Source organism: Pseudomonas sp. FEN, from assembly GCF_904067045.1.
Lineage (GTDB): Bacteria > Pseudomonadota > Gammaproteobacteria > Pseudomonadales > Pseudomonadaceae > Aquipseudomonas.
The window spans coordinates 110,587-192,500 of sequence record NZ_CAJFDC010000012.1 but is presented as its reverse complement, the minus strand read 5'-3'; the positions used below and the strand labels follow the sequence as shown (position 1 = coordinate 192,500).

Here is an 81,914-nt window from a genome sequence, read left to right as displayed (position 1 = left end):
AAGGACTTGCTCCGTAAGCCCATGCCGGTCGAAGATACCAGGCCGCTGCGACTGTTTATTAAAAACACAGCACTCTGCAAACACGAAAGTGGACGTATAGGGTGTGACGCCTGCCCGGTGCCGGAAGGTTAATTGATGGGGTTAGCTAACGCGAAGCTCTTGATCGAAGCCCCGGTAAACGGCGGCCGTAACTATAACGGTCCTAAGGTAGCGAAATTCCTTGTCGGGTAAGTTCCGACCTGCACGAATGGCGTAACGATGGCGGCGCTGTCTCCACCCGAGACTCAGTGAAATTGAAATCGCTGTGAAGATGCAGTGTATCCGCGGCTAGACGGAAAGACCCCGTGAACCTTTACTATAGCTTTGCACTGGACTTTGAATTTGCTTGTGTAGGATAGGTGGGAGGCTTTGAAGCGTGGACGCCAGTTCGCGTGGAGCCAACCTTGAAATACCACCCTGGCAACTTTGAGGTTCTAACTCAGGTCCGTTATCCGGATCGAGGACAGTGTATGGTGGGTAGTTTGACTGGGGCGGTCTCCTCCTAAAGAGTAACGGAGGAGTACGAAGGTGCGCTCAGACCGGTCGGAAATCGGTCGTAGAGTATAAAGGCAAAAGCGCGCTTGACTGCGAGACAGACACGTCGAGCAGGTACGAAAGTAGGTCTTAGTGATCCGGTGGTTCTGTATGGAAGGGCCATCGCTCAACGGATAAAAGGTACTCCGGGGATAACAGGCTGATACCGCCCAAGAGTTCATATCGACGGCGGTGTTTGGCACCTCGATGTCGGCTCATCACATCCTGGGGCTGAAGCCGGTCCCAAGGGTATGGCTGTTCGCCATTTAAAGTGGTACGCGAGCTGGGTTTAGAACGTCGTGAGACAGTTCGGTCCCTATCTGCCGTGGACGTTTGAGATTTGAGAGGGGCTGCTCCTAGTACGAGAGGACCGGAGTGGACGAACCTCTGGTGTTCCGGTTGTCACGCCAGTGGCATTGCCGGGTAGCTATGTTCGGGAAAGATAACCGCTGAAAGCATCTAAGCGGGAAACTTGCCTCAAGATGAGATCTCACTGGAACCTTGAGTTCCCTGAAGGGCCGTCGAAGACTACGACGTTGATAGGCAGGGTGTGTAAGCGCTGTGAGGCGTTGAGCTAACCTGTACTAATTGCCCGTGAGGCTTGACCATATAACACCCAAGCAATTTGCAGGCTTCCAGCTGAAGAGCGAAGGAGCACCAGATTGCGGTGTGTGAAGACGAAACGAACCGAAAGTTTGCGACTCACAAAACACCAAGCTGTCACATACCCATTTGCTGGAGCGTGATCTCGCAAGAGAAAACGACCTGGCTACCGAATTTCTTGACGACCATAGAGCATTGGAACCACCTGATCCCATCCCGAACTCAGCAGTGAAACGATACATCGCCGATGGTAGTGTGGGGTTTCCCCATGTGAGAGTAGGTCATCGTCAAGATTAAATTCCAAAACCCCTGATTGCTAACACGATCAGGGGTTTTTTTTGTGTGGCGTCGAAATGTTGGGTGCTCAGGCATCACGCCCCCCGAAATGGCTTATTACCTCGATAGAACCGGGTGTATCAACACTTCAGGTACGGCGCCATCAACGTGGCAAACCAATCGATGAAAGCCCCGAGCCGACGAGAGCGCTGACGCCGGTTCGGGTAAAGCACCGAGACGGTCATGGGCGCGGGACGGTAGGCGGCCAAGACTTCCACCAGGTCGCCGCAATCCAACAAGTGCTGAACATCGAACAACGGTACCTGGATCAGACCAAGCCCTGCGCAACACGCGGCGATGTAGCTTTCTGCGTTGTTGACCACCAGGCGCCTGGGTAGAGCCAGCGAATGTTCGACCCCGTCGACGCAATACTCCCACAGTGCTTCCTGTTCGCCCCCAGCGGCCATATAGCCGATACAGAGGTGCTTGTCTTGCAGGTCGGCAGGCTGTGTGGGGACACCAAACTCGGCCAGGTAGTCGGGGCTCGCGCAGTTGATCAGCAACACCTGACCCAACGGCTTCACCACCAGGCTGCTGTCCTGTGGTGTACCAAACCGAATCACGCAATCAACCCCCTCTTGCACCAGGTCTATCGCACGATCAGTGGAGCCCAGACCCAGTTGCAGTCGTGGATAGTGTTTCAGAAAATCGGGTAGCGCCGGAATGAGCAGGCGTCTGGCAATGCGGCTTGGAACATCAATGTCGAGACGGCCCATTACCTGTTCTTGATGGCTCTGGAACATCTGGTCGATGTCATCGATATCCAGCAATACCTGACGCGCGCGCAGCAGCAATTGGGTGCCATCGGTGGTCAGCGACACCTTGCGCGTCGTGCGGTGCAGCAGACGGGTGCCAGCATTGCTTTCCAGTTGTTGAATTGCTGCGGACACGCTGGCGCGCGGTAGTTTCAGCAACCGCGCGGCCTGAATAAAACTGCCCAGCTCAGCCACCTGAACAAAGACGCGGTATTGCTCGATTCTATCCATGGGCCTTCAATGCTTGATGACAGCGCCTGCCTGCTTCGCACGAAACCGACGAACCACTCGCCATTCGACAAAACATACGATCAATAACACCAGAGTGGTCAGCGTACCGACCATCAGCAGATCCGTGGCGTAGGCCAACGGCACAAGGGCCAGCAGCAGGACCGTGCCTGCGAGGTGGGATTTGGCTATCACCTGATACACCTCGCGTTTGTAGAGCAGGCTGGCGAACAGAAAGATCATCGGCCCCAGTACCAGGGTCACCACGTAGGCCGTGGTCATGCGCTGGTCGGGGTGGGCCATCACCAAATCATTGCCGACCGCCGTAGCAATGATGCCAGCCACCAGAACCGCGTGGATATAGTGGAAATAAGCGCCGGTGCGCCCAGGATCACTGGAGACGGTGACGCAGTGGATAGCGTCTTTGCTGGCGGTACCGAAGTACAGCCACCACATCGCCAGAGTGCCCAGCAGGGTGGTCAATAAACCGAGCAGCACTGGATTATCCCAATGATCGGTCTCCGCGAGAACGGCGCCGCTGGCCAGCAGCGTTTCACCCAGGGCGACGATCACAAACAACTGGCAACGCTCGGCCAGGTGTGCCCCTTCGATGGTCCAGTCACTGGTGCGCGAACGCCCCAGTCCCGGCAGGGCGAAGCCGAACATCGGCGACATGTACTCGCATAGCACCGCGATCAACCACAGGCCAATACGCCATGGCCCCTCCAAAAACGCGCCGGCCAGCCAGAACACCGCCGCTATCACCATCCAGCCGAGCATGCGCCGGAAGTTCGCTGCCAGCGGGTGTTCACCGGGCAAATGCAGAACGATATAGGCCGTGCGTCCAACCTGGATCAGCACATAGGCCAGTGCAAATACCAACCCTCGATTGCCGAACGCGTCGGGGATGCTTGCCGCCATCAGCAACGCAGGAAACATCATGGCGAAGATCAGTCCACGCACCCTGGGCATTTCCGGATTGAACCAATTGGTGACCCAACAGGTGTACTGCCAGCCGAGCCACACAGCAAACCACATGATAAGAGTCTGCACCACACCAAGCAGCGTCAGGTGGTGGAGCAGGCCATGGCTGAGTTGGGTCACGGCGAATACATAAACGAGATCGAACAACAGCTCCTCGAACGTCACCCGTGCGTGGTGACCGTCACGATGGCGAAGCAGCGGGTGATACGCAGACGAGTTGGCACTCATAATGACCCCATGGCTTGGTGGTTCGGGAAACTATCAGCACGCTATCACGGGGTTGCAACCGCTTTATCGCTCGTCACTTGGTGGTATAGCCGCCATTGATCAGAATCGTCTGACCCGTCACCCACCAGCCATCACTGACCAGATTACGAATGAACGGAACCACATCTTCAATATCGGTCAGACCGGTGCGCGAGAAAGGTGACAGCGCCGCAGCGCTCTTGTGATAGTTAACGGCATCCTCGCCCTCGGCCGGGTAGAAAAAGGGCGTATCCATTGGGCCTGGGCCCACTGCAGTCACCGAAATACCACGACTCCCCAGTTCTTTCGCCGCCGCCCGAGTGAACTGCTCCACTGGCGCTTTGCTGCCAGCATACGCAGCATAGAACGGCGTGAACGCCCCGAGCAATGAGGTGACGATAGTGCAGATCTTGCCGTTGTCGTTAAGATGCTTGCCGGCTTCCTTGATAAAGAAGAAGGCGGTCTTGGAGTTGACCGCCATCATCTCGTCGTACTCTGCCTCGGTGATTTCAGCCATCGGCTTCTTCAACACCTTGCCCACCGTGTTGATCGCAATATCCGGTCGCCCCACCGCCGCGACTGCATCACTGAACAGCTTTTCCACGGCATCGGCGGTGGTCAGGTCGGCTTGCAAGGCCACGGCCCTGGCCCCAAGGGCTTCAATGGCGGCTACCGTGGCGCGCGCATCGACCTGACTGGAAGGACTGTTGTAATGCACAACCACAGCCTTGGCGCCATGCCCAGCCAGGTCGCGGGCGATTAACCCACCGAGGTTTTTCGCGCCTCCGGCGATCAGTACGACTTTGCCGTTAATGGAATGATTCGGCATGGCAGCGCTCCTTGAGCTGAGAAAGGTATGACCCAGTCTAGAGCGGCTATCAGCAAAGATAAGCACGGTCGGACTGGATGCACTGTTCAGCATTGCCAGCCAATCAAAGCGCTATCCACCGGCGAACGACGTTCGCGTTGATACCGTGCCCCATCGCCGGTAAGCCGGCTTCCACTGCGGCGAGTCAATCCAAGGCATAAAAAAACCACCTGTGCAGGTGGTTTTTTTATGCCCGGATGGGTTAACCAAAGCGACCGGTGACGTAGTCTTCCGTCTGCTTCTTTTTCGGGTTGGTGAAGATCGTGTCGCTCATATCATGCTCGATCAGTTCACCCATGAACATGAAGGCTGTGTAGTCCGACACCCGTGCCGCTTGCTGCATGTTGTGGGTCACGATGATGATGGTGTACTGCTCTTTCAGCTCGGTAATCAACTGCTCAATGCGCCCGGTGGAAATCGGGTCAAGCGCGGAAGTCGGCTCATCCAGGAGCAGGACTTGTGGTCGCAAGGCAATGGTGCGGGCGATACACAGGCGCTGCTGTTGACCGCCCGACAGGCCCTGTGCGCTTTGCTTGAGCTTGTCCTTGACCTCGTCCCACAGTGCGGCGCCGCTCAGGGCCTGCTCGACGCGTTCATCCATCTCATGCCGGGACAACTGCTCATGGTGGCGTACGGCGTAGGCCACGTTGTCATAGATCGACATCGGAAACGGTACGGGTTTCTGGAAAACCATGCCGACATGGCTACGCAGGCGATTCATCGAGTAGCCCGGGGCAAGAATGTTCTCGCCGTTGAGCAATACCTCGCCGCGGGCTTCCTGCTTGGGGTACATCGAGTAGATCCGGTTGAATACCCGCAGCAGTGTCGATTTGCCGCAGCCCGAAGGCCCGATGATCGCAGTGATGCGTTTCTCCGGGATATCCATGTCGATGGACTTCAGAGAGCGTTGGTTATTGTAGAAAAACTCCAGGCCACGAACGCGAATTTTGGTTTTTTCGTTGCCAAGGTCACGGCTATTCATCAAGTCAACCTATTGCGCAAAAGGATCAAACGGGACAGAAGGCTGAGTATCAGTACGAACAAGGTCAGTACCAACGCCCCCGCCCAGGCCAGGGAGTGCCAGTCCTCGAAAGGGCTCATGGCGTACTGGAAAATGACGACGGGCACGCTGGCAATCGGTTTGAGCAGATTGCTGCTCCAGAACTGGTTGCCGAAGGCGGTAAACAGCAGCGGCGCTGTTTCACCGGTGATCCTGGCCAGCGCCAGCAATATGCCGGTCAGCACGCCAGCTTTCGCTGCTCGCAGGACGATTTGCAAGGTCAATTTCCACTGTGGGACACCCAATGCCAGCGCAGCCTCGCGCAGGGTAGTGGGTTGCAGTTGAAGCATCTCGTCGGTAGTCCTGACCACCACCGGGATCACCAGGAGCGCCAGGGCCAGGGCCCCGGCGATCGCCGAGAAGCCGGACTGGTGATTGGTCAGCAGGTTCAACGGCAGGATAATGGCGGTGTAGACGAACAGGCCCAGCACAATCGACGGTGCCGAAAGCAGGATGTCGTTGATAAACCGGACGGTGTTGCCCAGGCGTGAGTGACGCGCGAACTCCGCCAGCCAGATGCCCGCCATCAAGCCGATCGGTGTGCCGACCAGCAGGGCGATCGCCGACATCAGGGCACTGCCATAGAACGCATTGGCCAGGCCGCCTTCCACGCCAGGTGGTGGTGTCATCTGGGTAAAGAGGCGAAGATTAAGCGCCTGAAAGCCGTTGATGACCGTGGTCATCAGGATCCACACCAGCCAGATCAAACCGAAGGCCGTGGCGCCACAACTGAGCACCATCGCCAGCCGATTCTTGAAGGCGCGGATTTGGTAGAGGCGTTCATTGCTCGTCATACACCCTCCTTGCGTGAAAGCCGCATCAGCATGAGTCGGGCCAGCGCCAATACGATAAAGGTGACGATGAACAGCAAGAAGCCCAGCGCGATCAGCGCCGAGCGATGCAGGTCGGTATAGGCTTCGCTGAACTCGTTGGCGATGACCGAGGCGATGGAGCTACTGGGCATCAGCAATGAGGCCGAGAACTGTTGAGCATTACCCAGCACGAAAGTCACCGCCATGGTCTCGCCCAATGCCCGTCCCAGTCCGAGAAAGATACCGCCGACCACCGCAGAGCGTGTGTAAGGCAGGACGATGTCCCAGACGACTTCCCAGGTGGTACCGCCTAGCGCGTAGGCAGACTCCTTCAAGGGGGTGGGCACGCTACGAAACACTTCCTGCATGACCGAGGTGATGAAGGGCATGATCATGATCGCCAGGACGATGCCGGCGGTCAGCATGCCGATGCCCAGTGGCGGGCCCTGAAACAGCGAACCGACCAAAGGCAACGCGCCCAGGTAGTCGTTGATCCAGGGCGATAGATGTTCCGCCATGAACGGGCCGAAAACGAACAGGCCCCACATGCCATAGATAATCGATGGAATTCCCGCGAGTAATTCAACCGCCGAGGCGACGGGCATTCGCAGCCAGGGTGGTGCGACCTCGGTCAAAAAAATCGCGATGCCAAAGCTGACGGGAACTGCAATCAGCAACGCCAGGAAAGATGTCACCAGGGTGCCGTAAATCGGCACCAGGGCACCAAAGTGGTTATTGACCGCATCCCACTCTGTACTGGTAAGAAAACCGAAACCGAAGGTCTTGAGCGCAAGGCTGCCGCCCCAGAGTGTCGACGCTGCGATGCTCGCCAGGAGCAACAGTACCAGCATCGCAGCGCCCATCATCGAGCGCTTGAACCAGAGATCATGGCGATGATCGCGAGTCGCGCGCGCATCACTCATCACTTCGCCAGCGTAAAGGGTCATGGCTGGAGGTTGGACTATATCGTTCATCAGAAGTCTGCTCACAAACAAACCCCTTCACTCGGCAAAGACTGCCCGAGGAAGGGGTGTTTTAGCTATTGCTGGATCAATGGGCGAAGTCAGACTTCCAGTAACCTTCGATGCGCTTGACGAGGGAGTCAGGCAAAGCCACATAGTCCAGCGCCGAAGCTTGTTGCTGGCCATTTTCCAGCGACCATTTGAAGAAGTTGAAGGCCGCTTGGCTTTGCTCGGCATTCTTCGGCTGTTTGTACATGATGATCCAGGTGGTCGCCGTGATCGGCCATGCGCCATCGCCAGGGGCGTTGGTCATGATCAGGTTGAAGTCCTTGGCGTTGGCCCAGTCGGCAGTGTCGGCAGCCGCGGCAAACGCTTTGGCGTTGGGTTGAATGAACTTCCCGGCGGCGTTTTTCAGCTGCGCGTGAGTCATCTTGTTTTGCAGGGCGTAGGCGTATTCGACGTAACCGATGGAGTTCTTGATCTGCTTCACGTAGGCGGAGACACCTTCGTTGCCTTTGCCACCCACACCGACCGGCCAAGGCACGGTGGTACCGAAGCCGATCTTGGATTTCCAGCCATCACTCACTTTGGCGAGGTAGTTGGTGAAGTTGTACGAGGTGCCCGAGCCGTCAGAGCGGTGAACCACGGTGATTTTACCGCCAGGTAGTTTCACGCCTGGGTTCAGGGCGACGATGGCCGGGTCGGTCCATTCGGTAATCTCGCCGAGGAAGATTTTCGCCAGGGTCTCACCATCGAGCTTCAATTGGCCCGCGGCGACACCGTCAATGTTCATCACCGGCACGATGCCGCCAATCACGCTGGGAAACTGACCGAGGCCGCCGGCCTTGAGGTCATCCGCGGACAACGGGGCGTCGGAGGCACCGAAATCGACGGTTGCCGCCTTGATCTGGGCAATACCACCGCCCGAGCCGATTGACTGGTAGTTGATGCGGTTGCTCGAACTCTTGCTGTAGTCCTGGGACCACTTGGACAAAACCGGATAGACAAAGCTGGAGCCGGCACCGGTCACATCAGTTGCATGGGCAAGACCGCTCAGACAGAGGGACGCCAGCAGGACAGACAGGCTTTTTTTAGTCAGCAACATCACGACAACACCTCAAGGGAAGGGGTTAAGTGGCATGAAGCCACTTGTGGAGACGTTACGATTAAATTCCTGAAATATTTCTGTCTGATGACGTCGAGGTGATTTTTGGTAATATTTTGCAATGAAGATTTATTCATTTGCCAAGGATCATTGGGCGCTGGAGGGTGTCCAGCGCCCTGGTCAAGCCATCAGACCCTGAAACGCTTGACCAGCAGCCCCAACTCCCGCGACAGCTGATCCAGCTCGACGCACATTTCATTGTTGCGCGTGGTGATGGCCTGGGTGTCGTTGATGTGCTGGCTGATTTGCATCAGGCTCTGGTTCACTTCGGCACCGATACTCGACTGTTCTTCCGCGGCGGTCGCGATCTGGTTGTTCATGCCATTGATCTCGGATACCGCACTGCTCACCTGGGCGAGGATCTGGCCGGTGCCGTTGACTTTGGTCACCGCCACTTCACTGCCATCGAGGCTGCTCTGCATGGTGCTGACCGCCGCCCGGGCACCCTGTTGCAGTTGGCTGATCTTGCTCTGGATTTCCTGGGTGCTTTGTTGGGTCCGTTGGGCCAGCGAGCGAACCTCATCGGCCACCACGGCAAAGCCACGCCCCTGTTCGCCCGCGCGCGCGGCCTCGATGGCGGCGTTGAGGGCCAGCAGGTTGGTCTGCTCGGCGATGCCGCGGATCACATCGAGGATGGAGCCGATGGATTCCACATCGCTGCCCAGGGTCTGGATATCCTGAGCGGCTTTTTCGATGTCCCGCGCCAGACCGCCGATGGCATCGACAGTGTCGTTCACGTTGGTTTGCATGGCCTGGGCCTGCTCATCGGTCTCGCGGGTCGCCTGAGCGGCACTTTGCGCCGACTCCGCGACGTTATGGGTGGCCAGGGCCATCTGCTCCATGGCGTGGGTGACCTGCTCGGCATCGCGGGTCTGGCGCATCAGCGCATCGGCGGCATGCTGGGCGCTCTGCTTGAGTTGCTCGTTGCGCTCGTGCAACTGTTGAGCGCAGCGGGCCAGGTCCAACACCATGTGGCGGATCTTTCCGGCGAACTGGTTGAAGGCACCCGCCAGTTCGGCGGTCTCTTCGTTGCCATCGATGGGCAACTGGCGGGTGAGGTCGCCGTCTTCGCTGGCCAGGTCTTGCAGGCTGCGCGTCAGCAAACCGAGGGGCCTGACGATGCTACGGGCGACGTAAGCGGCGATGATACTCAGCAGGATCAGCAGTACCCCCATGATGCCCCATTGCTTCCAGCGCAGGGCGTCCATGGCTTCTTGCTGGTGCTGTGTCTGCGCGGCGATCAGGGCGTCCAGGCCATCGACATAAAACCCGGCGCCGACGATCCAGTTCCATTTGTCCAGATAGATGCTGTAGGACAGCTTGGGGTAGGCGGTGCTGTCATTGCCGGGCTTGGGGAAGTAGTACGTGACGAAATCACCGCCGCGCTTGGCGGCAGCAATCAGCTCCCGGATCAGATAAGTGCCGTGGCTGTCTTTCAGGTCCCAGAAATTTTTCCCATCGTCCTGACCCGCGGCCAGAAAAATCCTGTCGCCCTTGTCGTTGTAGCCGAAGAAATAGCCGTCCTGGCCGTAACGAAGTTCGCGCAGTCTACGCCGGGCTTCCGCCTGGGTGGCGGGGCTCATGGCGTCGGCCCCTTCGTAGAGCGGCTTGATGGTGCTGTAGGCGAGATCAAGGTAGTGCACCAACTCGTCCTTGCGGGTTTTCATCAGGGTCTGACGCGTCTGCTCGATGCTTTTCTCGCCCATGGCCTGCTGTTCGGAAAAGGCCAGTAGTTGAATAATCAAAGCCAGTAAAAGGGCAGGAATGACGGATAGCAGCAGAACCTTGTTGCGTATTTTCCACTTCATAGGAAATCCCGGATCGAGGAGCAAACTTATTGTGTTTTTTTTGTATCGGCTCGCAGGCTTGATCATTCAGCCCGCGAAGCGGTTTTTTTCAAAAAGGTCGCCATCACTCTCTGGACGAAATCAGCTCGTGAGGGCAGGAGATCGATGCCGATCGAGTCTACTCATGGCTATGCATACTCTCTTTATTCAGGGGAAGGGGCGATATGACCATCGACTGGCTTGACTTTACGCCGTGGTCGGCGCTGGCAGGGGATGCGCGGTTGATTGGCGGTAGTCTGCTGTTTGGCGTGGGCTGGGGCTTGGCAGATCCGGCCAGGCCTACTTGTCGTCCTCGCAGCCCAACCCTTGGCGCGGTCCTTCTTCGTCGTTCAGTGTCTTGCCGGTCCTGGCCATGATCTGCGCCTGCAGTTGCTTGAGCGCGGGCGCGGCGAGGCGTTTGCAGCGGTTGATTTCCCACACCAGCAGCGGACAGTATAGGCCAGTGTGGCGCCGCGCTTGATGCTGGCAAGCGCTTGCCCGCTCTCAGGTTTTTGCGACACCGGACGATACCCTGATTGGGATAGCCCGAGAAAACCGTCCCTGTTGGGGCAATCGTGTGTCTCAAGCCGTCGATCAAGCCTCTATAGCTTTTGCCGCTACGCTTGGCAAAAGGTCGGGCTTTGCCTGCAATTTTGTACGATGCTGTAAAGTTGGTTGATGGCAAATCGCCTTTAGTTATTATTTGCGCGCGAAAGTGGCAGGGAAGCTGAACCCGCTCCGGTAATTGCCCACGGGCTCATCTTCTATTTCCCATGACAGGAATCTCGATGCTGGCGTACCACCAAAAAAACTTTCTTATCGTCGACGATTTCTCCGATTTCCGCAGTTCAGTCAGGTCGATGCTGCGGGAGCTGGGAGTCAAGGAAGTGGACACCGCCGACACCGGGGAACAGGCGCTGCGTATGTGCGCGCAGAAGCGCTACGATTTCGTGCTGCACGACTACCATCTGGGCGATGGCAAGAAGAATGGCCAGCAGGTGCTCGAAGACCTGATGACCGACAAGTTGATCAGCCATGAAAGCGTGTTTGTCATGGTCACCGCCGAAAGCAGCCAGGCCATGGTGCTCTCGGCCCTCGAGCACGAACCCGATGCCTACCTGACCAAACCGTTCAACCGCGCGAGCCTGGCCCAGCGTCTCGAAAAACTGGTGCAGCGCAAAAATCTGCTCAAACCGATCATGCAGGCGCTGGACCGCGACAAACCGGCCGAGGTGCTGGCCGCCTGCACCCGCCTGACCCAGCAGGACACCCGTTTCGCCCCGTTGTGCCTGCGCTATCGCGCCGATGCGATGTGGAACCTGAATCAGTTCGAGCCCCTGGAGCGTTTTCTCACCGGAATCCTTGCCGACCGCCCGTTGCCCTGGGCCTATGCGCGCATGGGGCAGTTGCTGTTCAAGCGCAATCAGACCGCTCAGGCCAAGGCGCTCTACGAGACCGCGCTGAAAGCCTTTCCCATGATGCCGGCGCTCTATGACGGCTTGGCCGAGGTGCTGGTGGTGGAAGGCGATACCCGGCGTGCGCAGAGCGTTCTGGAAGAGGCCGTGCGCTTGTCGCCGCTGGCGGTACGTCGGCAGTCGATGCTTGGCAAGCTGGCCCTGGCCAACGAAGATTTTGACAGTGCTTCCCGGGCCTATCGCCAGGCCGTATCCCAGGGTGAGCAATCGCGCTTCAAGGACCCGGAAAGCAACCTCGGCCTGGCCCATGCGCTGATCAGCAAGGGTAGCGAGCGTGGACTGGACACCCGCACCCGGCTGGAGATCAACCAGACCCTGAGCGCGGTTGCCAAGGAAAACGCCAACGACCAGGGCTTGCAGGTGCGCGCGCGCTTGATGAAAGCCACCAGCCTGTTGCTCAACGATGCCGAAACCGCCGACAAGCTCACCGAGCAGGCGATGGCGCGCCTGGACGGCATGGAGAACTTCATGAGCGCCGAGGCGGCGTTGCTGGTGGCCAAGCAACTGCAGCAACTGGGTCAGGCCGAAGCCGGGGTTTCGATGCTCAAGAGCTGCGTGGAGATCTACGGCGACGATCCGACGGTGATGAAAGGTATCGCCAAGCTGACCGACGACCCGCAGATCCTCGGCAGCGGCAAGGCCGCCATCGATCTCAACGTGCAGGGGGTGCGCAGCTACAAGGGCGGCAACCTGGACGAAGCCGTGGGCCTGTTCCGGCGCGCCCTGGCACTGCAACCGAAGAACATCAGTATTGCCTTGAACGCGGCCCAGGCCCTGCTCGTCATTGCCCAGAAAAGTGCCGATGCCGCCGTGCTCGAGGAATGTCGCGGCTGTCTGAAAATGGTCGGCAAGATGCCGGACAGCGACCCCCGTTATGAGAGGTATCAGAAATTGCGTACTCGGGCGTTTGGTGAATGAGCGACAGTCACGAGGGGCTGGATTTCTCCACGGTGATCGCCTCCACCGTGCATGACATGAAGAACTCCCTGGCGATGCTGACGCAGGCCCATGGCCAGTGGTTGGCGCGTTTGCCCGAGGTCCAGCGCGAAACGCCCGAGCACAGCGTGATCGAGTATGAGTTCGCACATCTCAACACCATGCTGGTGCAGTTGCTCGGGCTGTACAAGCTGGGGGTCAATCAACTGCCGCTACGTCCGGATTACCATGAGATGGACGACTTTATCGGCGCGCAACTGGCGGGGCGCCAGGAGCTGCTGAGCAGCCGCGGGATCGTCGCCAGTTGCGAGGTAGACGATTTCAGCCCGCTGGGGTTCTTCGATCGGGAGCTGATCGGTTCGGTGGTCGGCAATATTGTCACCAATGCTATCGGTTACGCTTGTCATGCGCTGTTGGTCAGTGTTCGCGAAGAGGGCGAGCAGTTGGTGCTGAGCATCAATGACGACGGTCCTGGCTATCCCGAGCAGATGCTCGAGCGCCAGGCCGATTATGTCCAGGGTATCAATCCGGTGACCGGCAGTACTGGCCTGGGGTTGTATTTTGCCGCGCGGATTGCCGGGCTGCACGAGCGCAACGGCGTGCGCGGGCGGATCGAGATCGCCAATGGCGGAACCCTGGGTGGGGCGTTGTTCAGTCTTTATCTGCCTTGACTCCGGGTGGTGCGCGCGTGGAGGGAGGGGGTTGTCAGGCTTTTCTGTATTCCCTGCTTGAAATCCTGAACGGGTGATGCGTATTTTGTACAGGACGCCGTTCGCGGCCTGTACAACAACAAGGATTGAGTCATGACGACCGATGGCCAGCGTTCACTCGCCCTGCGACTGACCGGCATTGATGAGATTGAATGTGTCACCCCGGACCTCAATGGTGTACCTCGCGGCAAAGTGATGACCGCCGAAGGCTTTCTCGAAGGGCGACGCCTGCAGATGGCCCGTGGGGTCTTGCTGCAGTGCATCATGGGCGGTTATCCGCCGGCGCGTTTCTACGGCAGCGATGACGGCGACCTGGCGCTCAACGCCGACCCCGAGCAGATCCACCGCCTGCCTTGGAGCCTGCAACCGCGGGCCCTGGCCATCTGCGATGCGGATGAGTTGAGTGGCGAAAGCTCCAGTCTGTCGACCCGTGGCCAGCTCAAGGCGGTGATCGCGCGTTATGCCGCTCGTGGTCTGGCCCCGGTGGTCGCGACCGAGCTGGAGTTCTTCGTCTTCGCCGCCAACCCCGACCCGAGCCAGGCTTTCCTGCCGCCGGTGGGCCTGGATGGTCGGCGCGAGGATGGCCATTCGGCGTTCAGCGTCAGCTCCAACAACGGCTTGCGCCCGTTTTTCAGTGAAGTCTATGAGTGCATGGCCGCCCTGGGGCTGCCACGGGACACCTTCATGCACGAAATGGGGGTCAGCCAGTTCGAGATCAACCTGCTGCACGGCGATCCATTGCTGCTGGCCGACCAGACCTTCCTGTTCAAGCACCTGCTCAAGGAGGTCGCGCTCAAGCACGGCCTGACCGTGGTGTGCATGGCCAAACCGCTGGCCAGGACCCCCGGCAGTTCGATGCATATTCACCAGAGCGTGGTGCGCATCGACGGTGGGCACAATGTGTTCAGCGATGCCGCTGGCGAGCCAACGGCGACGTTCCGGCATTTCATTGGCGGGCAGCAGGCGTGCCTGGCTGACTTCACCGCGCTGTTCGCGCCGAACGTGAATTCCTACCAGCGCCTGTGCCACCCCTTTGCCTCGCCGAACAATGCCTGCTGGTCCCATGATAATCGCTCGGCCGGTTTGCGCATTCCGGCCAGTTCGCCGGTGGCGCGGCGCGTGGAGAACCGCTTGCCGGGCGCTGACGCCAACCCTTATCTGGCGCTTGCCGCGAGCCTGGCGGCGGGCCTGTACGGGATCGAGCACGAGCTGGAACCGACGCCGGCCATCCAGGGCGAGTTCGAAGTCCCGGACGCCTTGTCGTTGCCATGTACCTTGCATGCCGCGCTCGAGCGTCTGAAACGTAGCCAGTTGGCCAGGGAGTTGTTCGGCAACGTGTTCATCGAAGGCTACATCGCGTCGAAGAGCATGGAACTGACCAGTTTCCTGGATGAAATCACCCCTTGGGAGCGTCGGGTTCTGGCCTCCCAGGCATAGCTGTAGTCGTCCCGTTCGGGCTATCTTGTCGGATAGCCCGATACCCCATTCAAGGAGCCGCTCGGAACGCCGATGCGCCAAATCTGGAAATCCTTTCGAGCGTTGTATTTCGCCTCGCTGATGATGTTGATCGGCTCGGGCCTGTTGAGCACTTACCTGGCCCTGCGCCTGGCCGCCGAGCATGTCGACGGCCTGTGGGTGGGGGCCTTGATGGCCGCCAACTACTTCGGTCTGGTGTTGGGCGGCAAGATCGGCCACCGGCTGATTGCCCGGGTCGGGCATATTCGTGCCTATGCCACGTGTGCCGGTTTTGTCGGCGCGGCGGTGCTCGGCCATGGCCTGATCGACTGGCTGCCGGCCTGGTTGTTCCTGCGGATGATCGTGGGCCTGGGGATGATGTGCCAGTACATGGTCATCGAGAGCTGGCTCAACGAGCAGGCGGAAGCCAAGCAGCGCGGCTTGGTCTTCAGTGGCTACATGATTGCCTCTTACCTGGGGCTGATCCTCGGGCAGATGATCCTGGTCATGCACCCGACCCTGGGCCTGGAGCTGCTGATGGTGGTGGCAATGTGTTTTGCCCTGTGCCTGGTGCCCGTGGCCATGACCCGGCGGATTCACCCGGCACCCTTGCATCCGGCGCCGCTGGAACCGCGCTTCTTCATGAAGCGCGTGCCACAGTCGCTGACTACCGTCCTTGGCGGCGGGATTATCGTCGGCTCCTTTTACGGCCTGGCGCCGTTGTACGCATCCCAGCAAGGGCTCTCCACCGAGCAGGTGGGCCTGTTCATGGGCAGCTGCATTTTCGCCGGCTTCCTGGTGCAGTGGCCCCTGGGCTGGTTATCGGATCGCTATGATCGGGCGCTGTTGATTCGCAGCAGCGCTTTCCTGCTGGCGCTGGCTTCATTGCCGCTGGCGATCATGTCTCATGCACCGCTGGAGGTACTGTTCGCCGCGGGCTTCGTGGTGTCCTTGCTGCAGTTCTGCCTGTATCCGCTGGCGGTGGCTTTTTCCAACGACCATATCGAGGGGGATCGTCGGGTCTCGCTGACGGCCATGCTGCTGATGACCTATGGCATCGGCGCGAGTATCGGACCCCTGGTAGCCGGTGTCCTGATGAAGCTGTTCGGCAGCCAGATGCTCTATGCATTTTTCAGTTTCTTCGCCTTGCTGCTGGTGTGGCGGATCCGGCCGAAGGCGGTGACCAACCTGCATCAGGTCGATGATGCGCCGTTGCAACACGTAGTCATGCCGGAAGCCATGTCGCCGCTGGGGGCCGCGCTGGACCCGCGGGTCGATGAGCAGATCGTGCTCGATCAGATGTGCGACAGCATCGTGCCCGCACCGCCCGAGGCCGAGGTGCTGCCCGAGGTGGACGACTCGGACCCGGAGCCGGCGCACAAGTCGAGCAATTGAGGCGGCAGGCTTAAAAAAAACGGGCCACCTGATGAGGGTGGCCCGTTTTTCATGGCGGCTGGTGGCTCAGAAGTCGTCGTCTTTATCGAAGCGCCGCGCTTCACGCTGCAACTGATAGACGAAACGCTCGACCTGGCGTTGGACCAGGCCGCTCATGTTGTGGAAGCGCACGCCGGCAAAGGTGGTGTTGATCCTTTCCTCGAAGTGCAGGTGACGCAGTTCCACAGGGGCGGTCATGGGGCCGAAGGGCAGGGCGGCAATGAAGCGTTCGTAGACTTGGCCCAGTTGCAGGCGGTCGGAAATATCGCCTTCGAAGCGTAATTTGCAACCGGTCGCGGAAATGTCCAGCAACTTGCCGTTCACCGGTGTCTTGAGCTTCTCGCCGCCCAGTTCGACATTGACCAGCGCGGTCAGCTTCAAGGCCGCGCGGAAGGCGTTGCGACGCTGGTGATAAACCACTTCATCGGGTATCGAGCCACGGTAGCATCCGTTGTTCTCGTCGATGGTCATGGGGTGCGGCTGTTCCCAGGCGATACGCACGCCTTCGTGAAAGCCTTCGACCCGGAAGGGTTCGCCGGCGGACAGGAAGCGTTCGCCGTCGCGCGGCATCATTTCGTCCAGGGCCAGGGTACCGGCTTCGCGGTTGACGTCGATTATAAAGCTCTGGAAGCGCTGACTGCGCTCATGGAAGGTGATGATCAGCGGGTCATGACTTTCCTGCAGCATCCGCAGGTTGGCGGAAATTTCCAGAGGTGTACTAAGCACCTTGGGTGGCTGCGGAGCATCATCCGCGCTTGGGGCATTGGACACGGTTCATCAATCTCCAGACAAAATACAACTGCACGCAAAGGCTAGCATTTTGCCAGCATGTTGCGCGCCTTGATAGAGCACGCGCAAGGCCCGGTTCAAGCCTGGCTGAGCGGACGCGGTTTCACGGATTTCGCTGTTGAGCCGCGCGCATCATAGAGGGCGGGTGTTTCGCCGCCGGTCAGGATCTTCAACTGGTTTGCGGTTGTCGCTTGTTGAACCTGGATATTGCGACCGTTGAGCTCATTGGCGGTTTGGCATTCGGCCAGCAATTGGGTCAGCACATCGCTCTGACTCAGCAATTGCTCGCCAATGCTGGACTGTGCGGCGAGCTGTTCCAGTCCGGCGCGGTTGGTCGGCAAATTGAGACCGGCGAGCACCTGGCTGCGTTTGCGGCCATGCTGCTCCAGCAGAATGATCAGTGCTTGCTTGCGCGCCAGAATGTCTTCCAGCTCGAACATATTGCGACCATGGAGCGCCTGGGATTCGGCGCGCAGCAACTCAAGCAGGTCCTGAGCAGGTGCGAAATCGTCGGTGATCAGTTGCAGCAGAGTGTTGTCGTGCATGACTGGCCTTGGTTTTTAAGCGTCCAAAAGCCTGACGCAGGCCTGAGCCTAGCGCTGGGCTTCGAAGTTGAGCAGTTTGCTGGCTACGCGGTTGCTGTCGACCTTGTAGCTGCCATCGGCAACCGCTTGCTTCAACTCGGCCACGCGGGCGCTGTTGACAACCGGTTGATCGCGCAGCTTGTCAGTGACTTGTTGCAACTGCTGAGCCTCATTACTGAGGTGTACCGATTCCCCGCTTTGGCTGACCGGTGCGGCCGGAGTCTCCACGGACGCGGACTTGCCGGAGCCATCGGCTTCCTTGCTGGCGCTGGTGCGCGTACTGCCTGTCAGTGACGGGGCGTTATTTAAACGACTGAAATCGATGACCATGATGAAAAAACCTCTGGGTATTTGGACGCTTGCCTTGTTTTCGGCCATACCCGGGGAAACTTTAGGCTCATATGAGAATGAGTCTGCTCGTGTCGGCGGCGCTCCTGTGTGCAGCACAGTTTAGGAAAAGCTGCTGCTTAGCGCCAGTTCTCTATAAGGCGACTTCCACTTGTCCCGGTGCGGTCACTCGCGCCTTGATCACTCGCTGGGAGTTCAGGTTCTTGATACGGATCTGCTCGTTGAGGCCACCGTTGGACAAGGCTTCCCCTGGCATCTTGACCACCAGGCCACCGCTTGTCGCACTGATGACCACCTGATCGCCCTTGCGAACCACCTCGGCCTGCTCCAGATGGACCAGGGTAATGACCTGATCCATGACCATTGGTCGGACAAGTTTTTGTCCAATGGCTTCATCCGTGGTCGTCAGGAAGCCCTGATTGATCAGGCTGATGTCGCGCTCGCGCAGGGCGACATCGCCGGGTTCGATGATGCCGCTGCGTTTGAGCGGGCGCGTGGCGACCACCACATTGCGAAATAGCTTGACCTGGGCCGGTACAAACACGGTCCAGGGCGAGGTACCTTCGCAGCGTACCTTGACCGTAACCCGGCCAATCGGCGTGGCCGGGCTTTCCAGGGTGGCTGTCAATTCCTTGTCGCAGGCGGCCATGCGCAAGCGGGGATCGAGCTGGTTGACTTGGATTTCGTAGCGCCCTTCGGTTTGACTGGTAGCCAGATAGTCTTCTACCGTGAACTCAAGAAAGCCCTGGGTCACGCCGATAAGCTGATCAGGTAGGGTCGCCGACTCAGCATGGGCAGCACCGCCGGGGTTCAGGCTGCATAAAACCGCCAAGACCCAAAGCAATCTGGGGTACTGTGAAGTCAGGCGTCGAAAAAATGTCGTTTGTGCTTTCATAACACTATAAAAAGCAAGGCTCGTGCCGTTTAATGCCGAGTAGGCGTCGGATCATGAAGCTTGGTGAGAGGTGGCTGGCATGGCGGGTGTAATGGATTCGGTGAACCAGCGTACGCAACTGGTCGGGCAGAATCGCCTGGAACTGTTGTTGTTTCGCCTGGACGGCCAGCAGTTGTACGGGATCAACGTCTTCAAGGTGCGAGAGGTGCTGCAGTGCCCCAAGCTGACCCTGATGCCTAAATCCAGCCCAGTGGTCTGTGGCGTGGCGAATATCCGTGGGGCAACCATTCCCATCCTGGATCTGGCGATGGCCACCGGGTCGGGTGGGTTGAAGGATCAAAGTAATCCGTTTGTGATCATTACCGAGTACAACACCAAGACCCAGGGGTTCCTGGTGAAGTCGGTGGAGCGCATCGTCAATATGAACTGGGAGGAGATCCATCCGCCGCCCAAGGGCACCGGGCGTGATCACTACCTGACCGCGGTGACCCGGATCGACAACCAGTTGGTGGAGATCATCGACGTCGAGAAGATCCTCGCCGAGGTATCGCCCACCTCCGAATCCATCTCCCATGGCGTGGTCGATGTCGAGACCCAGGCCCGGGCGGTGTCGATGCGGGTGTTGACGGTGGATGACTCGTCGGTGGCACGCAAGCAGGTCACGCGTTGCCTGCAGACCGTGGGTGTGGAAGTGGTGGCGTTGAACGACGGTCGGCAGGCGCTGGATTACCTGCGCAAGCTGGTCGACGAGGGCAAGAAGCCGGAAGAAGAATTCCTGATGATGATTTCCGACATCGAAATGCCGGAAATGGACGGGTATACCCTCACGGCCGAGATCCGCAACGACCCGCGCATGCAAAAACTTCACATCATCCTGCATACTTCCCTGTCAGGGGTCTTTAATCAGGCAATGGTCAAGAAGGTCGGCGCTGATGACTTCCTGGCCAAGTTCCGTCCCGATGACCTGGCAGCACGGGTGGTCGACCGGATCAAGGCAGCAGAATAAACGACCAGGGACCTCCGTTCCTGGCGGTACCAACGATTGTAGAGGCGGCATCATTTGTCTACGGGTAATTTGGATTTCGAACAGTTCCGGGTCTTCCTGGAAAAGGCCTGTGGCATTCTGCTGGGTGAAAACAAGCAGTACCTGGTTTCCAGCCGTCTCAATAAACTGATGGAGCAGCAGGGGCTCAAATCCCTTGGCGAACTGGTCCAGCGGATCCAGACCCAGCCACGCAGCGGTTTGCGCGAGCAGGTGGTGGATGCCATGACCACCAACGAAACCTTGTGGTTTCGCGACACCTATCCCTTCGAGGTCCTGAAGAACAAGGTGTTGCCGGAAATGATCAAGGCCAGTCCCGGCCAGCGTCTGCGAATCTGGTCGGCGGCGTGTTCGTCGGGGCAGGAGCCCTATTCGATCTCGATGTCGATCGATGAGTTCGAGCGGAGCAACATGGGCCAGTTGAAGGGCGGTGCGCAGATTGTCGCCACTGACTTGTCCGGGCTGATGCTCACCAACTGCAAGAGCGGTGAGTACGACAGCCTGGCGATTGGTCGCGGCCTGTCGCCCGAGCGCCTGCAACGCTTTTTCGACCCCAAGGGGCCGGGACGCTGGGCGGTCAAGGCACCGATCAAGAATCGGGTGGAGTTTCGCTCGTTCAACCTGTTGGACAGCTATGCGAGTCTGGGCAAGTTCGACATCGTATTCTGCCGCAACGTGTTGATCTACTTCTCCGCCGAAGTGAAGAAGGACATTCTGCTGCGTATCCACGGCACCCTGAAGCCGGGCGGCTACCTGTATCTCGGGGCCTCGGAAGCACTGAACGGCTTGCCTGACCATTACCAGATGGTGCAGTGCAGCCCGGGGATCATCTACCAGGCCAAGTAAGCGGCAAGCACAACAAAAAAACGGGAATCCTCAGTGGGTTCCCGTTTTTTTTGCCCGGCGGTTTTGCCGCTTTACCGGCACTCGGCGGAAATGCCTTGCCGCTTTTCTGGCATTGCCGCCCGCCACCTGCTCGCAAGCCCTTGATTTATCAGCATCGAGAAATTGGCATGGGCCTTGCTTTGTCACTTGCAATGAAAAGCCGGTTTCACAAAACCAGGTCAACCCGCTAAAGGTTTCCCGACATGAGCATCAACTTCGATAAAGCGCTCGGCATCCATGAGCAAGCCCTGGCCTTCCGCGCCCAGCGCGCCGAAGTTCTGGCGAACAACATTGCCAACGCCGACACCCCGAACTACAAGGCGCGGGACATGGATTTCTCCTCGGTGCTCGCCGAGCAGAGCGACAAGGTCAAGAACGGCAGCTTTGCGTTGAACACCACCAACAGTCGCCATATCGAAGCCGAGGGCCTGAGCAACGGTGATGCCACGCTGCAGTACCGCACGCCGACGCAGCCATCGCTCGACCAGAACACCGTGGACGCGCAGATCGAGCAATCGAACTATGCGAAGAACTCGGTCGACTTCCAGGCCAGTTTTACCCTGCTGAACGCAAAATTCAAAGGGCTGGTCTCAGCCCTGCGCGGAGAGTAAGTCATGTCCCTGTCCAGCGTTTTCAACATTGCCGGTACCGGCATGAGTGCCCAGACCACTCGCCTGAACACCGTCGCCAGTAACATCGCCAACGCCGAAACCGTCTCGTCGAGCATGGACCAGACCTATCGCGCCCGGCATCCGGTGTTCGCCACCATGTTCCAGAACGGCCAAGGCCAGACGGACAACTCGCTGTTCCAGAACCAGGACGGTGCCGGTGCCGGCGTTCAGGTCATGGGCGTGGTCGAGGATCCCAGCAACCTTGAAGCCCGTTATGAACCGAACCATCCGGCGGCGGACGCCAACGGCTATGTCTATTACCCGAACGTCAACGTGGTTCAGGAAATGGCCGACATGATTTCCGCCAGCCGCTCGTTCCAGACCAATGCGGACATTATGAGCACCGCCAAAACCATGATGCAGAAGGTCCTGACCCTCGGTCAGTGATAAGGGACGATTCCTATGACGGTTTCCAGCACTACGTCGAGCGGCAATACGACACTTGATACGATCGTTGCCAACTCCAAGAAGGCGACTACCGGAAGTACTGATGCGCTGGGCAATGCCATCAGCAGCGCCGCCGGCGGCCAGACCCTGGGCAAGGACGCGTTCCTGCAATTGCTGGTGACCCAGCTGAAGAACCAGGATCCGCTCAACCCCCAGGACAACAGTGCCTTCGTCGCGCAGTTGGCTCAGTTCAGCAGTCTGGAAGGTATCCAGACGCTCAACACCAGTGTGAACAATATTGCTGGCTCCTTCACCTCGTCCCAGGCGCTGCAGGCCTCGTCGATGGTCGGGCGTTCGGTCATCGTGCCGACCACCCAGGCCGTGGTCGATACCAGCAAGACCTTCAGTGGCACGGCGGTGGTGCCGAGTTCTGTCAGTGACGCGACGGTGAAGATCACCGACTCCAGCGGCAAGGTGGTCAGAACCCTGACCCTGGGCTCCGAGCCGGCGGGCAATGCGGCCTTTACCTGGGACGGCAAGGACGATTCCGGCACCTTGCTGGCCAGCGGCACCTACACCTTCAATGCCGCCGCGACGATCAGCGGTACGTCGACGGCGCTCACGACCAACCTGCCGGCTACGGTCAGCAGCGTGACCCTGGGCCAGAACGGCGGCGAAATGATGCTCAACCTGGCGGGCCTGGGCAGTATTGCTCTGTCCAAAGTCCAGACCATTGGCCTGTAAGAGCCGACCAACACGAAGTAAGGAGTGAACCATGTCTTTCAATATCGGTTTGAGCGGTCTCTCTGCGGCCAGCAAGCAACTTGACGTCACCGGCAACAACATTGCCAACGTCAATACCACCGGCTTCAAGTCGTCCCGCGCGGAATTCGCCGACGTGTACTCGGCGACCAAGCTGGGCACCGGCTCCAGGGCCGTCGGTAACGGTGTACGGTTGGCTAACGTGACGCAGAGCTTCGGCAACGGCGGCATGGACAGTACCGGCAACGTGCTGGACATGGGCGTACAGGGCAACGGCTTCTTCGTCCTGAGCAGCAACGGCTCGCTGAGTTACACCCGGGCCGGTACCTTCAAGACCGACAAGGACGGCTACGTCACCAACACCGACGGCACCGCGAAACTGCAAGGCTTTGCCGCCGATGCCAACGGCAACATCATTCCAGGTGTGCTGACCAATCTGCGGATCGACACCTCGAACCTGTCGCCCGAGACCACCACCAAGATCGGCTCGACGATCAATCTCGATTCCAAGTCGACGGCGATTACCATACCGTTCGATGTCACCAATACCGCGAGCTACACCAAGCCGTTCAGCACCACCATCTATGACACTCAGGGCAATGCCCACTCTCTGGACCAGTATGCGGTCAAGACCGGGGCCAATACCTGGAACGTCTATTCGTTAGTTGACGGTCGCAATCCTAATGGCACGGCGGCAACGGTGGGTGGGGCCACCGACCCCGTGCCAGTGCCCGTGGTCTTTGATTCCGCGGGCAAGTTGCAGAGCATCGGCGGCAGTGCCGCCCAGACCAGCATCACTGTTACCGGTTGGGTGCCCGGCAAAGTGACCGCTGGTGTCTGGGCGGCGAACGGTGCGGGCGCCAATGCCGCAGGCATTGCCATCGACTTTTCGAAAACCACCCAGTTCAACGCCGATACCTCTCGTAACAACATCACCAACGATGGTTATGCCACCGGTCAGATCACCGACATCACTATTGACGCTACCGGTGTGATCTCCGCCAACTTCAGTAACCAGCAGCACAAGGCGATCGGCCAGGTGGCCCTGGCCACCTTCACCAACGAGCAGGGCCTGCAGGCGGTCGGTGGTACCAGCTGGAAGGAGACGTTCTCGTCCGGCCAGCCGGCCTTTGACGGCGGTACGGTCGGGACCAATGGTTCGATCCTGTCCGGTTCCCTGGAGGCCTCCAACGTCAATCTGACCAGTGAGCTGGTGGACCTGATCAAGGGCCAGAGCTACTACCAGGCGAACGCCAAGACCATCTCCACCCAGAGCACCATCATGCAGACCATCATCCAGATGGCGTGATGCGGCTTAGCTGAAATCGCTTGGCAAGAAAGCCCCTTGAGTGGGGCTTTTTTGTGCCTGTGGTGTGGCAGGCGGCAGGAGCCGGGCCGCACGCCGGTTTGCTTCAGGCAAAAGAAAACCCCCGCCAGGCCCAGGGCCCGACGGGGGTTTCTCAACCCGCGCGATAAGGCGCGGGTCTCGCTCGGCTTATTGGCAAGCTTCGCAATCCGGCTCGTCGATCGCACAGGCCTTTGGCACTGGCGCCGGACCGGCTGGCGCGGTAGGTGCCGCCAGGACCGAATCGTCGCCGTGGTTGCCGCCGCTGGAAACAGCGTTCAGCTTGCCGGTGTTGATGGTCGACTTCTCGGTGCTGGTCGCGGCCAGGGCACGGAGGTAGTAGGTGGTCTTCAGACCACGGTACCAGGCCATGCGGTAGGTCACGTCGAGCTTCTTGCCCGAAGCGCCGGCGATGTACAGGTTCAGCGACTGCGCCTGGTCGATCCACTTCTGGCGACGGCTGGCGGCATCGACGATCCACTTGGTTTCCACTTCGAACGCGGTCGCATACAGCTCCTTGAGCTCCTGCGGGATACGTTCGATCTGCTGCACGGAACCGTCGTAGTACTTCAGGTCGTTGATCATCACCGAGTCCCACAGGCCACGAGCCTTCAGGTCGTGAACCAGGTACGGGTTGATCACGGTGAATTCGCCCGACAGGTTCGATTTCACATACAGGTTCTGGTAGGTCGGTTCGATCGACTGCGAAACGCCAGTGATGTTGGCGATGGTCGCGGTCGGGGCGATGGCCATGATGTTGGAGTTGCGAATGCCTTTCTGTACACGGGCGCGAACCGGTGCCCAGTCCAGGCTTTCGTTCAGGTCGACATCGATGTACTTCTGGCCACGCGACTCGATCAGGATCTGTTGCGAATCCAGTGGCAGGATGCCCTTGGACCACAGCGAACCCTGGAACGTCTCATAGGCGCCACGTTCGTCGGCCAGGTCGCAGGAGGCCTGGATCGCGTAGTAGCTGACCGCTTCCATGGACTTGTCGGCGAAGTCGACGGCGGCATCCGAACCGTAAGGGATGTGCTGCAGGTACAAGGCGTCCTGGAAGCCCATGATGCCCAGACCGACCGGACGGTGCTTGAAGTTGGAGTTCTTCGCCTGTGGCACCGAGTAGTAGTTGATGTCGATCACGTTGTCGAGCATGCGCACGGCGGTGTTCACGGTGCGTTGCAGCTTGGCGGTGTCCAGCTTGCCGTCCTTGATATGGTTCGGCAGGTTGATCGAACCCAGGTTGCAGACCGCGATCTCGTCCTTGTTGGTGTTCAGGGTGATCTCGGTGCACAGGTTCGAGCTGTGCACCACGCCGACGTGCTGCTGCGGGCTGCGCAGGTTGCACGGGTCCTTGAAGGTCAGCCATGGGTGGCCGGTCTCGAACAGCATGGAGAGCATCTTGCGCCACAGGTCCTTGGCCTGGACGACCTTGAACAACTTGATCTTGTTGTACTCGGTCAGGGCTTCGTAGTACTCGTAGCGTTCTTCGAAGGCCTTGCCGGTCAGGTCGTGCAGGTCCGGCACTTCCGATGGCGAGAACAGGGTCCACTTGCCGTCATCGAAGACGCGCTTCATGAACAGGTCGGGAATCCAGTTGGCGGTGTTCATGTCGTGGGTCCGACGACGGTCATCGCCGGTGTTCTTGCGCAGCTCGATGAACTCTTCAATGTCCATGTGCCAGGTTTCCAGGTAGGCACAGACCGCGCCTTTGCGCTTGCCACCCTGGTTGACCGCCACGGCGGTGTCGTTGACCACTTTGAGGAACGGCACGACGCCCTGGGACTTGCCGTTGGTGCCCTTGATGTACGAGCCCAGCGCGCGCACCGGAGTCCAGTCGTTGCCCAGGCCGCCGGCGAATTTCGACAACATGGCGTTGTCGTGGATCGCGTGGTAGATACCCGACAGGTCGTCCGGCACGGTGGTCAGGTAGCAGCTCGACAGCTGTGGACGCAGGGTCCCGGCGTTGAACAGGGTCGGGGTCGAGGCCATGTAGTCGAAGGACGACAGCAGGTTGTAGAACTCGATGGCACGTTCTTCGCGTTGCTTCTCTTCGATCGCCAGGCCCATGGCCACGCGCATGAAGAAGATCTGCGGCAGTTCGAAACGGATACCGTCCTTGTGGATGAAGTAACGGTCGTACAGGGTCTGCAGGCCCAGGTAGGTGAACTGCTGGTCGCGCTCGTGGTTGATCGCCTTGCCGAGTTTTTCCAGGTCGAATTCGGCCAGCACCGGGTTCAACAGTTCGAACTCGATACCCTTGGCCACATAGGCCGGCAGGGCCTTGGCGTACAGCTCGGCCATCTCGTGGTGGGTGGCGCTGTCGGCCACTTCGAGGAAGCTCAGGCCTTCGGCGCGCAGGGTGTCCATCAGCAGGCGCGCGGTCACGAACGAGTAGTTCGGTTCACGTTCCACCAGGGTCCGGGCGGTCATCACCAGGGCGGTGTTGACGTCTTTCAGGGCTACGCCGTCGTAGAGGTTCTTCAGGGTTTCGCGCTGGATCAGGTCGCCGTCGACTTCTTCCAGGCCTTCGCAGGCTTCGCTGACGATGGTGTTCAGGCGGCCCATGTCCAGCGGCGCGACGCTGCCGTCGACGCGGGTGATGCGGATCGACGGGTGGGCGTTGACCGGCTCTTCGGCCGGTGCGCGGTTGGCGCGCTCCTTGGCCCGCGAATCACGGTAGATCACGTAGTCGCGCGCGACTTTCTGCTCGCCGGCACGCATCAGGGCCAGTTCGACCTGGTCCTGGATTTCCTCGATGTGGATGGTGCCGCCCGAAGGCATGCGCCGCTTGAAGGTCGCGGTGACCTGCTCGGTCAGGCGGGCAACGGTGTCATGGATGCGCGACGAGGCGGCGGCGGTGCCGCCTTCAACTGCGAGGAACGCTTTGGTGATGGCGACGGTGATCTTGTCATCGGTGTAGGGAACGACAGTGCCGTTACGCTTGATCACGCGCAGTTGGCCCGGCGCGGTGGCGGACAGATCCAGATTCGAATCGGCGGCCTGCGGCACGGTGCCTTGCGGGTTCTCGCGAGTTGTGTCGGTTTGCATGGGTGTCTCCACGTTCTCTATGTTTGTTTGGGCACCACGAAGGTGCCCACCGTTCTGTCCTGAAGCACTACAACCGAGCCATGTCGGGCATAACCACTTCAGGACAGCGGAAGGGGGCTGTCGGGCGCCGCTTCCATGCCGAAGTTTTCAATGCCACGGGTCGCTGACCCGAAGCGATATTCCTGGTGGGTGACAGTTTTGTCCTGCAACACCCGTACCGTTTTCCCATGGTGAGAAGGGAAGAATGGTTGCCACCCGCTTATGCGGTTTTGGCTTTCAAATCGGTGTTTAGTTCAACCCCGCGGATGCAAGAAAAGAGCTTGAGTTCCTGACGCGAAATGTGGTTGGGGATTTTGCGTGAAAACCCTACATGTTGGGTTTTTTTGTCGCCGAGCTACAAGATAATGCGTTTTTGGGGGTGATTGCAACGTGCTGCCTGTGGATAAATCTGTGCGTAATTTGTGTATGAAAGCTTGAAAGCGCGTGTAGGCCGCAGCAGGGCGGGATTGCACCGCCCGTCATTGTTTTTTGCCGTCGAAAAGTACTCGCGCGGATTTTTGCGGGCGCGAACCCTATCACAAAATAAGGCCATGACCGAGCCTAAATCCAGGCGTGTGTACGAGGACCTGGTCGTTGCTACAATCGGCCGGCCTTACCTTTTCTATATCCGCCGAAATCATGACAAAAAGACGGGCGGATCCTTTTCAGCGCTGAATATTTCGTACGCAGAGGTCGCCCGTGGAGCAAGCCTGGCAGGTATTAATAGTCGAGGATGACCAGCGTCTGGCCGAACTGACCCGTGAGTACCTGGAGAGCAACGGCTTGCGGGTCTCCATCGAGGGTAATGGCGCCCGGGCCGCCGAGCGGATCATCGGCGAACGACCTGACCTGGTGATTCTCGACCTGATGCTGCCCGGCGAGGATGGCTTGAGCATCTGCCGCAAGGTCCGCGAGCGCTACGACGGGGTGATCCTGATGCTGACCGCGCGCACCGATGACCTCGACCAGATCCAGGGGCTGGACCTGGGCGCCGACGATTATGTCTGCAAGCCGGTGCGCCCGCGCCTGTTGCTGGCGCGTATCCGTGCCCTGCTGCGGCGTGGCGAGCCGCTCCAGGGCGCGGTTGGGGAAAAGGTCCGGCGCCTGCAGTTCGGCCCGCTGCTGATCGACAATGCCTTGCGCGAGGCCTGGTTGGCCGGGGCGGGGATCGAGCTGACCAGCGCCGAGTTCGACCTGCTCTGGCTGTTGGTGGCCAATGCCGGGCGGATCCTGTCTCGCGAAGAAATCTTCACCGCCTTGCGCGGCATCGGCTATGACGGCCAGGACCGTTCCATCGATGTGCGCATTTCGCGTATTCGTCCGAAAATCGGCGATGACCCCGACCACCCACGACTGATCAAGACCATTCGCAGCAAGGGTTATCTCTTTGTCCCCGAAGCCTGCGCAGACCTGCCGTCGTGAACTCGATCTTCCTGCGTATCTACGGTGGCATGTGTGCCGCGCTGGTGCTGGTGGCGCTGCTCGGGGTGCTGGCCCTGCACCTGCTCAATCAGGTGCGCGGCGAGCAGTATCGCGAGCACCTGGCTCATGGCACCTTCTCGCTGATGGCCGACAACCTGCGGCCGATGAATGAAATCGAGCGGCGCCGGGCCCTGGCGGTATGGGAGCGATTGTTGGGCATTCCGCTGGCCTTGCAGGCACTGGCCGATGTGCACCTGGATCTCGGCCAGCGGACCCGGGTGTTGCGGGGCCAGGCCCTGGTGGAGCAGACCGGGCCTTATGCGGCGACAATCTATCGGCTGGTCGGCGACCCGGAACAGCTTGTGCTGACGGGTGAGGTCCAGCAGATCAGCGAACAGTTGGCCCGGGCGACGATCTACCTGTTGGCCGATGAGCTGGTTCGCTACCCCGATGCCGAGCAGCCCGGACGCCTGGCGGCGCTCAAGCGCGACAAGGGATTCGGCTTCGACATGAAGCTGGTCACCCTGGACCAGGCCGATATGGATGAAGACCAGCGCCGACGGATTGCCGAGGGCGACACGGTCATGGCCCTGGGCAAGGGTGGTGATTCGATCCGGGTGTTCGCCGGCCTGTCGGGGACGCCTTGGGTCCTGGAAATCGGCCCGCTGTATCAGATGAACCCCTATCCGGCGCAATGGCTGGTGTTGATTGCCGTGCTCGGGTTGAGCCTGATTGGCCTGATCGTCTATCTGCTGGTGCGCCAGTTGGAGCGGCGTTTGCGCGGGTTGGAGTCGGCGGCCACGCGGCTGGCCCAGGGCAGTCTGGAAACCCGCGTGCCGGCCGGTGGCGCGGACTCCATCGGACGCCTGGCCGCGGCATTCAATGGCATGGCCGAGCATCTGCAGCGTTCGCTGATGATCCAGCGCGAGCTGGTCCGGGCGGTCTCCCACGAGCTGCGCACACCAGTGGCGCGTCTGCGTTTCGGTCTGGAAATGATTGGCGATGCGCAGACGCCCGAGGCGCGGCACAAGTACATGGAGGGCATGGATGGCGATATCCAGGATCTCGACCGGCTGGTGGACGAGATGTTGACCTATGCCCGCCTGGAGCAGGGCAGCCCGGCGTTGAATTTCCAACGGATCGACCTTAGCGCCCTGATCGACCAGGTGATCGGCGAACTGGCGCCGTTGCGAGTGGAGGTGCGGGTAACGCGCGGGCTGTGTTTTCCGCCGACCGCCGCCGGGGACGAGGTGTGGGTCGAGGCCGAGCCGCGTTATCTGCATCGGGCCTTGCAGAACCTGGTGAGCAACGCGATGCGGCATGCGCAGTCCCTGGTCAGCATCAGTTACCAGGTTGGGCCGTCGCGCTGCCGGGTGGATGTCGAGGACGACGGTCCGGGTGTGCCGGAAACGGCCTGGGATCGGATCTTCACGCCGTTCATGCGCCTGGATGACAGTCGGACCCGGGCTTCGGGTGGGCATGGCCTGGGCTTGTCCATCGTGCGCCGGATCATTCACTGGCATGAGGGGCGGGCGCTGATCGGCAAGAGCCAGTTGCTGGGCGGGGCATGCTTCAGCCTGAGCTGGCCGAGATCTCAGGACAAGTCCTGAGTCAAGGTGTGCCGGCTTGCCGGGATGCCGCAAGGGCCCCGTCGCCGGCAAGCCGGACTCCCGCCAGGATCGTGTTCAGCTGGGGATGGCGACCAGGCTCAGCAATTGCCCTTCATGCAGGCCGAACTGCGCCTGCAGTTCCGTGCCATTGCACCACTCACTGGACAGATCGGTCAGCAGGCGCAACCGCACCTGTCCGTGGATATCCCATTCGAGCACTTCGGCATGCTCGAAGTAAAAGCGCTTGCGCACCAGCGGGTAGAGCGCCTTGAACAGGCTCTCCTTGACCGAGAAGGTCAGGGTCACCAGCAGGGCGATCTGCTCGGCGGAGCCTGTGGCCATGCGCTGCATCTCGGCCGGGATGAGGATTTCGCCGGCCAGTCGCTCGGCACGCTCGGCGCTCAACAGGTCCTCCAGGTCCATTCCCAGGCCCTGCCAGTGGCGTTTAGACGCAACGATAGCGGCGGCCCGGCCAGTACCGTGAGTGATGGATCCGCTGACATGGGCCGGCCAGATGGGCGCACGGTCCTCACCGATGGCCGGAACGTTGTCGGTACCATCCAGTTGCCGCAGGGCGGCGCGGGCGCAGAGGCGCCCGGCAAGGAATTCGGCCTGGCGCTTGGCCACCGAGCGTTGAATGCTCGCGGGCGGCTCGATGCGGCTACGCGGGAAGTCGTCCGCGGTGAGCTGGGATGGGCTGAACCGGGTGCTGAGAAAGACGCAATGCGGCACCGCCTCGGGCAGTGGCCAGTGGGCGTCGAGGGGCGTGCAGCAGGCGGGCAGAGCGGGGAGGCTATTCATGCCCGGTATTTTGCCGGGTTGGGGCGGGGCTGGGTAGTGTGTGCTCGCCAAGATCGTTGGCAATAAAAAAGCGGCCCGGAAAAACCGGGCCGCCTTTGTTCCTGCAACAAAAGCGCTTACTGCACTTCCACCGCCAGGCTGTCGTGGATCTTCTTCTGCCAGATCGCCGGGCCGGTGATGTGCACCGACTCGCCCTTGGCATCGACCGCTACCGTCACCGGCATGTCCTTGACCTCGAACTCGTAGATCGCTTCCATGCCCAGTTCGGCAAAGGCCACGACCTTGGATTTCTTGATCGCCTGGGCCACCAGGTACGCCGCGCCACCCACGGCCATCAGGTACACGGCCTTGTGGTCCTTGATCGCTTCGATGGCGCTCGGGCCACGCTCGGATTTGCCGATCATGCCGAGCAAGCCGGTCTGGTCGAGGATCTGCCGGGTGAATTTGTCCATGCGCGTGGCGGTGGTCGGACCGGCCGGGCCGACGACTTCGTCACGCACCGGATCAACCGGGCCGACGTAGTAGATAAAGCGACCCTTGAGGTCCACCGGCAAGGTTTCACCCCGGTTGAGCATTTCCACCATGCGCTTGTGCGCGGCGTCGCGACCGGTGAGCATCTTGCCGTTGAGCAGGACGGTTTCGCCCGGCTTCCAGCTCTGCACGTCTTCCGGGGTCAGGGTATCGAGGTTGACGCGACGGGCCGATGGGCCGGCTTCCCAGACAATCTCCGGGTAGGCGTCCAGCGGTGGCGCCTCCAGCGAGGCCGGGCCGGAACCGTCGAGCACGAAATGCGCGTGACGGGTCGCGGCGCAGTTGGGGATCATGCACACCGGCAAGGACGCCGCGTGAGTCGGGTAATCCATGATCTTCACGTCGAGCACGGTGGTCAGGCCACCCAGGCCCTGGGCGCCGATGCCCAGTTGGTTGACCTTCTCGAACAACTCCAGGCGCATTTCTTCGATGCGGTTGGACGGGCCACGTTTTTTCAGCTCGTGGATGTCGATGGATTCCATCAACACTTCCTTGGCCATCACCGCGGCTTTCTCGGCGGTACCGCCGATGCCAATGCCGAGCATGCCCGGCGGGCACCAGCCGGCACCCATGGTCGGCACCGTCTTCAATACCCAGTCGACGATCGAGTCGGAGGGGTTGAGCATGGCCATTTTCGATTTGTTCTCGGAGCCGCCGCCCTTGGCCGCCACGTCCACTTCAACGGTGTTACCCGGAACGATGGAGTAGTGGATGACCGCCGGGGTGTTGTCCTTGGTATTCTTGCGTGCGCCTGCCGGGTCGGCCAGGATCGAGGCGCGCAGGACGTTTTCCGGCAGGTTGTAGGCGCGACGCACGCCTTCGTTGATCATGTCGTCCAGGCCCATGGTGGCACCGTCCCAGCGCACATCCATGCCCACGCGCACGAACACGGTGACAATACCGGTGTCCTGGCAGATCGGCCGGTGGCCGGTGGCGCACATGCGCGAGTTGATCAGGATCTGCGCCATGGAATCGCGGGCCGCCGGCGACTCTTCCCGCAGGTAGGCCTCGTGCATGGCCTGGATGAAGTCCACGGGGTGGTAATAGGAAATGAACTGCAGGGCGTCGGCAACGCTCTGTATCAGGTCGTCTTGCTTGATCACGGTCAAGGGTCGCGCTCCTCTATTAAGACGGGAACATGGAAATAAGGTGTTTGCGACCGGTTTGCATCTGGTCTGTCGGAAACATCTTTTCAGACGCGCCGGGCACGCGTGGCCGGCACAAAATGAGGCGCCGCAGTATAACCCGCCTGCAAGCCCGACACATCCGTCAGTCGTCAAACCAAGGTCGCAGAGGGCATCGGCACCCTTCTTGCGTACTCGCCTATGTAAAGCTGTATGAGTTGCAAAAAATTGAATAGTTATTTTTGAGCCAGATCACTAGAGTGGCAAGTGGCCTGTACGGGAAGGAAATCCCTTGAGCCCTCAGCGCATAGTGAGTCAAAGATTGACCCATAAAGCCATACAGAGTCTGTTACGCAAACGCTTTGCCCTGGCTGCCGGTACTTATCTGCTGGTGCTGTCGCTGCTGTGGGTAGCGATTTTCACCGATCACTATGAGGCCAGCGTAACCACGGGCCTGATCGGCAGTGGCCTGGCGATTCTCAGTCAGGGCGTACTCGGCTGGCTGTTTCTCAGTGGCCACAACCGACGCTTTCGCGATCCCAGCCTGACGGAGCTGCAGGTGCTCATCGGGTTGGCCTGGCAAACCTACCTGATGGCCAACCTCGAACAGGCTCGGGGGACCTTCCTGGTGTTGTATCCGTTGGTGCTGATGTTTGGCATGTTCCACCTGCCGCAACGCAAGTTCGTGCGCAGCGCGGCATTGGCGTTGTTCATTTTTGCCGCGCTCAATCTCTGGGAAGGCTATCACTTCCAGTTGGCGGATCCGGGCCTGGCACTGCTGCAGGTGTGCGTGCTGTTCGTCGTGCTGCTGTGGTTGTGCCTTTACGCCAGTTATGTACAAGCCTCCCGTCAACGCATGCGCCAGCGCCGCTTCGCATTGCAGGCCCACCAGGACACGCTGCGTGGGATGATGCGCCAGTTGGAAGACCTGGTGGCGACCGATGAACTGACCGGGTTGTACAATAGACGGCACTTCCTGCGGTTGGCCTCCCGTGAACTGGAGCTGATGGACGCGGATGTGGTCCATGGCCTGGCCTTGATCGACCTCGATCATTTCAAGCGGATCAACGATATGCATGGGCATGCCGCCGGCGACCAGGTCTTGCAGGCGTTCGCCGCAGTGGCCACGGCCTGTGTGCGCGACGGCGATGTGCTGGCGCGCTACGGTGGAGAAGAATTCGTGTTACTGCTGCCCAATGCCGATCCCGAGCGTCTGACCTCCTGTTGCGAGCGTCTGCGCCTGGCCTTTACCCAGGTGGAACTGGTGGGGGTGGCGGTGAACAACCTGAGCCTGTCGGTGGGCATGACGCTGGTGGGGGTGGCAGACGATCTCGACGATGCCTTGCAGCGCGCCGACCAAGCGCTGTACCGGGCCAAGCGCGACGGCCGCAATCGCTGCTGCGCGGCCTGGGAATACACCGATGCCTGAGCTGCGGGTCGGCGAGTGGGCCTGGTCGGTGGCGGTCGGCAGCAACTTGCTCGATGCCTTGAACCTGGCGGGCATTGCGGTGCCCTACAGTTGCCGGGCGGGCAGTTGCCATGCTTGCCTGGTGCGTTGCGTGCAAGGCGAGCCGCAGGACAACCGCCCCGAGGCCTTGACCTTTGCCCAGCGTGAGCGTGGCTGGCGGCTGGCCTGTCAGTGCCAGGTGCGCGAAGACCTGCAGGTTGAAGTCTTCGATCCGCGCCGTGACGGTCTGGCGGCAACGGTGGCCGAACTCGCTTGGCTGAGCCCGACGGTCCTGCGTCTGCGCCTGCGGCCCGAACGCCCCCTGCGTTACAGCGCTGGCCAGCATCTGGTGCTGTGGACGGAGCAGGGCGTGGCCCGGCCTTATTCGCTGGCCAGCCTGCCCGAAGAAGACCGCTACCTGGAGTTTCACCTCGACTGCCGGCAACCGGGCGCCTTCAGCGATGCAGCCCGCCGGTTCCAGGTCGGCGCGCCGATTCGCCTGGGTGAACTGCGCGGTGGGGCCTTGCATTACGACCCGGACTGGCACGCCCGGCCACTCTGGCTGCTGGCGGCCGGTACCGGGCTGGCGCCGCTATGGGGCGTATTGCGCGAGGCGTTGCGCCAGGGGCATGCAGGACCGATTCGCCTGGTTCACCTGGCCCAGGACGACAGCGAACATTATCTGGCGTCGGGGCTGAGCGAGCTGTCCGCGCAGTTCCCCAACCTGAGCGTTGAATATGTCAGCGCTGCCGAACTGCCGGACTTTCTGGCCAAACTGCGCCTTGTCTCCCGGCAAACCCTGGCGCTGCTTTGTGGCGCCCCAGCGAGTGTCGAGGCGTTGGCGAAACGTCTGTACCTGGCCGGGTTGCCGCGCAATCAACTGCTGGCCGATGTGTTCGTCGCGCACGCCTGAGCGCCGGGCCCTGATGAAAAAGCCCCGCCTCTGGTCAAGAGCGCGGGGCTTTTTTACGGCGCTATAGCGAGGATCAGACCAGCGGGTCGCCCACGTGCAGGATCTTCATGCCGTTGGTGCCACCAATGGTGTGGTAGCTGTCGCCCTTGGTCAGGATGACCCAATCGCCTTGCTCGACCACGCCGCGCTTGAGCAACTCGTCCACGGCAGCCTGGCTGACTTGCTCGGGCGGCAGCGAAGCCGGGTCGAACGGCACGGTGTAGACGCCACGGAACATTGCCGCGCGGGCCTGGGTTTCACGGTGTGGGGAGAACGCGTAGATCGGCACCGAGGAACGAATCCGCGACATGATCAACGGCGTATAACCGCTTTCGGTCAGGGCGATGATCGCCTTGACGCCCGGGAAGTGGTTGGCGGTGTACATGGCCGCCAGCGCGATGCTCTGGTCGCAGCTTTCAAAGACCTTGCCGATGCGGTGGCTGGAGGTCTTGCTGGTCGGGTGCTTTTCCGCGCCGACGCAGATCCGCGCCATGGCTTGCACCGCTTCCAGCGGATAGGCACCGGCGGCGCTTTCGGCCGAGAGCATCACGGCGTCGGTGTAGTCCAGTACGGCGTTGGCTACGTCGGACACTTCGGCGCGGGTCGGCATCGGGTTCTGGATCATCGACTCCATCATCTGGGTGGCGACAATCACTGCCTTGTTGTGGCGGCGCGCATGCAGAATGATTTTCTTCTGGATGCCCACCAGCTCGGCGTCGCCGATTTCCACGCCGAGGTCGCCACGGGCGACCATCACCGCGTCGCTGGCCTTGATCAGGCCGTCGAGGGTTTCGTCGTCGGCCACGGCTTCGGCGCGTTCAATCTTCGCCACCAGCCAGGCGGTACCGCCGGCCTCGTCGCGCAGCTTGCGGGCGTATTCCATGTCGGCGGCGTCGCGCGGGAAGGACACGGCGAGGTAGTCCACTTCCATTTCGGCGGCGAGCTTGATGTCGGCTTTGTCTTTTTCGGTCAGGGCCGGGGCGGTCAGGCCGCCGCCGCGACGGTTGATGCCCTTGTGGTCCGACAGTGGACCGCCGATCGTCACCACGCAGTTCAGCTCGGTGGCGGTCGCGGTTTCAACCCGCATGACCACACGCCCGTCATCGAGCAGCAGTTCGTCGCCGACGCCGCAATCCTTGACCAGGTCCGGGTAGTCGATACCGACGATCTGTTGGTTACCCTCGGTCAGCGGATGGCTGGTAGAGAAGGTGAAATGATCACCGACCTTGAGCTCGATGCGTTTGTTGGCGAACTTGGCGATGCGGATCTTCGGGCCCTGCAGGTCACCCAGCAGCGCGACGAAGCGCCCGTGCTTGGCGGCGAGGTCGCGCACCAGCTTGGCACGAGCCTTGTGCTCGTCGGGAGTACCGTGGGAAAAGTTCAGACGGGCAACGTCCAGGCCAGCGAGGATCAGCTGTTCGAGAACCTCCGGCGAATTGCTGGCCGGGCCCAGTGTGGCGACGATTTTAGTACGACGAACGGACATGCAGAGACTCCTGAGTTCAAGCGCAGCGAAAGGCTACTATGCTCCTCTGCTGTAGTCATTGTTCATTTGCACTACTTTTCAGCGAATGATTTTTTTCGAATAGGTTGTTTGGCGAACACTCTGGAGATTTTCGCCATCGGGTCGATACACTAGCAAGAACAGGAGACCCCCCCATGCGAATTTTGCTCGTTTTAGCCCTGGCAGCCAGTGTGGTCGGTTGCACCCGCTGGTCGATGAACAGTCATCTGAACAATGCCTATCGTTCCTATGATCGCGGCAATTGTGAAGATGTCATGCTGCAATTGTCCCAGGTCGACCGCGAGAGCCGAACCCGACAATATGTCCAGCCGGAAGTGTCGATGCTGCGCGGCCAGTGCCTGGAGCGGCAGAAGCTGTTCGTCGACGCGGCACAGACCTATCAATTCATTATCACGCAGTACCCTTACAGTGAATATGCGTTCCGCGCCCGGGCGCGCCTGGAAACCCTGCGTCAGTTGGGCCATGCGCAGGTTTCGATACCCGCCCAGGCAAGCCCCGCGGCGCTGTGATGAGGGTTGAAAGAGTAACTGGCTCTCTGCCAGCTTTGCGCTAACATTCGAGTGTATGGTTTTAGTTTTATCAATTCTTTCGAGTTGAAAGCCATGGCTCGGTAGAGGTTCTGCGATGGGGCGATTTGCCACTGTCGGCCGAGACCAAGGGAGAGCAGTGCCGTTCGTCTGCTCCGAAGCATTAGCGCAGCCATGCTGAATGGCCTTTATAGCGATTATTGCCATGCTTAGCGACCGTCGAATCGAGCGGCACCAGTTGCCTTATTTCCTGCAAGTGTTCAATCGCAACACCGACAAGCCCATTGGCTACCTGGGCAATGTCTGCGAAGAGGGGCTGATGTTGATCAGTCAGCTGCCGTTGCTGGTGAAGGCCGAGTTCGAGTTGCAACTGAAGCTTCCGCTCAACGATGGCGGCGTGCAATTGATCAATCTGGGCGGCCGCTGCCTGTGGTGTCATGAAGAGACCACCCCGGGTTATTACGACTCGGGGTTCAAGCTGCGCGAGTTGTCCGCGGAGTATCTGCAACTGGTGGCGGCGTTGCAGCACTACTTCAGCTTTCATCCGCTGGAGGCTTCCGCCTAGCGCGGGCCTTCAAGGGACCGGACGGCTACAGGGTTCCGGCTCTTTTCCAGCTCAGGTAGCGGCTGACCAGTTCGGCGCCCAGCTCGCTTGGGCGGGCGTCCAGCACCGGAACGCCATGGGCGCTCAGCCGTTCATGGAGGCTGGCCCGTGCATTCAGATAATCGACCGTGCCGCAGTAGGCCAGTGCTTCGGGCAGGGTTTGCACCGGCGCCTGGCGCAGTTGGTCGAGCACTTCCTCGCGCAGACTGGCTACCAGCACCCGATGTTGCCGACCCAGGCGTTTGACGGCCGTCAGCAGTTCCTCATCGTCGTCATCGCGCAGATTGGTCACCAGCACCACCAGGGCCCGACGTTTCTGCCGGGCCAGCAGCTGGCTGGCCGCGGTCTGGTAATCCGCCGAGCGTTGGCTGCTGTTCAGGTCATAGACGCTGTTGAGCAGCACGTTGAGCTGACCCTGGCCCTTGACCGGGGCGAGAAACCGCGGCTGCTCGCCGGCAAAGGTGCACAACCCCACCGCGTCGCCCTGGCGCAAGGCCACGTAGCTGAGCAACAGGCAGGCATTGAGGGCATGGTCGAAGTGCGCCAGCTCACCGTCCTGGCTGCGCATCCGGCGCCCGCAATCGAGCAGGAAGACAATCTGCTGGTCGCGCTCATCCTGGTATTCCCGGGCAATCGGCGTGCGCTGCCGGGCGGTGGCTTTCCAGTCGATCTGGCGCAGGCTGTCGCCTTCGCGAAATTCGCGCAACTGGTTGAACTCCAGACCCAGGCCGCGACGTTGGCGTCGGCGCACACCGAGTTGGCTGAGCCAGTTGTCGACGGCGAGTAACTGGGCGCCGTAGAGACGGGCGAAATCCGGGTAGACGCGGGTGGCATCGGCCAGCTCCAGGTAGCGTCGTTCGGACCATAGGCCCAGCGGGCTGGGCAGGTTCACTTCGCAACGCGCGTAGCGAAAGTGACCACGGCTCAAGGGGCGCACGCGGTAACCCAGCTCGCCGCGTTCGCCCGCTTGCAGGGTGATGGTTTGGGGCAGGTTGGCGAACGCCAGACCCTCGGGTACATGATCGAAGAGTTGCACCCGCAGGGGACTGGGGTGGTCGTGACTGAGCTCGATGCGCACTTCGCCCCAGCGGCCCAGCGCCAGGCTGCCGGGCAGTTGGCGTTTCAGTCGCGGCGAGGGCAAGCGTTTGAGCCGGGCACCATCGAGCAGGCTCAACAGCAGCAAGGCTAACAGCAGGCCCCAGCCAATCGCGCCGAGGCGTTCGGGCAGCTCGACGCCCAGGGCCTTGAGCGTGCCCAGTCCGATGCCCAGCCCGAACAGGGCGCCCAGCCAGATCAACAGCAGCCGTGAAGGTCTCATGGACGCGGGCGCCTCACTGGCGTGGCGCCGGGACCTGGTCAAGCAGTTGCTTGAGCACCTGGTCGACCGACAGTCCTTCGATATCCAGCTCGGGGGCGATCCGCACCCGATGTCGCAGCACCGCCAGGGCACAACCCTTGATATCGTCCGGGATCACGAATTCGCCGCCGCGCAGCAAGGCCCGGGCTCGCGCGCCGCGGACCAGGGCGATGGAGGCCCGGGGCCCGGCCCCGAGGGTCAGGCCGGGCCAGCTGCGGGTGGCCCGGGCCAGACGCACGGCGTAGTCGAGGACCTGTTCGTCCAGCGGCAACTCGCCGGCGATCCGCTGCAGGGCGAGTACGTCCTTGGCCTGCAACAGGGTACGCAGGGGTTGTACCTCGAGCATGTCGGCCTTGGTCGAGCGGGTGACCTGGCGCACCATGTCCAGCTCCTGCTGGGCCTCGGGGTAGTCCATGCGCAGCTTGAGCATGAAACGGTCCAGTTCGGCTTCGGGCAGCGGATAGGTCCCTTCCTGTTCGATCGGGTTCTGGGTGGCGAGGACCATGAACGGCTGGGCGATGGGCAGCGCGCGGCCTTCGAGGGTGACCTGGCGTTCCTGCATGGCTTCAAGCAGCGCCGCCTGGGTCTTCGCCGGGGCGCGGTTGATTTCGTCGGCCAGCAGCAGATGGGTGAACAGCGGGCCCTTGCGCAGCTTGAACTGTTCGGTCTGCAGGTCATAGACCGCATGGCCGGTGACATCGCTGGGCATCAGGTCGGGCGTGAACTGGATACGCGCGAAGTCGCCGCCGAAGCAGCGCGCGAGGGCCCGCACCAGCAGGGTCTTGCCCAATCCAGGGACGCCTTCGAGCAGCACGTGGCCGCCGGCGATCAGTGCGGTGAGCACGTCGTCGATCACCGTGTCCTGGCCGATCAGTACCTTTTGCAATTCGTGGCGCACGGCCTGGGCCAACTGGCTGGCGCGATGGCGTTGCTGCTGGGCATGGTCCTGGGCGTCGACCGGGCTGGTCGGTTCGGCTTGTTGTTCGCTAGCGGCTTCCGGAGCCCTACTAACTGTTATATGAGTTTTATCTTCCATAAATCAGACGCTTACCTAATCTAACTGTTTTGGTTTTTTTTTACGAGCGGAACGAGTGAGTGACGGGCCGACCTGCGCAATTGCCATTCCATGATAGTCCCCGCTTTTGAGCGCTCGCCAACGGGGGCATTGGCCATAACGGCCCACTTCGGTTTGGGGGCATGCCTCCAAGCGCCAGTTGGCAATGCCCTCCGGATCATCTCCTGATGGTAAGAGCAATGGAAGCCTTGAAGCGGTCCCATGTAGCCGAAGAGCGTCGGATCTAACCCAATCCGTTGCTTGTTCATGCGTTTAAGCTGTAATAAAATTTGCTGGTGGAGCGCGCATGCCGGTGAAGCCGTTCAGGTGAGTGCCCATGCCGCCAGGCAATTTCTGCCTGGTCTTGCCGAAAGCCTCAGGGTGGCGAGATAAGATCGTTAGCTGATCGAAGAGGCCCGGCCTATTTTATTTGTGCACATGAATCGACAATGACTGAAAAAGAGGCCGCAAATGCGGCCTCTTTTTTTATGGTGCGCCAGGCATGGCGCGTTGCGCGCAAGCACAACTAGCTTGGCTGTGCTGGGCTCGTTGGTGACTCGGAGGTGAAAGTCCTCTACACACTTACGTACCTGCCATAAGGAGGTGCTGATGCATTGCTTTTATTCAGTCCGAAGCCTCATTGTTTTGACTGCGCTTCTTGGCTGCTGTTAGATACGCAAAGAAAGCCCAAGGGCCAATGCCCCAAGGAAGTACGGAATCGGCCGAAGCCGCAAAAGTGAAGGGCCAGAAACGGCGAATCCCGCTCTAGGCGGGATTCTCAGCCGTCGATTGCATGCGTTCGACGGGGCAGGACGCTGTTACTTGGCACTGGGCCATCTGACTTTCATCAGAAGCGGGGTGCGATCCGAAGATCCCTGTAACCACCCTGTGATTCACGCCTAGGCGCAGATGAATAGTAGTCAATCCATTATCACTAGGTCAATCATGCTGTCACCTCTTGGATCACCTAGATTCACGCCCGATCATTCCTCTGCCCCCGTTCAGAGCTGGCCCTGACAGCGAATTCATCGGCCAAGCTGGCAGGTGTTGTCATCAGCGCGGGATGACCCAGTTACCGAAATTCCACTGACCCGGCAACTGGGTCAATTCCGCGTCGGTGGCAACAGGACTACTTGGGTTTGCTCCTCCAGGATGTAAACCAAGCGGTCGAACTGCTCAATCAACAGCCCGATAATTTTCCGAGGGACCCCATCAAACCTGGCTTTTCGATCGGTTTTTTGATGCTGCCGTGGCTTGAAATACGGGAAATTGTCACGGACTTCGGTATCAAGCGGGGCGATACCTCGGATACCCGCCATCGCGTGTTTCCCGAAAGGGTTCTTAATGTTGTCAGGTAACTGATAGAGACCCACCAGCTGGATCGGATTGTCGCAAGCTGGGCATACCGCGAATTGCGAAAGCTTGTCCCCACTTCCGCACTGGTACCACGGCTCCCTTCGCAGGGTGTCTGCTTCAAATTCATCCTTGTCTATGGGCTTGCCGCCCGTGTCTTCGACGCGAAGTTTGTACTCATCCATTTCTGCTGAAAACCCATAAAATCAAAGCTTTGCAGATAGTACCCAGCATGGACTCTGGAAAACAGTAGAACGCTTGGGGCTCTCTGCGACTGGCGAAACCACCGCAGGCGCGGGTGTCTTAGCCCAGATTGACATATGGACCCGGTAAAAATCTCAGTTGACATGCAGCTCAACTATGGCATTGTTAATCCACTACTCAGCCCCGTACGCAGCGATTCAGTTCGCTGGCTGTTGGGGTGAAGAAACCGGCCTAGCGCCGGTTTTTTCGTTTCTAAGGACTGAAGATCTTGCGTACAGCGTGCGTTGTAGACAGTTACAACCTGTTTTATGGCCTACTCGCAGGCACACAGTACAAATGGCTCGATCTTCCGTCTTTGCTCGCGCACATTCTGCGCGTCGAGCATCCAGAAAGCTCCCTGGCGTCCGTCAGCTTTTTCACTTCCGGTGGCATCGACTGCTTTTTGCCGAACTAGGACATCGCTATGCTAGTGGATATAGATTTCGCGATAACCAGCAGGGAATTGGGACAGGGCGATGGAACAAATTGAGCAGATACTTGCTACGGTCCATGCGCTTTTGCGCGCAGAGGGCATGAGCGAAGCCGCCGCCATCGTGCGTGAGTATCCCGCGCACATTGAACAGACTGGCTACGACAACTGGAACGGGGGCACAAACATCTGGGATGTGCAGTTCAAGCTGCCTGCGCAGAACTATGCCCGGCTAGGCTCGAAGCGCAGCCAGTTAGAAGAGCAGATTACCGCCCGATTGAGGACGGCCATCGAGCCCGAAACCCAGGACTGGTATTCAGCTAAGATCGTGCCAGCGAGGGAACAACGTACTGACTGGCGATCTGACTCATCAGATGTCCCGCGACAAGTCCGTGTTAACGTCTTGGACGGCCTCCGTCTGGAAAGCGTTGCTTGGTATGGTCAGCTGGACGACGTCGAGTTCTTAAGTCGACTGTTCGACCTTCAGCAACTTCCGTCCACAGACAGCAGGTTCAAAGATGCGGCGGGTGATATCTGGCAGCATCGCTACAACAACGACGACTGGGAAAGCGACTGGGTCTACACTGACAGCCGCTTTCAGCTCATAGACGGGCCGGCGGAACAATTCCTGCGGTTTCTCTGCGAGATCGTGCACCCCATTGTCCGACCTGATCGCGACGAGGCGCTTAAACTGGTGCTCCATTTCAACGATCAGCTTCGATCAGTTGGTTGGGAGATCTATGAAGAGGAGCGCATCGCTGGCCGACCACGCTTTTCGTTCCAACTACATAGCCGGTCGTCCCGAGCTGTGCTGAGAGCCAAGACAGTGGCCGAGGCCTTGGACGCTGGCTGGATGGCGAAGGAAATCGAGCGCCTAGAAAACTCCATCGAGCGTGATCCTGCCCTAGCGATAGGTACCGCAAAGGAGCTCATTGAAACATGTTGCAAGTCAATTCTGACCAAGCGGGGTATCCCCTTTACCAAGTCTGATGATCTCGGCGACCTCACCAAAAAAGTCGCGAAGGAGCTGCAGCTCGTGCCAGAGGGTATAACCGATGCTACGAAGGGAGCGGATAACATTCGCTTGATACTTCGAAATCTCACCCAACTCACGAACAATCTTGCTCAATTACGTGGCCTATACGGCACTGGACACGGTAGGGACGGTCAGCATCGCGGACTTCAGCCGAGGCATGCTCGGCTTGCGGTAGCATCCGCGGTTGCCTTCATCGACTTCGTGTCGGAGACCTTCCGCCACAGAGAAAGCTTGAACCCGTTACGAACGGAGTTTAGCGATCAGCACTAACTCGGAACGTCCACTCCTGGCCGAACGCTGTCTGTGACTAATTGCAGCTCCTGGCCGACTTCAGTCGGTGCCGACTGGCTGCAATGGGTCGATTGCAGCCGGTGGGAACAGGCACAAATCGGCCAAAAGCAGCCGTTCGATGTGTCTAGACACTCCGGGGCGATTCACTCACCCGCCGGCACTGAATAACTGCTGCTGGTTACAGGATGTCAATAGAGCGGTGGATATGGAATCATTGGTCGCTCCGAATATATAAGGAAGAATGCTGTTGTCTGCTACCAAGGACCTCATTTCCCTGCACCTGGATAAGGCAGCGGCGCAACTGCGTGCCGAGGCGCTTGAGCAAAACCGGGCCCTCCACCTGGAGTTGCAAGAGCTCAAGGCGTCCAGCGCTCGTCTGCTCCACGAAGTCCAGAGCCAGATCGGCAATGCCGAGGCGAAGGTCTCCGAGCGGGCCATTGAGAAGACACTGTCGATTCTTCATCACATCAAGCAGTGGATTCTCGCGGTCGGAACCTTCATCACCCTGGCATTGGCCGTGGGAGCATTCGTTGGCTACAAGAACCTTGCCGACAGCCTGACGAACAACTTCACGAACAAGGTTGATCGGTGGTTACGCTTCGAGGACGGTGATAGCGATGAAAGCAAGGCGCTTGATGCAATGCGCACCCAAGCGCTGCTGGACGCCTACATGGTGCGTTTCGCCCGTGAGCGTCTGGATGGGCGCAATGGTTCATTGTCTCTGACAGAAGCTGAGCGGCAGCGTCTACTCGTGATCCTTCAAGATCCCTCATCGGATGTCGGGCAGTTCTCCGACGCGTTGACCATCATTACCCGTAGTCGTGGGCTGTTCGCACCGGCCTGGATGGAGGACCCAACCGGTAAAGCCCTTGCCCAACTGGTAAACGACTCATCTTTGAGCCAGCACAAGCGGGTGTTGCTGCTGGAGCGACTGAAATTAGACCGTGCTTTCCTACCGTTCTCGCGCACCCTCATCGCTGACGCAGATAACGTTTGGTCTATGAAAATGCTGGCATTCGATAACCTCAAACTGTTCGAAGATCCTATGGCCTTGGCGTTCGCCCAAGCCAATGTGGGCAAGGTGGACCGTTACTATCGCTCCAAGCTGGCGCTCTATATCGCGCAGAAGACAGGGTCTTATGCGGCGGTGAACGAATATGCGCAGTTCCTGCGCCAGACAAAGCCAGAGCTGTGGCAGTCCGATCTTCTGGAACTGGTGGGAGGCCTGGGTGGAATCTTGCCAAGCACTGGTGAGTTGCCGCTGGAGGATATCAGCGCCCTGATCGGTGATAGCGTGCTGTTGGGGGCAGGCATTCGCCTGACTGATCTGTTAGGTTCCAGACGCTTGGCGCTCGAGTTGGATGGAGGCTACGCGGCGCTGGTCGAGCCCGGCCGCTGGCTCAATGAGCCACGCGTGATTGGTGCGATTATCCAACGTCGGCCACTTTCACCTGATTGGTTGGCCAGGGTGGTCTCGTTCTTCCAGGTCAATGACCAAGGTTACGAACTGGCGACGCTGCAACTAACGCTTCGAGACAAGGACCGCCTGATGACGCAACAAGGTGCCGTCGGCGCCAGCGACGTGCGTGGCCAGGTGTGGTTGAGGGTTGAAACCGTTCCAGGGGGTCATCGGCTTAGCGCGACCTGGCGCGATGCGAACACGGGGCGGATATCGGCAAGCGTGATCGAGTCACCGCAGCGCTTGCCAAAGAGCCTTTTCCAACTGTCGTTTGATCCCCAGTTGTTGAAAAGCCTGACCTATCAAATGCGCGTCTATGAAGACTACCTATGATTTGAAGAGGCGCTCAGCCTTGCAGGGCCTAGGGGGTGTTGAAGTTACTCAGCGAGTATCGCCTTCCGGGCATTCCAGCCCGGCCACACCTTCGTAGGACAAGGCTTTCTGCAGGCTGCGCTCTCCGGCATTCCACCCTTGCACGAGCCCAGATAGAAGCCGGCGCGGCAACACGCTGAACATCGGCTGCCAGTAACCACCTATTTGAATGCATTGAGGAAGCGTGGTTCACCGCTCCTCAAGAACCTCGATTTAGGTTGACTGACTTCCTCAGGGCGTGAAGCGGCCGTTGAGTCTTCGCAGAATATGAGCCCAAAGCAGCCAGATCTGCTCCAAGCGGAACAGAGGTCATGGCAGTTCTTTAGCTTGCTCGCGCTGAGCGACGCTGGCGAGACACTGTTCGATGAACTGAAGCTCCTGGTCGAGCTCGACCGCGCGCTTTTCCAGAGCTTTCAACGCCGCCTGGTGCTCCTTCTGCACCTCTTCTGGCGCCTTGGCGAGTCTGGCAAGCTTGCGCTGCCTCCACGCGATATCACCGTTCAGGTCGGCAAGACATTTGACGCCTGATTCTCTCTTCTTAGCTGTAAATAGCTGGCACTCCAAATAGCGGATGGCGTCGTAGATTTTAACGACCTCACTGCTAGTCTTTGAGTGCACGAAGTTCAGGCTGCCCTCGTCGAAGGCATGGTGCTCCTGGTTCTGTCCACCCCAGTTGACCAGGTCATTCTTGATGAAATTGAAGTATGACAGGTCATAGTCAATGAACGGTTCCACCAGCGAAAAGGTGTGTTCCAGGCTGACCTGCAGGTACATGCTCTTCTTGAGCTGTGATTTATTAAAGTGCGCGGTTACTTTGACTTCATTTTCTATGCAGAACTCAAGTACCATGGATTCGAACCAGATACGACAATAGAGCAGCGCTTGACGCACATCGAATACCGAAAGCGCGGCAAGAATTTTCTCCTGGAAGCTGCCCACGTGATCAATGACTAGAATGCCTTTGTTCGTATAACTGAGAACATTACTGGTGTACTGAACCCGCTGAGCATGACGCTGGGCAATAATACAGAAACGCTCCCAGAAAAGACGGTCATGGGTGGTGACTACCATTTGGATCCCGCGCAGGTAAGCATCGCTGAAGAACAGGTCGATGATGTTCGATCGGTGATCGGTGTCGATCGCATTGACGACGTCATCGAATACGATGAGCGGGAAGTTGTTCTTCTCAGCCATCGCCAAGAGGATGGACAAACCCAGCGCTCGCAGATGCCCTTCGCTGAGCACCGCAAACGCATCAAGGAATGATCCGTCCACGCTGGTGATCTTGATCCGATAGCTATCCGCCTGGCGGTCGAAGGTCAACGACGCGATCTGCTCATGGTCATCGTCGTGGTTGTTGATCGTGCGGTAGTACTCGGCAGCCTTGGCTTCGACCCCGGTGATTCGCGCTTTCTCCAGCTCAAGCTTGTAATCCAGCAGGTCGCGGTACAGCGTTCGGTACTCAGCTTCCAGATCCTTGAGCAACTGGTTGAAGTGGCTATTGTCGACTGCATCGTTGAGCAATGCCGCTTTTTGCTTTATCAGGTCTGCCATCTGGTCGTTGGCGACCTTGAACTCGCTTATCGCCAGTTTTTTTCTGTCGAACTGCAGCTTCAGCAATTCGTCAATTTCTTTCAGCTGCGTCACCCGTTCTTCGAGGCGGGCTGCCTGGGCGTCTGCCTGGCCAACCTCCCGAAGCTTGCGCTCACAGGCGCGCAAGTAGTCCTCGATCTGATCTGCACTCCGCGCGCAGAGCTTCAGAAACGAGTCGAGAACGGACGGCGCCACTTCCGAGCGATCCGTAGCTGCATGGAACTTTGCAAGCTCCACCTCCAATTCGTCCATGTTCAGTGGGCAGGGAACATCGGCGTGCTCATTGCCTTTCACCGCGCCGATTCCGGTCGCGACTCGTGAAGCCCAGAGCGCGATCCGGGCGTCATTTCTCTGCTTGGATTGCTTGAGGGACTCCAGTGCCCCCAACGCCTTGATCTGCTCTCGCGCCCTCTCGAACGGGTTCATCACCACTTGGTCGAGGGGCGTCAGGCATGCGGGACAAGTTTCCCCGACCTGCAACTGTTCGATGGCCACCAATGCCTCATATACAGCGCGATAATTGACCTCGCTGGCCCTCTGCAGAAACACCTTCTCGATATCGGCTCTGCGGTGGAGCAAGCGCTGAGCGATGGCACAGATACGCCTGACCTGCTTTAGCGGTATAGCGAACGGGGCCTTGGCGGCTCGTAGGCGCTCAGCGCCACGAATATGCATTTCAACCGTGTCGCGCAGCCGCAAGACCTTTCGGCGTACATCGAAGTCTTGGTCGGCCCTCAGCCCCAGCAGCCTACAACTCTCGGAAATCGATGCATGAAGGTCTGCCCTGTGATTACGCCGCAGCTGTCCCAGGCTTACCCGGGCACGTTCCAGGGTGCCCAGTGCCTCGGCTTGATCAGCACGCATGAAGGCTTTGAGCGAGAAGCTTTCAGGCCGGACGAACCGAGAAATGACCTCCTGGAGTTCTTCCAAGCCAAACAAGGTGGCCAGGACATCACTCTCGGCACTGCCAGTATCCTTGGAGCCCAGCAACGAAAATTCTTGAAGACGGTTCCGATCAATGAAACAGCCCGACCAGCTGATGCTTCGCTTGACTGGTAACTTGTCTGTTCCCATCAGCATGAGCTTGGGCTTCACTTCTCCCCGGGCGATGTACTGATTGACCTTAGTCTTGCGCCTGGCCGCTTCTTTGATATCGCCAGTGGTGCCGATTTCCAACGCCTCGCACAACGATGATTTGCCGCCGCCATTGGGTGCGTAGAAGATGTTCTTCAGCTTGCTGAAGCGAATGAAGGTGCCTGTGTCGTCAGGGCCAAATTCTCCGAAGCCTCGGAAGTTTTTTACGCGAAGGTAGTCCAACGTGCCGAGTCCGGACGGCGGTATTCGATCCAGTTCCGGCTTGCTGTCGAGCACCTTTTTGAAGCGTGCGGCGATGCGCTGATAGTTGCGCCCCAGCAACTGGTCAGCTGCCGCTGTGATGTGCGTTTTGATGTGGTCGGAATAGCGGCCCTTGCCTTGGTTCGCCTGGTACATGCACCAGAGCAGCACGAGGTAAGCGTCACTGCGTCCTTCAAGATTCTGCCTAGCAAAACTCAAAAGGTACTGGCTCATCGTGCCTCCTCCCTGATACGCATGAGCGTAGCCGGACTGAAATCAGAAAGCCATTATCGCCAAGCCAAGTGTCGAGGCCCTTTGCTATTGTTGAGCTCTGCCGATCTGGGCCTGGTACCTCATAGGATTCAGCTCTGCTTCTTCATAATGTTGCTCGTTCCGGCCACGTCCCATCAAAACCAAGGGGACGACCAATAGACGCGACCTGCTAGGGGGAACGGGACGGTATCTGTGATGAACTATGCCGGGGAGCCATAAAGACTTGGCGTCTGAGCTTACACAGGCGATTGTCCGCTATGGGTATAGCTGCCCCTCACGAACGACCACTTTCGACGCGACTTTGCTTTAATGCGGGATATCTGTGGATGCGCCCGCATCATCGAGGTAGCTTTCAGTGAGTCCCTGCTTCGCATCAACGCTGCCAAAGCACATAGAGGCGGCTGGAAATAGCTCGGAGGATGCGACGGTGGTAGCTTAGTTGGAGCGAAATGCCTACTCGCGGCGCCTCTGAATGGAAACATATCTTTTGGGTGAGACTGGCGATGTTTGAAGAAACAATCCGCGCACTGAAAAAGCTTGGCGACGAAAAATCTGCTGTCTCCATCTCAGCAGACGATGACAACTACTTCGATCGTGAGTGTCCCGCGCCAGAATGCTTAGCTCAGTTCAAGGTGTTGATGGAAGACTGGAAAGACAAGGTCAGGGACGAGGAGGTCTTTTGTCCGTTTTGCGGCCACACCGCCGATGCTCAGAAGTGGTGGACGCAGGAACAGCTTAATCACGTTCGGGACGTTGCACTGGCGAATATTCAGGGGGCAATCGGTGGTGCGCTTCGCCGTGACGCGCAGAAGTTCAACCAGAGACAGCCCAAGGGCGGATTCATCTCGATGAGCTTAAGGGTGGACAGCCGACCTCAGCATGTACCGATTCCCTATGCCGCGGCAGCGCCCATGCGTCTCAAAATCACTTGTGGTGAATGCGGGTGTCGATATGCCGTTGTCGGTGCGGCGTATTTCTGTCCGTCTTGTGGAGCAAACGCAGCGGAGCTTGTCTTTGATCTTACGGCCCTGGGCATCCGGCAGTCGCTTGAAGCCGTTGACGCCATTAGAGCCGCCATTTCAGATGCGGACACCGCGGAGAACACGTGCCGTCTGATAGTTGAGAGCGCTTTGCAAAACGCGGTGACGGCATTCCAGCGAAATACAGAGGCGCTTTACACGCGTGTTGCGCCGACAACCAAGATTCGGCGCAACGCATTTCAGAACCTTGCGGAGGGTTCAGATCTTTGGGTTGCTGCCATAGGGCACGGTTACGATAAGCACCTTGCGACCGTCGAGATGGAACAGCTGACGACGGTCTTCCAGCAGCGTCACCTGCTAGCCCACACACAGGGCGTCGTCGATGATGATTACATCAGGAAAACCGGTGACACGCGGTATAAGTCTGGGCAGCGATTGGTGATCAAGCGGGAGGCCGTGGCAGAAGCCCTAACGCTGGTCGAGCAATTGACGCTCGGTATCCGCGAGGACGCCAAGGGTAAAGGGTGATCTCATCAGCGGCTGCTTTTGCCGGAGGCTGCCATTCGTGACTGGCCGCTGTCGACCCAAGGCGGACGATCGCTACCTGCAGATTCTGGCCAGAGGCTGTTATTCGCATCATCCTGATATGATTCAACTCGTCCGACAAATCCGCTGCATCCTTTAGCCCGCCACCTTGCGGGCTGAGCCCGTAGAAGAGGGAGGCTTTTTACTCCTCAAGGGCGGGCCGGAGAATGGATGAGAGCCGATATCAGCGATGCTCCAGAACGAGTCATCCGAAGACGTCACAAACGTAGCGCTTTCTACATGGTCATTAGTCTGGTGGTTGGAAGCATAGCCACAATAGGGGCGCTCGAGTTGATAGGCCGAGCCACGAGCATCGACTCAGCATACAAACGGTCGATGAGCCCCACCTTGGGAGAGGGGGGGCTGCTTCGTTCCAGTGAAATGCCGTCGAGACAAGATCTCGAGCCCTCGCAGCTCCAGGCTTCATCGGACATACGTCTACCAGCCAACACGGCTCGGCAAACCGTCTTCAATGATCAGAACTTCACTCCTAGAGGTGCTGACAACGTAGTTGCTTTTCGCGCTGGCTCTGATCCTTCCCCACGAAAGGAGCTTCCAACGAAGGTGAAGCTAACGATCGTCCGGCAATCGCTCAGTATGAAACAACGTGTGTGCTGGCCCTATAAGCAGGGAAGTATCGAATCCCGAAACTGCCGCGCCTTGATCGGCCTCAAGTATCGAGACTAGGCCTAACTCATCATAGGAGAGCCATGGTCATCACCGATGTGGGCAGCACGCATAGGAAATGACCTGCGTTTTCCCGGCAGTGATCGGTTGGCGGCAACAGGCTGAAATCGGCTAAAAGTAGCCACTCGGTGTTAGCGACGCGACGGCCACTATCGGTAAGAATACGGAAGTTGCGACTCCGCACTGGCCCGGCTCGGTCGAAGCATTCGATCGCACGGTGCAAATCGCCTCATATAAGTTCTCTGTGATCAATCTGTGTCATGTGAGAGCTGCGCCCTCGAATCGGCAGAGCATGGGCTGTGGCGCTGACTTGCAGTAAGGCGCTTAGCAGACGATTGCACCAAGAGCTGCCCCGAGAACATCGACACGTTAGATGACCTATTTAAGGTAGAACTGCTTTAGGTGACAATGCCTTATGAAATCCAGAATTGGCCCAAACGGGGTGCATCTTTTCGATCGACTTTCAGGCCTGAATCTCCTGCTGGACGAGCTGCGGCCGGAAGAGGCAGTTTGGTCGACGTCCCCCCGCCAGGTATCCATTGCACTCACCAATGTCTGCGACCTTCACTGCGCGTACTGCTACGCGCCGAAGCACAAGGCATCGCTGCATGCCGATCAGGTGCTCGGCTGGTTGAAAGAATTGGATACTGAGGGGTGCCTCGGCGTCGGATTTGGCGGCGGCGAGCCCACGCTGCATCCTGACTTCGTAGACATATGCAAACGGGTTGCGGGTGAAACTCAGCTCGCGGTCACATTCACGACTCACGGTCATCGATTGACGCCACAGCTGGTCGAGCGCCTCAAGGGCTCGATCCACTTCGCACGCATCAGTGTCGACGGAGTCGGTCGCACCTATGAAGAACAGCGCGGGAAGCAGTTTTCCAGCCTGCTCAGAGGCATGGAATCGATTGCGACCTTGACGCCCTTTGGGCTCAACGTCGTGGTCAACGAGCGCACGGTTGCAGAACTTGACGCGATGAGTGAGCTCGCGCAAAACGTTGGAGCTAGTGAATTGCTGTTGCTTCCTCAGCAAGCAACAACCGCAGTCGCAAGCATGGATGGAGTGGTCGGCCGAGCCCTTCAGGACTGGGTCTCCAACTACAGAGGTAAGGTTCGCCTTGCGGTCAGTGAGGCGGGGGCGTCAGGACTGCCCACGTGCGACCCGCTCCCCGATGAACGAGGCCTTCAGGCCTATGCGCACATAGACGCGTCCGGCATGCTTCGTGCGAGTTCTTACTCGCCTGTCGGCGCTAAGATTGGAGACGCAGGCGTTCTGTCAGCGCTTAAGCGACTCAGAAATACCTTCGAGGTCCAAGGAGAGACGCAATCATGAAGATTTGGAACGGATACGGGTCTGAGCATTCGATGAACCTGGTTCTCATCGGTAAGTTCAAGCGAGCGCAAGACGCCGAGAAGGCCGAGAAGGACATTGACAAGCTCAGCGCTCAGGCTGCTAAAGACGACAGCTACTCCATCCCTTTTGCTAAACCTGAGAATCAGAGATTTTCAGATGACATGCTCTCGTTGCTGTGCAGTCTGAACCTCAACACCTTAGGGCCGGCTGATCTTGGCCAGTTGGTATCCGATCATCACCTCTCGCGTGAAGGCGATAAAATCACTGTCACGACTGACGAGGCGGAGGTGTCCGCGTTCGTGAAACTCTTCATTGAGGCTGGGGCTAAGGTCGAGGTCTTCTCTTCGCACGACTACCCGTCTGATTCTGCCGATGCCAGCTGACAGGGAGAACGCCGATGCCTGCAGCAAATTGGGATGTGTTCAGCGAGCTACCTGGAGCCGCGGACGAAAACTTCGAGAAGCTTTGCCGCTCTCTGGTGCGCCGACACTACGGACGCTACGGTCGCTTCAAGCAGCTCGCAAATCAGCCTGGAGTGGAGTTTCATCTTCAGCTGACGGAGGCATGTGATCTCGGAGCGTCGCCACGCTGGATTGGCTGGCAATGCAAATGGTATGAGCTGGCAAACGGCCAAGACTTGGGGGCCACGCGTAAACAAAAGATCATCGAGGGCATGGAGAAGACGCGCAAGCATGTCCCAGGTGTGACCGACTGGAAGCTTTGGACGCACCACACGCTGACAAAGGGAGACCAAGAGTGGTTTTTCGGACTTGAGGAAGACCGCTTCCCCGAGTTGAAGTTGGAGCTGCTGACGGCAACGGACATTGAAGACCTCCTGGTGGGGCCGGCAGCACTACTTCGAGAAACCTATTTCGGCGAGCTCGTTCTGACGCCTGCACTACTTGCTGAGCAGCATAGGCTCGCTGCTGCTCCATTCAAGCGCCGATACCAACAGGAAGTTCATGTTGTCGTTGGAGCAGAACAGAAGGTGCTCAAGCATCTGGGCGGCCAAGGTGCGTGGGACTCACTGGAGAAACTCTCAAGTGCCCTCAAGACGAATTGCACGGACATCGCTTCGCTCACGGGGCAAATCAAAGCCGAACTCAAGGCCGAAGTACACTCGCTCTTGGCTCGAGCCATTGGATTGGCTGGCCTGCTAGATGACCTGCACACATCGCTCGGTAAGGGCGACTTCGACTCTGTACAGCAAATGCTGGCGGCAAACCCACCGCAACCGGTGCACTGCGACAGGCTTCTCTCGAAGCTGCGTGGGGCTCGTTCAGGGGGAGCTCCGTTAACCGCGAATCTCGTCGCGGACATCCACGCAGTTTCGTCGACGCTGCTCAGCCTGGAAAGGTCGATCGGCGTTCGAGCCGTTGCCGTGCTTGCAGCTGCGGGTGAAGGAAAATCCGAGCTTGCCGTCAAAGTGACGCAGCCAGAAGGAGACCTCCCCGGCGGTGTCTTGCTACTGGGCAAAAATCTTCATGCAGGCCAGGGGCTTGACGATCTTGTGTCTGCCTTCAAGATTTCTGGTAGGCCAGCGGAGAGCTTCGACCGGCTGGTTGAGGCCGTTGATGCGGCGGGACAGCGCGCGGGCAAGCGCATCCCAATTGTCATCGACGGTCTGAATGAGGCAGAAGACCCGAGAAACTGGAAGGATGAGCTCTTCCGGGCGGATGAGCTTCTTAAGGACTTTCCGCACGTCCTGCTGGTTGTCACTCTGCGCAATGAGTTCGCACAGATGTGCCTGCCGGAGGAGCTTCCTCAAGTTGAGCACAATGGGTTCCAGGAAGACCCGCAGACGGCCATCGACAAGTACTTTGAGTACTACAAGATCGACGCTACCGACGCGGATCTGCCAATCGAGTTCTTACAGCATCCGTTGACGCTGAGAATTTTCTGCGAGGTGGCGAACCCTCGGCGCCAGCATGTTGTCGGGGTGGAGGCGCTGCCCAGTTCGCTTGCAAGCCTGTTTGAAGCGCACTTCAACAAGGTTGCCGAACGAGTTGCTGAGCTTTCACTAGCGGCGCATCGCATCTATCAAGATGAAGTCCAAGATGCACTGCTAACGATCGCGGGTCTCCTGTGGGATGGCAACGCGAGAAGCGTGGAGTTCAAAACTGCTCGGACGGCAGTTCATGACGTGGGCCGTTGGGACGTCAGTGTCATTCGCGCGCTGGAGTCCGAAGGTGTCCTCGTTCGAACGACTTTTGAAGAAGGCGGCCAAGGAATCGCGTTTTCATACGACCTGATGGCCGGACATATGATTGCGCGCCACCTGCTTGCTAGGCCGTCCTTGGCACAATGGCTGCAAAGCGATGAAGGGCGCGCGCAGTTCCAATTCCGTGAGCCTGGATCGCATACCTTCTCCTTCGACGTGTTCCAGGCTCTGGTTGGCCTATATCCGTACCGCTTTGGCAGGCGCCAGCTTTGGCAAGACTTGTCGGACGAGAACGGCGTCATGAACGCTCTGTTGTTGACGGCTCAATCAGACCCAAGACAAATTGGGCGGGAAACCGTGGAACGGTTCGCGCGCGCAATGCAGGAGTCGAAGCAGTTCGCACGGATGGCCTTCAAGAGACTTCGGAATACCAGGGCAGCGCGAGCGCATCCGTTTGACATGGACTTCTTGCACGGCGTGCTCTTGGCCATGCCTAATACGCAACGCGATCTTTTCTGGTCAGAGTGGGTTCGCGAGAGGTCTGAGGGAGTTGAAGACGATTTCAAATTCCTGTCGACCAGATGGAAGTCGGGTAGCCTAGACGAGCGAGAAATTCGGCGGGCGCGCTGGGTGATGTGGACGCTGACGTCGACGTTCAGAAGCCTGCGGGACGTGGCCACCAAGACTCTGTACGAATTCGCCGCCAAGCGGCCTGGGGAGTTTTTCCAGCTAGCAGTGGAGGCAATTGCCGTTTCAGACCCATACGTCCCCGAGCGGATGTTCGCCGCAGCCTACGGTATGGCGCTGACCACTTGGTCGGATATTAATGCTGTGGAGATGCGTGAGGCACTGCCTAGAGTCGCTCGTGATATTTATCAAGCGATGTTCGCACCTGGCGCGACGTATCCTACTTGGCATGCGCTATATCAGCAGTACTGTCTGGGAATCATTGCCATCGCAAGGATGGTTGATCCGGCTTGCTTGTCTGAGGAGGAAGCAGCTCATCTCCTTCCACCGTTTAGCCATCTGCCCAGTCCGTTTGAAAACATGCCGCAGTACGACCCAGTGGTGATCGAACGTGCGAAGCGCGCGGCGATTCGAATGGACTTCGGCAACTACACGATGGGGAGGCTGATCCCAGGTCGGTCGAACTACGACGACCGCAACCCAGAGTACCAGCGTGTGCTGCCGGCAATCGTTTCGCGAATGCTGATGCTTGGCTACGACCCCGAGAATTTCGAGGCTGTTGACCGGCAAATGAACTCCGGCCCTCGTATGGGAAATGACAAGCACAAGGTCGACAGATATGGGAAGAAGTACGGCTGGATCGCTTACTTCGAGATGTGGGGTGTCCGGTACGCGCAGGGCCTCCTTGCCGAGGAGCGCGACGCTCGCCCCTCAGATGCGGACATCGACCCAACGTTCCCGCTCGAGGCCGCGAGCATCGACCTCCTGCTCCCAGACTTGTTCAGTGGTCAGCCTACGGGTCCTGGCGACTGGATGGTGAGAGGGCCGCAACCAGACTACCGCGACATCCTCGAGATCGCGGAGATTGATGGCCTGACGGGGCCGTGGGTCGTACTTGACGGGTTCCTCGAACAGAACGCTCCCGCTGATGACCGACAGGTCTTCACCTTCCTCCGAGGCGTACTCGTGGACAGCAGAGAAGTCGACCGCCTGTGCACGTTATTCACTAGTCTCGAATACCCCGGCAATGACGCCATTCCGGAGGTGCCAGGCTACTACTACACCTATGCGGGTGAGATGCCTTTCTCCTCGATCCCGGGACTGCCTGTCGCCGATGAGCAAGAGGGCGACCACGCCGAATACATGGTGTCCGCTGATAGGTGGTCAAACAATGGCGTCGCGATCGACATCCCAGTGCAGAAGTACAACTGGGAGAGCTACCACAGCGTGGTGAACCAGAACAACGGAGCGAACCTGCCCTCCAAACTGCTCTGTGAGGCTTTGAGTCTCAGGTACCGCGCCAACAAATGGGACTTGTACGATGCTTCAGGCGTGGCGTCGCTGTACCGCGAAGTCGGCGAGCATGGCTCGCAGGTCAGTGGCTCTTTCAGCTATCTGCGTCATGACCTTCTTGACAGCTACTTGGCTCATTCCGGCAAGGCGCTGGTGTGGCTCATGTGGGGAGAGCGTGGCTTTCATCACCGGTCAGCCGAGGCGCACAACCTGCACGAGTACTACGCGGACCACCAGCATATTCACAAGCGTGCTCACATCTATCAGCCTGCTTCGAGCACTCAATCGTAGGCCGAGTCAGGCGAGGGGACGCAGCCATTTTGGGGCGCAGTAGCCGTTTATGCAGGGCGTGGAACCGGCGGCGGATTCAGTATGTCGTTATGGATTCGCCGCTAGACGGCCTGACCAAGTCGCGTCTCGTTCAAATCAGCGCTTCGCGTGTCCGCTACGTGCGCTTGTCGCATCGAATGCAAACGACCGGTCAAGCGGGGTGTAATTTCGCATCTCGGAAGGAACCGACGATTTTGTCTTTCATCAATAATTCTCCGGGCAACACTCCTTTCTGACACCGTCGCTTGAGACGGTGGTGCCCGCCTAAGTGGGTACCAGTTCTAGCCTTTTATCCGAAGCCGAACGATGGCATTCGATGCTGTGTCACTCGCACGCGTAAACGTCCCAGGCGTTGAGCCAGTAATACTCCTGCTGGAAGCCGCCCGGCCGTAGATCTGGGGCGCCGATATACCCAGCACGCTCCACGAAGACTTTTACCTTGTCGCCATTGACCTGCTCTACGGTGCCTTGAAAGCGGATGTTCTTCTGGTCCTGGCACACCCGGGCACCCACATGCTTCACCTTATAGGCGTCGCGGAGCTGCTGTTCCTGCTTGTCGGCAACTGCCTTCTCACGGGCCTGCCTGGCAAGCTCATTCTGGCGCTCTATCGACACATAGCCCCAATCTGCGACTTTGATATCGAAAGTTTTATCATCGGCGGCGCGCTTTTCAAGCACATTGACCCCCGCTGTGGTCCGGACGGCGAAGGTTTCGATTCGCTTGGGAAACGAGTAGCAGAGAAAGCCCTGCGTGCTCTTGGCGCCAGCGCGGGCCGAGGAAAAACTCAACGTCGTGTCCGGGATTAGTTGACCGCTACAGTTTTTACCGGAACGAAAGCCGGCAAGGTTGCGGGCGATTGATCCCGGTAAATCGGTAGCCACTTGCGGAGCACGTTAGCATTGATGCCGTGATGGATGGCTACGCTGGAAATCGTCGCTCCGGGTTGCAGGCATTCCTGGACGACCTGGGCTTTGAATGGTTTGGGGTAAGAGTTTCGTTGGCGCATGGAAATCCTGGCGATAAGGGCGATCGCGTCCGCTTAAAAATACGCGGACACCATCGCCCTTAATGCTGGAGTTCGGTAGGTGACTTCGCCGGACGGTTACCTTAAACCGAGGCCAGCGGCATCTACGGCCGGCGTTGTAAACCTTAAATTTGAGCTGTTAACCACGGTGGTTAACAACGCAATTATTTGGTTAACACATGATCCAGAGTGGCGAGGTGGCGCTGATTGGCGGAACCGGCCTATTCATGCGGCTTCCTTGAAGCTAGATCGACTATCCGAGGGCCGTTTATCTTAGCCTTGAGCACACGGTTCTCGTCTAATAGCACTTCATTGATGGACGCGAGATTTGCGACCTTGGTCCGCAGCTCCTCGATCTCCTGACGGTACGCTGCGGACTTCTTGCGCTCTGCAATCAAGTCTTGTTGTTTCACATCACGCATGGCGCGACTGGAGCGCCCCTGAGCCTCTCGGATAGCCTCGGCAATTCGTGGGTAGTGATTGTGGATTAGTGCCGTCGATACGCCCGCCTCGCGGGCTACTGCGGCGATAGTAACCTTGGTTTCCCCGCTGCGGGCACGGCCCTTCTGGATGCGGTAGAGGGCGAGCTTCAGATCCTTCTCGCGATCCTCAGCCGGCTTGTAGTTGGTTGTTTTGTCCTTGGGCTTCATGCGATCAAAGTCTCCGGATCCATTCCTAACTGGGCCAATACGTCGCGGCAGCGATTCAGATCTCGTTCAACGCGCTGGCGGCCGCCCTCACCAATGTCTGGGCAATGCAGCAACCCTTTCAGATCATCGTAAAGTCGCTGGTAGATAGGCGCGTGGGCACCTCCGATCACTGAGTGGTCGCAGCCGCTACAGCGGGTGCGTTCAAGGGTGTTCCCGACGCAACCGTCATTGTCTGCCGTACACCAGGCATGGCCGTTGCTGCGGATAGCAGTGCTTTCAGCGATGGACTTAAGCATCGACGCGTGATCTTTGAAGATCAGCAGATTCTGTGGTTCCCGCTGCCACTGCTTGAGCGCGTGGCCATAGCCCCCGGCCAGGGGGACGTCACCCAGCCAGGTATCGACGACGCTGAGTTTTATATCTTCCAACTCCCCCTGAATATCTGCGTACAGATCAAGGTCCAGGTGCTGTCCCCAGCTATCGTCCATGGCATATCCCAAGCTCATGTCCAGCGTCCAGTGCGCGTAATGCTCTTTGAGGTAGCGCAGGTCGCCGAAGCGGCTGTGCGCAGCGTAGTTGGCGAACTTGCGGCGGAACTGGTGGCTGGTGAGTTTCCAGTCCAGTCCGCAATTCTTGGCGAATGCCTTGAGGTTCCCATCCCAAGTCACGCCAGAAAGCGTGCGCACTTGGTTGCCCTCATTCGTATATACGCGGAGAAAGAGCGAATGGCGGTGCTTGTGTGCCTCCGTGATCTGCGGATCATGCGGGTCGACGCGGCGCCTCTGCATGATCTCGGCGGCGATCATGGCTTGATAGGGCACGCACCAACGCTCCATGACGCGCAGGGCACGCACAGCGGCCTCGGGGATCATCCAGTCATGGATACCTGTATCTGTCTTGTCAGATCGAGAGCGCATCCAGTGGCAGACGGTGCCGTCATCGTCGTGGGTGCGGTGGTGCGCGCCCGCCTGCACGTTGGCCAACTCGTGGTTGCGGCAGCCGGAGGTGCTGGCCAGGACGATGTAGCATGCTGTGCGCAGCTCGTTCAGTGTTGAGTTGAATGTCCTGAGACTGCCCTCCCAGCCAAGGGCGTCCAAGTGGCGGTTCTTGGCCTCACAGATGGAAGTGTTTGATAGCCCCTTTCGCGGCGGCGCAGTAGCATCCAGTGCATCGCGCAGGTCAAGCAGTTGCTGTCCGCGCTCAACCTGTTGGTAGGCCCGTTTGAACAGGATGCAGAACACATCATCGGGGATCAGCTGCGTCTTGCCACCCTGGGTGCTACGGCCGTTAAGCCCTGCCATTGTCTTCGCGGAAGTCTCGGGCCAAGGGTGCTGAGGCATCCGGTCGTCGGTGTACTGGCTCAGTTCATGGAGTGCTTCGACTGCACTGAAACGGGCTTCCAACCCTCGCGGCGATAATGGCTTGCCTTTAGAACGGTTGGTCTGGCGGTGCGCCTTGCAGGCTGCGACATAGGTCGCACAGATCAGAGGCGTCACCACTCCTAAGTGATCGAGCTTCAGCGCTCTCAGGTGGCGCAGGAATGGCATTGCATTGGAGAAGGTACTTCGAACCATAGCGCCTTTAGGCCGACCCGACTCGAGACGCCCTCGTCGCAGGTAGCGGTACAGCATTGCCTTCGTCACCGCCCGAAACGCCGGTGGCACACGGCCGAAGTCCAGCCGCCTCTGGTTGGCCGGGACGTTGCTGGTGAAACCGTTGAGTTGCCAGATGTCGTCGCCGTAGCGGCTGATGATGATCCATTGCCCATCGACCTGAGTAGCGGTAATGATTAGGGCGTCGCGTTCGGATTCGGGGAGTTCACGCACATCGCCCGCCTGAACAGTAATGGCGGTCCAAGGTAGCCCCACCAGGGTATTGCCGTTCATGCTAAGACCTCCAGGCTGTCGATCAGATCAACCGACCAAAATGGGTGCGGTTGGGACCGGGCGTGCTCACGAGCTGCCTCAACGGCTGCGGTTTTGAAGGTGCCACGCCGTAGTCCCTCGGCAACGATATAGTGGTCAATCAAGCGAGGAATGTGGGCGTAGTCCCGTGCCCAGCGCCGCTTGTCCATCCGCGAGCGCTCGGCAAGCACGCGGAAGTAGAAGCTGAACAGCTTGTACAGATCCTCGGCGGTGACTGCGTAGTGTTTGCAACGCAGGCAGTTCATGAAGCTCATGCAGGTCGCATCCTTACGCTTCGGGGCGAACTGGCCGTTCACCGGATCGGTGCATCGCCCCAGGGGGGTGTCCTTATAGGTCGCACCGATGGTTACAGTCAGCAACTCCTGCACCAGCAACTCACCCATGAACTGCCAGTTGCGACGGGTATCCGCGCTGGGTGCCAAATAGTTTTGCTCGGCTACCCGGGGGGTATTGCCAAGGGCTGCGGCCGTGGTCGCGAGATCGCCATCGGTCAGCTCGAAGATGCGGTTGGCAAAGGTCTTGCGCAGGCGCGAGATATTGATGCGCAATGGCTTTCCGTCGCTATCGTTCAGGCCGTACTCAGCTACAAGGTTGCTTATCGCCTTCTCCAATACTCGTCCGCTCAACGCCGTAACTTGACCAACTGACCTCCAAGCGCGACTGCGGTACAGCCAAACACGCCCCTTGAGGTCGTCTGGAGCCTCTGAATCCAGGGGCTCGGTCAAGACCATCACGCGACGGATCAGACGCTCCACGTTGGTTCTCACGCTGGGCGTAGATTCCAGAAGGCGCTCGGCGTCCGATGCGGCGCGTAGCGCCACTTTGCTGGTTTTGTAGCCGCGCCGCTTCCACAGCACTAGGAATACGGCGTTGTCTTTGGGGTGCGGACGCAAGCAGTCGCGGTCCATCTCGAGCAGTGGAGTGGTATTGCGTCCGGTGTGAAGCGCCACGACCAGCAGGGCAAAGACCAGCAGATCGCCGGTCACAGGCGTGTTATCGGTCCATATTGGCCTGATGGCCTGCCGTAGCGCGACCGTGAACTCTTGCCGCTCGAGCTTCGACAGCGCCGTCTCGCCCTTGGTCTTGCGCTTGTTGTTTGGAAAGGGGTTGCGTGGGAAGGTGGCAGCATCGCCAGAGGTGACCAAGGGGAATAACCCTCTCCGTCCCAAGGCGAGAAGCACGGGCTTGGCTTTCGTGTAGACGCAGTTCGGAAAAGTAGTCAACCCTCTCTGCCCAGCTAAATCGCTGAGATAGCTGTCGATCAGGTCCCGGTTCACATCTGCCAAGACCAAGTCACGGCCAAAAGCCGTCGCCCGGAGCATGCAATAGTCGAGGAAGCTACGCAGCCCACTCTTGCAGTAGGAAACGACAGTGGTGACCGTTAGGGCGCCCTCCTGACCGGCGAGGAAGCGTTCAATTTGGCGCTGGCAGGCGTAGGTGATGGGGTCAATACCAGCACCGTACCAGCGGGCAAAATCGAAGTTTCGGCTGTTGGAGGTGTTTCGCCCGAACTTGACCGTGGTATTCGTCGGAGGCATAACCTCAGGCAGAATGACCACGTTGCCTGTCGCGTCGTGGCTGTGCTCGACTTGCGGGATGCTGAGGTCGGTCTTGGTAAATACCTTGCGCTTGCCCATCAGGCCGCCTCTGCCATTGCACTTAACTCATCGTCATAAGCCAGCACCGCCTCGTCGGCCATTTCGTTGACCAGATGCAGGTACACCATTGTCGTCTGAATCGAGCTGTGGCCGAGTTGTCGCTGGACGAAGACCAGGGGATCCAGCCCGTTCGCAGGGTTACGCTGAAGGCTAACCAGGGTATGGGTGGCATAGGTGTGCCGGAGCATGTGCGTATGTACCTTGATCCCAGCCCGTTTGCCGGCCTTGCTGATGATCCGGTTGAGGCTCTTGCCATCCTCGCCATAGCGTTCTCCGGACTGGTTGAGGAACATCGACTTCTGCGGGGTTTTGCTCAGCGAGGCGCGCTCGCCACGCACCTTAGTCACATAGCGATAGAGTTCGGCCATGAACTTACGGCTGACGTAAATATCTCGCGACTTACGGCCCTTGGTCACCATGCCGCTGCCGTCGAACGGATCAAGCCGAATACGGAGGTTGAACTCGGTTCGTCCCACCTTGTCCGGGTCGAAGACACAAGCCAGCGGGAAGGCAGCGATTTCCTCGCGGCGCAGGCCAGTATGCAGCGCCAGGCGCATCACCATCCGGTGATGGGGATTCTCCGTTGCCGCCAGGAGCGACTTGATCTCGGCCATGCTCAAGAATTTGGGCAGGGATTTGTGGCTACGTGGCATCACATCGTTTGCCATGACTTTGCCGCCACTGGCATCGATATGCCCAAGAAACCTTGTTACGCGCTTTACGGTGCGTTCTTCATAGTTGAAGGGCAGGCGCGTCACCCACCTCTCCTTCAGAGCGAACTCGTAGAACTTGCAGATGTAAGTCAGGCGTTGGCGAGTAGTGTTTAGTGCTAGCTCGCATGTCACCAAGCAGTAGTCCCGATAGGCCGCCACAAGGCTTTTAGCCTCACCACGATCCACGTCGCGCCAGTCAATCTCATGAGCCTGAAGAAAGCTGAAGAAGTCGTACAGTGCGCGTCCGGTACTGGGCCAAGAATCCTTAGAGCCAATGGCCCCGCGAAGCAAGTAGTAGCGAAAGAACTGATTGGCCTGGGCGCAGCTCTCCATCGAATCCCACAGCAGAATGGGAAACCCTGGGTAAGGTTGCCCGGCGATCACGAAATCCTCAGTAGCCCACACAAGCTCCATCCACCGTCTCCTGCATTGACCAGACACGCGATCTTTTTATCTGCTCTGACGGTACAAGGGGGCGTTAGGTCAGCCCTTGGATGCCTGAGCCGCTAAGTGTCTGTATCTATTACCACAGCTATTTAACGGTCCTCAAGCTCCAGAACATAGGGCATTCCTGAGAGTTTGCAGGTGGGCGACCTGGCGGCTGAAGTCGACGCTGGAAAGGCGCTGCTTCGGTCGCGGGCGCAAGGCCTGGCTGATGGCGCTGGTGGGTTGGCGGGTCAGGCGCGCGAGCACCTGCCATTGTTCGGCAACGCCGAGTCGTTCGAAACCGGGGTGACGTTTGCGGGCGCGGCGCAGGATGTCCTGGCGCAACGCCTGGAGCAGGGCCTCATGGCCGCTGCGGCGGAGCAGGAAGTCGGCACTGGCCCGCAGGTGTTCCTGCAATTGGCGGCGTGCCCGGGAGGCGGGGGCTTGCAGCGGCCCCTGGCGCAGACCGACATGCCATAACCACAGGCCGAGGAGGGCGGCGAGGGCGACCAGGGCCTGGGGGAAGTAGCGCCACAGCAGGGTGAGCAGATTGTCGTGATCGGTGTTGAACAGCAGGGTCACCTCGCTGTCCTGGGCCAGGTACCAGAGCAGCCAGGCGTTGTCGTAGCGGCCGATGGCGCGGTTGGTCCAGAGGTCGGCGTCGGTCAGTACGATGACGCTGCCGGCGCCGTAGTCCAGTTGCATCAGGTGGGTGGAGGTCGCGCTGTTGGCCCAGGATTGCGCCAGGCTCTTCGGATCGGACAGGTGGAACGCGGTATCGAAGCTGAAATAGGCCGGAGCGTCCTCGTCTTCCAGGTACATCCGGGTCAACAGGGGGTAATGCTCGTCTTCCGGTTCCGGACCGTCGCCCTTGAGGTCCTTGCTCAACAACTGGCGCAGTTGTACGCGGTCGAGCAGCAGGTCGCCGCTGTTTCCGGTCCTGGGGTCCCACAAGGCCTCGGCGACGAACAGCAGGCGGCCGCCGGCCCGGGTCCAGTTGAGCAGTTGGTCGGCCTGGCGCGGGGTCATGTTCGAGCGCTCGCCCAGCAGCATCAGGCTGCGCCCACGTGGGTCCAGGCCGGGGAGGATGTCCAGGCTGTTGGCATGGCTGACCGTCAGGCCGCGCTGGCGTAGATAGTGTTCGGCGGCCAGATAAGGGTTGGCACGGGCCTCGGGCGAGGGCCCGTGATCGATGACCTCGGTATAGGGCGTGGCCTTGAGGTAGAGATAGAGGCCCATGCCGGCGAGCAACGCCAGCAGCGCCAGGCCGATCAGCCAGGCAAGACGCCGGTTCATTGGCCGGCTCCCGGACCGAACAACCGTCGCCAGCCTTCGCACAACGCCTGTTGTTGCTGGAGCGCCGGCAGGCGATGCCCATAGGCGAGGTTCAGCCAGTGGGCGGTCAATTCCTGGCTGAAGGCCTGGAGGGCGGGTTCGCGCAACTGGGCGAGCCGCTCCAGGACCTGGCCTTCGGTATCGGCGTTCTTCAAGGGCAGTTGATAGTCATGCAACAGGCGGCTGAGCAGGCCCCGATAGAGCAGGCTCATGGCTTCGCGCGGTTGCAGGGGCCAGAGGGTCTCGGCGCTGGCGGCGATATCCTCGGGCAAGGTCTCGACGCCCAGTGCCAGGCCGAACAGTTGCGGCGCGGCGCTCGGGATGGGGTGGGCGCGGGGCTTCGGGCGGCCGACGAAGGTCCGCAGGCCGTCCCGATAACGCCAGGCCAACCAGGCCAGCAAGCCGAACAGCACGGCCCAGAGCAGAATCTCCAGCCCGTGGGCGAGTGTCCCGGCGATGCGACTGTCAAAACGTTCCAGCAGGGCCTTCAGCCAGCCGGAAGAGGGTTTGCCGCGGGCCTTGTCCAACGGTTCGCCCAGCCGCCAGCGCGTGACGGTTTCCGGGTTCTTGAATGGCGGCGCTTGCAACAATGCCTTGATGGCGTCCTTGGATGCCTGGCTGGTCAGCGGTTGTTTGAGCAGGCGCGGCGTATCCGGCGCGGGCGGTTCGGCGGCCATGACCGGTTGCGCAAAGGGCATCGACAGCAGGCCGACGCCGAGCAGCAGCGCGGCGACCACCGGCAGCAGGCGCTGGCGCAACTGACGGAAAACCAGTTCGATATCCCAGGCTTCCAGCACGGTTCGGCGGTTGAGGTACAAGCTGAAGCCGCAGGCGATATAAACAGGCTCCCAGAGGATCAGGATCAGCGCGTAGAAGGCGTTGCTCAGGTGTTCCAGCCAGAGCCACTCATGCTGGGCGGCGAACAGCAGTTTCTGCCAGTGCCAGTCGATGTCGATCTGCCGTGGCAGCAACAGATAGAACAGCGCCATCAGGCCGATCCACAGGACATATTCCAGGTGTACGCCGATCAGCGTCAGCCAGCGTGCCGCGCGCAGGCTCTGGGGCAAGAGCACCCGCAGGCGCTGCTGGCGGGCCAGCCCGTCGAGGCCTTCGAGTTGTTGTACCGGCAAGGTGAAGCTACGGCTCAGGCTCAGGCGGCGCCAGCTCAGGCTCGCCAGCAGCTGCGGCTTGAGCAGGCGCGGCCAGGCCTTGAGCGCCTGCTTCAGGGACGGGGTGTCGCCGAACAGGGCCCTGGACAGGATATACAGTGGCAAGCGCTCGAACGCCGGTTTCAACCACCAGAACAGCAGCAGGGCGATGGAGGGGTGGTCCCAGAGCAGCAGGCTCAGGAGGGCGAAGACCGGCAGGCTGACCAGCGCCCAGGCGCTCATCAGCAAGCCGCGATGTTGCCGGGCCAGCAGTACGCCGAGGTCCATGGCCTCCCAGGTGCTGCGCGGGCGAATGGCGACGCTGGCGTCAGTCAGGCGCATGTTCGCTCCTTCCGGCCAGCAGTAGATAGGCCGCCACCAGCAGCCAGAGTCCCGCGCCCACCGTATATTTGATCCAGGGGGCGAGCTGGGTCATGGAAGACCAGTAGGCTTCGATAAAGGCGGCGATCAGCAGGAACACGATGACCCCGCCGACCATCTGGATGCTTTGCCGCGCGCTCAGGCGCAGGGCCTCGCCGCGGGACAGACGTCCCGGCGCCACCAGCGCCCAGCCCAGTTGCAGTCCGGCGGCCCCGGAGAGGACGATGGCGCTGAGTTCGAAGGCGCCGTGGCCGATGACAAAAGACCAGAAGGTCTGTCCGTAGCCGATCTGGCTCAGGTGCCCGGCCACGGCGCCGATCGTCAGGCCGTTGAACAGCAGGAAGAACAGGCTGCCCAGGCCGAACAGCAAGCCGCTGGCGAAGGTCTGAAAGGCAATGCCGATGTTGTTCATGATGTAGTAGCCGAACATCACCCAGTTTTCGCTGGAGGCCCGCGCGACGGTGCGTCCCAGGCGACTGGCGGCGGGGTCATACATGGCTTGCATGTCGGCGACCTGCTGGGGGCTGACGATGCTGTAGACCAGGTCCGGAAACAGATAGATCAGCACGCCGGTCAGCCCCAGGCTGGCGAAGAACAGCACACCGGCGACCAGGACGAAGGGCCATTGCTCGCGCACCAGGCGCGGGAAGCCGGCGAAGACGAACCCCAGCAGCGAGGTGCCGAGGTGGCTGCGATGCCGATAGAGTTGCTGATGTCCGCGCAAGACCAGCTGTTGCAGGGTGTCGACCAGGTGGCTGCTGTAGCCGCGCTCCTCGGTCAGGGCCAGTTGTTGGCAGAGACGCCGGTAGTGGGCGGGGAACTCGTTCAGGTCGGTGGCTTTTACCTTGCCGCGCTCCATCTGCTCGAGCCATTGGGCAAAACGTTGCCACTCGGGCTGATGGCGGTTTTCGAAGAGGCTCTGTTTCATAGCTGGCCCAGCAAGCCGTGGGCGATACCGTTCAATTCGGTCGCTGCCCGGGCGGGCGGCACGCCCAGGGGCGTGGCCAGCAGCGCCGCCAGTTCATGGGTGCGTTCGGCGCTGAGTTCGCCCTGGCGTTCGGCGAAACTCAATACCGCCCGCTGTTCCGCCAGGCGCAGAACGAAAGGCGCCGTGCGCGGGGTCGCCTGGGGCAAGGCCGGGCGCGGCAGCGGTTGTTCGCGATAGACCACCAGCGTGCCCGCGGCCAGGTCGCCGAGGCGCTTGAAGGTCGGGTGCTGCAGGCAACTGATGGCCCCGAGACAATAGCCGAACGGCAGCATGTCGACAAAGCGCAGCAGGTTGCGGGTCAGGGAGGCGGCCCAGCCGATCGGCGTGCCGTCGTCATGCACGACGCGCAGGCCCATTAACTGTTTACCCGGCGAGCGCCCCTGGTTGAGCACTTCGAACAGCACCATGTACCACCAACTGACGAGGAATAGCACAATCGAGCCGAGGCCCAGACCCAGCTTGCCGAGCAGCATCAGGCTGCTCAACAGAACCCCGAGCAGCACGCCGCGCACGCCCAGGTCGATGGCGAACGCCAGGGCTCGCACGGGCAGGCCGGCCGGGCGCAGGGGCAGGTCGATGCCTTCCGGGGTTTCGACCCGGTAGTGAGTGTCCAGGGGGGTTGGCAGCGCAGTCTTCCTTGTCGGTGCTGAAATCGACGGCATAGTGACAGGTCCTTGCGGACAGAGGCCCGATCCTAGCCAGCGGCGCCTGGCTAAGCAACTTAACTCTGTAATGAACGGTATCGAAGTCATAGCGTCAAGTTGTTACGGGATGCTGGTCCGAGGGGTCGCCGAACGCCTAGACTGCATCGGTCTTTTGTTCAGGAATCCGCCGTGACCTCTATCTTCTGGTACGACTACGAAACCACCGGGATCAATCCGCGCTGTGATCGCGCCTTGCAGGTGGCGGGCATCCGTACCGATGCCGAGCTCAACGAGATCGACGAGCCGGTCAACCTGTATTGCCGACCCAGCGAGGATATCCTGCCACACCCGGCGGCTTGCCTGATCACCGGCATCACCCCGCGGCAGCTCGCCGAGCAGGGCTTGGCGGAGGCCGACTTCATGACGCGGGTGCACGCCCAACTGTCCCAACCGGGGACCTGTGGCGCCGGCTACAACACTTTGCGGTTTGACGACGAAATTACCCGTTACAGCCTCTATCGAAACTTTTTCGATCCTTATGCCCGCGAGTGGCAGGGCGGCAACAGTCGCTGGGACCTGATCGATGTGGTGCGCGCGGCCTACGCACTGCGCCCGCAAGGGATCGTCTGGCCCGAGGAGGACGGGCGCGTGACCCTGCGGCTTGAACGCCTGACCGCCGCCAATGGCATCGATCATGGCCATGCCCACGAGGCCTTGTCCGATGTACGCGCCACCATTGCCCTGGCGCGATTGATTCGCGAGAAACAGCCGAAGTTGTATGACTGGCTGTTTCAACTGCGCAGCAAGCAGCGGGTATTGGACCAGGTTCGCCTGTTGCAGCCGATGGTGCATATCAGTGGCCGCTTCTCGGCCGCTCGCCATTACCTGGGGGTTGTCCTGCCTTTGGCCTGGCATCCGCGTAACCGCAATGCCTTGATTGTCTGCGATCTGTCCCAGGATCCGCAGCCGCTGTTGACGCTGGATGCCGAGACCTTGCGCGAGCAACTCTATACCCGTCATGGCGACCTGGGCGAAGGGCAGATGCCAGTGCCGCTCAAGTTGATTCATGTCAACCGTTGCCCGGTGGTGGCCCCGCTGAATGTATTGCGTGGCGAAGATCAGCAGCGTCTGCAGTTGGACATGGCGCTTTATGAGGCGCGCCGCCAGCAACTGAGCGCTGCGCAGGAAGTTTGGCGGGATAAAGTCCAGGCCCTTTATGCCAGCGAAGATTTCGCTCCCAGTGAAGATCCGGAGCAGCAGTTGTACGACGGTTTTATCGGTGATCGTGACCGACGATTGTGTGAACAAGTTCGCACTGCGGGCCCCGAGCAGTTGGCGCGTGCGCAATGGCCGTTCGATGATGAGCGTTTGCCGGAATTATTATTCCGTTACCGGGCACGCAACTTTCCCGCCAGCTTGAGTGAAGAAGAGCAACAACGTTGGCGGACATTTTGCCGACTGCGCCTGACCGAGGCGGTCTGCGGGGCGCCGAATACCCTGGCGGATTTTACCGAGCAGCTCATGAAGTGTTTGCTGAATGCGACAGCTGAGCAGCGTCAGGTGCTGGAGCAGTGGCAGGAGTATGCGCGATCGTTGTTTACACGTTTTAACATTCCGACCGATTAAACACGTTGGCGATTAAATGACAGGCAATAAAAAACGCCAGTGAACTGGCGTTTTTTTGTAGGTCGCGAATAGCGTCCGTGACCGGCCTGGCTTAGCCCAGCAGGGTCGCCCAGCCTTCAACCACGTCGCCGCCCCACTTGGCTTTCCACTCTTTCAGAGTCTTGTGGTTGCCGCCTTTGGTTTCGATCACTTCACCGTTGTGCGGGTTCTTGTATTGCTTGACTTTACGTGCGCGTTTGGTGCCGGTGGTTTTCACGGCGCCGCGTACGGTTTTGCCGGTTTTGGCCTGTGGGTCCATAATGGCGATGACGTCGACCAGGGACTTGTTGTATTCACCCAGCAGAGTGCGCAGTTTGCTTTCGAATTCCATTTCTTTTTTCAGCGCGCCGTCTTTTTCCATGGCAGCCATTTGGGCTTGCAGTTCTTCGATGGCGTTTTTGGTCTCGTGGTATTTCTGGATCAGGGACATGGACACTACCTTATGTTGAGTCAGGACGAGCGGGGTACAGTGACGTAATAGTAGTCAGAGTGTTTGAGCAAGTAAACATTTAATAGAAGGTTTATTGCATTTTATTTGAAACTTAAGCCGGCGCTTGTCGCCGACTTAGATATTTTGCCGTGGCGGCCAAGAGCTGTCTTGTTGTCGGGATGTTTGAATTATCGGCGCTGTCCACTGCGTCACTCGGGGAAAACCCAAGACACGCGAGGTGAGAAACCGGCGGACGGATGGGAGTGCCCCGTCGGTGCAACGAATACTGCAGTTTTGTCGCGCACTCGCTAGAATGGCTACCTTTGCGAAGTTCTGGAGTTTTCCCCTCATGCGCACTTTCCGGCTGGTGATTGCCTGCCCCGACCGCGTTGGCATCGTTGCCAAAGTCAGTAACTTTCTGGCGTCTTACAACGGTTGGATCACCGAAGCGAGCCATCACTCCGACAACCTCAGTGGTTGGTTCTTCATGCGTCACGAGATTCGTGCCGACAGCCTGCCGTTCGGCCTGGACGCCTTTCGTGAGGCGTTTGCCCCGATCGCCGAAGAGTTTTCCATGACCTGGCGGATCACCGACACCGAGCAGAAGAAGCGCGTGGTGTTGATGGCCAGCCGTGAATCCCATTGCCTGGCCGACCTGCTGCACCGCTGGCACAGCGATGAGCTCGATTGCCAGATCGCCTGCGTGATTTCCAACCACGACGACCTGCGCAGCATGGTCGAGTGGCATGGCATTCCTTATTACCATGTACCGGTGAACCCGCAGGACAAAGAGCCCGCGTTCGCCGAAGTGTCGCGCCTGGTCAAGCATCACGCCGCCGACGTGGTGGTACTGGCGCGCTACATGCAGATCCTGCCGCCGGAACTGTGCCGCGAGTACGCGCACAAGGTTATCAATATCCATCACAGCTTCCTGCCGTCGTTCGTCGGCGCCAAGCCCTATCACCAAGCATCCCTGCGGGGCGTGAAGTTGATTGGGGCGACTTGCCACTATGTAACCGAGGAGTTGGATGCCGGCCCGATCATCGAACAGGATGTGGTGCGTGTAAGTCACAGTGATAGCATCGAGGATATGGTGCGTTTCGGTCGCGATGTCGAGAAGATGGTGCTGGCCCGTGGCCTGCGTTATCACCTGGAAGATCGTGTGCTGGTGCACGGCAACAAGACCGTGGTGTTCTGACAGCCCGTTCATGGGCCTGGAGGCGTGGTGATGAGCGATCCACTCGACAAGGCAACGGCCAAGGCGCCACCGACCCTGGGGGAAGGTTGTCTGAGCCGTTACGACACCGAGGCCATGACGGACGAACACGGCACCGAGTTTTCCGGTGCCGCCGAGCTCTGGCAACAGTTGCGGGAAAAACAGGCCAAGGCCGACCCCCTCAAGCGCTGATTGCATCGCCTTGTGGGCGCGGAGCTTGCCCGCGAAGCTTTTTAGCGCTCTCACGGCCCTCTTCGCGGGCAAGCCCCGCTCCCACAAGGCTTTTCGGCGTCGCTTAAATCCTGAAGCTACCCACCAGATGCTTCAACCGGGCGGCTTGCTGTTCGAGGTCGGAGCAGGCCCGCAAGGTGGATTGCAGGTTTTCCACGCCTTCCTGGTTGAGGGTGTTGATCTCGCTGATGTCCATGTTGATCGACTCGACCACCGAGGTTTGCTCCTCGGTCGCGGTGGCGACGGACTGGTTCATGCCGTCGATTTCGCCAATGCGCTGGGTCACGCTGCTCAAGCGCTCGCCGGCCAGGTTGGCGATTTCCACGCTTTCCAGGCTGTGGCGCTGGCTATGGCCCATGGTGCCGACCGACTCCCGGGCGCCAACCTGCAATTCTTCAATCATGGTCTGGATTTGCTGGGCCGATTCCTGGGTGCGGTGAGCCAGGTTGCGCACCTCGTCCGCCACCACCGCAAAGCCACGTCCGGCTTCGCCGGCCCGGGCCGCCTCAATGGCGGCGTTGAGGGCCAGCAGGTTGGTTTGCTGGGAGATGCTGGTGATCACTTCGAGAATCTGCCCGATGTTCACCGTCTTGCTGTTCAACGATTCGATATTGGTGCTTGAGGTGGCGAGCATTTCCGACAGTTGGTGCATGGCCTTGATGCTGCGCTCCACCACCTGCTGACCGTCTTCGGCCAGGCCGCGTGCGTCGCTGGCCTGGTGCGAGGCCTGGGCGGCGTTGCGGGCGATTTCCTGGGCGGCGGCGCCCAACTGGTTGATGGCCGCGGCGACACTGTTGGTGCGATTGGCCTGCTCATCGGAGTTGTGCATCGATGAGTTGGAGGCGCTGACCACCCGCAGGGCCACTTCGTTGACCTGCTGGGTCGCCGAGGAGACTTCGCGGATCGAGGTGTGGATGCGTTCGACGAAGTGGTTGAAGGCGGTGCCAAGGATTCCGAACTCGTCCTGGGACTCGATCTTCAGGCGCCGGGTCAGGTCGCCTTCGCCGTCGGCAATATCCTGCATGGCGCGGGTCATCACGTGCAGCGGCTGCATCAGCGCGCGGATCAACAGACCAAGCAGGGCGATGATGATCAGCACGGCGACGGTCGTGGCGACCACCGCGGAGCTGCGGAATTTGCTGAGCATCGAAAAGGCCTTGTCCTTGTCCACGGACAGGCCGACATACCAACTGACCGAGGACAGGCCCTTGATCGGTGCGAAGGCGACGATGCGCGTTTTGCCATTGGCCTCGGTTTCGCTGATTTCGTTGCCGATGCGCGGGGTATCCTGGGGATAGGCGTCGCTGAGATTTTTCATCACCAGGGCTTTGTCCGGGTGCACCAGGATCTTGCCGTCGGCGCTGACCAGGAAGGCGTAGCCGTTGCCGTGGAAATTCAGCGCGTTGAGGCTGTCGGCGATGGCTTGCAGGCTCAGGTCGCCGCCCACCACGCCGATGCTCTGGCCGGCCTTGCGCACGGTGTTGACGATGGAGATCACCAACTGCCCGGATGCCAGGTCGATATAGGGTTCGGTCAGGGCCGAGTCGCTGCTGTTCTCGGCGCTTTTGTACCAGGGGCGGACGCGCGGGTCATAGCCGTCGGGCATCTTGCTGTCCGGACGGATCATGAAGCTACCGTCCTTGCTACCCAGATAGGCGCCCATGAAGGTGCTGGTGATGGCTTTCTGTTCCAGCAGGTTGGAGACGTTGGCAGGGTCGGCGTTGAGAGCGACCGACTGGGCCAGGTTTTCCACCAGCAGGCTGCGCCCGGTCAGCCAGGTCTGGATATTGTTGGCGGCGACGCCCCCCATCTCATGCAGATAACTGTTGAGATCGTCGCGGATCGCATTGCGTTGCAGATAGTCGTTGTACAGTGTGAAGAGCGCGAAGGCTGACAGAACGATCAGCGACGCGGCGAGCAGGATCTTGTGGCTGAATTTGAGATTTTTGTTCATGGGGTTCGAGGTCCGCTAAGGTATCTGGTGTCCAGGTAGGCGATCAAAGGTGGCGCGCAGGGCCGCGTTGAACGTAAGCTGATACTTCCTCTGCTCCTTAGGGATCAGCTCAGGGGAGGGCCGGAGGGTTGTTCTGATTGTTTTCTTGGTTGTCTTCCTGCTATCGGCCGCACAGGCGCAAAGATTAGCCAGGACCGCGCCGGGGAGGGGCGGCCTGATCCGTTCAGTCAGGGCCAGGCAGGCAACTCAGGTCTTGGGTTTGGCGTGGCTGGCCAGGCGCTCCAGGGCGGCGCGCAGGTTCGGATCGCTGATGCCATCGGCGGTGTCCTGGATGGTTTGTGCCGCATTGACGGACAAATCCATGGTGTGGCCCACCGCGCCCTGGGGGACGGTCGGCGGTTGCACCTTGAACAGGATGCGGGTCAGGCCGTCGAAGACGTCGAACGCCTGCAATTGCCGTTGCAGGCGTTTTTGCTGGTAGCGCAGGCGGGTTGCCCAGTGCCCGTCGGTGACGATCAGCAGCAGGCTGCCTTCCCGCCACGACGCCACGTGGCAGTGTTCGCGGGCGGCGGGTTGCAGTTGGCTTTCCAGCAGGCGCTGCAAATGAGCAAGGCGCTGGGCATGGCCGAAAATGGCTTTCAGTGGCTTGGCTTCGCGAAGCAGGGCGGCGGGCGCCCGGGCCGTGAGAGGGCGAAATGCCATGATTCAGACACCTGAAGAAACAGAGTCGCCATGGTAGCAGAAGCGCCCGCTCAACCTGCGGCCATTGATGTGAATCGTCTTTGGCCCTAAAGTCCGCGGTCAACGTCTGCGCTCGATGGCTTGAAGTTCGGGAAAAAGACCTTATTTTAGAGTGGCCCCGTCACAGCGCTGTGCCAGCATCGTGGATCAACGCCACTTTCCTCACCATCGTTTCCGGGTAGAATACTCGTTCGCATGCGGCCATGAGGGCTGCACGGGCGACTCACGGGGCCGCCCTCCATCCCTATGTGTGGAAGAACCTGCCGATATGTTTGCGCCTTTGTTAAAGAAACTTTTTGGAAGCAAGAACGAGCGTGAAGTCAAACGCATGCTCAAGACGGTACAGATCGTCAATGCCTTCGAAGAGCAAATGGTGGCCCTTTCGGACGAGCAGTTGCGTGCCAAGACCGGAGAGTTCAAGGCCCGCATAGCCCAAGGTGAGACCCTCGACAAACTCCTGCCCGAAGCCTTTGCGGTTGCCCGCGAAGCCGGCAAGCGGGTCATGGGCATGCGCCACTTCGACGTGCAGTTGATCGGCGGCATGACCCTGCATGAAGGCATGATCGCGGAAATGCGCACCGGTGAGGGTAAAACCCTGGTGGCAACCCTGGGTGTCTACCTCAACGCGCTGTCCGGCAAGGGCGTGCACGTGGTCACGGTGAACGACTACCTGGCTCGCCGCGACGCCAACTGGATGCGTCCGCTCTATGAATTCCTCGGCCTGACGGTCGGCGTGGTCACGCCGTTCCAGCCGCCGGAAGAGAAGCGTGCCGCCTACGCCGCCGACATCACCTACGGCACCAACAACGAATTCGGTTTCGACTACCTGCGCGACAACATGGCGTTCAGCATGGAAGAGAAGTTCCAGCGCGAGCTGAACTTCGCCGTGATCGACGAAGTCGACTCCATCCTGATCGACGAAGCCCGTACCCCGCTGATCATCTCCGGCCAGGCCGAAGACAGCTCGCGGCTGTACACCGAGATCAACAAGCTGATCCCGCGCCTCGTGCTGCACATCGAGGAAGTGGAAGGCGTGGTGACCAAGGAAGGCCACTTCACCGTCGACGAGAAGACCCGTCAGGTCGAGCTGAACGAAGCCGGTCACCAGTTCATCGAAGAGATGCTGACCCAGGTCGGCCTGCTGGCCGAGGGCGAGAGCCTCTATTCGGCCCATAACCTGGGCCTGCTGACCCACGTGTATGCCGGCCTGCGCGCGCACAAGCTGTTCCATCGCAACGTCGAATACATCGTCCAGGACGGCCAGGTGGTCCTGGTGGACGAACACACCGGTCGTACCATGCCCGGTCGTCGCCTGTCCGAGGGCCTGCACCAGGCCATCGAGGCCAAGGAAAACCTCAATATCCAGGCCGAAAGCCAGACCCTGGCGTCGACCACTTTCCAGAACTACTTCCGCCTCTATACCAAGCTGTCCGGCATGACCGGTACCGCCGACACCGAAGCGTTCGAGTTCCACCAGATCTACGGCCTGCAAGTGATGGTCATTCCGCCGAACAAGCCGTTGGCGCGCAAGGACTACAACGACCTGGTATTCCTCACCGCCGAAGAGAAGTACGCGGCGATCATCACCGATATCAAGGAGTCCCTGGCCCAGGGTCGCCCGGTGCTGGTGGGTACGGCGACCATCGAAACCTCCGAGCACATGTCCAGCCTGCTCAACCAGGAGAACATCGAGCACAAGGTCCTGAACGCCAAGTTCCACGAGAAGGAAGCGGAAATCATCGCCCAGGCCGGTCGCCCTGGCGCCCTGACCATTGCCACCAACATGGCCGGTCGTGGTACCGACATCCTGTTGGGCGGTAACTGGGAAGTCGAAGTGGCGGCGCTGGAAAACCCGACCCCCGAGCAGATCGCCCAGATCAAGGCCGACTGGCAGAAGCGCCACCAGCAGGTGCTCGAATCGGGCGGCTTGCAGGTGATCGCCTCCGAGCGTCACGAGTCCCGTCGTATCGACAACCAGTTGCGCGGTCGCGCCGGTCGTCAGGGTGACGCCGGTTCCAGTCGCTTCTACCTGTCGCTGGAAGACAGCCTGATGCGCATCTTCGCCTCGGACCGGGTGAAGAACTTCATGAAGGCCCTGGGCATGCAGCCGGGCGAGGCGATCGAGCACCGCATGGTGACCAACGCCATCGAAAAGGCCCAGCGCAAGGTCGAAGGCCGCAACTTCGATATCCGCAAGCAACTGCTCGAGTTCGACGACGTCAACAACGAACAGCGTAAAGTGATCTATCACATGCGTAACACGTTGCTGGCCGCCGATAATATCGGTGAAACCATCGCCGATTTCCGCCAGGATGTGCTCAACGCTACCGTCAGCGCCCATATTCCACCACAATCGCTGCCCGAGCAGTGGGACGTGGCGGGCCTGGAGTCGGCCCTGCAGAACGATTTCGGCGTGAAGCTGCCGATCCAGCAGTGGCTCGACGAAGACGATCACCTCTACGAAGAAACCCTGCGCGAGAAGCTGCTCAACGAGCTGCTGGCGGCATACAACGAAAAAGAAGAGCAGGCCAGCGCCGAAGCGCTGCGCACCTTCGAGAAGCAGATCGTGCTGCGCGTGCTCGACGACCTGTGGAAAGACCACCTGTCGACCATGGATCACCTGCGTCACGGCATTCACCTGCGCGGTTATGCGCAGAAGAACCCGAAGCAGGAATACAAGCGCGAGTCGTTCACTCTGTTCTCCGAGCTGCTGGACTCCATCAAGCGCGATTCGATTCGCGTCCTGTCCCACGTCCAGGTGCGTCGCGAGGACCCGGCCGAGGAAGAGGCGCGCCTGCGTCAGGAAGCCGAAGCCCTGGCCCAGCGCCTGCAGTTCCAGCACGCTGAGGCGCCGGGTCTGGACGAGCCGGAAGTTCTCGGTGAAGAAGTCGATGTTGCCCTGGCCACCGCGCCGGTGCGCAACGAGCAGAAACTGGGCCGTAACGAACTGTGCTACTGCGGTTCGGGCAAGAAGTACAAGCATTGCCATGGTCAGATCAGCTAAGTCCTTGCGGGTCTGAACCCTGAAATACCCGCGCCGCGACCGGCATGCCGTCGCGGCGTTTTTCCATTTGAAACACTGTCGCTTGTGACGGCAGTGCAGACATCACATTGAAAGGAGCGCATTCATGGCTGTTGGTCTTGGTCCTTTGCCCACATTGCACCCGGTTGCCGGTTTTGAACTCGGTATCGCCTCGGCCGGTATCAAGCGCCCGGGGCGCAAGGATGTGGTGGTCATGCGCTGTGCCGAAGGCTCCACGGTGGCGGGGGTGTTCACCCTCAATGCGTTTTGCGCGGCGCCCGTGATCCTGGCCAGGCAACGTGTCCAGGGCAACGTGCGTTATCTGTTGACCAACACCGGCAATGCCAACGCCGGGACCGGCGAGCCGGGCCTGGTCGCCGCCGCGCGGACCTGCGCCAAGCTGGCCGAGTTGACCGGGGTCGACGCCAGCGCCGTGCTGCCGTACTCCACCGGGGTGATCGGCGAGCCGTTGCCGGTGGAAAAAATCGAAGGGGCGTTGCAGGCGGCCCTGGATGACCTGTCCGTGGACAACTGGGCTGCGGCCGCCACCGGGATCATGACCACCGACACCCTGCCCAAGGGCGCCAGCCGCCAGTTCCAGCATGATGGCGTGACCATCACCGTCACCGGGATCAGCAAGGGGGCGGGGATGATCCGTCCGAACATGGCGACCATGCTCGGCTATATCGCCACCGACGCCAAGGTTTCCCGCGAGGTGTTGCATAACCTGATACTGGACGGCGCCAACAAATCGTTCAACCGCATCACCATCGATGGCGACACCTCGACCAACGACTGCTGCATGTTGATCGCCACCGGTCAGGCCGCCCTCGCGGAAATCACCGAGGCTCGTGGGCCGTTGTTCGAAGCGCTGAAAAAGGCCGTGTTCGAAGTGTGCATGGAGGTGGCCCAGGCCATCGTCCGCGACGGCGAAGGCGCGACCAAGTTCGTCACCGTCGCCGTCAATGGCGGCGCCAATCACCAGGAATGCCTGGATGTCGGTTACACCGTGGCGCATTCACCGCTGATCAAGACCGCGCTGTTCGCCTCCGATCCGAACTGGGGCCGGATCCTCGCCGCCGTCGGCCGTGCCGGCGTGCCGGAGCTGGATGTGAGCAAGATCGATGTGTTCCTCGGTGAAGTCTGCATCGCCAGCCGCGGCGCGCGTGCCGCGAGCTACACCGAAGAGCAGGGGTCGGCGGTGATGGCCCGGGAAGAGATCACCATTCGTATTGAACTGGGTCGCGGTGAGTGCAGTGAAACCATCTGGACCACCGACCTGTCCCACGAGTACGTGAAGATCAACGCGGAATACCGCACCTGATCCACAGGTCCTGCGCAGGAGATTGCAACGTGAAACGCATCCATGTGGCGGCCGCGGTTATCCGTGGCGTCGACGGCCGCATTCTGATAGCCCGGCGGGCGGATACCCAGCATCAGGGCGGTCTCTGGGAGTTTCCCGGTGGCAAGGTCGAGGACGGCGAAGCCGTCCAGGTGGCCCTGGCCCGCGAACTCCAGGAGGAACTGGGTATTGTGGTCAGTGCCGCCCGGCCGCTGATCAAGGTGCGCCACGATTACCCGGACAAGCAGGTTCTGCTGGATGTCTGGGAGGTTTCGGCCTTTACTGGCGAACCCCACGGTGCCGAGGGGCAGCCGCTGGCTTGGGTCACCGCACGGGAACTGGCGGACTACCAGTTTCCGGCGGCCAACCAGCCGATAGTCGCGGCGGCCCGTTTACCGGCTGAGTACCTGATTACCCCGGATGGCCTGGACACCCCGCAGTTGCTCAAGGGGATCCAGAAGGCGATTGCCGGCGGGATCAGGCTGGTTCAACTGCGTGCGCCGAACGGCTATGACCCGCAATATCGCGACTTGGCGGTGGATGCGGTGGGGCTGTGTGCGGGCAAGGCGCAGTTGATGCTCAAGGGACCCTTCGAATGGCTGGGGGATTTCCCTTCGGCGGGTTGGCACCTGACGTCGGCGCAGTTGCGCAAATACGCCAGTGCCGGGCGTCCACTGCCGGCGGATCGCTGGTTGGCCGCTTCGTGTCATAACGTTGAAGAGTTGGCGTTGGCCGAGCAGATGGGCGTGGATTTTGTCACGTTGTCGCCCGTGCAACCGACACAGACCCATCCGGATGCGCAGCCGCTGGGTTGGGAGCAGGCCGGGCAGTTGATCGCCGGGTTCAACAAGCCGGTGTATCTGCTGGGCGGGGTTGGACCGGACGAGCGCTCGTTGGCCTGGGAAACCGGCGCGCAGGGCGTCGCCGGCATTCGGGCGTTCTGGCCGTAATAACGACGGTTCAGGTGCCCCGCGAACTTGTGGTGAGCGGGCTTGCCCGCGCTGGGGTGCGAAGCGCCCCTAAAACCAGCTAACGCGGTCTGTCGGACAAACCGAGGTGATCGGTTTTACGACTGCTGCGCAGTCGAGCGCGGGCAAGCCCGCTCGCCACAGAATTGAGCCCGGCTGCTGGTTCAATGCTGTTCGATCTTCAGTGAGAGACCGGCTTTTTTGCCGCCTCCCACAATACTTCGGCGATCTTCTCGCGCCGTGCAATCAACCGCGCCGCGACGAACAGCAGATCCGACAGTCGGTTGATATAAGCCAGCCCAACCTCACCCAAAGGTTCCACTGCATTCAACTGCTGGCACCGCCGTTCGGCGCTGCGCGCCTGGCTGCGACAGACATGCGCCTGGGCAATCAACATCGAGCCGCCAGGCAGGATGAAGTTTTCCAACGGCCCCAACTCTTCGTTCCAACGATCGATGGCGTTTTCCAGGCGCTGGACCTCGGCGGCGTCGAGGGCCTGGTAAGTCGGCATCGCCAGTTCACCGCCGAGATCGAACAGGCGATGTTGAATGGGGGTCAGCACCTCGATCAGCTCATTGAGCTCTGGATGGATCACCACCAGCTCCGCCAACCCGGCCAGTAGCAATCCCAACTGGCTGTTGAGCATATCGACTTCGCCGATGGCTTCGATCCGTGGATGGTCCTTCGGCACCCGACGCCCATCGCCCAGTCCCGTTTCCCCGGCGTCGCCGGTGCGTGTGTAAATCTTCGACAGACGAAAACCCATGCTCAAGACTCCGCTTTGCTCAGTTCGGGAAGCGCCGTCTGACTGCCGGCCAAGGGCAGACGCAGGGTGACGCAGGTGCCCGCGCCCGGCGTCGATTGCACTTCCATCTGGCCTTTGTGGTTGTTGGTGATGATGAAATAGGACACCGACAGGCCCAGCCCGGTGCCCTGGCCGATTTCCTTGGTGGTGAAGAAGGGTTCGAAGGTGCGTTTGCGGATGTGTTCCGGCATGCCGACGCCATTGTCCTCGACCTGGATCTCGGCCCAGGGCGGATTCAAGCGGGTGCGCAGGGTAATGCGTCCGGGTTCGCTGTCGTTCTCGCGCTGGTGGATGGCCTGGGCGGCGTTTTTCAGCAGGTTCAGCAACACCTGCTCCAGCTCGTTGGCGGTGCCCGGGACCGGGCCCAGTTGCGGGTCGAACTGGCGGATGATCGCCTGGCCCTTGAAGTCGAAACCGATGGTCAGGTCGAAGTCGTTGCCGGCGATGTCCACCGCCTGGTCGATCAGTGCCGGCAGATCGCAGGGGGCCATCTCGCGGTTGCTGCGCCGGCTGAAGCTGAGCATGTGGGTGACGATTTTCGCCGCCCGCGCGCCGGCCTGCTGGATGCCGTCAAGCAGTTGCGGCACCTCGCGACTTTGCAGGTAGCGGTTGACGGTGTCCAGGTCGATGCCGGCCTGCTGTGCATACTCCAGGTTCTTCGGCAGCTCCTTTGACAGGCGCCGACGGATATTCTGCACGTTGTGCAGAATGGCCCCCAGGGGGTTGTTGATTTCGTGGGCCATGCCCGCCGCCAGGCCGCCGACCGAGAGCATCTTCTCCGATTGCACCATCATTTCCTCCAGTGACAGGCGCTGCGAGATGTCATCGATGCGAATCACCACGCCGCGTCCGGCGCCGCCCATCAATGGGTAGAAGGTCAGGGCATAGTGGCGGGCCTCGTCATCCTTGATCCAGGTCACCCGTTCGATCTTCGTCACACTGTGTTGCTCGACGGTTTCCTTGAGTTGCGGCAGGAACGGCTTGAGCGGTTCGAAGGCGAGGAAAATCGGCTGGTTCAGCGCTTCGTCCAGCGGCGTGCCGGACAGGGCGCTGGCCTCCTGGTTCCACTGGGTGACATAGAGCTGCTCGTCCAGGGCGATCAGCGCCGAGGGCATGGAGTCGATGATGCTGTTGAGGTAGTTCTGGAAGCCCGTGAGCTTTTTCTCGATCTTGCTGCGCACCTGGACTTCGAGTTCCAGCTTGCGGTTGGTGTGGCGGGTTTCCTCGGCCAGCCCCTGGGCCTGGTCATAGGCGGCCTGGGAGTCGTCGCGGGCGCGTTTGAGCTGCTGCTCCCGGGCCTCGATCCGCGACAGCATGGTATTGAAGGCTTCGGCCAGGCTGCCGATCTCGTCGTGGTTGCCACGCGGGGCTCGCAGCGCGTAGTTCTCTTCACGGGTGACCTGGCGCGAGAGTTCTTCGAGCTCGTGGATTGGCCGGGTGATCAGGCGCTTGATCTGGCGGGCAATGATCAGCCACAACAGGATACTGAAGGTCAGGATACCGAGGCTGGCGGTCAAGGTGCCGGTATAGAAGGCCACCGGTAGTTCACTGCTGGCTACCAGCAGCAGGTGTCCGGGGGCTGCGCCGGGGCGCGGCATGTCGATGACCTGGTTGCTGCGAAACTCTGTCAGGCGCCAGGCTTCGATGTGACGAAAGCGCTCCGGCAGGTTCAGGTGATCGCCGTGTTGCAGTTGTGCCATGCGATTGCCTGGGCCGTCATAAATCGCGGCGGCGCGCAGCGGCGAGTAGCTGTCGAGTTCGTGGAGCAGGGCTTCGGCGGCTTGCGGGGAGTCAAGGGCCTGGCTGACCAGGCTTGGGTTCGACACCAGTCGACCAATGGTTTGCAAGGCCTGGGGCGCCATGCTCTCCTGGGAGATCCAGTAGGCGGCGCCGATGAATGTCAGGTTGGCGACCAGCAGCACGGTGGTCAGCAGGACCAACAGGGCGGCGAGAAGTTTTTGGCCGACCGGCAGGTTTTCGAGGCGCTGGCGCAGAGGCATCGGTT

At 59.9% G+C, this 81,914-nt stretch carries 63 protein-coding genes, 2 rRNA genes and 4 pseudogenes (1 of these 69 running past the window's edge); 31 read left to right on the top strand and 38 right to left on the bottom strand.

Annotated features, from left to right (window positions below; translation table 11 throughout):
• Both PFEN_RS13025 and rrf read left to right on the top strand, forming a co-directional pair.
• A 23S ribosomal RNA gene (locus PFEN_RS13025) occupies positions 1-1,182 on the top strand (it extends 1,710 nt beyond the left edge of the window).
• Between the two features lie 171 nt (positions 1,183-1,353).
• Positions 1,354-1,469: ribosomal RNA gene (gene rrf, locus PFEN_RS13020) — 5S ribosomal RNA — on the top strand.
• 123 nt (positions 1,470-1,592) lie between these two features.
• Here rrf and PFEN_RS13015 read toward each other — a convergent pair.
• The 10 genes and pseudogenes from PFEN_RS13015 to PFEN_RS12975 all read right to left on the bottom strand — a co-directional run bounded on the left by PFEN_RS13015 (position 1,593) and on the right by PFEN_RS12975 (position 10,859).
• Positions 1,593-2,498 carry a LysR family transcriptional regulator gene (locus tag PFEN_RS13015; protein ID WP_191487231.1) on the bottom strand — a complete coding sequence of 302 codons (906 nt, stop codon included), beginning with the start codon at positions 2,496-2,498 and terminating at the stop codon, positions 1,593-1,595.
• A gap of 6 nt (positions 2,499-2,504) precedes the next feature.
• Positions 2,505-3,707, bottom strand: coding sequence for a low temperature requirement protein A (locus tag PFEN_RS13010; RefSeq protein WP_191487230.1), 1,203 nt, complete (start codon positions 3,705-3,707; stop codon positions 2,505-2,507).
• Positions 3,708-3,780: 73 nt separating this feature from the next.
• Positions 3,781-4,554, bottom strand: coding sequence for an SDR family oxidoreductase (locus PFEN_RS13005; protein ID WP_191487229.1), 774 nt, complete (start codon positions 4,552-4,554; stop codon positions 3,781-3,783).
• Between the two features lie 241 nt (positions 4,555-4,795).
• Complete coding sequence (gene pstB, locus PFEN_RS13000) at positions 4,796-5,575, bottom strand: phosphate ABC transporter ATP-binding protein PstB (protein ID WP_191487228.1); 780 nt, start codon at positions 5,573-5,575, stop codon at positions 4,796-4,798.
• On the bottom strand, positions 5,575-6,447 hold the full coding sequence (gene pstA / locus PFEN_RS12995; RefSeq protein WP_191487227.1) for a phosphate ABC transporter permease PstA: 873 nt from the start codon (positions 6,445-6,447) through the stop codon (positions 5,575-5,577). Before pstA ends, pstB begins: the two co-directional genes overlap by 1 nt.
• Entirely contained in the window at positions 6,444-7,412 is a 969-nt protein-coding gene (pstC, locus tag PFEN_RS12990) for a phosphate ABC transporter permease subunit PstC (RefSeq protein WP_412071440.1), read from the bottom strand. Before pstC ends, pstA begins: the two co-directional genes overlap by 4 nt.
• 103 nt (positions 7,413-7,515) lie before the next feature.
• The gene (gene pstS, locus PFEN_RS12985; protein WP_191487225.1) at positions 7,516-8,532 is read right to left on the bottom strand and encodes a phosphate ABC transporter substrate-binding protein PstS; all 1,017 of its coding nucleotides are present in this window, start codon (positions 8,530-8,532) and stop codon (positions 7,516-7,518) included.
• Positions 8,533-8,720: 188 nt separating this feature from the next.
• Positions 8,721-9,473 (bottom strand): methyl-accepting chemotaxis protein, encoded by a 753-nt coding sequence (locus PFEN_RS31470; protein ID WP_412071439.1) that lies wholly within the window; start codon positions 9,471-9,473, stop codon positions 8,721-8,723.
• A 105-nt stretch (positions 9,474-9,578) separates the two neighbouring features.
• Positions 9,579-10,298 (bottom strand): annotated as a pseudogene (locus tag PFEN_RS31465) (cache domain-containing protein); the annotation flags it as partial.
• Positions 10,299-10,718: 420 nt separating this feature from the next.
• Positions 10,719-10,859, bottom strand: coding sequence for a hypothetical protein (locus PFEN_RS12975; RefSeq protein WP_191487224.1), 141 nt, complete (start codon positions 10,857-10,859; stop codon positions 10,719-10,721).
• Positions 10,860-11,206: 347 nt separating this feature from the next.
• Here PFEN_RS12975 and PFEN_RS12970 point away from each other — a divergent pair, with 347 nt between their 5' ends.
• From PFEN_RS12970 to PFEN_RS12955, 4 genes are all read left to right on the top strand, one after another.
• Positions 11,207-12,811, top strand: coding sequence for a tetratricopeptide repeat-containing response regulator (locus PFEN_RS12970; RefSeq protein WP_191487223.1), 1,605 nt, complete (start codon positions 11,207-11,209; stop codon positions 12,809-12,811).
• The gene (locus PFEN_RS12965) at positions 12,808-13,500 is read left to right on the top strand and encodes a sensor histidine kinase (RefSeq protein WP_191487222.1); all 693 of its coding nucleotides are present in this window, start codon (positions 12,808-12,810) and stop codon (positions 13,498-13,500) included. Before PFEN_RS12970 ends, PFEN_RS12965 begins: the two co-directional genes overlap by 4 nt.
• Before the next feature lie 234 nt (positions 13,501-13,734).
• The gene (locus PFEN_RS12960; RefSeq protein ID WP_191487483.1) at positions 13,735-14,976 is read left to right on the top strand and encodes a glutamine synthetase family protein; all 1,242 of its coding nucleotides are present in this window, start codon (positions 13,735-13,737) and stop codon (positions 14,974-14,976) included.
• Positions 14,977-15,048: 72 nt separating this feature from the next.
• Positions 15,049-16,389: an MFS transporter gene (locus PFEN_RS12955; RefSeq protein WP_191487221.1), complete on the top strand. Its 1,341-nt coding sequence runs from the start codon at positions 15,049-15,051 to the stop codon at positions 16,387-16,389.
• Between the two features lie 66 nt (positions 16,390-16,455).
• Here PFEN_RS12955 and PFEN_RS12950 read toward each other — a convergent pair whose 3' ends face one another.
• The 4 genes from PFEN_RS12950 to flgA all read right to left on the bottom strand — a co-directional run bounded on the left by PFEN_RS12950 (position 16,456) and on the right by flgA (position 19,044).
• A complete protein-coding gene (locus PFEN_RS12950; RefSeq protein ID WP_191487220.1) occupies positions 16,456-17,199 on the bottom strand; it encodes a flagellar brake protein in 744 nt (247 codons plus the stop codon).
• A 95-nt stretch (positions 17,200-17,294) separates the two neighbouring features.
• Positions 17,295-17,762, bottom strand: coding sequence for a flagella synthesis protein FlgN (locus tag PFEN_RS12945; RefSeq protein WP_191487219.1), 468 nt, complete (start codon positions 17,760-17,762; stop codon positions 17,295-17,297).
• Between the two features lie 48 nt (positions 17,763-17,810).
• Entirely contained in the window at positions 17,811-18,131 is a 321-nt protein-coding gene (flgM, locus tag PFEN_RS12940; protein WP_191487482.1) for a flagellar biosynthesis anti-sigma factor FlgM, read from the bottom strand.
• Between the two features lie 151 nt (positions 18,132-18,282).
• The gene (gene flgA / locus PFEN_RS12935) at positions 18,283-19,044 is read right to left on the bottom strand and encodes a flagellar basal body P-ring formation chaperone FlgA (protein WP_191487218.1); all 762 of its coding nucleotides are present in this window, start codon (positions 19,042-19,044) and stop codon (positions 18,283-18,285) included.
• 79 nt (positions 19,045-19,123) lie between these two features.
• Between flgA and PFEN_RS12930 the strand changes: the two genes are divergently transcribed.
• From PFEN_RS12930 to flgE, 6 genes are all read left to right on the top strand, one after another.
• The gene (locus tag PFEN_RS12930; protein WP_191487217.1) at positions 19,124-20,050 is read left to right on the top strand and encodes a chemotaxis protein CheV; all 927 of its coding nucleotides are present in this window, start codon (positions 19,124-19,126) and stop codon (positions 20,048-20,050) included.
• Positions 20,051-20,104: 54 nt separating this feature from the next.
• Positions 20,105-20,932, top strand: coding sequence for a protein-glutamate O-methyltransferase CheR (gene cheR, locus PFEN_RS12925; RefSeq protein ID WP_191487216.1), 828 nt, complete (start codon positions 20,105-20,107; stop codon positions 20,930-20,932).
• A 242-nt stretch (positions 20,933-21,174) separates the two neighbouring features.
• Positions 21,175-21,582: a flagellar basal body rod protein FlgB gene (flgB, locus tag PFEN_RS12920; RefSeq protein WP_191487215.1), complete on the top strand. Its 408-nt coding sequence runs from the start codon at positions 21,175-21,177 to the stop codon at positions 21,580-21,582.
• A gap of 3 nt (positions 21,583-21,585) precedes the next feature.
• Complete coding sequence (gene flgC / locus PFEN_RS12915; protein ID WP_191487214.1) at positions 21,586-22,029, top strand: flagellar basal body rod protein FlgC; 444 nt, start codon at positions 21,586-21,588, stop codon at positions 22,027-22,029.
• A gap of 15 nt (positions 22,030-22,044) precedes the next feature.
• Positions 22,045-22,773 carry a flagellar hook assembly protein FlgD gene (gene flgD, locus PFEN_RS12910; protein ID WP_191487213.1) on the top strand — a complete coding sequence of 243 codons (729 nt, stop codon included), beginning with the start codon at positions 22,045-22,047 and terminating at the stop codon, positions 22,771-22,773.
• Between the two features lie 31 nt (positions 22,774-22,804).
• Positions 22,805-24,100, top strand: a complete 1,296-nt coding sequence (gene flgE / locus PFEN_RS12905; RefSeq protein ID WP_191487212.1) for a flagellar hook protein FlgE — start codon at positions 22,805-22,807, stop codon at positions 24,098-24,100.
• A 186-nt stretch (positions 24,101-24,286) separates the two neighbouring features.
• Here flgE and PFEN_RS12900 read toward each other — a convergent pair whose 3' ends face one another.
• Positions 24,287-27,187, bottom strand: a complete 2,901-nt coding sequence (locus tag PFEN_RS12900; RefSeq protein ID WP_191487211.1) for a ribonucleoside-diphosphate reductase subunit alpha — start codon at positions 27,185-27,187, stop codon at positions 24,287-24,289.
• A 738-nt stretch (positions 27,188-27,925) separates the two neighbouring features.
• Here PFEN_RS12900 and PFEN_RS12895 point away from each other — a divergent pair.
• Both PFEN_RS12895 and PFEN_RS12890 read left to right on the top strand, forming a co-directional pair.
• Positions 27,926-28,648, top strand: a complete 723-nt coding sequence (locus PFEN_RS12895) for a response regulator (protein ID WP_191487210.1) — start codon at positions 27,926-27,928, stop codon at positions 28,646-28,648.
• Positions 28,645-30,258 (top strand): ATP-binding protein, encoded by a 1,614-nt coding sequence (locus PFEN_RS12890; protein ID WP_191487209.1) that lies wholly within the window; start codon positions 28,645-28,647, stop codon positions 30,256-30,258. Before PFEN_RS12895 ends, PFEN_RS12890 begins: the two co-directional genes overlap by 4 nt.
• 75 nt (positions 30,259-30,333) lie before the next feature.
• On the opposite strand, the gene PFEN_RS12885 is transcribed toward PFEN_RS12890, so the two are convergent.
• Together PFEN_RS12885 and PFEN_RS12880 are read right to left on the bottom strand one after the other, a co-directional pair.
• Positions 30,334-31,059, bottom strand: coding sequence for a 4'-phosphopantetheinyl transferase family protein (locus PFEN_RS12885; protein ID WP_191487208.1), 726 nt, complete (start codon positions 31,057-31,059; stop codon positions 30,334-30,336).
• Positions 31,060-31,175: 116 nt separating this feature from the next.
• Positions 31,176-32,699 carry a fumarate hydratase gene (locus PFEN_RS12880; RefSeq protein WP_191487207.1) on the bottom strand — a complete coding sequence of 508 codons (1,524 nt, stop codon included), beginning with the start codon at positions 32,697-32,699 and terminating at the stop codon, positions 31,176-31,178.
• Between the two features lie 337 nt (positions 32,700-33,036).
• On the opposite strand from PFEN_RS12880, the gene PFEN_RS12875 reads away from it, so the two are divergent.
• Complete coding sequence (locus PFEN_RS12875; protein WP_191487206.1) at positions 33,037-34,143, top strand: sensor domain-containing diguanylate cyclase; 1,107 nt, start codon at positions 33,037-33,039, stop codon at positions 34,141-34,143.
• On the top strand, positions 34,136-35,074 hold the full coding sequence (locus PFEN_RS12870; protein WP_191487205.1) for an iron-sulfur-binding ferredoxin reductase: 939 nt from the start codon (positions 34,136-34,138) through the stop codon (positions 35,072-35,074). Before PFEN_RS12875 ends, PFEN_RS12870 begins: the two co-directional genes overlap by 8 nt.
• A 73-nt stretch (positions 35,075-35,147) precedes the next feature.
• Here the strand turns inward: PFEN_RS12870 and pyk are convergent, their stop codons facing one another.
• Complete coding sequence (pyk, locus tag PFEN_RS12865; protein WP_191487204.1) at positions 35,148-36,599, bottom strand: pyruvate kinase; 1,452 nt, start codon at positions 36,597-36,599, stop codon at positions 35,148-35,150.
• A 173-nt stretch (positions 36,600-36,772) separates the two neighbouring features.
• On the opposite strand from pyk, the gene PFEN_RS12860 reads away from it, so the two are divergent.
• Together PFEN_RS12860 and PFEN_RS12855 are read left to right on the top strand one after the other, a co-directional pair.
• A complete protein-coding gene (locus PFEN_RS12860) occupies positions 36,773-37,147 on the top strand; it encodes a tetratricopeptide repeat protein (RefSeq protein ID WP_191487203.1) in 375 nt (124 codons plus the stop codon).
• Positions 37,148-37,370: 223 nt separating this feature from the next.
• Positions 37,371-37,730 (top strand): PilZ domain-containing protein, encoded by a 360-nt coding sequence (locus PFEN_RS12855; RefSeq protein ID WP_191487202.1) that lies wholly within the window; start codon positions 37,371-37,373, stop codon positions 37,728-37,730.
• Positions 37,731-37,755: 25 nt separating this feature from the next.
• Here PFEN_RS12855 and PFEN_RS12850 read toward each other — a convergent pair whose 3' ends face one another.
• From PFEN_RS12850 to PFEN_RS12840, 3 genes and pseudogenes are all read right to left on the bottom strand, one after another.
• The gene (locus PFEN_RS12850) at positions 37,756-39,087 is read right to left on the bottom strand and encodes a DUF58 domain-containing protein (RefSeq protein WP_191487201.1); all 1,332 of its coding nucleotides are present in this window, start codon (positions 39,085-39,087) and stop codon (positions 37,756-37,758) included.
• A 13-nt stretch (positions 39,088-39,100) separates the two neighbouring features.
• The gene (locus PFEN_RS12845) at positions 39,101-40,162 is read right to left on the bottom strand and encodes an AAA family ATPase (protein ID WP_191487200.1); all 1,062 of its coding nucleotides are present in this window, start codon (positions 40,160-40,162) and stop codon (positions 39,101-39,103) included.
• A 1,142-nt stretch (positions 40,163-41,304) separates the two neighbouring features.
• Positions 41,305-41,718, bottom strand: a pseudogene (locus PFEN_RS12840) (hypothetical protein); the annotation flags it as partial.
• A gap of 287 nt (positions 41,719-42,005) precedes the next feature.
• Between PFEN_RS12840 and PFEN_RS30620 the strand changes: the two are divergent.
• From PFEN_RS30620 to PFEN_RS12830, 3 genes and pseudogenes are all read left to right on the top strand, one after another.
• A pseudogene (locus PFEN_RS30620) lies at positions 42,006-42,164 on the top strand (NYN domain-containing protein); the annotation flags it as partial.
• An 88-nt stretch (positions 42,165-42,252) separates the two neighbouring features.
• Entirely contained in the window at positions 42,253-43,512 is a 1,260-nt protein-coding gene (locus tag PFEN_RS12835; protein ID WP_191487199.1) for an abortive infection family protein, read from the top strand.
• A 268-nt stretch (positions 43,513-43,780) separates the two neighbouring features.
• Positions 43,781-45,325: a hypothetical protein gene (locus tag PFEN_RS12830; RefSeq protein ID WP_191487198.1), complete on the top strand. Its 1,545-nt coding sequence runs from the start codon at positions 43,781-43,783 to the stop codon at positions 45,323-45,325.
• Between the two features lie 28 nt (positions 45,326-45,353).
• On the opposite strand, the pseudogene PFEN_RS30615 reads toward PFEN_RS12830, so the two are convergent.
• Together PFEN_RS30615 and PFEN_RS12825 are read right to left on the bottom strand one after the other, a co-directional pair.
• Positions 45,354-45,535 (bottom strand): annotated as a pseudogene (locus PFEN_RS30615) (molybdenum cofactor guanylyltransferase MobA); the annotation flags it as partial.
• Between the two features lie 138 nt (positions 45,536-45,673).
• Positions 45,674-48,526, bottom strand: coding sequence for an AAA family ATPase (locus tag PFEN_RS12825; protein ID WP_191487197.1), 2,853 nt, complete (start codon positions 48,524-48,526; stop codon positions 45,674-45,676).
• Between the two features lie 542 nt (positions 48,527-49,068).
• Here PFEN_RS12825 and PFEN_RS12820 point away from each other — a divergent pair.
• From PFEN_RS12820 to PFEN_RS12805, 4 genes are all read left to right on the top strand, one after another.
• Positions 49,069-50,073: a hypothetical protein gene (locus tag PFEN_RS12820; RefSeq protein ID WP_191487196.1), complete on the top strand. Its 1,005-nt coding sequence runs from the start codon at positions 49,069-49,071 to the stop codon at positions 50,071-50,073.
• 1,159 nt (positions 50,074-51,232) lie between these two features.
• Positions 51,233-52,150 (top strand): radical SAM protein, encoded by a 918-nt coding sequence (locus PFEN_RS12815; RefSeq protein WP_191487195.1) that lies wholly within the window; start codon positions 51,233-51,235, stop codon positions 52,148-52,150.
• The gene (locus PFEN_RS12810; RefSeq protein WP_191487194.1) at positions 52,147-52,554 is read left to right on the top strand and encodes a DUF6375 family protein; all 408 of its coding nucleotides are present in this window, start codon (positions 52,147-52,149) and stop codon (positions 52,552-52,554) included. Before PFEN_RS12815 ends, PFEN_RS12810 begins: the two co-directional genes overlap by 4 nt.
• Positions 52,555-52,568: 14 nt before the next feature.
• Positions 52,569-56,603: a hypothetical protein gene (locus tag PFEN_RS12805; RefSeq protein WP_191487193.1), complete on the top strand. Its 4,035-nt coding sequence runs from the start codon at positions 52,569-52,571 to the stop codon at positions 56,601-56,603.
• A gap of 363 nt (positions 56,604-56,966) precedes the next feature.
• On the opposite strand, the gene PFEN_RS12800 is transcribed toward PFEN_RS12805, so the two are convergent.
• The 10 genes from PFEN_RS12800 to PFEN_RS12755 form a co-directional block, all read right to left on the bottom strand.
• Positions 56,967-57,524: a hypothetical protein gene (locus tag PFEN_RS12800; protein ID WP_191487498.1), complete on the bottom strand. Its 558-nt coding sequence runs from the start codon at positions 57,522-57,524 to the stop codon at positions 56,967-56,969.
• Positions 57,446-57,649: a transposase gene (locus PFEN_RS31460; protein WP_191487192.1), complete on the bottom strand. Its 204-nt coding sequence runs from the start codon at positions 57,647-57,649 to the stop codon at positions 57,446-57,448. Before PFEN_RS31460 ends, PFEN_RS12800 begins: the two co-directional genes overlap by 79 nt.
• Positions 57,650-57,888: 239 nt before the next feature.
• Entirely contained in the window at positions 57,889-58,317 is a 429-nt protein-coding gene (locus PFEN_RS12790; protein WP_191487191.1) for a TetR family transcriptional regulator, read from the bottom strand.
• Positions 58,314-60,203: an integrase gene (locus tag PFEN_RS12785; RefSeq protein ID WP_191487190.1), complete on the bottom strand. Its 1,890-nt coding sequence runs from the start codon at positions 60,201-60,203 to the stop codon at positions 58,314-58,316. The genes PFEN_RS12790 and PFEN_RS12785 overlap by 4 nt, the downstream gene beginning before the upstream one ends.
• The gene (locus tag PFEN_RS12780) at positions 60,200-61,879 is read right to left on the bottom strand and encodes a hypothetical protein (protein WP_191487189.1); all 1,680 of its coding nucleotides are present in this window, start codon (positions 61,877-61,879) and stop codon (positions 60,200-60,202) included. Before PFEN_RS12780 ends, PFEN_RS12785 begins: the two co-directional genes overlap by 4 nt.
• On the bottom strand, positions 61,879-63,027 hold the full coding sequence (locus PFEN_RS12775; protein WP_191487188.1) for a tyrosine-type recombinase/integrase: 1,149 nt from the start codon (positions 63,025-63,027) through the stop codon (positions 61,879-61,881). Before PFEN_RS12775 ends, PFEN_RS12780 begins: the two co-directional genes overlap by 1 nt.
• 132 nt (positions 63,028-63,159) lie before the next feature.
• A complete protein-coding gene (locus PFEN_RS12770) occupies positions 63,160-64,335 on the bottom strand; it encodes a DUF4350 domain-containing protein (protein ID WP_191487187.1) in 1,176 nt (391 codons plus the stop codon).
• On the bottom strand, positions 64,332-65,864 hold the full coding sequence (locus PFEN_RS12765; RefSeq protein ID WP_191487186.1) for a DUF4129 domain-containing protein: 1,533 nt from the start codon (positions 65,862-65,864) through the stop codon (positions 64,332-64,334). Before PFEN_RS12765 ends, PFEN_RS12770 begins: the two co-directional genes overlap by 4 nt.
• A complete protein-coding gene (locus PFEN_RS12760; RefSeq protein WP_191487185.1) occupies positions 65,851-66,831 on the bottom strand; it encodes a stage II sporulation protein M in 981 nt (326 codons plus the stop codon). The genes PFEN_RS12765 and PFEN_RS12760 overlap by 14 nt, the downstream gene beginning before the upstream one ends.
• Positions 66,828-67,553: an RDD family protein gene (locus tag PFEN_RS12755; protein WP_191487184.1), complete on the bottom strand. Its 726-nt coding sequence runs from the start codon at positions 67,551-67,553 to the stop codon at positions 66,828-66,830. Before PFEN_RS12755 ends, PFEN_RS12760 begins: the two co-directional genes overlap by 4 nt.
• Before the next feature lie 171 nt (positions 67,554-67,724).
• On the opposite strand from PFEN_RS12755, the gene sbcB reads away from it, so the two are divergent.
• On the top strand, positions 67,725-69,161 hold the full coding sequence (gene sbcB / locus PFEN_RS12750; RefSeq protein WP_191487183.1) for an exodeoxyribonuclease I: 1,437 nt from the start codon (positions 67,725-67,727) through the stop codon (positions 69,159-69,161).
• A gap of 91 nt (positions 69,162-69,252) precedes the next feature.
• Here the strand turns inward: sbcB and mvaT are convergent, their stop codons facing one another.
• Entirely contained in the window at positions 69,253-69,630 is a 378-nt protein-coding gene (gene mvaT, locus PFEN_RS12745) for a histone-like nucleoid-structuring protein MvaT (RefSeq protein WP_191487182.1), read from the bottom strand.
• Positions 69,631-69,979: 349 nt separating this feature from the next.
• Between mvaT and purU the strand changes: the two genes are divergently transcribed.
• Both purU and PFEN_RS12735 read left to right on the top strand, forming a co-directional pair.
• Positions 69,980-70,828 carry a formyltetrahydrofolate deformylase gene (gene purU, locus PFEN_RS12740; RefSeq protein ID WP_191487181.1) on the top strand — a complete coding sequence of 283 codons (849 nt, stop codon included), beginning with the start codon at positions 69,980-69,982 and terminating at the stop codon, positions 70,826-70,828.
• A 30-nt stretch (positions 70,829-70,858) separates the two neighbouring features.
• Positions 70,859-71,038, top strand: a complete 180-nt coding sequence (locus tag PFEN_RS12735; protein WP_191487180.1) for a hypothetical protein — start codon at positions 70,859-70,861, stop codon at positions 71,036-71,038.
• Between the two features lie 103 nt (positions 71,039-71,141).
• Here the strand turns inward: PFEN_RS12735 and PFEN_RS12730 are convergent, their stop codons facing one another.
• Positions 71,142-73,031 (bottom strand): methyl-accepting chemotaxis protein, encoded by a 1,890-nt coding sequence (locus PFEN_RS12730; protein WP_191487179.1) that lies wholly within the window; start codon positions 73,029-73,031, stop codon positions 71,142-71,144.
• Positions 73,032-73,277: 246 nt separating this feature from the next.
• The gene (locus PFEN_RS12725) at positions 73,278-73,733 is read right to left on the bottom strand and encodes a DUF721 domain-containing protein (RefSeq protein WP_191487178.1); all 456 of its coding nucleotides are present in this window, start codon (positions 73,731-73,733) and stop codon (positions 73,278-73,280) included.
• Positions 73,734-74,040: 307 nt separating this feature from the next.
• Between PFEN_RS12725 and secA the strand changes: the two genes are divergently transcribed.
• The 3 genes from secA to PFEN_RS12710 all read left to right on the top strand — a co-directional run bounded on the left by secA (position 74,041) and on the right by PFEN_RS12710 (position 79,086).
• Positions 74,041-76,776 (top strand): preprotein translocase subunit SecA, encoded by a 2,736-nt coding sequence (gene secA, locus PFEN_RS12720; RefSeq protein WP_191487177.1) that lies wholly within the window; start codon positions 74,041-74,043, stop codon positions 76,774-76,776.
• Between the two features lie 124 nt (positions 76,777-76,900).
• Positions 76,901-78,118 carry a bifunctional glutamate N-acetyltransferase/amino-acid acetyltransferase ArgJ gene (argJ, locus tag PFEN_RS12715; RefSeq protein ID WP_191487176.1) on the top strand — a complete coding sequence of 406 codons (1,218 nt, stop codon included), beginning with the start codon at positions 76,901-76,903 and terminating at the stop codon, positions 78,116-78,118.
• A gap of 29 nt (positions 78,119-78,147) precedes the next feature.
• Complete coding sequence (locus PFEN_RS12710; RefSeq protein WP_191487175.1) at positions 78,148-79,086, top strand: Nudix family hydrolase; 939 nt, start codon at positions 78,148-78,150, stop codon at positions 79,084-79,086.
• Positions 79,087-79,285: 199 nt separating this feature from the next.
• On the opposite strand, the gene PFEN_RS12705 is transcribed toward PFEN_RS12710, so the two are convergent.
• Positions 79,286-79,870 (bottom strand): cob(I)yrinic acid a,c-diamide adenosyltransferase, encoded by a 585-nt coding sequence (locus tag PFEN_RS12705; protein ID WP_191487174.1) that lies wholly within the window; start codon positions 79,868-79,870, stop codon positions 79,286-79,288.
• A 2-nt stretch (positions 79,871-79,872) separates the two neighbouring features.
• Positions 79,873-81,909 carry an ATP-binding protein gene (locus tag PFEN_RS12700; protein WP_191487173.1) on the bottom strand — a complete coding sequence of 679 codons (2,037 nt, stop codon included), beginning with the start codon at positions 81,907-81,909 and terminating at the stop codon, positions 79,873-79,875.
• Positions 81,910-81,914 lie beyond the last annotated feature (5 nt).

Excerpts from the sequence above, each read along its gene's own strand:
- PFEN_RS13015 (WP_191487231.1), bottom strand. The coding sequence starts at position 2,498 with ATGGATAGAATCGAGCAATACCGCGTCTTTGTTCAGGTGGCTGAGCTG.
- PFEN_RS13010 (WP_191487230.1), bottom strand. The coding sequence starts at position 3,707 with ATGAGTGCCAACTCGTCTGCGTATCACCCGCTGCTTCGCCATCGTGAC.
- PFEN_RS13005 (WP_191487229.1), bottom strand. The coding sequence starts at position 4,554 with ATGCCGAATCATTCCATTAACGGCAAAGTCGTACTGATCGCCGGAGGC.
- pstB (WP_191487228.1), bottom strand. The coding sequence starts at position 5,575 with ATGAATAGCCGTGACCTTGGCAACGAAAAAACCAAAATTCGCGTTCGT.
- pstA (WP_191487227.1), bottom strand. The coding sequence starts at position 6,447 with ATGACGAGCAATGAACGCCTCTACCAAATCCGCGCCTTCAAGAATCGG.
- pstC (WP_412071440.1), bottom strand. The coding sequence starts at position 7,412 with ATGACCCTTTACGCTGGCGAAGTGATGAGTGATGCGCGCGCGACTCGC.
- pstS (WP_191487225.1), bottom strand. The coding sequence starts at position 8,532 with ATGTTGCTGACTAAAAAAAGCCTGTCTGTCCTGCTGGCGTCCCTCTGT.
- PFEN_RS31470 (WP_412071439.1), bottom strand. The coding sequence starts at position 9,473 with ATGCGCCAGACCCGCGATGCCGAGCAGGTCACCCACGCCATGGAGCAG.
- PFEN_RS12970 (WP_191487223.1), top strand. The coding sequence starts at position 11,207 with ATGCTGGCGTACCACCAAAAAAACTTTCTTATCGTCGACGATTTCTCC.
- PFEN_RS12965 (WP_191487222.1), top strand. The coding sequence starts at position 12,808 with ATGAGCGACAGTCACGAGGGGCTGGATTTCTCCACGGTGATCGCCTCC.
- PFEN_RS12960 (WP_191487483.1), top strand. The coding sequence starts at position 13,735 with ATGACCGCCGAAGGCTTTCTCGAAGGGCGACGCCTGCAGATGGCCCGT.
- PFEN_RS12955 (WP_191487221.1), top strand. The coding sequence starts at position 15,049 with ATGCGCCAAATCTGGAAATCCTTTCGAGCGTTGTATTTCGCCTCGCTG.
- PFEN_RS12945 (WP_191487219.1), bottom strand. The coding sequence starts at position 17,762 with ATGCACGACAACACTCTGCTGCAACTGATCACCGACGATTTCGCACCT.
- flgM (WP_191487482.1), bottom strand. The coding sequence starts at position 18,131 with ATGGTCATCGATTTCAGTCGTTTAAATAACGCCCCGTCACTGACAGGC.
- flgA (WP_191487218.1), bottom strand. The coding sequence starts at position 19,044 with ATGAAAGCACAAACGACATTTTTTCGACGCCTGACTTCACAGTACCCC.
- PFEN_RS12930 (WP_191487217.1), top strand. The coding sequence starts at position 19,124 with ATGGCGGGTGTAATGGATTCGGTGAACCAGCGTACGCAACTGGTCGGG.
- flgB (WP_191487215.1), top strand. The coding sequence starts at position 21,175 with ATGAGCATCAACTTCGATAAAGCGCTCGGCATCCATGAGCAAGCCCTG.
- flgC (WP_191487214.1), top strand. The coding sequence starts at position 21,586 with ATGTCCCTGTCCAGCGTTTTCAACATTGCCGGTACCGGCATGAGTGCC.
- flgD (WP_191487213.1), top strand. The coding sequence starts at position 22,045 with ATGACGGTTTCCAGCACTACGTCGAGCGGCAATACGACACTTGATACG.
- flgE (WP_191487212.1), top strand. The coding sequence starts at position 22,805 with ATGTCTTTCAATATCGGTTTGAGCGGTCTCTCTGCGGCCAGCAAGCAA.
- PFEN_RS12900 (WP_191487211.1), bottom strand. The coding sequence starts at position 27,187 with ATGCAAACCGACACAACTCGCGAGAACCCGCAAGGCACCGTGCCGCAG.
- PFEN_RS12885 (WP_191487208.1), bottom strand. The coding sequence starts at position 31,059 with ATGAATAGCCTCCCCGCTCTGCCCGCCTGCTGCACGCCCCTCGACGCC.
- PFEN_RS12870 (WP_191487205.1), top strand. The coding sequence starts at position 34,136 with ATGCCTGAGCTGCGGGTCGGCGAGTGGGCCTGGTCGGTGGCGGTCGGC.
- pyk (WP_191487204.1), bottom strand. The coding sequence starts at position 36,599 with ATGTCCGTTCGTCGTACTAAAATCGTCGCCACACTGGGCCCGGCCAGC.
- PFEN_RS12860 (WP_191487203.1), top strand. The coding sequence starts at position 36,773 with ATGCGAATTTTGCTCGTTTTAGCCCTGGCAGCCAGTGTGGTCGGTTGC.
- PFEN_RS12855 (WP_191487202.1), top strand. The coding sequence starts at position 37,371 with ATGCTTAGCGACCGTCGAATCGAGCGGCACCAGTTGCCTTATTTCCTG.
- PFEN_RS12850 (WP_191487201.1), bottom strand. The coding sequence starts at position 39,087 with ATGAGACCTTCACGGCTGCTGTTGATCTGGCTGGGCGCCCTGTTCGGG.
- PFEN_RS12845 (WP_191487200.1), bottom strand. The coding sequence starts at position 40,162 with ATGGAAGATAAAACTCATATAACAGTTAGTAGGGCTCCGGAAGCCGCT.
- PFEN_RS12835 (WP_191487199.1), top strand. The coding sequence starts at position 42,253 with ATGGAACAAATTGAGCAGATACTTGCTACGGTCCATGCGCTTTTGCGC.
- PFEN_RS12825 (WP_191487197.1), bottom strand. The coding sequence starts at position 48,526 with ATGAGCCAGTACCTTTTGAGTTTTGCTAGGCAGAATCTTGAAGGACGC.
- PFEN_RS12820 (WP_191487196.1), top strand. The coding sequence starts at position 49,069 with ATGTTTGAAGAAACAATCCGCGCACTGAAAAAGCTTGGCGACGAAAAA.
- PFEN_RS12815 (WP_191487195.1), top strand. The coding sequence starts at position 51,233 with ATGAAATCCAGAATTGGCCCAAACGGGGTGCATCTTTTCGATCGACTT.
- PFEN_RS12810 (WP_191487194.1), top strand. The coding sequence starts at position 52,147 with ATGAAGATTTGGAACGGATACGGGTCTGAGCATTCGATGAACCTGGTT.
- PFEN_RS12805 (WP_191487193.1), top strand. The coding sequence starts at position 52,569 with ATGCCTGCAGCAAATTGGGATGTGTTCAGCGAGCTACCTGGAGCCGCG.
- PFEN_RS31460 (WP_191487192.1), bottom strand. The coding sequence starts at position 57,649 with ATGCGCCAACGAAACTCTTACCCCAAACCATTCAAAGCCCAGGTCGTC.
- PFEN_RS12790 (WP_191487191.1), bottom strand. The coding sequence starts at position 58,317 with ATGAAGCCCAAGGACAAAACAACCAACTACAAGCCGGCTGAGGATCGC.
- PFEN_RS12785 (WP_191487190.1), bottom strand. The coding sequence starts at position 60,203 with ATGAACGGCAATACCCTGGTGGGGCTACCTTGGACCGCCATTACTGTT.
- PFEN_RS12780 (WP_191487189.1), bottom strand. The coding sequence starts at position 61,879 with ATGGGCAAGCGCAAGGTATTTACCAAGACCGACCTCAGCATCCCGCAA.
- PFEN_RS12775 (WP_191487188.1), bottom strand. The coding sequence starts at position 63,027 with ATGGAGCTTGTGTGGGCTACTGAGGATTTCGTGATCGCCGGGCAACCT.
- PFEN_RS12770 (WP_191487187.1), bottom strand. The coding sequence starts at position 64,335 with ATGAACCGGCGTCTTGCCTGGCTGATCGGCCTGGCGCTGCTGGCGTTG.
- PFEN_RS12765 (WP_191487186.1), bottom strand. The coding sequence starts at position 65,864 with ATGCGCCTGACTGACGCCAGCGTCGCCATTCGCCCGCGCAGCACCTGG.
- PFEN_RS12760 (WP_191487185.1), bottom strand. The coding sequence starts at position 66,831 with ATGAAACAGAGCCTCTTCGAAAACCGCCATCAGCCCGAGTGGCAACGT.
- PFEN_RS12755 (WP_191487184.1), bottom strand. The coding sequence starts at position 67,553 with ATGCCGTCGATTTCAGCACCGACAAGGAAGACTGCGCTGCCAACCCCC.
- mvaT (WP_191487182.1), bottom strand. The coding sequence starts at position 69,630 with ATGTCCCTGATCCAGAAATACCACGAGACCAAAAACGCCATCGAAGAA.
- purU (WP_191487181.1), top strand. The coding sequence starts at position 69,980 with ATGCGCACTTTCCGGCTGGTGATTGCCTGCCCCGACCGCGTTGGCATC.
- PFEN_RS12735 (WP_191487180.1), top strand. The coding sequence starts at position 70,859 with ATGAGCGATCCACTCGACAAGGCAACGGCCAAGGCGCCACCGACCCTG.
- PFEN_RS12730 (WP_191487179.1), bottom strand. The coding sequence starts at position 73,031 with ATGAACAAAAATCTCAAATTCAGCCACAAGATCCTGCTCGCCGCGTCG.
- PFEN_RS12725 (WP_191487178.1), bottom strand. The coding sequence starts at position 73,733 with ATGGCATTTCGCCCTCTCACGGCCCGGGCGCCCGCCGCCCTGCTTCGC.
- secA (WP_191487177.1), top strand. The coding sequence starts at position 74,041 with ATGTTTGCGCCTTTGTTAAAGAAACTTTTTGGAAGCAAGAACGAGCGT.
- argJ (WP_191487176.1), top strand. The coding sequence starts at position 76,901 with ATGGCTGTTGGTCTTGGTCCTTTGCCCACATTGCACCCGGTTGCCGGT.
- PFEN_RS12705 (WP_191487174.1), bottom strand. The coding sequence starts at position 79,870 with ATGGGTTTTCGTCTGTCGAAGATTTACACACGCACCGGCGACGCCGGG.
- PFEN_RS12700 (WP_191487173.1), bottom strand. The coding sequence starts at position 81,909 with ATGCCTCTGCGCCAGCGCCTCGAAAACCTGCCGGTCGGCCAAAAACTT.